The organism is Aquirufa sp. Wall-65K1 (genome assembly GCF_054558475.1).
In genome coordinates, this window is the sequence record NZ_JBPXKD010000003.1 from 288,357 (window position 1) to 403,699 (window position 115,343).

Here is a 115,343-nt window from a genome sequence, read left to right on the forward strand (position 1 = left end):
GAGATTATTCAGAATAGAGTTTTAAGCCCCAGGTTTAAAATTTAAATAGCATCGTTATGAAAAACGCAGAAATAAACAAATTAGGAGTAGCGGAATTGACACAGCAAATCGCTGTAGAGCAGGAGAACTTATCTCGTTTGAAATTGGCACATGCCATTTCTCCGATTGAGAATCCAATGCGCATTCGTGAAACTCGTAAATTGATTGCCCGCTTAGAGACAGCTTTATCGGCGCAAGCAAAAGCTTAATTAATTATTAATTTTTAATAGACCATTTCGGAATTGCTAATGGTCAATTGTTTAACAAGTCCAACAACCATGGAAGAAAGAAACCTAAGAAAAGTAAGGATTGGGAAAGTGGTTAGTGATAAGATGGATAAATCAATCACTATTACAGTAGACCGTAAGGTTAAGCACCCCTTGTACGGAAAATTCGTACAGAAGACCACTAAATTGATGGCTCATGATGAGAATAATGAGTGCGGAATTGGTGATACAGTGAAAGTGATGGAAACCCGTCCTCTTTCTAAAAATAAGCGTTGGAGATTAGTAGAAGTAATCGCAAAAGCGAAATAATTCACACTCTTGTTATTCAAAATTTAAAATTTAAAGATCAAAGATAATGTTACAGCAAGAATCAAGATTGGGTGTAGCGGATAATTCTGGAGCGAAAGAAGTTTTAGTGATTCGCGTTTTGGGAGGTACTGGAAAAAGATATGCTTCTGTAGGCGATAAAATTGTAGTTTCAGTTAAGTCGGCTCTTTCCTCTTCAAGCATGAAGAAAGGAACAGTTTCAAGAGCAGTAGTTGTTCGTACGAAAAAAGAAATTCGTCGTAAAGATGGTACTTATATTCGTTTTGAAGATAATGCAGCCGTTTTATTAAATGCGAACGATGAGCCAAGAGGAACACGTATTTTTGGACCTGTGGCACGTGAATTACGTGAGGCTGGTTTTATGAAGATCGTTTCTTTAGCCCCAGAAGTTTTATAAATAGATAGATATATTGGGTATCCAATAGAAAAAATCATACCATGGAAAATAATACAAGCAAGCAAACAAAATTGCACGTAAAAAAAGGAGATACTGTGATGGTGATTGCAGGTAATGCCAAAGGTAAAACGGGTGTTATCAAGCAAGTGATCGTTGAGAAATCTCGTGCAATTGTAGAAGGAGCTAATTTGCAAACGAAGCACGTTAAGCCTTCAGCAAGCAATCCTCAAGGAGGTATTGAAAAGCGTGAGGGTTCAATCCACATCTCAAATTTGATGGTGGTTGAAAACGGAAAGCCTGTACGTACTGGTCGTAAAGTTAACGAGCAGGGTAAGTTACAGCGCTACTCTAAAGTAACAGGAAAATTTATTGCATAAATAGAATTTAACGCGTGGGTCGGAAATCCACAACATATACAAAAATGGCAGTACCTAGATTAAAAAAACGTTTTGTAGAAGAGGTTGTACCTAGCTTGAAAGAAAAGTTTCAGTACAAGTCTGTGATGCAAGTGCCTAAGATTACTAAAATCGTAATCAACAAAGGTGTAGGAGCCGCTGTAGCGGACAAAAAGCTAGTAGATGTAGCTGTAGAAGAAATTACGCAAATTGCTGGTCAAAAGGCAGTAGCAACGATTTCTAAAAAGGCGATCTCTAACTTTAAATTACGTGAAAATATGCCTATCGGTGTGAAAGTAACGTTGCGTGGAGATCGTATGTATGAGTTTTTAGATCGTTTAACTACGGTTTCTTTAGCTCGTGTGCGTGACTTTAAAGGAATCTCAGAAAAGGGATTTGACGGTCGTGGAAACTATACTTTAGGTGTGAAAGAGCAAATCATTTTCCCTGAAATTTCCATTGATAAAGTAGCTAAAATATCTGGTATGGACATCACATTTGTGACTACTGCTAATACAGATGAAGAAGCATATGCTTTATTGGCTTCGGTAGGAATGCCTTTTTCCAATATTAAAAAATAATTAGCCACCGGCTACTAACACATTTAAAATTTTTACATCATGGCTAAAGAGTCAGTAAAAGCTAGAGAAAGAAAACGCGAAGCAGCAGTTGCTAAATATGCAGTGAAAAGAGCGGCATTGAAAGCAGCTGGTGATTACCTAGGATTGGATAAGTTACCTAAAAATGCTTCTCCAGTACGTCTTCATAACCGTTGTAAGTTGACTGGTCGTCCTCGTGGTTATATGCGTAAATTCGGCATTAGCCGTGTTACTTTCCGTGAAATGGCATCCAATGGATTGATTCCAGGAGTGACCAAATCAAGCTGGTAATATAAAATTTGATTAATTAAATTCATTTTTGTAATTTTGCAGGCCTTTTTAATGGCTTGCGGCAAATTTAAAAACAATGACAGATCCTATAGCAGACTATTTAACCCGATTGAGAAATGCCTTGAAGGCACGCCATAGGGTAGTTGAAATTCCTGCTTCCAACATTAAAAAGGAAATCACGAAGGTGCTTTTTGACAAGGGGTATATTTCAAATTATAAATTTGATGATACTACAGTTCAAGGAACCATCAAGATTGCTTTGAAATACAATGCAGTTACTAAGCAACCTGCGATCATTAATTTGACTCGTATTTCTAAGCCAGGTTTACGTAAGTACAACGGAGCTGAAGAGTTACCACGCGTATTAAACGGATTGGGTATCGCTATCTTGTCTACTTCGAAAGGAGTAATTACAGATAAAGAAGCGCGTACGCTACACGTAGGTGGTGAGGTACTTTGCTACGTATATTAATAATTAATTGTTTAACGCTGAAAGGAGCTAAGCTCGAAATCTAAGCAAAAACTACATTTTCATGTCAAGAATAGGAAATAAAATTATCAACCTACCTGCAGGTGTAACAGTAGATGTTAACGCTGGTAATTTGGTAACAGTTAAAGGCCCTAAAGGAACTTTATCTCAACAAGTAGACCAAGATATTATTATTGAAATCGAAGGAAACGTGTTGACCGTGAAGCGTCCAACAGAGCAGAAGCGTCACAAAGCTATGCACGGTTTATACCGTTCATTGATCAACAATATGGTTGTTGGTGTCAGTGAAGGTTTCGTTAAAAATTTAGAAATCATTGGTGTGGGTTACAAAGCAGCAAACCAAGGTAATATCTTGGAATTAAGCCTTGGTTACTCTCACGCTATTTTCATGGCGATTCCAGCGGAAATCAAAGTTACGACTGCGATGGAAAAAGGAAAGAACCCAATGGTTAATTTAGAAGGTATCGACAAGCAATTGATCGGTCAAGTGGCAGCTAAAATCAAATCACTTCGTCCAGTGGAGCCTTACAAAGGTAAAGGTGTTCGTTTTGTGGGTGAGCAGGTTCGTCGCAAGGCAGGTAAAGCAGGTGGTAAGAAATAAATAGAAAGCGTGGGCCGGAAATCCACACAAACAAGTTAAAGCAATATGGCAACAACAAAAGATTTACGTAGACTTCGCATTAAACGTGCGATACGTGCGAAAATAAAAGGAACAGCAGAACGTCCTCGTTTAACTGTTTTCCGTTCCAACACAGCGATGTACGCGCAGTTGGTGGATGATTTGAGTGGTAAGACGATTATGTCTGCTACCTCTTACAAAAAAGGAAAAGTGAATAACAATGTCGAAGCTGCCAAATTAGTTGGAACAGCTATCGCCGATAAAGCTAAGGCTGCTGGAATCACGAAAGTGGTTTTTGATCGTAACGGTTATTTGTATCACGGAAGAATTAAATCATTAGCTGAAGGCGCTCGCGAGGGTGGCTTACAATTTTAATAAAAGATATGTCGCATTTACAAGCAAAACCAATTAAGGTTAATGAGGGTGAGTTGAAGGAGAAAGTAGTAGCCATCAACCGTGTTGCCAAAGTGGTAAAAGGAGGTCGTCGTTTCAGTTTTTCTGCTATCGTTGTAGTAGGTGATGGTCACGGAATCGTAGGATTCGGTTTAGGAAAAGCTAATGAAGTAACAGATGCTATCACAAAAGGTATCGAAGACGCTAAGAAAAATTTATTCCAAATTCCTTTATTGAAGAACACAGTTCCTCATGAGCAATTAGGTAAATTCTCTGGTGGTTTCGTATTAGTGAAGCCTGCCGCTCCAGGTACAGGATTGATCGCCGGTGGTGCGATGCGTGCTGTGTTAGAATCAGCAGGTGTTCACGACGTATTAGCGAAGTCTAAAGGTTCTTCAAATCCTCACAACGTAGTTAAAGCAACTATTGATGCTTTAGTGAAAATGAGAGCTCCGCATACCGTGGCTTTCCAAAGAGGAATTTCTGTAGCTAAAGTATTTAATGGATAATCGAGTGCCTTAGTGCCTCTAAAATAGAACATACGATGTCTAAAGTTAAAATTACCCAAGTAAAAAGTGCTATCAAGCGTCCTGAAGTTCAGAAACGTACGATTCAAGCGCTAGGATTAGGTAAGATCCGTAAAAGTGTTGAAGTAGAATTAAATCCAGCTATCGCAGGAATGATTCGTGCAGTCAATCACTTAATTGTAGTAGAGAATATATAATTTAATTGCGAGTTGCCCTTAAGGGTAGCGTTAAGCCCAATACACATGAAATTATCTTCATTAAAGCCAGCAGAAGGCTCGGTAAAAACAAGAAAAAGAGTAGGTCGTGGTCAAGGTTCAGGTCTTGGTGGAACTTCCGCTCGTGGTCACAAAGGAGCTCAGTCTCGTTCAGGTTATTCACGTAAGCGTGGATTTGAAGGAGGTCAGATGCCTATCCAACGTCGTGTACCTAAGTTTGGTTTCAAAAACATCAATCGTGTAGAATACAAAGCAATCAATTTAGATACCTTACAAGCTTTAGCTGATGCGACTGGTTTGAAGCAAATCAATTTTGAGACACTTTACAGCCACGGATTAGTATCTAAGTCTGACTTAGTGAAAATCTTAAGTCGTGGAAGTGTTACTTCTGCTTTAGAAGTTACAGTTAAAGGTTTCTCTGGTGCTGCTAAAGCTGCTATCGAAGCAGCAGGTGGTCAAGCTATTGTTGGTTAATCCTCTATTCTAAACGAATGAACAAGCTAATAACAACGTTTAAGCATATCTTCGCGATTGAGGAATTAAGAGGTCGTATTTTTAATACGTTACTTTTTATCGCCTTTTTCCGTCTGGGTTCTTATATCGTTCTACCAGGTGTAGATGCGACTAAATTAACACAAGCCGGTGATGGTGGTCTCTTTGGTTTGTTGAATATGTTTTCAGGTGGTGCCCTAAGTAATGCCTCGGTATTCGCTTTAGGTATCATGCCTTACATTTCAGCATCTATCGCCATTCAGTTGTTGACCATTGCTCTTCCTTACTTCCAAAAGATGCAAAAGGATGGAGAATCTGGTCGTAAAAAACTAAATCAAATCACGCGTATCTTAACCATTTTTGTTACAGCAGCGCAAGGTTTCACCTATTTACAAGTCACCATTCCTGCGGAAGCCATCTTGGTTGATCCTTGGTTTTTCCGTCTTTATGGTGTAGCTATCTTGATTGGTGGAACAATGTTGTGTATGTGGTTAGGGGAGAAAATTACGGATAAAGGTATTGGTAATGGAATTTCCATGTTGATTATGATTGGTATCGTTTCCCGTTTTCCTGCCTCTTTATTACAAGAAGCTGGTTCACGTGGTATGGCGGGTGCCTTATTGTTTATATTGGAAGTCATTGCTTTATTCTTTGTTGTGATGGGAGCTGTAATGGTAACCCAAGCGGTTCGTCGTATTCCTGTTCAATACGCTAAGCAAGTGGTTGGAAGTAAGATGTCAGTAGGAGGTGAGCGTCAATATATTCCTTTAAAGCTAAATGCTTCAGGAGTTATGCCCATCATTTTTGCTCAGGCTTTGATGTTTATTCCAGGCTTAGTTGCTCAATCTTTTGCAGAGAAAAGTGAATTTGCTCAGTCGGTTGCTCAAGCATTTGGTGATTTCACCACTTGGCAGTACAATGCTTTGTTTGCTTTTTTAATCGTGATATTTACTTTTTTCTACACCGCGATTTCCATCAACCCGACACAAATCTCGGATGATATGAAACGTGGAGGAGGTTTTGTGCCTGGTGTTAAGCCAGGAGAGGAAACTTCTAATTTTATTGCTAGTATATTAGATCGCATTACCTTGCCAGGAGCATTGATGTTGTCTATCATTGCTATTTTGCCAGCCATTGCTAATTTATTTGGGGTCACTAGAGGTTTTGCTTCTTTCTTTGGAGGAACATCCTTATTGATTTTGGTGGGTGTAGTTTTAGATACATTGCAACAAATTGAAAGTTATTTGTTGATGCGTAAATATGAAGGTTTGATGCAATCAGGACGTGTAAAAGGGCGTTCCGAAATGATTAGCAGATAATGATTTATTTAAAGACACCCCAAGAGTTAGCCATCATTCAAGCGAATGGTGCAATTTTAGGAAAGTGTCATGCAGAAGTTGCCAAAGCCATTAAACCGGGTGTAACAACTTTAGCTTTAGATAAAATCGCCTATGAATTTATCAAGGATAATGAGGCTCATCCTTCCTTTTTAAATTATCAAGTAGGAGATAAAAAGTATGCTTATTCACTTTGTATCTCAGTAAATGACGTGGTAGTTCATGGATTACCCGGAAGTTTAGCACTGAAAGAGGGAGATATTATCTCCATTGATGCAGGAGTTTACAAGCATGGTTTCCACGCTGATAGTGCTTATACCTATGCGATAGGTGAAGTTGGGGAGGACGTGGCAAATTTATTAACAAGGACAAAAGCGTCTTTGTACCAAGGAATGAATCAGGCAGTAGCTGGAAAACGTATCGGTGATATTGGTTCCGCTGTTCAGACTTATTCGGAAGGTTTTGGGTATGGCGTGGTTAGAGAACTTGTAGGGCATGGTGTAGGAAAAAACTTACATGAAAGTCCTGAAGTTCCCAATTATGGCCGTCGTGGTGATGGACCTAAATTGAAAGAGGGAATGGTGATAGCCATTGAGCCGATGATTAATTTAGGAAAGCGACAGATTACCGTAGATAAGGATGGTTGGACCATTCGCACGGTTGATCGTAAAGCATCTGCCCATTTTGAGCATACCGTAGCGGTAGGGAAAAACGAGGCTGTAGCCTTGACTACCTTTAGCTACATTGAAGAAGTATTAAAAACATCAACAGTTTTGTTGAATATTTAACATAAAATTATGGCCAAACAATCCTCGATCGAAGTAGACGGCATCATTTTGGAAGCCCTTTCGAACGCGATGTTTCGGGTGGAATTAGAGAATACGCATCAAGTGATTGCGCATATCTCAGGTAAAATGCGAATGAATTACATCAAGATTCTACCTGGAGATAAAGTGAAGTTAGAAATGTCTCCTTATGATTTGAGTAAGGCAAGAATAGTTTATCGTTATAAATAATAAGGTTTGACCCATAAATTAAACAAATATGAAAGTTAAAGCATCGATCAAAAAGCGTAGTGCAGAATGCAAAGTCATTCGTCGTCACGGAAAGCTTTATGTCATCAACAAGAAGAATCCTAAGTTCAAGCAACGTCAAGGATAATTCGAAAGTATTAAATGATTAATAACAACAATTAATTACCTATATGGCTCGTATTGCAGGGGTTGATATTCCCGACAAAAAAAGAGGAGAAATTGCGTTGACTTATATCTTCGGTATTGGTCGTAGCACTGCTCAAAAGATTTTGACGAAAGCAGAAATTTCGTTTGATAAGAAAGCTGGTGAGTGGAATGATACGGAGGCTAGCGCCATCCGTGCTATTATTGCTGCCGAATTCAAAACGGAGGGACAGCTTAAGTCTGAGGTTCAATTGAACATCAAGCGTTTGATGGACATTGGATGCTACCGTGGTTTGCGTCACCGTAAAGGACTTCCTGTACGTGGCCAAAGAACTAAGAACAATTCTCGTACGAGAAAAGGTCGTAGAAAGACAGTTGCTAACAAGAAAAAAGTAACTAAATAATAACAGGGGCTAATCCCCTACACAATTTTTATTGATTTTATCCAATGGCACAAGCAAAAAGAAAAGATAAAGCGAAGAAAAGAGTGGTGGTAGTTGAGTCGGTAGGCCAGGTACACATCAAAGCTTCCTTTAACAACATCATTATTTCAATTACCAATTCAGCAGGACAGGTAATTTCTTGGGCATCTGCAGGAAAGATGGGTTTCCGTGGATCTAAGAAAAACACTCCTTATGCAGCCCAGATGGCAGCGTCTAACTGTGCAGCAGTAGCTGTTGAGGCGGGAATGAAAAAAGCAGAGGTTTTTGTAAAAGGACCGGGAGCAGGACGTGAGTCAGCTATCCGTACTATCCAAAACTCAGGTATCGAAGTTTCCTTAATTAAGGATATTACTCCAATGCCTCACAATGGATGTCGTCCTCCAAAACGTCGTCGCGTTTAATATTATTCGTGTTGGGTAATTAGTAATTATTTTCTCCAACATCATTTATTCACTTAATTAATTACTTCATTGCCCATAAGAGGGGCATTGACTTTTAAAAAAAATGGCAAGATACACTGGTCCAAAATCCAAAATTGCACGTCGTTTCGGCGAGGCAATCTTAGGTCCGAGTAAAGCATTAGCTCGTAAAAATTATGCTCCTGGTATGCATGGTAAAGGGAAACGTTCAAAAGTTTCTGAATATGCCATCCAATTAAAGGAAAAACAAAAGGTAAAATATACCTATGGTATTTTAGAACGTCAGTTCGAGAATTTGTTTCACAAAGCCGCTGTTAAAGAAGGTATTACAGGTGAGAACTTGTTAAAGATGTGTGAAGCAAGATTGGACAACACAGTATATCGTTTAGGAATTGCTCCTACGCGTCGTGCTGCTCGTCAATTGGTTATCCACAAACATATCATTGTGGATGGTGATGTAGTAAATGTGCCCTCTTACTCATTACGCCCAGGCCAATTGGTAGGTGTACGTGAAAAATCTAAATCTCTTGAGGTTGTTTCTGATTCGCTTGCGAGCCGTTCACCAAAGCGTTTCAACTGGTTAGAGTGGGATGGAGTGGAATTAGTAGGTAAATTTACCGCTTATCCTGAAAGAGATCAGATCCCTGAAAACTTTAACGAGCAAGCTATCGTCGAATTGTATTCGAAGTAATAAGCTGCTTAATAATACAATTTAATAGAGTATCAATAACGTTTTTTCAAGATCATTTTAAGCTACGAAATATGTCAATATTAGCATTCCAAATGCCCGAGAAAGTTGTGATGGAGAAAGCCGATGACTTCCACGGGACATTTGAGTTCAAGCCACTCGAAAAAGGCTACGGTGTTACCATTGGTAACGCACTTCGTAGAATTTTACTTTCCTCTTTGGAAGGTTATGCGATTACAAGCGTTAAGATTTCTGGTGTTTTACACGAGTTTTCAGCAATTGAAGGAGTTCATGAAGATGTTTCTGAAATCATCCTTAACTTGAAGAAGATCCGTCTTAAAAAGGCGCAAGAGATTTTGGAGAATAAAGTTAGTATCAAAGTTAAAGGCCAAACAGCCTTTACTGCTGGTGATATTGCTAAATTCACGCCTTACTTTACCGTTTTAAATCCTGATTTAGTGATTTGCAACTTAGATTCTTCTAAAGAATTAGAAGTTGAGTTAATCATCGAAAAAGGTCGTGGTTATGTACCAGCTGATGAGCCTCGTGCTAATGAATTAGCTTTTGGTCACATTGCCATTGATGCCATCTACACACCTATCAAAAATGTTAAATTTAGCATTGAGAATACCCGTGTAGAGCAAAAAACTGACTACGAAAAATTAGTGTTAGATATCGAAACGGATGGTTCTATCCACCCAGAAGATGCATTGAAAGGTGCGGCTTACATTTTGATTCAACACTTCATGTTATTCTCTGACCAAACTATGACCTTCGAAACGCCAAAAGCTGAAGAAGACAATGTAGTAGATGAGGAGATGTTACACATGCGCAAACTATTGAAGACTTCTTTAGCCGATCTAGATTTATCGGTACGTGCCTACAACTGCCTTAAATCAGCTGACGTTCGTACTTTAGGTGAATTAGTGAAATTAGAGATTTCTGATATGATGAAGTTCCGTAACTTTGGTAAGAAGTCATTAACTGAGCTAGAGCAACTAGTTGAAGAAAAAGGCTTAACCTTCGGAATGGATGTTGCGAAATATCGTTTAGACGAAGATTAATTATTCAATTTTTAAATAAGTAATAGGTGGTGGTAATGAAAAACCCACTAACCGCAGTCCGAAAGGGCTTTTAACTTACGAATTAACACAATGAGACACGGAAAAAAATTCAATCACTTAGGAAGAACAGCTTCCCACAGAGCGGCCTTATTATCCAATATGGCATCCTCTTTAATTCTACACAAGCGTATCGAAACAACAGTTGCGAAAGCAAAAGAATTGCGTAAATATGTAGAGCCTTTAATTACTAAGTCTAAGACAGATAGCACGAACAATCGTCGTGTTGTTTTCTCTTACCTTCAAAATAAAGATTCTGTTAAAGAATTATTTGGAATCGTTTCTGAAAAAGTAGCTAACCGTCCAGGTGGTTATACACGTATTATCAAATTAGGAAATCGTCTTGGTGACAACGCTGAGGTTTGTTTCATCGAATTGGTTGATTTCAACGAAACTATGTTAGCTGCTTCTGCTGAAAAAGCTGGTAAAACTCGTAGAAGTCGTCGTTCTGGTGCAAAGAAAGAAGGCGTTGAGGCTGCTGCTCCTGTAGCAGAAGCACCATCGGCTGAAGTTGTTGAGGAAGTAGCTGCCGCTGAAGAAGTAGCAGAAGCTCCAGCAGCTGAGGTTGTTGAAGAAGTAGCTGCCGCTGAAGAGCCTGCTGCAGAAGAATCAACAGATGAGCCTAAAGAAGAAAAAGGAGAAGATGCATAATTTTTTTCTCTTTTAATTTTGAAGGGCTTTAACTTTAATTAGTTGAAGCCCTTTTTTTAGATAAAATATTATTCAAACATAGATACATTATGAAAATTACAGAATCGACTCCGGCGGTTTTATTGTTGCAAGATGGTACACTCTTTCATGGGAAGGCATTAGGCAAGATAGGTACGCATGGAGGGGAGATTTGTTTTAATACAGGAATGACGGGTTATCAGGAGATTTATACTGACCCTTCCTATGCTGGACAAGTAATTATTAATACCACTGCCCATATCGGTAATTATGGTGTCATGGATGCTCAAGAGGCGGAATCCAATCGAGTACAAATTGCTGGAATGGTATGCAATGAGTTTTCAAGTGTCAACTCTCGTTTTACGGCCACAGGTTCTCTTCAAGATTATTTAGAAAATGCAGGTATCGTAGGAATATCAGGAATAGATACCCGTGCTTTGGTTCGTCATATTCGTACTAAAGGCGTAATGAATTGCTTAATTTCCTCTGAAATTTTTGATATCGATTCATTGCAAAAAGAATTAGCTAAAGTTCCTGATATGGAAGGACTTGAACTATCCTCCCAAGTTTGTACCCAAGAGACCTACTTTCTAGGGGAGGAAAATGCGGAATTTAAAGTGGCAGTACTTGATTTAGGAGTGAAGAAAAGTATTCTTACTAACCTAAGCGACCGTGGCTGTTATTTAAAAGTATTTCCTGCCAAAACATCCTTCGAGGAGATTGCAGCTTGGCAACCTGATGGCTATTTTGTATCCAATGGCCCAGGTGACCCAGCCGTAATGCCTTATGCCGTAGAAACCGTAAGCCAATTTTTAGCTAGTGACAAGCCAGTATTTGGAATTTGTTTAGGCCATCAAATTTTAGCTCAAGTTTGCGGTTTGTCGACCTATAAAATGCATAATGGTCATCGTGGTTTAAACCATCCCGTGAAAAACTTGGAGACGGGTCTATCTGAAATCACCTCGCAAAACCATGGTTTTGCCGTTCGTATGGAGGAATTGAGTACAAGTTCTCAAGCAACTTTAACTCATATCAATCTAAATGATCAAACCGTTGAGGGTTTACGTGTAAATGGTAAAAAAGCCTTCTCTGTGCAACATCACCCAGAAGCTAGTCCTGGCCCACACGATTCTCGCTATTTGTTTGACCAGTTTATTGGTTTGATGAAATAATAATAAAAAAAGGCAACAGTGATGTTGCCTTTTTTATTGAACTTATTTAACATCATTTATACCAAGGTCTTCTCAGGAAAGCCAAACAATGCTTTTTCTTTAATCAGCTTAACCACGGAACTAGGTACCAAATTCTCCCATTCTCCTGAACCTTGTTGAATTAAATCTAATACGCGATCGGTACGGATTTTCATCAAGTTTTCATCATAGGAATGTATATCCGCTAATTTTTCATTATCCAATAAATATTGGAATAAACCTGTCAAATGAGCTTCCGGTTGAAAAGATTTCAAATTGATCAATTGCCCGTTTTCATCCAAAGTTGGGTATAAATAAAGCTTTATTTTTAAACCAAATAGACTAGCGAAAGCAGTTAAAATACCACCCGGATATTGCGTATAATGCTTTTCTTCGAAGATGTATTCCAAATTTGGCATACCCATGATCAAGGCCATTTTTAGTCGACTAAATTTACTTAGATAGGCCACTAACTTGAAGTATTCATGGAAGTTCGAGATCAATACGGTTTGTCCTAAAGAACATAAAATATCAACACGATCTAAAAAGTCTTTTTCATTAATATGGTTTCCTTCATTTTCTAGGTTACGAAGGGTCAATTCAGATACTACACAAATTTTATCATCATCGATGTCAGCCTCATTCTCAAACTGTTTAATTCCCTTTTTGACCATATCTGAAAAGATATTTGTTACGGGTCTAAAACGTCCACGGATGGCAACAATATGTTTCTTAGAAAGAGCATCATAAGGTTGCATTACTTTTCCATCTGGACCAAATAAAGCTGCTTGCGTAAAGCCATGCTTAACCAAGTATAATGACATCAATCGGTTATCTACGTCCTTAAAATCAGGGCCTTCAAAACGAATCATATCAATTTCTATGCGGTCAGGAGACAAGTCGTCCAATAAGGAAACAAGTATTTTTTCTGGGTCTGCATGATAGTGATAACAACCATAAATTAAATTCACTCCAATAATCCCCAAAGCTTGCTGCTGCAGGATATTGTCATTATCTAACATGTTGATGTGAATGACCACATCATTCACTGGGCCGTTAGGACTTAATTGAAAACGTAATCCCACCCAACCGTGAGCATCATTATCTTTTTGATAATTTAAAGCTGAAACCGTATCGGCAAAAGAGAAAAATCGTTTCTCGTCAGCGGATTCGGTTAATCGTACTTTCAATAACTTGAACTCTCGATTCAGCATTTTCATTAACCGAGGCTCACAAACATATTTGCCTGATTCTTCTTCCCCATAGATGGCATCCGAAAAAGCCATATCGTAGGCTGAAATGGTTTTGGCTATTGTACCTGAGGCTCCACCTGCTTTGAAAAAATTGGCAGCAACATCCTGTCCTGCTCCAATTTCTGCAAATGAACCATATATACTGCGATCTAGATTGATCTGAAGGGCCTTTTGTTTGGTCCCTATGGATTTTAATTTGGCAGTCATATACGAATAGTTTATTGATTACAAAGGCTTCTACTTAGCAAAGTTATATAATTATCAGGCTATTTGCATGATTTTCTTGAAAACATCCTAACTTATGCTGGCCATCTTTTGGATTTATGATATAGCGTTAAACCCGCCATAGGAGCCTCACTGATGTTTCCAAGGTGATAACGATTTTTTCTTATGACTTGTTTCAAAATGTCGGAATAATAAAAGGCTACAGACCCCGTGAAATGGATTTTTTGTGTGGCCACTTCAGCATATTTGCTAACATATAAGCGAATAAATTCTTGAAAGGCATGTTCAATCAATTGATAACAAAAAGGATGCTTTCTGTGATCAAATAAGAATTTAGAAAAGCCTGCAAACCATCTATTAGGAAATTCCCCTTGATAAGCTTTGGATAGTATTTCTAAACGATTCAATTCACCATAGCGCTTTATAAAAAGTTCACGAAGGTCTAGGGGCATTTCATGGTGTAAATAGGCCAATAGAAGTGTTTTGCCTAAATAACCCCCACTGCCTTCATCTCCCAACCAAAAACCTAATGGAGGGACTTGCTCTGTAATCATTTCACCATTGAAAAAACCAGAATTTGAACCAGTTCCTAAAATACAAGCAATTCCCGAATCATCTCCACATAGAGATCTAGCTGCAGCGATTAAATCGTTTTCCACTTGAATTACTTTCGCACTAGGAAGGTAAGAGCTCAGCAAATTTCGAATGATTTCTTTTTTGGTTTCATCTGTTATTCCAGTTCCATAATAATAAACCTCCTCTATGCTAAGTTGACTGATTTGAGCTAGAACGTCTTTTTGAGATGCTTCAATATTCTCGGGGGATTGATAATAGGGATTAATTCCTAAGGAATAAAAACGTTGATAAGCCTCGTTAGGGGAAGAAATATACCTCCATTCTGTTTTGCTTGAGCCGCTTTCAATAAGTAGAATCATGGTATTAGATTAATAGGCCAATCGCTTGATATTTTTCAAATACTTGGGCGGTATGAGGGGCATCTTTTAATTCATCACTTAAGTCTTGTCCTGCCCAATGTTCGTAATGTTTACCATTTTTCCAAAGACGGGAATGGCTCATGTCGTATATTTTACCTAAATATGCCACCCAGACTTCAGGACGATCTTGACCGTTCCTTAAAGCCAATTGTGCCTTGGTGTAGTGTGGAAGTATGGAGTCCAAAGTGTTAATAATTAGCACGAAACTAAATAAAAAGCATGAAAAGCCGTTTTATCAGCAAAGATTTTTAATTTTACTTGATATTTAATGTTACAGGATTTATGAAAAATACATTTCGGGTATTCATTTCCGTCTTATGCTTGGCATTTTTAGCAGCTTGTAGTAAAAGTAGTGATCCTGCACCCACACCAACCCCTCCCGCCCCTTCCGTTTCTGACCTAATCAAAAAAGTTTGGTCGGCTTCCAATATTCAATGGGATGGGAATGTACAATACGATAAAACCGCCACATCCAATTTAGTAGCAGGATATGCTCAATTTAAATTGGACTTATCTAGTGCACCTGCTGTTTCTCTTACAGAATATGATGGAAATAAATTCTCAGGTACCTACAGCTTGTCATCTGATAACAAGACGCTGACCTTATCAAGCCTTAAAACGAGTGATGGAACAGAGCCTACCGGCACGGGTGGAACCTTGACATTTACTATTTCAGGCGTGCCAACAGCTAGTACCTTAGTGATGGAGTCTACCACGGCTTATGTCAAAGCAAGTAATAAAAAGATTAGGTTAAGTTTAGTTAATCCCTAATCGCAAATTAATCATGAGGCCGCCTCATTGGGCGGCTTTTCTAGTTTATGGAGAAAAGAACAGAAATAGGAACTTTAGGAGAATTTGGTCTCATTCAACGATTAGCCTCAGGGTTTAAATCGCTTCAACCATGGACAAGCATAGGGATCGGGGATGATGCAGCGAGCTTAGATGCCAATGGCTTTAAGGTCGTTTCTACGACTGAACTATTAATTGAAGGAGTCCATTTTGATTTATCTTACACTCCACTTAAACATTTAGGTTTTAAAGTAGCCAGCATTGCCCTTTCTGATATAGCAGCTATGAACGGGATTCCTGCCCAGCTTTCTGTTGGAATTGGTCTCAGCAATCGCTTTTCCGTGGAGGCGGTAGAAGAACTGTACGAAGGCTTAAAGCTAGCATGCGAAGAATATAAAATTGATTTGGTAGGAGGTGATACCACATCCTCACCACAAGGCTTAATCATTTCAGTAAGTGCCTTAGGCTTAGTAGCAGAAGATCAAATCGTAAAGCGAAGTGGGGCTAAACCCAACGATGTTATTTGTGTGACCGGGGATTTAGGGGGAGCCTTGATGGGCCTACAATCATTAGAGCGAGAGAAGCAAGTATATTTGGCCAATCCTGATATGCAACCTGAGCTGAATGAAAAGAATTATGTGGTTATGCGCCAACTTAAGCCCATGGCACGTTTTGATATAATCCATGATTTGAAAGAATTGGGGGTTGTACCCACTTCCATGATTGATTGTTCGGATGGTTTGGCTTCAGAAATCATTCACCTATGTAATGCTTCAGGAACTGGAGCAAGGATATTTGAGAAAAATATACCAATTGATGATGAGACTTATTTAGTGGCAACCGAATTTAGTTTAAGTCCTTTAACCGCCGCATTAAATGGTGGGGAAGACTATGAATTAGTGTTTACAATCTCCCAATCAGATTTTGATAAAGTAAGTAAAATTACTGACGTAACGGCCATAGGATATATGACTGATATTCCTGGTGAGCGAGTTTTAGTTATGAAATCGGAACAAGTAGTAGCGCTGACAGCTCCTGGATTTGGCCCTCAATAATATGTCAGTAGCCATCATGCAGCCATATTTTTTTCCGTATTTGGGCTATTTCCAATTAGTCCAAGCGGTAGATGACTTCGTCTTTTATGATGACGTGATGTTCATCAAAAAAGGTTGGATAAATCGGAATCAAATTTTAATGCAGCAACATGCTTTCTTATTTACCATTCCTTTAGAAAAACAAAGTCAAAATAAGAGTATAAGAGAATCTAGTATTGCTTGGGGGGCCGAATTCCCCAACAAATGGATTCAACAGTTGCAATCAGCCTATAAAAAAGCACCTCAATTTGTGCCTGTAATGGATTTGGTAGAATCCGTACTACACGAAAAGCCCCAAAGTATTGCTGATTTAGCGGCTTCAAGTGTAATTAAAACTTGGGAGTATTTAGGTTTAGAAAAAAGATTTCATTTTAGTTCTCAAATGGCTGTTTCTAAAGATTTAGAACGAGCAGAAAGGCTTATGGCCATTACAGATTGTTTGGGAAGTAAACAATATATCAATGCTCAAAATGGTCAGGAATTATATCAAAAAGAGCATTTTGCGGCATTAGGATTTCAATTAAATTTCCTAAAACAAGCATTACCGTCTTATTCCCAAGGAAATTCAAGTGAGTTTATCCCCGGATTATCCATGCTAGATGTTCTCATGTGGAATACACCAAGTGAGATTAAAGAGATGCTCTCTGCCTATTCATTGATTTAAAAAATGAATTTCCGTTAGATAAATTTACTTATATTTTGTTTCAAGAATTTGTAACTTTGTTACCAAGCTCTTTAAAAGTGCAAGGTGAAAGTAACAGGGTTCTATGACACAATCTTTACTCCTTAGTAAATATTCCAACACCTTTCTATCCAGATGGTTAGTATTTGCTTTTGATTTGGGGATTGTCATTTTCTCCTTTTCAGTAGCAACCTTACTTCGCATGAATTTCCGTTTAACGGATATCGATTTCAATGCTTTCAAATACCATTTTCTTTTCCTTTTTGCCTTTAGAGCACTGTCCTTTTTGTATTTCCAATCTTACACGGGTATTATCCGGCATACTAGTATAGAGGATGCCGTTATTATTTTGAAAGCGGTCTTTACGGGTACTTTCTTGGCTACCATGCTTTCTTTGGTGGTGAGGTATTACTTCAATTTAGACACGCAGTATTATGTGCCATTGTCGATATTATTGATCGATTTCTTTATCTGTTTATTCTTAATGGTTTCATTGAGATTTTGGGTAAAATCCTTCTATGAATCGTTTATTCGCGAATTTAGGCCATCTGTTGGAATCTTGATTTACGGAGCTGGATATACAGGAATGCTGACTAAAAATGTCATTCAGAATGACCGAAGTATCAATTATTCTATTTTAGGTTTTATTGATGATAATGATTCAAAAATAGGGAAGACCATTGAGGGTATTCGTGTCTATAGTTTGTCGGAGGCCATGGACAAGTTTGTGGATAAAACCGATGGGCTAGAAGTTATTATGGCGATTAATAAAATATCGCTAAAGGTTAAAAAGAGGATTACGGATGTATTTTTGGATCGTGGGGTGGTGGTTAAAATACTTCCTCCAATGGAGAAGTGGGTAGGAGGAGAGTTTGCCGTAAATCAAATTCATAATGTTAAAATTGAAGATTTATTGGGCCGAGATGTTATCCAAATGAATAACAAACAGGTCGGAGAACAATTATTTAGTAAAACTATTCTGGTTACAGGTGCCGCAGGATCTATTGGAAGTGAAATCGTAAGGCAATTAGTAGCCTATTTACCCGCTTCCATTGTATTGGTTGATCAAGCAGAATCTGGCTTGTTTGATTTAGAATTTGAATTATCGACGAGTATTCCTACCAATACCAAAATGTCTGTTTATGTAGCAGATGTGACGGATCAAAAACGAATGTCTCGCATTATTTCTGCCCATAAACCAAATTTTATTTTCCATGCAGCTGCTTACAAGCATGTTCCGCTTATGGAAAGTAATCCCTATGAGGCCGTTAGAATAAATGTTTTGGGTACAAAAATTTTATCAGAGCTAGCAGCGGAGTATCATGTGGAGCGCTTTGTGATGGTATCTACCGACAAAGCAGTGAATCCTACCAATGTGATGGGAGCGACAAAACGTTTAGCTGAAATGTATACCCAGTCCATGAATCATTTGGAAGGCGTATCTACCAAGTTCATTGCTACTCGATTTGGTAATGTTTTAGGTTCCAGTGGATCTGTGATTCCTTTATTCAAAAAGCAAATCGAAAGGGGAGGTCCAGTAACCGTCACTCATCCCGATATTACCCGCTATTTTATGACCATCCCGGAGGCCTGTGAATTGGTACTGGAGGCGGCTACCATGGGAAATGGAGGGGAGGTATTCGTTTTTGACATGGGAGATTCGGTGAAAATCATCGACCTAGCCAAAAAGATGATTACTTTAAGTGGATTACGCATTGACCGAGATATTGAGATAAAATATACGGGTTTGCGTCCAGGAGAGAAGCTTTTCGAAGAATTGTTGAATAACAATGAAAATACATTACCCACACATCACCCTAAGATTTTAATTGCCAAAGTAAATACACCTAGTTACTCTTACATGGAAATCCAATGCAATGAATTGGAACATATATTGGACCATGGCACAAGTAATCAATTGGTAGCTAAAATCAAGGATATTATACCAGAGTACAAATCAAATAACTCTGTTTTTGAGCAATTAGACAAAGTCTCGATTCGCTCTAAAGGTTAATACTTCAACCACCTTTTCACCAGGTATATTGCTCCAATCGTCACTATCGGTGCCGCTACTACATCCATGGTATAATGCACATGCTGTATTAGCAAAAGCCCCATTAATACCAAGGTTAAGCCATAGGCCCACTTTTTATCTCGCTCTTTCGGTAAAAAAAAACAAACGAAAACCATGGTAGCTGTATGGCCAGAAAAGAATAAATCTTTGGTAATGGCTAAATTCTCCCCATAGATAAAAATTTCAGCTAAGGGGTCATGTAAATCCACTAAATTTATCGGTGGATTAAGTGGAATCAGGTAGATGCAAGTGAGCCGTATTAGTGTTTCAAGATTGAAGCCCCAAGCAAACCATAAAAAGGTTTTAGGACTAGGGAAAAGCTGAAATAAAAGATAGACGACACTGCAATAAATAATGCCAAAAATAGGGTAGGAAACATTAATAGGCGGAATATTAGCTAAGATAACGTCTTGTATTAACATGCCTTCTCGGAGCTGAATCCATTGAAAATAATCATCTGCCTTCCAAGGAAAAATTAGGAAAACAAGCAGTGCCCCAATGAATTTCCAACGAAAAGCACTTTCTTCCCAAGCCTTAGACCAGTTTACTCGAACAGATTGAATATAACTTTTCATGCTTATCTTTGGTTCTATCTATAATTTAAGTCCGCAAAACTACGTTAAAAATTAAAATAATGGAGAAATTGATGAAAAATGCCTGGGTGATTCTCGGAATAGTAATAAGCTTTTCTCATTTTTCATGTGGAAACGCTACAAAAGATAAATTAAATACAAAAATGACAAAAGTAGAAACAAGTAATGCGCAATTAGAAACGATTACCTTTGGGGCCGGTTGTTTTTGGTGTGTAGAAGCGGTGTATCAACGGGTTAAAGGTGTACAGAAGGTTGTTTCTGGATACATGGGAGGTAAAATGAAAAACCCAAGCTACCGTGATGTTTGTACAGGGTTAACTGGTCATGCCGAAGTTTGCCAGCTAAGCTATGATCCAAAGATTGTTTCTTTTGAAACTTTACTTGAAATATTTTGGCAAACCCATGATCCTACGACCTTAAATAGACAAGGAGCGGATGTCGGGACTCAGTATCGTTCTGCGATTTTTTACCATACTCCTGAACAAAAAGCGGCAGCTGAACAATGGAAGCAAAATTTGAATGCCAAAAAGGTATTTCCCAATCCAATTGTAACAGAGATTGTAGCAGAAAGTACTTTTTATCCTGCTGAGGATTACCACCAAGATTATTTTAATCAGAATGGCGAGGAGCCTTATTGTAAAATTGTCATAAAGCCTAAAATGGACAAATTCCTTAAGGCTTTTAAAGATAAATTAAATTAAAATCCTCCTTTATCGTAAAAACTTCTTCTTCTAGAGATTTTTAATTCTTGAAGTAAACTTGATTTTACGCGCAAATCAAATGAATAGTTACTTGCTCTTCCGTAGAAGGGGCTAGCAATGGGCGTCCAGTTGAAATTGAGTTCCCAGCAGTGTAAATCACGGTGTACGGATACGTTGGTATAAGTTAGACCATTGTATTTAAAGTCATAACCAGAGCTAAAGGAGAACTTCCATTTTTCACTCAAGCTTAAATCTCCTTGGAAAGTTAGACCACTGATATTTTGTGATGGTGCCAATCCTGCTCGGTTCATGCTAAACTGATAACTAAATGAAAAGGACCAAGGAATATTCCAATCCACATAATCATCTCGGTTTCGATTGATTTGTTTTAGCTGTGCCTCCGTGGCATTTTTACTTACTTTTTCTCCTTGGCCTTTGGCAGGTGCAAACCTCTTTCCAATCGAAAGATTAAAGGATTGTAAACGGGCAAAGCCCTCTCCTTTGGCCACCATTAAATCCGGAGTTCTTCTACCAACCACGGCAAAAGACTGATCTGGAACGTATAAATAGGGGTCTAAATTTCCAGCAATATTGATGTCAAATTGCTTGATTCTCGAGTTAGCATTAAAGGTCAAATTAGATAAATTAAATTCTTTGGCTAGTAGATTATAGCTTCCATTAATGCCAAAATTGTCCAGTATATTGATTTTCTCGGACTCTTTTGTAGCTGTGTCAGATTTCGTTTTTAGTTTACCTTCCAAGGTGTTTTGTATACCAAAACTGATACTTCCTGAGGCTCCTCCATAACTAAGTTGCCTTGGGTCAAAGGTGCTAATTCTTCTAATATCTCCAACCTGTTCTTCACCATTCGTATTAATAAACTTTCTATTGTTGATTCGAACATCTTGAAAATATCCATAGGTAGGATCGGAATAATCTGGCGTATAACTCAAACTTACACTAGGTGCCATGGTGTGGCGAATAGCTTGCAGTCGACCTTTGGAAAAGCGCATGGTTCCGTAAACACGGGTATTCATGCTAGCTGAAAAGGATATTTGTGAGCTAAATTTCGGCAAACCACCCACCGTATCGATTCTTACGGTAGAATCTGTTGGCATATACGTGTATTTATACGAACGCGTGTACATGTTCCCAGACCAAGAAATACCTGGTGTTAGGTTAATGTAAGGATTGATTTTAATGTTGGGTAAAGACAAAGGAATGCTATAATTGAATTTAGTTTGTGCTTTTTCCAACAACAATGGTAAAGTGCTTCCATTCAAAGGAATCACCCCAGGAGGCAAATCGTCTGCATTTTTGGGTATAAATGGCTTTTGAATTATACCACGTTGGCTATTGGACTCACGGGGATATACATCAAATTCGTAACGAGTATATAAATCAGAAACTTGGTTCGTTAAACTTACTGTTCCAGAAAAGTCCATACCAATTCTAAACTGATCGATGAAGCGATCGGCAATGGCATTCTTTTTCTTAAAAGGTTGAAATTGGTTAAGACCTAAATTGAAATCTGTCCCTGCATCAAATACGCGGGTAGTCGTGTTTTGGTTGATACGTAAACTAATGCCACTTCTAAAATTTTGACCAATGGATTTGGTGTATTGCACAGATGAGCCGATGGTATTAGAAAGGTATTGCTGGGTATTAAAGGTGTTGAATTGATTGTATGAATTGGATGCTATGTTCACAGAGGCAGAGAAGCTAGAATTACCTAAACTTCTTGGACTATGAGACCACTGTAAGGCAAAGTCCGTCCGTGTGGTAGGGTTAAACTCTGAGCCAGAATTATTTCGATTTAAGGCTAAATTAAATGAACCAGTATATCGATAGCGTTTATTGTATTGGGAGTTTGCTCCTAAACCCCATCCTCCTTTGGAATAAATTTGCCCTGTGAAACGGACTCCAATATTCTCACTTGCCGCCCAGTAATAGCCCCCGTCACGCAGGTAAAAACCTCTTCCAGAAGGCTCTTCACCATAAGTCGGAATCAGAATGCCTGATTTACCTGCTTCTTTTGGCTGAGAATAGGGAAAAAATCCAAAGGGTAAACCAATGGGTAAAGGAATATCGTTAAGTTCGAAGTGAAAGGGCCCTGAGATGATTTCTTTTTTGCCTACAACCTTAATTTTACTCGCCCTAATGTTGAAATGGGGATGACTTAAGTTGCAGGTAGTATAAATGGCATTTCGGATATAAAGATTTTCCTCCTCGTCTTTTTTGACATTTTTTCCTTGAACAAAGCCTTCTCCTTGTTGGGTAACGATTCCTTTGATAACGGCTCTTTTGGATTTGAAATTATAGCGAATTTCATCGGAGTCATATTTATCGCTGCCTTGAGTAAAGACAGGAAGGCCCATCATTTTTTTAGCTGTGGAGTCATAGCTACCCTTGGCATACACCTCATTTTTAGCCCAATCCAATCGAATATACTCGGCCTCTAAACTGATATTGCCGTATTTGACTTTAGCACCTCCATACAAATTCACAATTTGTTGGTCAGCATCTAATACCGTTGAATCCACAGCAGAATAAAATACCGTTGTTTGTAAATCTTGACTCTTGCTGGCGGTATCTTTTGGGATACTTTTTTGAATAGTATCAGCGCGAACGATTCGTTGTGCATAAACCTTGGGAAGACCTATGCCGGATAAAATCGAAAAAACGAAAAGAAAATAGATGCAATTCTTTATCAAATCTGCGCTGGTTCATCGTTCAAAATACGGTTATCATCATGGGATTGCTGATAAATTCGCATGTTAATGAACGAAGGATGGAATTTAAAAATTATATTTGTCTTTGTATAAGCATACAAAATTACATCTTTGCGACTTACCTACGTCTAATTCATTAAAATAATGTTTACAGTTCTTAGAGCTTTTGTTGGTTTTGCCTTAACATGCTTGTTAATTGCTGCCATACCAAGATTACCTGAGCCTACTCGTTCTGCTAAGCGTAACTTGGCTAAAACGATTTGTCTTGATGCTGGTCATGGGGGAAAAGACCCAGGTTGTTTAGGCCCGAAAGGAGCACAAGAGGGTAAAGTGACCTTGAAAATTATTTTAGAAGTGGGGAAAAAATTAAAGACTGAATTTCCCGATCTGAAAGTGGTTTATACCCGCGACACTGATGATTTTGTTGAATTGAATGAACGGGCAAACATTGCCAATCGAAATCGCTCTGATTTATTTATTTCTGTTCATTGTAATGCGGCACCCAATAAAGCTGCTTATGGAACCGAAACCTATACCATGGGATTACATAAAACGGATGGTAACTTGAACGTAGCCAAGCGAGAAAACTCCGTTATTTTGCAAGAGAAAGATTATCAAACAACCTATAATGGCTTTGATCCTAATTCTCCACTTGCTCATATTATGATGGCCAATTACCAAAGTGCCTTTATGGCATCTTCCGTTAAATTTGCCTCCAAAGTAGAAGAGCAATTTGCCAAAGTTTACAATAGAAAGAGCTTTGGTGTGAAGCAAGCTGGCTTTTTAGTTATTTGGAGAACAGCCATGCCCAGTGTTTTGATTGAAACAGGATTTTTAACTAACCCGGAAGAAGAAGGTTATTTGAATTCGGAAAAGGGACAATCAGAAGTAGCAGATGCCATAGTAGGCGCATTTAAAAAGTATAAGGAAGAAATCGAAAAATAGATTCTGACATGTTTCAAAGTAATGAATTAAAAGTTGGGTTTTTGGCCTTAATAGCCTTTTTAATCCTGTATTTTGGCTTTAATTTTCTGAAGGGAAATGATGTTTTTTCTTCGTCTAGGATCTATTATATAGAATATGACAATGTAGATGGATTAATGGTTTCCAATCAAGTAATGGTGAACGGTATTGAAGTTGGAAAGGTCAAATCCGTCACTTTGCAGCCCGAAAAAGGGAATAAAATTTTAGTAACGCTTCGTTTAGCCAAAGATTTAGTCATTCCCGATAAAACAGAAGCTATTTTAATGGATGGAGCCCTCTTGGGGGGTAAAATCATTCGTTTGGAATTTGCAGGTAAAGGGGCCCTAGCGGAGGAATCATTCATTCCGGGATCTTTGGAGAAAGGAGTTACCTCACTTTTGAAGGAAAGGGCTATTCCTGTAATTGAAAATGCCGACTCCTTGTTGATTTCTTTCCGACAAATCAGTAAGAAATTTGAACATACGGGCTCTTATTTAAATGAATTAATTAAAAGCTCTAACAGCACCGTTAAGGGTATCAATGGTTCTGTCAACGGGATGGTAGAGGAAAATCGGAATAATGTTGCACAGATTTCTGCGAACATGAAGATTTTATCTCAAAGTCTCATCGAAACGGAAAAACAGCTAAAACCTATTTTAGTCAAATTCAATACCGTGGCAGATTCACTTCAAGCCTTACAAGTGGGAAGAACACTACATGAGGCTAATTTAGCTGTAGCATCTATACAGCGTATCGTTTCTGGCTTGGAAAAGGGCCAAGGTACTGCTGGGAAGTTTTTAAAGAATGATAGTCTGTATGTAGGTCTAAACAAGACTTTATTGGATTTAGATAAATTATTGATTGACTTTCGCTTGAAACCTAAGCGTTATGTCAATATTTCCGTTTTTGGAAAGAAAGATACCCCTCCAAGTAATTAATAATATGGCAACCATTCAAGCGCGAATTTCAGCATCTGCTGAATTGAGGGATATCTTATTGGCCGAATTAGGTGAAATAGGATTTGATATATTTGAAGATACAGAAGAAGGTTTTTTTGCCTATTGTCCTGAAGCACTATTTCATGAAGAAGAATTTCAAGAATTAATTTCTCGCTATCAAGCCATCGGGCCCATAGAGGTGGAAATGGGACGCATTGAAAAGCAAAATTGGAATCATGTATGGGAAAGTAATTATGATCCCATTCGAATTTCTAATTTACTTTTCATTCGGGCTAGTTTCCATGAATCAGAGCCAGGCTATCAAATGGAACTTGTGATTAATCCCAAGATGTCGTTTGGAACGGGTCATCATGAAACCACGAGTTTAATGGTGGAGGCTTTATTTACGCTGGATTTGGAGGGTAAATCTGTTTTAGATGCAGGAACGGGAACAGGGATATTGGCTTTTGTGGCTAGGAAATTAGGAGCTGAGCCAGTTAATGGATTTGATGTGGATGAATGGTCTGTTGAAAATTCCATTGAAAATGCTTCCTTGAACGGATTGAATGATATTCGCTTTGATTTGGGAACAATTCGTGACCAATCTCCCGAGCCCTATGATGTTCTTTTAGCAAATATTAATCGTAATATTCTCCTGGATGAAATGTCAGAATATGCCTTGAGAATTAAATCGGGAGGTCATTTACTTTTAAGCGGTTTCTACCAAGAGGATGTTCTTTTATTATTACAGGAGGCTTCTGAAGCAGGGCTTTCCTTTATCTCTGAAAGGGAGAAGAATCGCTGGACCTGCTTGCACTTGAGAAAGCTTTAATTTTGTAGTTTTCTAATATTAGCCTATATTTTTTCGGTATTTCGTTTAAAAACCTTATTTTTGAAGGTTTTACTCTAAGAACTCGTGCATTCGAGTGCTTTACTAGTACATGAAGATTTCACCCAGTAAGCCTTTTCAGGTAATGTATTCCTTATTATCCCATGAATGCCTCGGCTATTTGTTCGAGGTCTTTGTGGTGCAGTTAAATGAGAAATCTCAATTAACCTGGGAATATCAAACCTTAACTACCCGTAACTTTCATGAATTTGCTCATGGCTTAGATGAGCGTGATGAGCAAGCTGTGAAGTTAATCGAGGGGATGAAGCCCGCTGCTATTTTTGAAAAATTTAATACTTCCAAACGTAAAACGATGGAAGAATTTTATTTAAAAACGTTTGATGCAGAAAAGGGGGAGAAGGAAATTCAGGAAGCGGTATTGAGTGTGGTTGAGAAAAAACGAGGTCAGGTTTTCGAACTGATTTGCCCAGATAAAACCTTATTCATTATGGGCAATGATGGTAATCCCATGCGTCAGCATGTTCAGATTCAGCCAGAGCCGGTAGAAGTTTTATTCCATTTTATGAGGAATGAGGAAAACACACACTATTTCCCAACCTTAAAATATGCTGGCAATAAATTAGAATTTCAATATAAAGACGCCATGGTGCTTTGTGATGAGCCAGCATGGATGCTATTGAATCAAAAGTTATACCATTTTAAACCTGCATTAGAAGGTAAAAAGCTACGCCCATTCTTGAATAAGAAGTTTGTCGTGATTCCTAAAAACATGGAGGAAGATTACTTCCGAAAGTTTGTAAAAGCGATGGTAGCCAGGTATCCCGTACACGCTAAAGGGTTTGAGATATTTAATACCGAGAAAAATTGTCAGTATTTGCTCTCTTATGGGCCAGTGGTTAATAAAGTAGAAGAGGAAAAGGTCCCAAGTAAAAAATCTGCTGCCTTGGAAGCTGCTGATCGCTGGAATTTTGTTTTGTCATTTCAATATGGAAATAATCGTTTTCCATGGGACGGATTAGGTTCGGAAGCTAATGTCCTGTTTGAGAAAAAGGGAGATAGTTACGCATTTCAAAAAATCATGCGCTCTTTAACGAAAGAAAAAAGAGCGTATCAACAATTGAAGTCTTTGGGCTTGCAAATTGAAGTAGATGGGAAAGCCATGCTTTCTAGGGGAGAGGCTGTTCAATGGTTGACCTTAAATAAGGCCGCTCTGGATCAGGCAGGATTTAGTGTTCAGTTTAAAGGCGATGGCCAAGCACCTCGCTATTTCTTAGGCAAGCCAGAAATAAAGATTAGAATCGGAGAAAAACTAGATTGGTTTGATATTCAAGCGATAATTTCATTTGGGGAATTCCAAATACCCTTTTTGAAGATTCGTCAATTGATATTACAGAAAAAGAAAGAATTTCATTTACCGGATGGATCCATTGCCATTATACCAGATAATTGGTTCCACGACTACCAAGACCTTTTCTACTTTTCGGAGACTCGACCTGGGGAAGATGGGGTTTATTTGAAAAGGCAACATTTTCAGTTGGTACAAGAATGGGAAAATCAAGATTTGGTCAAAACGGCTTTGCGCAGTAAGACCATAACGGATTTGGCATTAGAGACCAAAGAATTTCCAGTTCCCAAACAATTTAAAGGTACCCTACGACCTTACCAGATGGATGGTTACCGTTGGATGCGGACGCGCCAAGCAGCGGGCCTCGGAGCCTGCCTAGCAGACGATATGGGTCTAGGTAAGACTGTGCAGACCTTGTGTTTATTGCAGAGCTTAAAAGAGCAAGGAGAAACGCTTCCTAGTTTATTAGTCATGCCTACTTCCTTGCTATACAACTGGGAAATGGAGGCTAAGAAATTTACGCCTCAACTGAGGGTGTTGGTTTACAGCGGTCCTCAAAGAGAAAAGCTGCAAGCCCAATTAGGCAAGGTGGATTTGATACTTTGTTCTTTTGGTATGGTTCGCTCTGATATTGATTGGTTCGAGAAGCAATCCTTCAGTTATGTGATTTTGGATGAATCACAGGCCATCAAAAACCCATTGGCCAATATCACCAAAGCGGTTCAGAAACTTTCAGCTAAATACCGTCTGGTGATGACGGGGACTCCATTGGAAAATTCAACCATGGACTTATGGTCACAAATGAATTTTGTGAATCCTGGCCTTTTGGGAACGCAACGATATTTTAAGGACTTATTTCAAGTGCCGATTGAAAAGAAAGCGGATGCTGAAAAGAAAAAACGCCTTTATTTTTTAATTAAGCCTTATTTATTACGAAGGGAAAAACGACAAGTTGCGGCGGATTTACCTGCTAAAATGGAATCGGTTACCTATTGTGTGATGTCCGAAGAGCAGGAACGCTTATACGATAAAACTAAGTCCTTTTATCGTGACGTGTTATTGAAACAAATCAAAGATGAAGGTTTACAAAAATCAAGATTTTCTGTTTTACAAGGATTGACAAAATTACGTCAATTGGCCAATCACCCATCCCTATGCGAGGAAGGCTATCAAGGTGATTCAGGAAAAATGGAAGCCGTTTTGGAGAAATTAGAAACTGTATTAGAGCAGCATCATAAGGTATTGATTTTCAGTCAATTTGTTCAGCATTTGGCATTGATCAAAAAAGCCTTGGATGAGAGAAATATAAAATATGCCTACCTTGATGGAAGTACTTCGGATAGAAAGGGGCAAGTAGAGAGCTTTCAAAAAGTAGACGGACAATCCGTATTCTTGATTTCTTTAAAAGCAGGTGGAGTAGGATTAAATTTAACGGCAGCTGATTATGTCTTCTTACTTGATCCTTGGTGGAATCCTGCAGCCGAGGCCCAAGCCATCGACCGTGCCCATCGAATTGGGCAGGTTAAGACGGTATTTACGTATAAGTTTATCTCAAAACAAACCGTAGAGGAAAAGATTCTTGCGCTCCAACAACGAAAATTAGACCTGGCCAATGATTTGGTGACTTCTGATGAAGGTATACTTCGCAATCTAAGCGAAGATGAGGTTTTGGATTTATTGAGTTAAAAATCCGTGCTCAATTTTGGCTAAGCCATTTTAATCAAAATATTTTTGGCAACTTCGTGGCTAATGAAAACGGGCCCCGATTCATTGATTGATACGGATATTGACCTATCAAATGGATTGATTTCTTTGACGATGAGCTTGGCTCCCAGGCTTAAATGCAGGCGCGTTAATAATTGAAGAAAAACAGCGGAATCCTTGGCAACACCCATCAAAACACAAGCTTTGTTTTCCTTTAAATCTGAAAGATGCATGTAACCTAATTCGGGAAGAATACCTTCCTTATTAGGTATCGGGTCACCATGTGGGTCAGTCTTTGGAAAATCTAAAAACTCGTCTAATTTATTGATTAATGCCTCTGATTCAATATGCTCTAATTGCTCTGCGATTTCATGTACCTCATCCCAATTGAATCCCATTTTTTCTACCAAAAAAACCTCCCATAAACGATGTTTCCTAACGATGGATAAGGCTATTTTTTCTCCTTCCTCCGTGAGTCTCACACCTTGGTATTTTTGATAGTTTACCCAACCTTTTTCAGCTAATTTTCTTAGCATATCGGTCACAGAGGCAGCCTTGGTTTGGGTTAATTCAGCCACAGCATTGGTCGAAATGTCTTCTAAAGTCGATTCTGACAATCGATAAATAATCTTTAGGTAATTTTCTTCCGCGAATGATGTTGCCATTTTTTTGATTTAAGCCAATATAAAAGTACACAAAATGAAACATAAAATAAATTTTTAGTCTTGACTAAAAAATATTTTTGTTTGCTCGTAATTCTTATCTATATTTGTTCGTAATCAAACTATTCATCTATGTCAAACGCTTGGCGGTCAGAAGGTAAGACGCGGTCATTAAGTGAGGTATACGGAAGTATTCCCATTCACTCTGGCCCCGGCTTCTGGAAAAATTTGCGAGCATTTATTGGCCCTGGATTTATGGTGGCAGTAGGATATATGGATCCGGGGAACTGGGCTACTGATTTAGCGGGAGGTTCTCAATTCGGTTATACGCTATTGTCGGTTATTTTTATTTCTAGTCTATTCGCCATTGTATTACAGCATTTGGCTTTAAAACTAGGAGTGTCTACAGGTCGTGATTTAGCTCAGGCTTGTGGAGAAGCTTTTTCAAAGCCTGTAGCCATATTTCTATGGGTACTCTGCGAATTAGCGATTGTAGCTTGCGATTTAGCTGAAGTAATTGGGTCAGCTCTTGCGTTAAATTTGCTTTTTGACATTCCAATTCTGTATGGTATACTCATTACCATATTAGATGTGTTCTTAATTCTATACTTCCAGCACCGTGGCTTCAGGGTGCTGGAATCTATTGTCATGTCTTTATTAGCCGTGATTTCTCTTTGTTTTGGATATGAATTGCTACTTTCACAGCCAGATATATCGAGTGTAATGAAAGGGCTTATTCCGCAAGCTTCTATATTTCAGGATTCTAGTCAGCTATATGTGGCCATTGGTATTTTAGGGGCAACCGTAATGCCGCATAATCTTTACTTACATTCCAGTATTGTACAGACAAGGGCCTTTGCACATACAGAATCAGATAAGACCAAGGCAATCAAATTCGCTACGATTGATTCTACCCTTTCATTGGGCTTGGCCTTTTTTATTAATGCAGGAATTTTAATTTTAGCGGCATCAGCTTTTCATATCAATGGTATGCCGCATGTCGCTGATATACGGGATGCTTATCAATTACTTGATCCGGTACTGGGAAGTCAATGGGCATCTGCCTTATTTGCCATAGCTTTATTAGCATCAGGTCAAAATGCAACCTTGACGGGTACATTAGCTGGTCAAATTGTCATGGAAGGTTTTATCGATTTAAAGTTAGCACCTTGGCTGCGGCGATTAATCACCCGCATGTTGGCTATATTACCTGCCTTTTTTATCACGTGGATTTGGGGAGATAGCAAGATTGGTGAATTATTGGTCTTTTCTCAAGTAGTCCTTTCGATGCAGCTAAGTTTTGCGGTAATACCTCTGGTTTGGTTCACCAGTGATAAAGCAAAAATGGGGAAATTTGTAAATCCTAAGTGGTTAACGATACTTTCTTGGTTAATTAGTGCAGTGATTTTAGGCCTGAATGCCTATTTATTGTTGCAAATATTTGGTCTAGCCTAAATCAGCTTGATACCACACATTATCTTCTCCTATTTTTCTGCCATTCCCCCATGTTAGCTTATAATTTGGTGCTGGAATACCTTTCCCAAGTAAGATATTTTTCTCTTGCTTCCAAACTTCATCTACCAAGCCACTTTGCAGAAAAGCCATTAAGGTCTTTGTGCCCCCTTCTACTAAAATAGAAATTAACCCTTTTGCATAAGCTATGTTTAATATATCCTTTATTTGATAGTTTTCTCCTAGAGCAAACCATTGATAAGGTCCATCATCTACTTGAACATCTTGTGTAAAAATCCAAGTTGGCTGACCATCTTGTAAGACTTGACTATTTTTAGGAATACGATTATGGGGATCTAAAACGATGCGAATGGGATTATTGCCTGTCCATAAGCGGACATTTAATTGGGGATTATCTTGAATGATGGTATTTACTCCAACCAATATACCTTGGTGTTGAGTACGCATTTGATGTACTAAGGTCTGGCTTGGCTTATTTGAAAAAGTAACAGGTTTTCCATTTTCCTGGGCAATAAACCCGTCTAAAGAGGACGCCCATTTTAAGGTGATATAAGGCCGTTTTTTTTGGTGAAAAGTAAAAAAGTGACGATTGATAATTCCACCTTTTTCTTCTAAAATACCTTGTTCAACTTGAATTCCGGCTGCTTTTAATTTTTCGATTCCTTTTCCTGCAACTAGCGGGTTGGGGTCTAAATTACAAATGAAAACCTCCTTGACTTTTGACTTGATTAATAAATCTGCACATGGAGGAGTTTTACCTGTATGAGAGCATGGCTCTAAGCTAACGTACACCGATGCACCTTGCGCATCTTCTTGATGTGCCAAGGATTGTATGGCATTAACTTCTGCATGCGCTTGACCGTATGCCTGATGCCATCCTTCTCCTATGATTTGGTCATTTTTAATAATGACACAACCCACTAAAGGATTTGGAGCAACACGCCCTGCTCCCAAAAGGGATAAATCCAGGGCACGTTGCATCCAAACCTCGTGTTTATTCATGGCCTACCAAAGAAGGGCTTTCTTCTTTTTCTCCTTGGTGTTTTAGATTACTAGACATGTAGCTATAAATAGCTGGAATAATGTACAAGGTTAAGGTAGTAGAAAATAACATACCACCTACTACGGCAATACCCATAGAAACACGGCTTTGAGAACCAGATCCTAAGGCAAGGGCAATAGGTAAAATACCTAAAATGGTACAAAGTGAGGTCATTAAAATAGGTCTGAAACGTGCTATGGCAGCCTCTTGAACGGCTAGCATTTTATTTGAGCCAGCTTCTTTTCTTTGGTTGGCAAACTCCACAATCAAAATACCATTTTTGGTAACCAAACCGATGAGAACAATGATACCAATTTGAGAGAAAATATTCAGAGTTTGGCTAAAATCCCATAAGGTCAATAATGCTCCTGCTACTGCCAATGGCACGGTAAACAAGATAATAAGAGGATCCACAAAGCTTTCAAACTGCGCCGAAAGAATTAGATATATCAATAAAATCGCAAGGGCAAAAGCAAATAATAAAGAAGAACTAGACTCTTTAAACTCTTTACTTTGTCCATCATAAGCCGTTGAGAAAGATACATCCAATGTCTCTTTTGCTATTTTATCCATTTCATTTAAGGCTTCTCCTAAAGTTACTCCTTTGGCCATTTGGGCCTGTACGGTAGCTGCTACATATCGGTTATAACGGTATAGCTGCGGTGGTGTACTTTGTTCGGTGATTTTGACTAAGTTATCTAATTGAATCAAATCTCCTCGGTTATTTTTTACATACAGTGATTTTAGATCGCTTACGTCATTTCGTTGAGGTCTATCAATTTGACCAATTACCTGATACTGCTTTCCATCCATGATGAAATAGCCAAATCTACGACCTGAAAGTCCAAGCTGTAAGGTTTGAGCAATGTCTTGAATGGCAATACCTAGGTTTTGAGCCTTAGCACGATCTATTTCAATACGTAACTCCGGTTTCGTGAATTTCAAATTGACGTCAGATGTTTCGAATTTTGGATTATCACGTACTTTCGCCAAGAATTGAGGCATGATTTTTTTCAAACTCTCAAAATTAGGTGCTTGAACTACGAAGGCAATGGGTAAGCCTCCACCACCACGTTGTCCAGTAGAAAGGGTAGGCTCTTGAATCAGGTTAGACCTAGCGCCAGTAAATTTCTTGATTTTAGGTGATAATTCATCCGCAATTTCTTGTTGCGTTCTTCTCTTTTCTGGATCACCTAAAAGTATACGGAAACTACCCGTATTGGCTGCTCCATTTCCAAAAGGTGGCGAGGTAATGGCATAAATAGCATAACGTTCTTTAGCAGGGATAGTCTCCATTAAAAACTTAGCCATTTTGTCGGTATAGTTTAACATATAGTCAAAAGTGGCTCCTTCTGGGGCGGTAGAACTAATTCTCAGAGCGCCGCGATCTTCCAATGGGGCTAATTCTGAAGGAATGGCTTCGTATTTAAATAGGGTATAAATGATACCAAACAAAGAGAACATAATCACCCATGCAATCCAGCGGATTTTCAAGAAAGATTCTAAGGATCCTTGGTAAGCGGCAGTTAACCAAACAAAAAATGGCTCTGTAACTCGGTAAAACCAAGGTTTATGATGTCCGCCTTTCAATAATTTAGAACTTAACATCGGGGTTAGTGTCAGGGATACAAAGGCTGAAATAATAACAGATCCTGCTACCACAATACCAAATTCACGGAATAAACGACCAGTAATACCTTGTAAGAAAATAACGGGTAGGAATACAGCAGCTAAGGTGATGGTCGTGGAAATAACAGCGAAATAAATCTCTTTGGAGCCTTCTAGGGCTGCTTTCCAAGGCGTCATGCCATCTTCTATCTTGGAATAAATATTTTCTAATACAACAATGGCATCATCTACTACTAGTCCAATGGATAATACAATTCCCAATAAGGTTAATACATTGACCGAGAACCCGACTAGGTACATAAAGAAAAATACACCAATTAAACTGACAGGAATGGCCGTAAGTGGAATCAAGGTTGATCGCCAATCGCGCAGGAATAAGAAGATAATGATGGTTACCAATAAAATGGCTGTTAAGATAGTCTCCTCTACCTCTACCAATGATTTACGTACGTATTTCGTATTATCGAATCCTTCTTTTAATTCAACGTCTGGTGGTAATGTTTGACGAATTTGAGGTAGTTTTCTATTGATGGCATCCACAATTTCAATTTGATTTGATCCAGGTTGAGGAATTACCGCAATTGAAATCATAGGTGTCATATCACGTTTGAAGAATGTCTTATCATTTTCAGGGGATAATTCGGCAAAGCCTACATCAGAAAATTTAACGGAACGGCCATCTTGTTCTTTAATAATCAAATTGTTAAAGTCTTCCACCGTAGTCATTCTTCCTTGAGTTCTTACTGTTAATTCAGTATTCGCACCTTCAATACTTCCTGAAGGCAACTCGATATTTTGTTTACTTAAAGCTGAAACGATATCAGGGGCTGTTAAGCGGAAGGAAGCCAAACGTTCAGGGTCAATATGCATACGCATGGCATATTTCTTCTCACCCCACATTTGTACCGAACTAACGCCTGGAATAGTTTGAAACTTTTCTTTTACATTTCTGGTGGCTAATTCATTCAATTCCAATAAACCTCTCGTTTTGGAGAAGATATTAATGTTATAGATTGGGTTCGCATCGGCATCCGCTTTGGCTACTACTGGAGGGTCCACATCTTTTGGCAAAAGAGACATGGCTCTCGATACACGGTCACGAACGTCATTGGCGGCATCTTCAATATTTACGGCCAAATCAAATTCTACCGTTATGCTGGAGCGCCCATCGCGACTTGAGCTGGCTAAGGTTCTAACCCCAGCAATACCATTGATGGATTCTTCTAGAGGTTCAGTAATCTGAGATTCAATAATGTCTGCATTGGCTCCCGTGTAGGAAGTCTGAACAGTTACCACCGGAGGGTCCACAGAAGGGAACTCACGAACACCTAAATATGTATATCCAATGATTCCAAACACAATGATGGTGATGGACATTACAATGGATAATACCGGTCGTTTAATGCTGGTTTCTGATAGAGAGGCCATAATTTATATTAGTTATGATTTGGTATTTCTTGAGTGATATGATGTAATTCTATGCTCTGCTGAAGCCTATTCCAAACTTCCTCAAAACTTAATTGCTTTGCTGGTCCTTGTTCATTGTATACCAGATTAGCCAAGGTATTTTGCTGATATGCCCCTGAATAGGACATGTATTTCTTAAAGTCGGCAAACTCTCCCAACATAACCAAGGCAGGAATTTGGAATGCGTTGGCACAGTGGGTTGGACCAGAGTCAATACCAATAAAAAAGCTCGCAGATTTAATTAAAAATAAACTATCCTCTACACTGGTTTTCCCAACCAAGGAAAGGAATTTTGGATGTTCAAAATCAAGGCCCTGACTTGTCCCAATTTCTACTATATTAACATCCCATTCCTGAATAGCTGCTTGAATGAGTTTTAACCAATTTTGATCAGTCCACTCCCGACATGGGTCATTGGAAATGCGATGAATAAGCCAATATTTTCCTTCAAATGGGAGATTGAATTTTTTGTTGGGCAAATAAATGGTGGGCTGGCCTTTTATTAAACCTAATCTGGCTAGCTGGGAGAAATTCTCTAATAAATTATGCTTGGAATAATAATTATGAATGTTAATACCCAGCTTAGTTGCCGTGTCATTCTCTAAAGGAATATGAAAGAAAGGATCTTTTCGTAATTCGTTTAAGTGAAGATTAAAAAAATGATGGAAAGGATTCCACTTCGTTAAGAAGTAGCTACTCAGCATATTTTCTTCCGACACCAAGCGGAATATATCCGGATGCTGTTCTAACAGAGGTCTAAAATGCTTTTGAATAATCCACACAAGTTTGGCTTGAGGATATTTCTTTAACAAAGCGGGAATGATAGGTTCAGATGCGACAATATCACCCAAGTGCTGAGCCAATAAAACGCCTAGTATGGGTCTTGAAGGATGTAGGATGCGCTGGAACATGACCCAAGTACATAGCTGTATATAGGCCTTTAAACCCGCAAATAAGTATCCCATTTTGCGAAATTTATATTGCCAAAGAGCTGTACTTAGGTAAATGCTGGGCATCTTTTGTCTTATTGAACGACTTCTTTAATATCCACTTCACCGTCTGGTTTAACTTGGATGATACCATTGGTAATTAAGGTGTCTCCAATAGAAAGTCCCGATAAAATTTCCACGTTTCTCTCTCCACGTGTACCCAATTCTACTTTGGTAGAAACGGCCTTGCCATTTTTTACCACATAAACTTTGCTCCCCTTTGATTCAGGAACAACGGCTTCAGTGGGTACTAAAATAGCTGAACCTTTGGTTTTTAAAATTAGGTTAACCTTCGCAAATGCACCTGGAACTAAAACACCACCAGGGTTTGGTGATAAGGCTCTAATTTGAAGTGTACGCGTCAAAGGGTCTATTTTAGGGTCAATCGCATATACTTTACCAGCATAGGTTTTTGATTCATTTTCCGTGATAAATTCAATGGTATTTCCTTTACGAATTTGAGAAGCATATTTGGCTGGAATTGAAAATTCAATTTTAGCTGGATTCGTATTAGTTAATGTAGCAATTCTAGTGGTTGGGGAAATATAACTTCCCATACTTACATAGCGAAAACCAATGGTTCCAGAGAAAGGAGCACGGATGGTTGTCTTTAAAATCTGTGCTTTTAAATCTTCAATGTCAGCCGAAATGGTATTAACCGAGTTTACGGCAATATCATATTCCCTTTGTGAGATCGCTTCTTTTTGAAGTAAGACCTTTTGGCGAGCCTCATTATCTTCAGCTAATTTTTTATTGTAGCCTAGTTTTTTCAAACGTGCTTGTAAATCATCATCATTGATATGTAAAAGAATAATTCCTTTTTGAACCACATCTCCTTCTTTGATATTTAACTGATTAATTCTTCCTGCAATCTCTGAACGGATTTCAACCTCTTCATTGGGAAGAATACTACCTGTGGAATTGATCATGTCGTCTAGTCGAGTTGCTTTAACGACCATAACCACAACGGTAGTTTTACCACCTTTACCACCTCCAGGGCCACCTTTACCTTTTTCTTTACCTTCTTCCTTCTTTTCAGCAAAAAAAGTCTTTTTTACCTTGGGGTAAAAGGCGATGCCTAATATCAAAACGATTACTAATAGGCTGACGATTGTTTTTGTAATCTTGTTCATAAGGTCAATTCAAACGATGTTAATTATTCAAGTTAGGTAATTTTATTGGTGCATCTACCCCAATTTATAGGTTTATCTAGTTTTTTCTTGATTTAACCAAGGTAAAATGCTTTCATTTTGTATTTGATTCATCACAAAGTGGCTTTGGGCGTTACCAATATTTTTGATGCTCGCCAGTTTATGCAAGATAAAATCACGGTATTCATCCATGTCTGCCACCACAATTTTAAGTAGAAAGTCGCTATGCCCTGAAACGCAGTAACATTCTTGCACCTCTAATAGATTCATCACATCCTCTTCAAATTGTTTTAGATATTCTGCTGCATGTTCTTTTAAAGAAATATCACAAAATACGGTTAATGATTTACCTAATTTATTGGGATTGATGGTGGCTTTATATCCTGTGATCACTCCATCTTTTTCCATGCGCTTGATACGCTCGTGGATAGGAGTAGGGCTCATGCCTAGTCGCTGTGCCATGTCTTTATTGGACATGTAGGCATCTTCATGTAAAAAGGCTAGAATTTGTTTATCAATATCATCAATCTTAGACATGTGACTATGGATTAGGGACTAAGGATGCACCGATAGAAATAATACCAGCTAAGGTATCTGTTCGCATGTCATGCGATAAGGACAAGTTGTATTTCCCCTTTTTAGGGAATTTTAATTGCTTAAAAATCAAAAATTTATGGCTGTAGATATCCCCAAGGCCTTCCCCTTTGGCTTTTCCTGATTTTGGATCATATAAAATGGCCTCAGCCAATGCTTGTTTAATTACTTTGCCGTCGGAGCTTATTAGCTTGGGAACAAAATAAAAATTGTTGAAAGGATAATCATTCGATTGACGTAAAGCCATATACAAGTTATACGTTTGATCCAAGTTTTTAATTTCAAATGGGTAAACAACCTGATTTTTTTGTGACCAGCCTTGCTCTCCCATTTTGCTAGTTTGGTCAAATACTTGATCTCCCTGACATGCGATTAAAATGCTCAAGGGAAAAAGTAACAGAAAGAATTTAAGCAGTGGGCGTCTCAGGGCCATTTCTAGGTGGTCTGGGTTTAAATTTCTTTTTGAATTTCTTTTTAAATGGCTTTGGAGTAGCCTCACCTGTATTTTCTCCTCCCTCAGGGGTATTGACCACTGGAGGTTTTACGCTGTTTTCTGGGCGAACTTTAGGGCCTTCCTGTTTATTTTGTGGTTTATTTGGATTGTTATTTCCCGGTCCTTTATTTCCTTTTTGGAAATTATTTCGGGCTTTTTGCTCTCCATTATTTCTTCGCTGATTTTCTGAACGAGGTCCGCTTGGTTTCCCTTTGCCATATTTTTTGTCCATTCTTTCCAAATCGGAATTTAATTCAGACAATTTAGGCTTTTCTACCTCTGGTACATCTGGGTCCAGATTTTCAAATGAATCAGGAATTATGCCTTTTTTATTTAGGTCAATGATTTCCTTAACACGATCACAGGTCACAGGTATCCAAATGGATTCCTCCCCAGCGAAGCCAAACCACATCATTCGTTTAAAGATGTCTGTTTTTTGTAAAATAGCATCTCCACGCTTGGTTTTTAAGCGGCCTTCTATGGTCGGGATTTCCTTCAAGGCATCCATGTAGGTCTCTAATTCATAATTAAGACAGCATTTTAAGCGACCACACTGGCCACTTAGCTTCACAGGATTCAAGGAAAGGTTTTGATATCTAGCCGCCGAAGTGGTAACATTTTTAAAGTCAGTCAACCAAGTAGAGCAGCATAATTCTCTACCACAAACGCCAATTCCACCTAATCTGCCGGCCTCTTGACGAAGGGAAATCTGTTTCATTTCCACCCTGATTTTGAATTCGTTCGCCAATAATTTGATTAACTCTCTAAAATCAACACGGTCGTCAGAAGAGTAATAAAATACGGCTTTAGTACCATCAGAAAGAAACTCAACATCTGAAAGTTTCATGTTCAACTTCAAATCACCAATGATTTGTCGGGTACGATATAGGGTAGGTAAATCTCTTTCTAAAGAATTACGATGTTTTTCTTCATCTTTTTCAGTAGCTATGCGAAGGATGTCTTTGAGTTTATCGTCGTCTTTAATCCCCTTTTTTAATAATTGCAAGCGTACTAGTTCACCTTGTAGGGAAACTACACCCAGCTGTACACCGCTAGATGAATCTACCATGACAGAGTCTCCGGTATGTAAAGCTAATTGATTGGGATTGCGAAAATATTCTTTTCTTCCTGCTTTGAATTTTACTTCAACTACATGATAACGCTGAAATTGAGGCACATCCAAGTCGGACAGCCAGTCAAAAACGTTCATTTTATTGCAAGCACCAGTACCACAACTTCCATTGCTTTGGCAGCCAGAAACTGCTCCTTCTGCTGATGCCTTGGATCCACATGATCCAGTTGAACACGATTTACATGCCATAAGTATATGTGTCAATCGGTCTCCTTACGACTTATATCGTAATACATCGAGACCAATATCTCGTCTAAAGTTTTTACCTTCAAATTGGATGGTTTGAGCCGCCTTTTGAGATTTTTGGATGGCTCTTTCCAAGGTATTTGAAGTGCCGGTTAAGGCCATTACCCGGCCTCCCGAGGTAACAATTTGTCCGTCTTGCTCACGGGTCCCAGCATGAAATACTAGGGCTTCTTCTACTTTCTCTATGCCGGTCATGATGTCTCCTTTTCGATAATCTTCAGGATAACCACCCGCTACCACCATGGTAGTCACAGCATATTGGTTAGAAATTTGTAAACTTTCGTCTTTTAATTTCCCTTGAGCAGCCGCAAGAAGCAAAGATAAGAAATCTGATTCGATTCTTGGCAATACTACTTCTGTTTCAGGGTCTCCCATACGGGCATTGTATTCAATCACATAAGGTTCTCCTTCATGATTCATTAAACCAATGAAGATGAAACCTTGATAGGGTATGTTATCTGATTTAAGTCCTTGTATGGTTGGTTCAATGACTTTTTGCTTAACTAATTCCATGAACCTTTCCGTAGCGAAGGGGACAGGTGAAACGGCTCCCATACCGCCAGTATTCAAGCCTTCATCATTTTCTCCAATTCGCTTATAATCTTTAGCCTCAGGTAATACCACGTAGTTTTCACCATCAGTTAATACAAAAACGGATAGCTCAATCCCTCTCAAAAACTGTTCAATAACAACTTTAGAGCTGGCTTCTCCGAACTTGGCATCATAGATCATTTCTTTGAAAGCTTTTTCTGCTTCTGCATGACTTTGAGCAATGATTACTCCTTTACCTGCCGCAAGACCATCTGCTTTTAATACGATAGGAAGCGACTGTGTGGCTAAATAGGCAAGGCCTTCTTCTCCATTATCTTTGGTAAATGTTTTGGATGCGGCTGTAGGAACACCATGAGCCTTCATGAAGTTCTTTGAGAAATCCTTACTTCCCTCCAATTGGGCACCTAAAGCCCCTGGCCCAACGATTCCCACATGTTGTAAATCTTCTTGAGATTCAATAAAATCACGAACTCCTTTAACTAGGGGTTCTTCTGGACCCACAATAACTAATTCAATTTGATAAGTTCTAATGGCATCCACAATCGCTGAAAAATCAGCATAACCAAATGGCAAATTAATGCCTAATTGGGCTGTTCCAGGATTTCCTGGAGCTATGTATAATTGACTTAATAAAGGACTTTGGGATATTTTCCAGGCAAATGCATGTTCTCGTCCTCCGGATCCCAAAAGTAATACATTCATAATATTCGTTAATTGGCTAGTTCACTTAAAAATTTGATTCGCATTAAACGCAACTCTTCCTCACTGACGTCGTCAATATTGCAATTGTCTAAGGCTTCCGTAATGTTATCGGTATCAGAGCTTAAGAAGTAATCATAAATCTCTTCCTGCTTATCGGGTTCTATTACCTGATTGATGTAATAATCTAAATTCAGTTTTGTTCCAGAATAACAGATGGCTTCAATCTCCTCGATTAATTCCGCCATACTTAATTCTTTTTGATAGGCGATATCATCCAAATCTATTTTACGATCTACTTGTTGAATGATGTATATCTTAATTTTAGATTTATTGACAGTGGATTTAACGACCACTTCACGGGCCGTTTCAATCTCATTTTCATCTACATAACGATTGATGACATCCAAGAAAGGCTTTCCAAATTTGATTACTTTTCCCATCCCGACTCCGTTGATCTGAGCCATTTCTTCTTGGGTACTAGGATAAGTTGTCGCCATCTCTTCCAAAGATGGATCTTGGAAAATCACGTAAGGAGGTAAGTTTTTCTCCTTGGCTAATTTCTTACGTAAGTTTTTTAGTAGTTCAAATAAGGCATCATCATAGGCTTTGGCACCTACTCCTGCATTCATTTCATCATTTTCATCAGGCTCAGCTTCTTTCTCATAGTCATGGTCTCTAGAGAAAGTTACTGGATAAGAATCTTGAATGAAGTTGAGACCCTTTTCACTTAATTTTAAAACACCATAGTTCTCAATGTCTTTGACCAAGTAGCCATGAATGGTGATTTGTTTGATGAAAGAAATCCAAGGTGATTTCTCGTCGTCTGAATGATTTTCCTTTTGGGATTTCTTTTTCAGTTTCGGCTTTTTAGGGCTTGGGTTTTCCTCATCCTCTTCCTCATTGTCGTCATCATCATCTTCGTCTACTGCTTTCGCATTCCAAGAAACGGTCTTACCTGCTCCAAAAACAGGTAATTTATCGTGATCATAACTTTGTACGTATTGGTTCACTTTGCCTTCTAAAACGTCGGCTATGTGTTCGGCATCAAACTTCTCTTCTGTTGCTTGAACGGCTTGTAATACTAATACAACTTCGCTTTCGGCTTTGAAGGTTGGAGTTTGGTGGAGGCAATTGTCGCAAAAGCCACAATTCTCCGCCATATATTCCCCAAAATAATTAAGTAATTGTTTTCTTCGGCAGACACCTAAATTGGCATAATAAACCATTTCAGCCAATAATAATTTGGCATTTTCCTTTTCAGAAACAGCTTTGTCTTTGTTGAACTTGTCGAGCTTTAGGATATCATCGTAGGTATAAAACAAGATACAAGTACCATCTAGACCATCTCTTCCTGCTCTACCCGTTTCTTGATAATATCCTTCTAAAGATTTAGGGGCATCATAATGTATGACAAAACGCACATCAGGTTTGTCGATACCCATGCCAAAGGCAATGGTTGCCACCATCACTTCAACTTCCTCATTAAGAAATGACTCTTGATTCGCCATTCTAACCGCGGGATCTAGTCCAGCATGATAAGGAAGAGCTTTTATGCCATTGACATGTAATAAATCGGCAATCTCCTCCACGCGTTTTCTGCTCAAACAGTAAATGATGCCTGCTTTTCCAGAATGACTTTTGATATAACGAATCAGCTGTTTGTCTATGTCCTTTTTAGAGCGAATTTCATAGTAGAGATTCTTTCTGTTAAAAGATGATTTAAACACCTTGGCATCCTCTAAATTTAATGTTTTTTGAATATCCAGCTGTACCTTGGGCGTAGCAGTGGCTGTCAGCGCGATGATGGGTAATTTTTCGTCGACTGATTCAATGATGGCACGTATTTTTCTATATTCAGGCCTAAAGTCGTGCCCCCACTCGGAAATACAATGTGCTTCGTCGATGGCTACAAATGAAATATTGGCCTGTTGTAAGAAGCTGAGATTCTCCTGCTTATTTAAAGATTCTGGAGCGATGTATAATAACTTCACCTCCCCACTCAATACTTCGTTTTTCACCCGATTCATTTCTGCACGGGTAAGTGACGAATTTAAAAATTGAGCATTGACACCAAATGCGATCATTTGATCAACTTGATTTTTCATCAATGCAATTAGAGGAGAAATAACAATGGCTGTTCCGGGCATGACAATGGCCGGAAGTTGGTAGCATAGGGATTTCCCTGCTCCAGTAGGCATAAGCACAAAGCTATTATTCCCTTGAAGCGTATTTTGGATGATAGCTTCCTGCTCTCCACGAAATTGGCTAAATCCAAAGGTCTTCTTGAGATGCTCCTTTAACGTATCGTTGGAAATTTGAATGGGCATAATTTTAGGAACTACTGGTATGTTTCACAATGTAGCAGAAATAATCGTACATAGTTAATTAACTTTGTGTACTCAAATTCTACTAAAATTGAAATTAAACAAAAATATTCAATCCACAGCAAAAAAAGTTTTAACCCAAGAAGCAGAAGCTATTTTACAAGTTAGTGCTGCCATAAATTCTGAATTTGAAGCTTGCGTGGAACATTTACTGGCTAGCCAAGGAAGAATAGTCTTTACGGGCATTGGTAAATCAGCCTTAATCGCTCAGAAAATTGTTGCTACATTAAACTCCACGGGTAGCCCTGCCTTGTTTATGCATGCAGCAGATGCTATCCATGGGGATTTGGGAATGATACAACGAGGAGATTCGGTGATTTGTATATCTAAATCTGGAGATACCCCTGAAATAAAAGTTTTAGTGCCTTTAATTAAGCGATTGGGGGTTCCCTTGATTGCCATGGTTTCCAATAAACAATCTTATCTAGGCCAACAATCTGATTTTGTTCTTCACGCACTAGCCGAATCAGAAGCAGATTTATTGAATTTGGCTCCCACTACTTCTACTACGGTAGCCCTAGCTTTAGGAGACGCCTTGGCTGTTTGTTTGTTAGAATGTAAAGGCTTTACTTCCCAAGATTTTGCTAAATATCACCCTGGAGGTGCCTTGGGTAAGCGTTTGTATTTAAAAGTCGCAGATATTTATCCTCAACATGAGTTTCCTAGCATTTTACCTCAGTCCTCTATTCAAGAAGCCATTCATGAAATAAGCTCCAAGCGCTTAGGGGCCACTACCGTTATGAATGAAAAGGGGGATTTACTGGGAATTATAACGGATGGTGATGTTCGTAGAATGTTAGAAAAACAGCAAGATTGGGCCAATATTCAGATTGTTCAGATGATGAATTCCCATCCAAAAACCATTTCATCCGAGGCTTTTGCCACGGAAGCATTGGCTTTGATGCAAGAAAAAAATATTACCCAGCTTGTAGTCCTAGAAAAGGAAAAGGCCGTGGGATTCATACATCTCCACGACCTTTTACGTGAGGGAATCGTTTAATTTTAACGCATTCGATTGGAAGATTGAACTAACATTTCATCCTTTCTAATTAATCTGTTGGCAATCATATTGGCTAATAAAGCCACTATGAGGGCATAAAAACCTAGGTCGTAAGCGCCTTGCATTTCTGGGTTAAACAATGGAATGGTTTTTTTGTAAATCGTATAGAAACTATATCCCATGGTTCCTGCTATCAACATGGAATTGACTAATCCCAAGGCCATTTGACGCATTCTGTTCTTAAATTGGAACAAAATAAATGCCGTTAAAGCAATAGAAATCAATACCAAAACCAGAGGAATATAATTCGCTTCCACTTGGGATTTGCCTTGAATTTGTGAAGTCCATTCAGAAATAAATACCTGGGCCGTCTCACCAGAAATACCTGTTTTGGTCCACAATGGCCAGCCAGCTATTACCAGTATTTCTGCAATGATAACAATTAGTAAAAAAATAGATTGGGGTCTTTGAATCATGATATGTCAATTTTATGCGAAATTAAGCATTTTCTTGAAAAAGCTTGGAAGCAATTTTGGCAGATGATAAGCAAAGGGGAATTCCTCCTCCTGGGTGTACGCTTCCTCCAATCCAATATAAGTTTTTAATGGCACTTCGATAATTTGGGTGACGTAAAAAAGCGGCAAATCGATTATTAGACGCATTACCGTATAGCGCCCCACCAGAAGAGGAGGTGCGTTCTTCAATCCTTCTGGGGTCTAAATAATCCTCAACTACGAGGTAAGGACGTATGTCTTCACCTAATGCCCGACTGATTTTTTGAATCACTCGTTCTCGAGTTAAGCGCAGTAATTCATCCCAATTTTGACCTTGATTAGCTGGAGCATTGATTAAAAGAAACCAATTTTCTCCACCTTCTGGGGCGTCTTCGGGGGCTACCTTGGATGAAATATGGAGATAAACAGTGGGGTCATCCGACAAGGTTTTGTCTACAAACAGAGCTTTAAATTCTTCTTGATATTGGTCTGAAAAGAAAATGTTATGAACGCCTAATTCGGACCATTTTTTATTCATACCCCAATAAAATATGATTCCTGAACTTGATTTTTCTTGTTGTAAGAGCCTTTTAGGCTGAATTTGATCCTTGAGTAATTGTTGGTAGGATGGGCGAATATCCATATTGCTCGCTAGGATGTCAAAAGGGTAATAGCCCTTTGCCGTTTCAAGGCCTACGGCATGGTTATTTTCGCAAACTATTTGATTTACCTTTTCATTGAAATGGAATTGTACGCCCAAATCTTTAGCTAATTGAACCAAGGATTGAGTTATCGCAATCATGCCCCCTTTGGGAAAAAATGCGCCGATGTTATATTCCAAATGGGGGATAATCGACAAAGTAGCAGGGGTTTGATAAGGATCTGAGCCATTATAGGTGGCATAACGATCGAATAATTGAACCGTTTTAGGGTTTTTAAATCGATTTTTATGTGCCTGGTGCATGGTGGAAAACATACCCAATCGGGGTATATTTAGGTAGCCATTCCAAGCTTTTTTACTCAACCAAGTGCTTGCCTGGTGCAAAGAATTTTCGAGAAATAATTCTGAAATGATTTGGTATTTATCTTGCAAACCCAAAATGAAATCATGTACATTTTTCTCATTTTCACCTAAATTTTTGGCTATTTCATGCGCCGTATCCGCCGGATTTTCCAGAGTTACGAGTCGGGTATGGTCTTCCCAAAAATATCGACAAACCTCAGGTAAACGAACATAATTAAAATAGTCTCTCGGATTTTTTTTAGCTAAGGTAAAAAGCTCATCCACTAAGTGGGGCAGGGTAAACAGGGATGGTCCTGCATCAAAACGAAAACCATTGATTTGAAACTCAGATAATTTGCCACCCGGAAAAGAATTGGCCTCAAATACTTGAACTTGATGTCCTAAACAAGCCATACGAATCGCAAAAGCAATTCCTCCTATTCCCGATCCAACAACCCCAACTTGTTTCATAGGCATGATATTTCTCAAACGGTTTTAACTTATTAAAAGGACAAAATGTTTAAAACAGATATTTTACGTAATTTTGCACAAATTTTTTTAATCTGAGAATAAACTATGCTACGCACTCATACGAATGGCGAATTACGATTGGATCATGTAGGGCAAGAAGTAACCTTATGTGGTTGGATACAGCGAACAAGAGATAAAGGGGGAATGATTTGGGTTGACTTACGTGATCGTTATGGCATTACTCAATTGATGTTGGAGGAGGGGAAATCTAGTCCAGAGGCCTTGTCTTTGGCACGTAGTTTAGGTAGAGAGTTTGTGGTGGAGGCTAAAGGAATCGTAGTAGAGCGTTTGGCTAAAAATGATAAACTAGCCACTGGAGATGTTGAGATAAAGGTGAAAGAAATAAAGGTGCTGAACCCTGCAAAATTGCCACCTTTTTTAATTGAAGATGAAACAGATGGAGGAGAAGATGTACGTATGAAATACCGTTACCTTGATCTTCGCCGTACTCCCATTCGTGAAAGCTTACGTTTACGTCATACCGTAGCCAAAGAGGTTCGTCGATATTTAGATGATGCCGATTTTATTGAAGTAGAAACCCCTGTTTTGATTAAATCGACCCCCGAAGGAGCACGTGATTTTGTGGTGCCTTCTCGCATGAACCCAGGTGAGTTTTATGCTTTACCTCAGTCGCCACAAACGTTTAAGCAATTGTTAATGGTTTCAGGGTTTGATCGTTACTATCAATTGGTTAAGTGTTTCAGAGATGAGGATTTGCGTGCGGACAGACAACCGGAATTTACACAAATCGACTGTGAGATGTCATTTGTCGAGCAGGAAGATATTTTAAACATGTTTGAGGGTTTAATTCGTCATTTGTTTTTACAAGTGAAAGGATTAGATATAGGAGAAGTATCTCGGATGACCTATGCAGATGCCATGAAATATTATGGTTCTGATAAACCTGATATTCGTTTTGATATGCATTTCGTGGAATTGAAAGGGGAGGATAATGACTTAACTTCTGGTAAAGATTTTCAAGTTTTCGATACGGCTTCTCATGTGATTGGAATTTGTGTTAAGGGAGCTGCCGAATATACACGCAAGCAAGTGGATGAGTTAACCGACTTCGTTCGTCGTCCACAAATTGGTGCCAAAGGATTGATTTATGTTCGTCATCAAGCTGACGGCTTAAAATCTTCGGTGGATAAATTTTATGGGGAAGAAGATTTGAAAAAATGGTCAGAAGCCTTCCAATCGGAACCAGGGGATTTGATGTTGATTTTAAGCGGCGAAGGAGACAAGGTGCGTAAACAATTGAATGAATTGAGATTAGAAATGGGTACTCGCATGGGATTGCGTGATCCAAATAATTATAAAGTACACTGGGTGGTAGATTTCCCTCTTTTGGAATTTAGTGAAGAGGAAAATCGTTGGTTTGCCATGCACCATCCTTTTACCAGCCCCAAACCAGAGGATATTCCTTTGATGATGGCAGGTGATTTAGGTAAGGTGAGAGCTAATGCCTACGATTTAGTAGTGAATGGAGTGGAAGTTGGCGGCGGTTCTATTCGTATCTTCCAAAAAGAGCTTCAATCCACCATGTTTGAAGTGCTAGGATTTACAGAAGAAGAAGCGAAAGCCCAATTTGGATTTTTATTGGATGCCTTTGAATATGGGGCTCCTCCACATGGTGGTTTAGCCTTCGGATTTGACCGTCTGTGTTCCTTATTTGGAGGGTCTGAGTCTATACGTGATTACATCGCCTTCCCTAAAAATAATGCAGGAAGGGATGTGATGATTGACTCACCATCACCCCTTGCTCCTGCACAATTAAAGGAATTAAAAATTAAGACGGATTTATAATTATTCGTCAAAATCGAAAGAGAAAACCGAACTATGCCACTCATTAGGGTCAATGTTCAAAATCTCTTTGATCTCACCGTGATGCATATCGAATACCCATCCATGAAGGAATGGGTATTCGTTTTTCTTCCAAGCTTTCTGAACAATGGTTGTCTTGGCCAAATTCAATACTTGTTCTTTTACGTTTAATTCGACTAATCGATCAAATTGGTCCTTTTCAGTAGGAAGTACACGGATTTCATCAAAATTCTTTTCATAAACCTCCTTGATATTTCTTAGCCATTTATTGATTAAACCATAATCTTTATTGGTCATCGCAGCACGAACACCTCCACAATTGTAGTGTCCACAAACAATCACGTGTTTCACTTCGAGCACTTCTACGGCATATTGTAAAACTGAAAGTAAATTCATGTCGGTGTGCACCACCATATTCGCCACATTTCTGTGAACAAATATATCGCCAGGGTTGGCGTGTGTAATTTCTTCTGCAGGAACTCGACTATCTGCACAGCCAATCCAGAGGAAAAGAGGCTTTTGGTCTTTGGAAAGATCGTCAAAATAATGTTCGTCTACGGCTAATCTTTCTGAAGCCCAAGCCTTATTACTGAGAAGTAGTTTTTTATATTCTTTCATGTTTTTACTTTTTTATTTCGGCATCAATGCCTCTTTCGTGAGCGGTATTAATAAATTCTTGAATTAATAATTGAATGTCATGGTCCATGAAATGCACTTTTGAAGTATCTATTAATACTTCAGACCCTGCTGGAATTTTGCGAAAAGTTTCCTTTAAAGCCATTTTATGTAAAAAGGTCACGTCTTTTTGAAATTTGATTAAAATTTCGTTTCCACTGTTGAATATGGAGAAAACAGAAGAATAATTGGTTACGATAACGAATCCAATTCCCACTATTGTACCTATAAAAATACCCCAAAGTAGGTCAACCATCACCACGATTATGATTGTAATTAAAAAAGGAATCCATTGTTTCCAGCCTTCAGCAATTACTTTTCGGAACTGTGAAGGATGTGCTAATTTATATCCTGTGTATAGGAGTATACTAGCTAAACAAGCTAAAGGGATTTTGTTTAAATATTGAGGTAATAATAATACTGCCAACAGCAATAAAATTCCATGGAAAAATCCGGACATTTTACTTTTTCCTCCAGCATAAACATTGGTGGAGGAACGCACAATCACCGAGGTAATGGGTAAACCACCTAAAAACCCGGAAAAAATATTACCTACGCCCTGAGCAAGTAATTCTCTGTCGGCAGAGGATATTCTTTTGGCAGGGTCAAGTGAATCAGTTGCTTCTAGGGACAATAAGGATTCTAAGCTGGCAACTAATGCCAAAGTAATGGCCAAGCTATAAACTTTAGGATTACTGATGATTTCCCAATCAGGAAAAACCATGGCCTGGCCAATTCCAGCCAGGTTAGAAAATAGAGGTAATCCTACCATATGATCTTTGGAATTTCCCAAATACCATTCTGGTATCCAAATTCCAAACCCCATATTGATTAGTACGCCAAGAATTACCACAAATAAAGATGCAGGTAGCTGAGATAGTACGGGTACTTTTTTACTTAGAGGAGTCCACGAAAACAAGATGATTAATCCACTTGCCGCAATGATTAATGCCCCTGGGTTGATGCTTAATAAAGAAGCTAATAACTCACTAAAAGTATTCTGGCCATCAGCGCTTTGATTAAATTCAAACTCCCCAATGAAATCTAAATCATCTCCAATGGCATGTGGGATTTGTTTTAAAATGATAACAATACCAATAGCTACGAGCATTCCTCTGATAACAGAGGATGGGAAAAAACTGCCTAGTTTACCCATTTTTGCTAGTCCTAAGATTACTTGAATGATACCGGCAAGAATAACGACTACTAAAAATCCAGAGAATGAGCCAATATCTAAAATCGCATTGGCCACGATGATCGTGAGGCCTGCGGCAGGTCCACTAACGGATAACTCTGAACCAGAAGCCCAAGAAACGATGGTTCCGCCTATGATACCGGCAATCAATCCGGCAAGTAATGGAGCACCTGAGGCCAAGGCAATTCCTAGGCATAGGGGTAAGGCGACCAGAAAGACCGCGATTCCCGATTTCCAATCCCCTTCTACGAAGGATTGAAGATAACTTTTGAATGACATATTCATGTGGTTTAATTAAAATCTACTAAAAATGTAAATTGGGATTAACCACAAATGTCTGGAGGAGGGGAAAAACTTTGTAAATGAGGATATGCCAACCTGAATGGTTGAAAAATTTGGGAATCCTTTATGGATTCAGAATAAAATGAAAATTTAGAGATTTCGTGTTTGGTAAATATCGACAAGCCATGATGTGTTTTACCTTCGTCCTCTTCCTCCTCTTCTTCTTCGCAAAGTTCTACCCATGGAGCCATGTACATTTTAGATGCTAAATTGTCTGTTTTTAGCGTAGTTTTTGAAACAGGTATATTGGAAGCTGCCGTGATGGAATTGAGCTGCGAGTAAACGGTCGCTACCATCAAGAAGGCAAATGCCAATAAAAAAAAACCTAGTTGTTTCATTAGTCAAATTTCTGGGTGTTTTGAAAGATAATTTTTGCTTGATTATCTCGCTCTTGCACTAGAACAGGGGTAAAGTTATCAAATTTATCCTTTCCATAGCGCCATTCTTTTTTTAATCTTCCTCCGCTCCCTTTTTCATGGTACTCTCTCCAACGGCCTACCTTAACACTATCATCCAATTTGCCTTCCTCTTTCAATAGCCCATTGGGATAAAAAGACAAATATTGCCCCGAAAATTTACCATAAACTTTAGGAATTACCTGTTGTATCTTCTTTTTTTCCTTATCAAAGTAGGATATTACGGATTCAGATGGAAATCCTTTTTTAAAGTATTGCTTGTTCTCGAGTTCAAATTCTGGACCATAATTTTCCCATCGACCATCTTTGACACCCATGTAAAAATGCCCTTCTTCCACTAAATTTTCGTGCACAAATTTCCGGTAGGGTCCATGGCAAATTTGTGCATTTTTACTGTCCTTAATCGGAGAATTTACTACCCTCGATTGAGCTGGGTCATACCACCAAATTTCTTGGCTATATGGGCTTACAGCCTCATCCTCCACATATTTTACGACATTTAGTTCTTCCACTGTGGCCCTATTTCCACTGCCGTATGAACCTATTCGGCGTTCGGTTTTTACGCCTTCATATTCGTCTTTAAGCTCAATTTTTTTCTTTTTGGGGCTATTTTTTGCTTTTGAACCGATGTTTTGTATGCCTAGTTCAGATAAAATGGCCTTGCTCTCTTTTTTCCAATCGGCACTTTCCTCTTTACTTTTGCCCACCAACTCCGAAATATTTTGTAGGGTACTCTTATTTCTTTGAGTACTATCAATGGCCGGTTTTTTAGTCGTTTTCAAGGCGCTATTTTGTGCCCAACTTGGAATTTGCCCAAGTAGCAACAAACTCATGCCCAGAAATAAATATGGTTTATTCATGTAAAGTGCAACGTTAGTACCATAAAAATATTTCGCAAATTAAGAATTTAAATAATTAGAACCTGCTTTTGTGTATTTTTGCATCCTTAAACTGCCTTTCTTAATTAAATATTGATTTCATTGGAAAAAGAAGCAAAAATATATGTAGCTGGACATAGGGGAATGGTGGGTTCATCCATTGTAAGACAGCTACACGCACAAGGATTTACGAATACTATACAACGGACTTCTTCCGAGTTAGATTTAAAAAATCAAGCAGCCGTCAATGATTTTTTTGCACAAGAAAAGCCAGATTATGTCTTTTTAGCTGCTGCAAAAGTAGGGGGCATTGTGGCCAATAACACCTATCGAGCTGATTTTTTATATGAGAATTTAGCGATTCAAAATCATGTGATTCATGCTTCTTTTGTTCATAAGGTTAAAAAATTAATGTTTTTAGGATCTTCTTGTATATATCCCAAATTAGCTCCACAACCTTTGGAAGAATCGTATTTGTTGAGCGGTTTTTTAGAACCTACCAATGAACCATATGCCATAGCCAAAATCGCAGGAATAAAGATGTGCGAGGCATATCGTGCCCAATATGGTTGTCAGTTTATTTCGGTGATGCCAACCAATTTGTATGGTATTAATGATAATTACGATTTAGAGAATTCCCACGTACTGCCCGCTATGATTCGGAAATTTCATGAAGCCAAACTCAGGGGCGATCTTTCCATTAGCCTTTGGGGCACAGGATCTCCTAAAAGAGAATTTCTTTATGCTGATGATTTAGCCAAGGCTTGTTTGTATTTAATGGAGCATTATAATCAATCGGAATTTATCAATATTGGTACTGGCGAAGATGTTAGCATTTTGGAATTAGCGGAAATGGTTAAAAAGGTAATAGGCTTTGAAGGAAGCATACATTGGGATACGTCTAGACCCGATGGCACACCTAGAAAACTGATGGATGTTTCTAAATTACATGCATTGGGCTGGAAACATGAAATTGAACTAGAGGAAGGTATTCGTTTAGCTTATCAAGATTTTTTACAAAACCCCAATACGAGGAAATAGGTAGGATGCAAGTGAAGGAGTGGTTTAGTACCTGGTTTGATTCCCCATATTATCATGTGCTTTATGCCCAGCGAGATGAGGCGGAAGCTGCTGCCTTTATTAGTTCCCTTCAAACCAAATTAAGGCTTCAAACTGGCGCCCATGTCTTGGATGTAGCGTGTGGTAAAGGTCGGCATGCCATCACCTTGCATGATTTGGGTTTGGATGTAAAAGCGTTTGATCTTTCGCCTTCCAATATTCAGCAAGCTCAAAAATTTACAAGCGACAAACTATCATTTTTTGTTCATGATTTAAGGAAAAATCTACCTAAACACCTAGAGTTTGATGCGATCTTTAATTTCTTCACCAGTTTTGGATATTTTGATTCCAAGGAAGAAAACGAGCAAGCATTTCAAGTGCTAAGTCAAGCATTGAAGCCTCAAGGGGTTTTTGTCTTGGATTTTTTCAATCCAAGTTTTGTTATGGCTCATTTGATTGAAGAAGAGAGTCTAGTCAGAGGAGGAATTCAATTTCAAATTAAACGCTGGGAATCGGAGGGATATTTGTACAAATCCATCGATTTCGTAGATCTGGGAAAATCACATCATTTTGAAGAACGGGTAGAGTTGATTTCAAAGAATGACTTTATTGCCTATGCAGCCAAAGCGGGATTGCATTTGGTGGATTTGCTTGGTGATTATAAATTAGGTTCTTTTGATGAAAAGAACTCTACACGGATGATTTTTATTTGGGTAAAAAAATAAGTCCTATGGATTATTTTAATGCTTTATGGACCTCAGAAATTTCAGAAGGACATTTTGAAACTAGATTGCAATCCGTCCCCTTTGCTACCTTGTCCAAGGATAAAGTTCTTATCCAGGTCGCTTATTCATCGCTAAATTATAAGGATGCACTTTCGGCAAATGGCCATAAAGGAATCACCCGGGATTTTCCACATATTCCAGGCATTGATGCGGCTGGCAAAGTTGTTCTAGACCCTAGCCATACCTTTGAGGTAGGCCAAGAGGTCATTGTAACAGGATTTGATTTGGGCATGAATACCCATGGTGGTTTGGCTGAATATATTTCTGTTCCTCCCCAATGGATCATACCATTGCCGCATGGCATGTCTACTTGTAAGGCGATGCAATGGGGAACAGCCGGATTAACCGCGGGTATGGCGGTTAGTTCGCTTTGGCATCATGGAATCCGACCTAATCAAGGTGAAATAGTACTTACAGGAGCCACAGGTGGCGTGTCTATGATCGCCCTTGTATTATTAAAGCACTTAGGATTTCAAGTGGCTGCAATAACTGGGAAATTGGACCAGTATTCCACATTGAAAAAATTAGGAGCAGATAGAATATTAGACCGAGACGAGTTTTTATCTGAAAAACCCCGTGCCTTATATCCCATGCAATTTGCTGGGGCTATTGATGTACTGGGGGGAGATGTTTTGATTAAAATCATCAAAAGCCTACATTTTGGAGGTGCAGTAGCTGCTTGTGGAATGGCTTCTAGCGTGGAATTGCCTTTACAGATTTATCCTTTTATACTTCGCGGAGTTAACTTATTAGGCATTTATTCGGCCGATTCTCCTTTGGAAAAGAAACAAGAAATTTGGGATAAACTTGCCAATGCTTGGAGCATTCCCTTGGATGCTATTTGTCGAACAATCCCCCTCAAAGAAGCCCCAACTTATTTGACAAAAATCCGCGAAGGAAATCATACGGGGAGGACTGTCGTTCAAATCAATACTTAGTATTTGATGAATTTTACTGGAGATGAACTTGGGTTATCAGCTAGCCTAAGCAAATAAGATCCACTCGGTAAACTTTGGATATCCATCCTAAAACTATTGTTTGAGACCGAAGAAGAACTAATTGTTTTTTCCAAAACTATTTTACCCTGTAAATCCAAAATTTCAATATGGTATTCCTCAGGAATAAGCTGATCCGGAATACCTAATTGGATAAAATCTTTTGTTGGATTAGGGTATAGGGTTAATTGTTGATATGGATTTTCTTTTTTTGTTGTCAGGATTACGACATTGATGTAATCAGAAACGGCCAAGCACCCGTTGGTATCAGTTATTTTGACTTGATAGGCCCCAGATTGAACCGGTATATAGCTTGCTTGATTAGCACCCTGAACGGCAGTTATACCAAAATACCATTGGTATGTACTAGCATTACTCGGTGCTTGCAAAATACCCGTATTATAGGTGACAGCTGGTGTTGGGACGTTGCCAATGTTTATATTGAGGGCTTTGCTGCTAACCGGACAAGTACCGTCATAACTTGCGACCATTTCAAATTTTCCTTTTGTGGTGGCTTTATAATTCAAGCTATTCGCCCCAGTTATTTCTTTTCCATTCAAAAACCATTGAATGATCGTGTTCTCAGATGCTTTTCCTTGAATGGATACCGTAGCACCCTGACAAACAATCAAATCGCCAACTGGATTGATGGAGGCGGTTGGGGAATCCTTAACACTCACAGTGACATTGGCTCTTGGGCTAGGGCAACCCAAAGATTTAAATTTCATATCATAGAAATAGTAATATCCCGAGGTAATTACGCCATTATTAAATAGTGCTCCTGGTATATTGAGGATGTTGGGAATGGTATATGGAAAACCAATATTAGTTGTGGCATTGGCGGTATCAGATTTGCTCCGATTGCTTCGATATATGGAAGCCCCATCCAAACAAGTTTGGCTTAAATAATAAGTACCTGCTGTGGGAATTTGCAGATTGAGGCCAATGACAACCCCCTCATCTTTTTTATCATCAACCAGCTGACCAGTGACACCAGCGCTACTGAGCGTCCTAGTTGCTTTTACTGTTTTAGTGACGCTTGAAACAACATTCCCAGTTTCTTTATTGATTACTTCAAATGTAATTCTGCCAGCTGTACCTACATATATTCGGGCACTCTCTAAAATAATAGGAACCTTGGCCTCCACAATGACGGTAGGGCCAAACACGCCATAATAAGTACCACCACCAAATTCTGATTTTGTCTTAGGGCCAAGTCCACCACTGAAATCATTGTAGGAAGCTGAGTATTTACTATTGCTTGGAACTTTTATGTTTAGTCCGGATCCCACCAATGAATTGTCACTGTTATACCAAAGCGGCGTACCCGAATTGGCTGATAGTGATATTTCGGTAAGTCCAGCACATTGAATTCCACTCACTATCGGAGGACTGGGGTTTTCGATGGTTTTGTTAATGGAGAAATTATTATTCGCGTTGTTTTGATCGTTTGTTAATAATGTACTTAGTTCAAAAGTATAGGTCTCACCAGCTAGTAAATTGAAATTCCCAGTGACCGTTTCTTCAGTCTCTTTCCCAGAAAGAATTTCTGCAATGAAACCTGAAAATTTACCCTTTTGAACGCCATTTTGTAGAATTTTTAATTCATACGGCACATTAACTTGATCTTTTAGACCTTGGTTTTTTACCACAATTTGTAAACTGTTGGTGGAACTAGCACAGTAGCTGCCGGTAGGAGAATTGATAGATAAGGCACTGATGTCATTGGAGGCGTTGGCAGTTTGAATTACATATTCTTCTACCTCACCATCATTGACATTGCTACAAGATGCAGCTAATCCAACGCTGTTTCCTAATTCGGTTACTACCCTCATTCGGTAGTATTGTCCTGTTTCGGTGGCCGGGAGCTTGGATACAACACCGGAAAATGAAGTTGTGTTTAATATACCACTATCTAAAATAAGCTCGCTAGCATCTTCAAAATCACTATCTTGGTTCCAATCAACAAATACTTTACATTGCTTGGCTTGGGTGGTGTTAAAAGTTAGATCAATAGGGATTGTAGACCCAATTTCTACTGGAATGGCATTTTGCGTAAAATCCTGACTGGAAGAAACTATGTTGCTGTAGCTTCCAAAACTAAACTTAGTCAAGGTATTGATTTTATTTTTTACCGATACCGCACAATAGGCTTTTCCTCCCATTCCTGAGATAAGTAGGGCATAATCCTGTTTGGAATTCTTTAAAGTTCCTTTGTGTGAAATGGTAAGACTATAGCTTTTTCCTGGAACTACATTTTTGACCAATATTTGTTCAATATTATCACGGATGTTGTCACCAGCGATAGCTGCTTTTGTTGGATTATCTGGATCTAGTATAAAGGGCAATAATTGGCCATCCTCTGCTTGTAAACGAATATCAAGGTCGTTTACTAACATGGGTATGCGGGAATTTACACTGGAAGGAATGATGGGTAAAACTTTTCCATTACTACCCTCATAGGCAGGATCTGTCCAAGCAATAGTCACATGTAATTGTCCTTTTCCAGAGGCAATAAGATCCATTTTTTTAGTTCCACCATTGGCTAATGTCTCTTCTGAAATGCGATGGCTAAGATCTGTATTTTGCAGCACTTTACCTGCTTTTTCCATATCCAATAGCCCCCAACCACTTGTATAATCGGGGCCAGTTTGTCCTATATCAAAAGCCGTATGTGTAACCAAAGCCCGAAGCGTGGAGGCCCACATGAATTTTTTATAAAGTTGATGATGTAATTGCTGGAGCAAAAATAGGGAACCAGAAACCTGAGGTGATGCCATGGATGTTCCACTCATACGCATATAATCCGTATTACTTAAATATCCAGTGGAGAATAAGTCTTTACCTATACCAATGATTTCAGGCTTGATACGCCCGTCGTCGGTAGGGCCACGACTAGAAAAACTGGCAATTGTCACATCGCTAGGTTTAGTTGGTGGAGAGGATAAGGGTTCTGCGGCACCTACTGAAAGAACATTTTTCGCTGTTGCTGGGCTTGCTACGGTATTAAACCCCGTGTTGGGGGCTCTGGCTATGTTGGATGAATCCTTCGTGTTACCAATGAGGTAATATTGACCTGCGGGAGGTCCATTATCATCTGCGCTGTTCCCTGCGGCAGCAGCCATTAAATAATAGGGAGAATTGTAGGCAATTTTATCTTTGGATTGGGCGTCATCATCATAAAAACCAAATACGTAATCTTCAGAGACACTCATTTTATCATCACCATACCATCGGTATTTGTTCACATCGGAATCAAAACTCCAACCAGCCACCGCTCCATAGGAGTGATTACTAATCAGTAGGTTAGGAGATGCGGCACTTATTTTGGCATCGTCATTTTGAAAGTCCCAAGATTTTAAACTTGCCTCGTATGCCATTCCTCTAGCTTCTGGGTTAAAATTACCCGAAGCAATCATCGTTCCTCCCACATGCGTAGCATGTTCGCCAAAGGTGATGGTTTTTTCTTGGGCTAAGACCCTTCCAGTCAATTCTTGATGGCTGGTCCTAACTGTTTGTTCGTCCCAAACGGCTAGCTTACCAAATAAACTATCAGATTTTCCTGTCAGATTCAGCCCTAAGGACCCTCCTGAATAAAATTGATTTGTTTTTGTAGCAATGGAGGCTACTTTATTGGAAAATACTCCCTTATAAATTGGTCTACCATTGGGGTTTATACTTTGTAGGTATATGGATCTATTACCTATTTTTACGGAAGTCGCAATTCCTTTTTCGGCCGCTAATTTTTGAACTTTAAGGTAGAGGCTGTCTCTTTGAGTACTAAATTGTTCCGCAAAATTTAATATCGCTTTCCTTTTTTCAATGGGGTATAAATCACCTTGTCCCAAAATCAAAGGAGATACACTCATTAAAAGGTTGAATGCAATAAAAAACTTGAATAAATGTATAGCTCTCAAATTGTTAGCGGATATCGTTATCGAAAATACTATAAATTATTTGATTTGCACGCGAAAGGTTTTTCTATGAAAAATACATGGGCCATAAGAAAGAATGGCTTTTCGGTGGGCGATTGTCGGATAACCTGCATTTCGTTCCCAACCATATTCAGGATACTCTAATGCTAGTTTTTCCATTAATTCATCTCGATAAGTTTTAGCCAAAATAGAGGCAGCGGCGATGGAAAAAAACTTTGAATCGCCTTTTACAATACAAGTATGGGGAATTAATGGGTAGTTAATGAAGCGATTTCCGTCGACCAAAAGATGGTCTGGCCTTTGTTTGAGCTGATCAACAGCTAAATGCATTGCTTTAACGCTAGCTTTGTAAATATTGATTTGGTCAATCGTGGAGGCATCTACCTCAGCAATAGCATAGTCGATGGCATCCCTTTCTACGTCCTTTTTTAATTCCTGCCTTTGCCGTGCATTTAATTGTTTGGAATCATTTAAATAGGGATGGTGAAAATCCATGGGCAAAATGACTGCCGCTGCTACTACCGGGCCAGCCAAGCATCCTCTACCCGCCTCATCAAGGCCAGCTTCAAATCCTATATTTGATAAATAAGGCAGAAGTTTCGACATTTGTTATAAAATTAAGTTGGTGTTCTCTAATTCAGGTCAATAATTATAAAAAATTGATGAATAAATCTTCAAGTTCTAGCTCTTATTCTAAAATTTGCCTCGCTGCGATTTTGTTTTTTTGGGTGGGTCACGTAAATATGGCTCAATCGGGTAAAAATAAAAAAATATTTCACTTAGCCCTTAGCTCAGTACGCTTCAATGGAAATGTTGCCAATAAGGAATCATTTTTATTTAAGCCATCTTTAGAAGTGGGATTTGGTATACAATTTCCTATAAACAAACATTGGAGTTTTAATCCAGAAATTAATTTGTCACAACGCGGGCACCATGGTAGAATTGCCAATTCTGATTCAACTTATTCAGAAAGAACAATCACTTTGAATTACTTGGATTTAAATCCCAATTTTGAATTAACCATAGGCAAATTGTCTGATTTTTCAAGTAATCTATCTATCTGGGGTGGTCCGTATTTAGGCATAGGGCTTTGGGACAATACCACCATTGAGAATCGAATAGTAAATCCCAATAATCCTAACAGCTACATTACGGTTACTAAATCTACTGAAAGTTTTTCTAGTGATTTTCGTCGTATAGATGCTGGGGTCAAGGTTGGAATTGGGGTCGTTTCCAACCGTTTTGTCTCCTTGGGTCTAACCTATCAAGCAGGCTTTGCAAATATTACAGTTGCTCCTGAAAAAACGTACAATCAATCACTGGGATTCTATTTGAGAGTCTTTTTTGATGATATGTTTTAATCTCTTTGAAAAAGTAGGCGCTTGCCTAATTGGCTTTCATTGAATCTTCCTTCAGAGTAGGCCAAATGCCCCGAAACAAAGGTGTGTGCGATACTAGCTCCAAAGGTATGTCCCTCCATAGGAGACCATTGACATTGATAATGAAGTGTAGATTTTTCTACTTTTTGAGGAGTATTAAAATCAACAATGGCTAAATCGGCCCAGTAGCCTTCTCGAATAAATCCTCTATCCTGAATTTGGAAAATTTCAGCAACCGTATGAGCGGTCTTTTCGGCAATTTGAGTTAAAGATAGCACTCCTTCCTTTTCCAGGTCAAACAACATCAATAAGGGATGCTGTACTAAGGGCAAACCAGCTGGCGATTTCCAATAACCTTGTTGTTTCTCTTCCCAAGTGTGAGGGGCATGGTCCGTGGCAATGACATCTAAGCTTCCTGTTTGCAAAGCTTTTCTTAGCGCATTTTTGTGTCGGGAATCTTTAATGGCTGGATTACATTTGATTTGATTTCCTAATCTTTCATAATCAGATGCATCAAACCAAAGGTGGTGAACACATACTTCTGAACTGATACGCTTATCTTTTGAAGGTTTATTTGTTTCAAATAATGCTAATTCCTCTTCTGTAGTAATATGTAATATATGTAGGCGAGCATTGCACTTTTTGGCTAAATCAATGGCCACAGAAGATGACAAGTAACAAGCTTCTTCATTTCTGATTAATGGATGGATGAAAGCGGGTGCCTTCTCAGGATACTTCTCCTTAAATAATTGAGTTCTAGCTCTCACTGTAGGTTCATCCTCACAATGTGTCGCAATCAATAACTCACTCTTACAAAATAATTGCTCCAAGGTATGAACATTGTCTACAAGCATATTGCCAGTGGACGAACCCATGAAGATTTTTATCCCACATACATCTCGTTTATTCGTTTTTAAAACTTCCTCTAAATTGTCATTCCCTGCTCCCATAAAAAATGAATAATTCGCCAAAGAGGAACGTTGGGCTATGGCATATTTATCAGCTAAAATCTCTTGTGTTAAAGCATTAGGGACTGTATTGGGCATTTCCATGTAACTAGTCACTCCACCTGCTACCGCAGCTCTTGCTTCACTAGCTATGTGGGCCTTGTGGGTCAATCCAGGCTCCCTAAAATGCACTTGATCATCAATCATACCCGGAAAAACATGTTTGCCGGCTAAATCCAATATTTGTTCATTTCCCTGAGGACTTATGGAGCTAGCAATTTTGTCAATTCGGCCATTGGAAATGCGTATTTCCCCCTCTATAATCTGTCCTTCGTTGACGATTTTGGCATTTTTTAATAGGTAGTTCGACATGTTATTCCGCTTTGATTTCGGTAATTTTAAATTCTGTTCTTCTGTTTTGCTGGTGCATCTCTTCACTACATTCAACCCCATCGGCACACTCATTAACCAATTGACTTTCTCCATAGCCCTTGGCCTTGATTCGGTTTTGCTCTATGCCTCGTTGAACGATGTAACGAACTGCGGATTCAGCTCTTCTTTGAGATAATTTTTGGTTATAGGGAACACTTCCTCTAGAGTCTGTATGCGACCCTAATTCAATGGAAACCTGCGTGTTATCTCGTAGGAATTGGACAATTTTTTCTAATTCTTCAGAGGCATCATTCCTGATTTCTGCACGATCTAGGTTATAGTAAATCGGGTTGATTTGATATAATTGAGTAATCTCTTTTCCTACTTCGGCTTTGTCCATAACTATCTGCCAAACAAAGGTGGTATCTGTAATTTCCTTTTTTAGCAGCCTAGGAGGTATTTCCCTTCCTTCCATAGAGAAGCTAGATCGCTTGATCAAATAATCTTCTTTTTCACAAACAAAATCAATCTGGTCATTTTCTTCCAAATCTAAGATTTCCAAGCGGCCTTTTTTGTTACTGTAATCTGGATCAATCGTTTGGCCATTTCTACGTAAGCTTACCTTCACTGAATCAATGGGCTTGCCCGAAGGGTCAATAATTTCGGTTTGTAAAAAGTAGTGAACAATCTTATTTTCAGTGGCAGCCAATACCGGCGGAGCTTCATTGGTCCACCATCTATCTGGGTTGAGCGAAGGGGATTTAAAATAATAAAGATCATCGTCTCCTTTTCCTCCAGCTCGGTTTGAACTGAAATATCCTGAAACAGAATCTACTAAGCTAATGCCAAAATCATCCGAAATGGAGTTCATGGGAACCCCCAAGTGTTCAATGACAATATCATTTTCATTCCGAGACGCTACAAACAAATCTAGTCCTCCTAGGCTAGGATGTCCATCTGAAGAGAAATATAATTTTCCATCTTCACTTACAAAAGGGAATATCTCATCGCCTGGCGTGTTAATGGCCGAGCCTAAGTTGATTGGCCGGCCGAATCTACCTGAATTATCCATAGGAGATCGGTAAATATCTAATCCACCTTTGCCTCCTCTTCTATTTGAGCTAAAGTATAAGGTTTTACCATCCGATGAAAAGGCAGGACTTCCATCCCAAGCAATCGAATCTGAAATGGCGAGTCTTTCCGGGACCGACCAATCATTTCCGTTTCTTCTGCTAATGTATAAGTCGACATCCGGAGATAAATCTTTGTTTTTCCCTGTATTACCCCGGGCGAAAACCACGGTATTGCCATCTTTTGAAAAGGCAGGAGTACCCTCATTGGCATTCTCTTTGTCGATCATTGAACTAAATAAGTTCAATGGGCCTATTTCAACAGGGCTTTTTAAGGATGCTTTATATAATCCCAAATAGGGTAGGCCATTATTTTTATAAATGCTTTGTTTTCGGGAGCTGGTAATGATTAATTCATCTCCTAGTTTTCGTGCAGAAAACTCTGCCATAGGGCTATTCCCTTGCACAGCTTGAATACCAACAGGACTAGCTTTTTGCTGTAATGCACTTACCTGAGGCAGATTTTCTAATTCAATTTCTGCTTTAAGCTTTAAAGACTTACTTGGTTTGTTTTGAAGAAAATCCTGTAAGGTACTCTGGGCTAAGGCATAATTTCCCGTGGCTTTTGCCGCAAAAGCTAAGTTGAAACGGATGGTATTATCCGTATTTCCTTTGGCTAAGGCCGTTTGATAATAAGGCAGGGCCGAAGAAATTCGGTTGGAAAGTCGATAGGATTCCGCAATAAAATAAGAGGTTTGGTCTAATTGATAGCCCTTCTCTGCCAAAGGTTTTAATTCTTGAATGACTAGTTCATATTCCCCTTTATCAAATGAATTTAAGGCTTTTTTTAGCTTAAATTCATCTCCTTGGCATGCCAATAGGCATAGCGCAAAACTAATTCCTATGAAGGAATTTACTATCAAGCTCAATGTTGACTTCGGTTTGGCGTATTTCATGGAGTGTAAAAGAAATTCAAATGTAACAAGCTAAGCTCATTTATTTCACGTACCTTTGTATAAATTTCGAAAATCGAAATAATTACAAGACAAAAGCGTCTTGCTTCTTACAGCAGTGATGTTGCAAATTTAGTATTATGAGAAAAAGAATTGATAAGAACGACGGCCGTCGTTCAGATTCAACCCCCAAGTCTTCAGACGACCGCCGATCAAGTAGAGGCGGAGAAAGAGCACCTTATTCAGGTCCTCGTGCAAATTCAGAAGGACGCACCTATTCAGGACCGCGTTCAGATAGCCCAAGAAGTTATTCAGGCCCAAGAAGAGATTCAGGAGATTCACGTCGCCCATCAGGAGACGGAGAAAGAAGACCTTATTCAGGACCAAGAGGAGATTCAGACCGTAAACCTTATGAAGAAAATCGGGATGGAGGCGAGCGTCGTTCATTTTCAGGCCCAAGAAGAGATTCAGGAGATTCACGTCGCCCATCAGGTGATGGAGAAAGAAGACCTTATTCAGTACCAAGAGGAGATTCAGACCGCAAACCTTATGAAGGAAATCGGGATGGAGGCGAGCGTCGTTCATTCTCAGGTCCAAGAAGAGATTCAGGAGATTCCCGTCGCCCATCAGGAGACGGAGAAAGAAGACCTTATTCAGGACCAAGAGGAGATTCAGACCGTAAACCTTATGAAGGAAATCGGGATGGAGGCGAGCGTCGTTCATTCTCAGGCCCAAGAAGAGATTCAGGAGATTCACGTCGCCCATCAGGTGATGGAGAAAGAAGACCTTATTCAGGACCAAGAGGAAATTCAGACCGTAAACCTTATGAAGGAAATCGGGATGGAGGCGAGCGTCGTTCATTCTCAGGCCCAAGAAGAGATTCAGGAGACTCACGTCGCCCATTCGGTGATGGAGAAAGAAGACCTTATTCAGGACCAAGAGGGGATGCAGATCGTAGACCTTATGATGCCCAGCGTGAATTTTCAGAGGACAAGCCATTTGTACCCAAAGAGGATTTTAGATCAGAATCAAACACTGAATCAGTAAATGAGGAAGTAAAGCCAAGAGCTTATAGCAGTGACCGTACTCGCCCAATTGCAAGACGTGATGATGCTCCAGCAGATAGAGATTTTTCAGAGGGTAGAAATGCGAAATTTTCTAAACGAGATACTTTCAAAAGTAGAAATCGCTATGAGGAAAAACCCGCCTTTACGCCTCAATATAAATTAGATCGATTTAGAGAAAAAGCTCCTGCCCGCGTACAAAAGAAATTCATTCAAGAAGAGCGTAAAAATGATTCGATTCGATTAAATCGATTCATAGCCAATGCTGGTATTTGTTCTCGTAGAGATGCAGATAAATTGATTGAGGCAGGTGAAATTAAAGTAAACAACAAGGTAATTACCGAAATGGGTTATCAAGTTCAGCCGACGGATATCGTAAAATATGGTAACCGAAAACTGAATAGGGAAAAACCCGTATATGTGTTGCTAAATAAGCCTAAAGATTTCATTACCACGACAGAAGATCCTAATGATCGTAAAACAGTGATGGAACTTGTCAAAAATGCAGGAGATGCTCGCATTTACCCTGTAGGGCGATTAGATAGAAATACGACGGGATTGATTCTATTAACCAATGATGGTGAATTAGCCGATAAATTAACTCATCCATCCAATGAAATTGAAAAAATCTATCAAGCCGAATTGGACAAACCATTAACGGATGAAGATTTAGAAAAAATCAAGGCTGGCTTGACTTTAGAAGACGGAGAAATCAAAGTAGATGATATTGCTAAGGTTACCCCAGACGGCTACGTGGTGGGAGTAAAAATCCACTCTGGTAAAAATCGCATTGTTCGTCGTATTTTTGAACATGTAGGTTATGAAGTAACTAAGTTGGACAGAACGACCTTTGCAGGTTTAAATAAGAAAGATTTACCTCGAGGAAATTGGAGGTATCTTTCCGAAAGAGAATTGGTTAAGTTGAAATACTTGATGTAGTAACAAACAAAAGGCCCATGAAAATGGGCCTTTTGCATTTGAATATAGAAAAATCTAAAATCAGGGTTTTAGATATTCATCAATGATTCTCTTCTTCTCATTTTTCCTGCTGGTATACCAAACATCATTTTGAAACGGCGGCAGAAATAAGCGGTGTCCTTGTAGCCTACCTCAGAACCAATGGCACGTATGGACTTCTTTGTTGTTCTTAAGAGCCCCACGGCAGCCTCCATGCGTTGGTATTCAATGTAATCTTGAGGATTAATACCTGTCAGCATTTTGAAATATTGACCTACATAATCTTCAGAGACATTAGCTACATTGGCTAAAACCTTGTTAGATAAATCTCCACCTAAATTATCTTTGATGTAGGCGAATATGTCAATCAAACGAGGGTCTTTGAAATAGGTACTATTGGTGGCCAATTGCTCAACAAAAAGGCGATTACGAATGATGTAACGAATTACTTCAATTACGATTTCTTCCGTTTTGATTTTGATGATACGTCCTTTTCCAATTTCGTCTGACATATCTTCCAATAAGATTTCCTTAATGGATTGAGCCAGGTTGTCGTCTTTTTTAATCAAAAATGGAGGGATATCCAGCGAAGTAAAGAAGTTAACCGAGTCAAAAACTTTCGCTTCAAACGCTACCATTCCAAAAGAATTGTCTGCCTTGCCGATAGTATTTGGATCCATGTTTTGATCAAAATACAATTCACGGTGCGTCATGAATTCTTCATTGTTGACAGCTTTCGGTTTTTCTGAATTACCGTAGGTTACACTAACCATTTTTCCTCCGGGGATAAAGAGCATATCGCCCTCTTCTACTGGAGTATCTTCCTCACCAAAAGAAACCTCACCTTTGTACAAAATCAAGAGCGAGTTTTCTACATCATAATAATTTTTGATGCGGATTGGTTGTAATATTCTAATGTTTCTCGCCTTAATGAATTTAACACCAAGGGATTCGATAATTTTGTTATAATCTTCCATTTTTTTGCTCGTTTACAAACATTCAGAACATTTGTAGGATTAAACTTGGACAAAACTAATAAAACAGATAATAATTCCAAATTATTTAATCCAATTTTTTCCTTAAAATGACAAATAAATTATTGTAATAAACCTATAATTGGCAGTATATAGGGAGGAAAGTATTTAAAGCGTTGTTTAGATTGACTTTTATAATTATTTCGAGGATATTCCATTTTTTGATTTAATTTAAATAATTAGCTCGTTTTTTATTGGTAAATTTGTTTTTTAGCTTTAGTTCAGCCACGCGACTGGGGTATATTTTAGCAATCAATTATGGGAATTTTTAATTTTCTGACCAAGGATATTGCCATCGACTTAGGTACGGCAAATACTCTGATTATTCACAAAAATCAAGTGGTGGTAGATGAGCCATCCATTATTGCATTGGATCGAACAACCAACAAGGTTTTGGCTGTTGGTCGACAAGCCATGATGATGCATGAAAAAACCAATGATAACATTAAAACGATTCGTCCATTGAAAGATGGAGTAATTGCAGACTTTACTGCAGCGGAATTAATGATGCGTGGTTTGATTAAAATGATGGATAAGGGAAATTCATTTTTCTCTCCTGCCCTGCGCATGGTTATTTGTATTCCTTCTGGCATCACAGAGGTGGAAAAAAGAGCGGTAAAGGATTCAGCAGAACATGCTGGTGCGCGTGAAGTATACATGGTTCATGAGCCGATAGCTGCGGCGATTGGAATTGGAATAGATATCGAACAACCTAACGGATCTTTGGTGGTAGATATTGGAGGAGGAACCACGGAAGTGGCAATTATTTCATTAAGCGGGATAGTTGTAGAGAACTCCATTCGTGTAGCGGGAGATGAATTCACCCGAGATATCAAGGATTATTTATTAAGAGAACATAAGTTAATCATTGGTGAACGCTCTGCCGAGCAAATTAAAATTCAGGTTGGAGCAGCTTTACCTGAGCTTGAAAATCCTCCAGCTGATTTTGAGATACGTGGACGTGATCAAATGACAGGTATTCCTAAGGAAATCCTCATTAACTATTCTGAAATTGCTTATGCCTTAGATTCTTCCATCACGAAGATCGAAGTAGCGATTATGGAAACACTTCAGCGGGCTCCTGCCGAGCTATCGGGTGATATTTTCCATAACGGAATTCACCTAGCAGGTGGTGGTGCTATGTTGCACGGATTAGATAAACGAATTGAAAAGAAAACTCAATTAAAGGTTCATGTAGCTGATGATCCTTTGAAAGCGGTTGTTCGTGGTACGGGAGAAATATTGAAAAATCTAGAGAAATATAAGCCTGTTTTAATCACCTAGTAACCCAACAATTCAGATATGAATCAATTGTTTCAATTCCTCTTACGACAAAGGAACTTCCTCTTGTTTTTCGTATTGGAATTGATCAGTTTATGGTCGGTGTTTAAATACAATGATTACCAAAGGACATTGTATTTTAATACGACTAACCAGTGGGTTGCTTCTTTATTGGCTCAAAAACAAGAAGTTCAAAATTATTATAAGCTCAGGGATATCAACCGTGAGTTAGCATCCGAAAATGCGCAATTGCGCCAAGAAGTTTTTCGCTTGAAAGCACAAAAGGCGCCTGATTTAAAACTACCCTATTATATTAATGAGGCGGTTTTGAATCAATATCAACCGCTTGCATGTAAGGTGATTGATTTGACCACCCAACAATCTCAAAATTATTTAACGATTGATAAAGGTACCAAAGATGGGCTTCACCCAGGCATGGCCGTTATTTCTTCCACTGGGGTAGTGGGAAAGATTCTTTCTTGTACTGAAAATCTTTCTATGGTGATTTCCATTTTGCACACTAATAATACAGTTTCCGCTAAATTGAAGTCAAGTGGTGAGTTAGGCTATGTTAAATGGGCAGGCTGGCAACCAGAAGTAGCAGAAATGATGGATGTATCCAAATATAAAAAAGTAGTCAAAGGGGATACTGTCGTTACTTCCGATTACAATGCTGTCTTTCCGCCCAATGTTCCCATCGGAATTGTTGCTAAGTTAGGTTTGAAGAAGGATGGTAATTTTCATGATATTAAGATCATGTTATTAACCCATTTTTCTACGTTACAATATGTTTATGTGATTAAAAATCGCTTGGCATGGCAACAAGCCAAATTGGAACAATCTAAACCTAAGCCAGAATAAGATGGGAAATAGCAGCACCTTTCGTTGGATTTTGACGGTTGTTTTTACGCTACTTATTCAAGTTCTTTTTTTAAGGGATTTGACCATCGCTTATTTCGCCTTTTGTTTTTTATATGTTTGGCCATTACTTAAAGCTCCCATTGATACTCCTGTTGCCTATTTAATGTTGGGAGCCTTTGTTTTAGGTTGGATTGTAGACGTCTTTTATAATACACATGGCATGCATGCTTTTGCCACGGTACTCATGGCATCCTTGCGATCTCCCATTTTTCGCTTATTGACCCCGGCCAATGGATATGATGAGCGTTCCCATGTAAGTTTACAAGAGATGAGACCTTTATGGTTTTTTTCTTATTTATTTCTGATGCTATTCAGTCACCATTGTGTGTTATTCCTTTTAGAAGCTAGTGATTTTGATTTAGTTGGAATTAGCTTACTAAGAGGACTTTCTAGCTGTCTATTGGGAATCCTGGTTTTTGGTATTCTGGAGCTTTTCAATCTGAATAAATAAGCCTTTTTGTCATATTTTTCCTTACTTTTTTCTTGGGCATAAAATTGTAGGGAGGATTGTACGTTATCAGGAAATGATAATGCCTTAATATAATGACTATGGACGTCCAAGTAGAAAATGAAATCGATCCTTCGCCACAAGCGAGACTGATTTTTGAAAAAGAATTTATGCCGCATCTAGATGCGATGTATAATTTTGCTTTGAGATTGACGAATGATGAAGATGATGCCCAGGATTTGGTACAAGATACTTGCCTAAAAGCCTATCGTTTTATTCATTCTTTTGAGCCGGGGACATATGCTAAAGCTTGGTTATTTCGCATTCTAAAGAATAATTTCATCAATGATTACCGTAAAAAATCGCGTGGTCCATCCAAAGTTGAATTTGAATGGGTAGAGCAATCTTTTTCTGGTGAAGATGATCCAGAACCGGCTCATCAGGCTGATTTACATGCGGAAACAGTCAATGAAATGTTGGGGGATGAAATTACCAAAGCGATTCAAGTCTTGCCTGTCGACTTCCGAATGATTATCATTTTATGTGATTTGGAGGAGTTTAGCTATGAAGAAATGGCGAAGATTTTAAATATCCCAATTGGTACGGTACGTTCGCGTTTACACCGTGCCAGAGCATTATTGAAAGAATCTTTAGCTACTTATGCTAAATCAAAAGGATATGGCGCTGACACTTTGTCAGATTTGGATTGAACTTTTAAATCAAGGCTTGTGTTAGCCCAAACAGAATGTATTAATTAATGAGCATGAAGAAGAGCTGTGAACATCAGAAAGATTGCATGAAGCTAATCCAGCGAATATTGGATAAAGAGGCAAGTCCAGAAGAGGAGGCTGCCTTTTTGGCAAACAAAGATCAATGTATTCCGTGTCAAGAGGGATATGAATTGGAAACGTCATTAAAGAAGGCCATTAAAGAAAAATGTACGGCAAAATGCCCTGATGAACTTTTTGCTCGAATCAAAGAGAAACTTTTTCTATTAATTATCCTTATTTCCATCTTAATTCCCTTATTTTGTTAGCTTAATCAAACAGCATTTTTTTGGAAGGGAAATTAATTATTTTTTCAGCACCTTCGGGTTCAGGTAAAACGACCATCGTTAAAGAACTCATCAAAAATAATTCCAATTTGGGATTTTCTATTTCAGCATGCACCCGAGATAAACGTGGGAGATCCGAGGAGAACGGGAAAGATTATTATTTTTTAAGTCCGGAGGAGTTTCGACAAAAAATCAATGAAGATGCCTTTGTTGAATGGGAAGAGGTGTATCCTGGAGCATATTATGGAACTTTGAAATCTGAAATTGAGCGTATTTGGGCTTCCGGAAAACACGTAATTTTTGACGTGGATGTTAAAGGTGGTCTAGCGCTTAAAAAGTATTATGGCGATCGTGCATTGGCCATTTTTGTTAAAGTTCCCACCTTGGAGATATTGGAAGAAAGGTTGCGTTCTAGGGGTACTGAGAGCGAAGAAGCATTATCTAAGCGTATTTTTAAGATGAAATTTGAATGGTCTTTTCAAAGTCAATTTGATGTCATCTTAGTCAATGATAAATTAGAGCATGCCATCGAAGAGGCTCAAGCCCTTTTTGATGATTTTACTAAATAATCCATGAAAATCGGTTTATTTTTTGGTTCATTTAACCCCATTCATCATGGTCATTTGATGATTGCACAAGCGGTTTTGAATCAAACGGATGTTCAACAGATTTGGTTTGTTGTTTCCCCTCAAAATCCCCATAAAAAGAGCAAAAGTTTGTTGCATGAGTTTGATCGATTGGATTTAGTCGAAAGAGCCATTGCAGATAATTTCCAATTCAAAAGCTGTGATATTGAATTCAGCCTAAAAAAGCCTTCATATACCATAGATACCCTTATTCATTTGTCGGAAAAATATCCTCAACATACTTTCGAATTAATATTGGGGGGTGATAATTTGGAGCAATTTAAAAGTTGGAAAAATTACGATAAGATTCTTGATTATTTTGGCCTTTACGTATACCCTAGAGGGGAAGAACCAAATTCCGATCTTTGGAGTCATCCAAAAGTAAAAAAGGTTAAAGCACCTGTTTTACATATTTCCGCGACCTATATCAGGGAATGCATTCAAAAAAATCAATCGATAAAATACCTAGTTCCTGATACAGTAGAGCAATTAATCGCTCAGAAAAAATTCTACATTTAGGCCTAAGCGCTTAAATTTTGTTTTCATTTTTTAGTCCATTTCCTTTTTTACGGCTTTGTTTCTGGTGGATTTTGGGCATTATGATGGTTCCCAATCAACCAGGAGGATCTCTTATTTCAGCGAAGTTCATATTTCCACTTTGTTTGCTAGTGGCTCTCTTTTTATGGATTTCAAATAAAACCGTCTTTTATTCTTTTCTCCTTTCAGTATGCTGTTTATTAGCCGCTTATTTTCATAGTTTCGAACGGGATTATCGCTTTCAAAAGCCCCCCAAAGACCTTATAGCTTTTCGATTTCAATCCACCAGTATACCTGTGGCCAAATCAAAGACTTATGCCTTAGAAGGCGAAATCTCTGCTTATTTAACTAGCAAAGGCCTCTGGCAAGAAATTCGAAGTAAAAGCCTTTTTTATTTGGAGAAAAAAGGCCCTGCTCCTCGAATAGGGGATTCCTATTTAGTTCATGCTCAGCTTCAAGCTATCCGGCCAGGAGCATTTCCTTATGGACAAAACTGGCCTGTATTTTATGCTCGAAAGGGCATATTCACAACTGGGTATTTATCTAGGAAACAGGTAAAATTACTACAACCTTCACATTCTAATTTCTCCCTACTCGTCCTTTTTGACCATTGGCAGCGGACCCTACTCCATCATTTACATCGTGTTGTCCTTGAAGAAAGAAATAAGGCCGTGGCGGGTGCCATGTTATTAGGGAGTCATGAAAAGATTGATTTTGAAACAAAAAAAAGCTATGCCGCCTTAGGGGCTATTCATATTTTATCTGTCTCTGGAATGCACATTGGGATACTTTTTATGTGTTTACAATTTTTCCTAAAATTCATTCCTAAGCGAACCAGGCTGATGCAAGTAGCCTTGTTTGCTTTTCCTATAATCCTGATTTGGCTGTATGCCGGTATCACAGGTTTTTCAGCACCAGTAGTAAGAGCCAGCTGGATGTTTTCCGTTGTGCTATTTGCTCAGACATTCCGTTACCCTGTAAATTCCATTAATTTACTTTCGTTTACTGCATTTATCATATTGATTTGGGATCCTATGCAATTATATGATGTAGGATTTCAATTGTCTTTTTTGGCGGTTTTGGGTATTCTTCTGTTTCAACCTTATTTAAATGCTATTTGGCAGCCAACAGTAGAAAGGCCCATACTTAATTACCTAATTAAACAAGTGATATCCTTGACCACTGTGGCAATTGCCGCTCAAATTTTGTCCTTTCCTTGGATATTGTATTACTTCCATCAATTCCCTCATATCGGGATTATGTTATTGGCTAATCCCATATTGGTATTAATTTCTTCCATTTCATTAGTCTTGGGGATGGCTTTTCTAATCTCAGCGCCTATTTTTCAAGCGGTCGGCTACATTACATGCTATGATGTTCTAGGAGCATTGTTTGATTATAGCCTTCATATGTTGCATGCGCTCATGTATTGGCTTGAACGTGAATTTGAACCGACGATTCCCTTTTTACATTGGGACGGATGGATGTTCTTTCCTTATTTTTTAATCCTTATATGGAGTATATCCTGGTGGAAAACACGTAATCTTACCTATTTAATCTTATTGCCCATATTGATGCTGGGAAGTGTTGGCTATTTTCAGTGGGAGCAATGGAAGTTAATGAAAGAGCAATCTATGGCTTACCTAGCACAGTATAGGGGAGACCCTGTTTGGATTCATCTCAAAGGATTAAAAGCTAAGCTAGTAGGGCCATCAGGTATGTACCAAGACCCCGCTTGGATACAATCTAATATTTTACCTCTTTTAGCCAATCACTATGTACAGGATACTGTTCAGGTAACTTGGGATTCAACCAGAAATCTTTCTTGGTATTGGAAGGGAAAACATTACTATTGGGCAAAGAATGAACAAGGTTTAATTCCTAAGCATGTAGATGTTTTTATTTTGAATGGCCGACTTAAAAAGGCCCATTGGAATGAGCTATTGAAATATAATATAGAAAGTCAATGGCTTTGGACACAATCAATACCGGCTTATTACCGAAGACCTTTAACCTCATCTCACAATCAGCTAGCCTTGGATTCCGTTTCTGCTCAGGTATATTAAAAAAGGCTGTCGTTTCGGACAGCCTTTCTAATTTATTTATTTTTTTGCTCTTGACGTTTACGCTCGTTTGGATCAAGGTAGATCTTACGCATACGTAAAGACTTAGGAGTGATTTCTAAGTATTCATCCTTTTGAATGAATTCCATACACTCTTCTAATGAGAAGTTTAATTTTGGAGCAATCTTGGTATTGGTATCCGTACCCGAAGCACGCATATTGGTTAATTGCTTGGCATTTTGCAGGTTTACCTCAATATCGTTTTGGCGATTATGCTCACCGACTACCATTCCTGAGTAAATCTCCTCACCTGGATCAATGAAGAACACCCCTCTGTCTTGTAATTTATCAATAGCATAAGGAGTAGCAACACCCGTATTCATTGAAATTAAAGAACCATTGATTCTACCTGGAATGGGACCTTTGAATGGCTCATATCCAATAAAACGGTGGGCCATGATTGCTTCACCGAAGGTAGCAGTTAATACTTTAGAACGTAATCCAATCAAACCTCTTGAAGGGATATTAAATTCTAAGTGTTGTAAGTCACCTTTAGGTTCCATAATCAATAATTCTCCCTTTCCTTGGGTTGCTAATTCGATTACTTTACCCGCTACTTCTTCTGGTACATCTACCACTAATGATTCGATTGGCTCTAATTTTTCTCCATTTTCACCTTCTTTATAAATTACTTGAGGCTGCCCTACTTGTAATTCATAACCTTCGCGACGCATGGTTTCAATCAAAACAGACAAGTGAAGAATTCCACGACCGAAAACTAAGAATTTATCCTCACTTTCCGTGGTCATTACTCTTAAAGCTAAGTTTTTCTCAGTCTCCTTGAATAGACGCTCACGGATATGGCGAGAAGTTACCATTTTACCTTCTCTTCCGAAGAACGGTGAGTTGTTAATGGTAAACAACATATTCATCGTTGGTTCGTCAATGGCGATACGCTCTAATGCTTCTGGATTTTCTGGATCAGCTAAGGTATCACCAATTTCAAAATCTTCAATACCTGTTACCGCGCAAATCTCACCACATTCAACAGTATCAACGCGTACCTTTCCAAGGCCTTCAAATACTTGTAGTTCTTTGATACGCATTTTCTTCACTGAACCATCAGACTTACAAAGAGCAATGGGCATATTTTCTTTCAAGGTTCCACGCTCCAAACGTCCGATCGCGATACGACCAACAAAAGAAGAGTAGTCCAAAGAAGTAATTTGCATTTGAGGAGTACCTTCCTGAACCTTAGAAGCAGGAATGTGCTCAATGATGGCATCTAATAAAGGGATGATATTGTCAGTTGGGGTCTTCCAATCTGTATTCATCCAGCCTTGTTTAGAAGAACCGTATAAGCATGGGAAATCCAATTGCTCTTCAGTCGCATTTAAGTTAAACATTAAGTCAAAAACTGACTCATGTACTTCATCTGGACGACAGTTTTCTTTATCTACTTTGTTAACAACCACGATTGGTTTCAAACCTAAAGCGATAGCCTTAGATAATACGAAACGTGTTTGTGGCATTGGGCCTTCAAAGGCATCCACTAATAACAAAACACCATCAGCCATACGTAATACACGTTCCACTTCTCCTCCAAAGTCGGCGTGACCAGGAGTATCAATGATGTTGATTTTAACGCCATTATAGCGAACGGATACGTTTTTGGAAACGATGGTAATTCCACGCTCTCTTTCTAAGTCGTTGTTATCCAAGATCAGATCACCGAATTCTTGATTTTCTCTAAAAATCTTAGATGCATGAATGATTTTGTCGACTAGCGTAGTTTTACCGTGGTCAACGTGGGCAATGATGGCAATGTTGCGAATGCTTTGCATAAAATAATGGCGCTTTGATGAAATCAAATCTCTCTGCCAGAGGAAATTTAAGGTGCAAAGGTAGGGATTATTTCTTAGAAAAGTACTAATTGTATTGAATGAAATCGCGAAAACTTAATCTTGACTAACTTTCTGAGAAGTAGATTTCGTCTTCTTTGGATAGAAGTGGGCTATTTTTTTCAGGATACTTTCTGAATCAATACCACATAATTGATAAAGTTCATGAGGCTCTCCATGTTCAATTATATCATCTGGGACCCCTAAACGTAAAATTGGCTTATTGTAGCCATGGTCTAGCATAAACTCGGCGATAGCAGAACCAAAGCCACCTTGTATGCAGGCATCTTCCACCGTAATTACTTGATTATACTTGGTAAATACTTCATGAAGTATTTTTTCATCCAATGGTTTCACGAATCTCATGTCGTAAAGCGCTGGATTCATTCCTGCTGATTTGGCTTTTTGACAAGCTAATTCAGCCTCATTTCCGATATGGCCAATACTTAATATGGCAACATCCTCTCCATCAAATATCTTTTGTCCTGTTCCAATTTTAATTTCCTCGAAGGAGGTCCTCCATACAGGCATCACTCCTGCACCACGAGGGTATCGGATGGTAATGGCTTTTTGATGTTCTTTAAATGTATCTAAAGACGCAGTGTACATGATATTTCTAAGTTCTTGCTCGTTTCTAGGAGCAGCAACTATCATGTTGGGTATACAACGCATATAAGCTAGGTCATATAAACCATGATGTGTAGGACCATCAGCGCCAGCTAAGCCAGCTCGGTCTAAACAGAATATCACGGGAAGCTTTTGTAGACAAACATCATGAACTACTTGGTCATAGCCTCGTTGCATGAAAGAACTATAGATATTACAAAATACGGTTAAACCTTGCGTGGCCATACCAGCTGAAAATGTAACAGCATGTTGTTCGGCTATCCCCACGTCAAAAGCCCGGTCAGGCATAGCTCTCATCATAATATTCAAAGAGGAGCCGGAAGGCATAGCAGGCGTAATTCCCATAATTTTAGGATTTTGCTCTGCTAATTCTAATATGGTATGTCCAAAAACCTCTTGATATTTAGGAGGTTGTGGATTATCGAAGGTCTTTTTATGGATTTCCCCAGTGATTTTATCAAATTTTCCTGGGGCATGCCAAAGTGTTTGATCTTTTTCTGCTAATGAATACCCTTTCCCTTTGGTAGTAATACAATGTAAGATTTTAGGTCCAGGAATATCCTTTAAATCATTTAAGACCGTGGTTAAATATTGTACATCATGGCCATCAATGGGTCCAAAATACCTTAAATTTAGCGATTCAAAGAGATTACTTTGCTTAAGTAATGTGGCTTTCAGTCCATTTTCAATTTTAGATACAATCTCCTGGGCGGATTTTCCAAATTTGGACATCTTTCCCAATAGATTCCAAACATCATCTTTTACTCGATTGTAGGTATGTGAAGTGGTGATGTCGGTTAAATATTCCTTTAAGGCACCAACATTGGGGTCGATGGCCATGCAATTATCGTTGAGGATAATGAGCATATTATTAGGAATATCCCCGGCATGATTCATTGCCTCGAAGGCCATACCGGCTGTCATCGAACCGTCACCAATGACGGCAATGTGCTGTTTATGAAACTCTTTTTTATACCGAGAGGCGACAGCCATACCTAAGGCTGCAGAAATGGAAGTGGATGAATGGCCAACGCCAAAAGCATCATATTCACTTTCCGAACGCTTGGGAAAGCCACTTATTCCTCCTAATAGTCGATTTGTATGAAATGAATCCTGGCGACCAGTGAGTATTTTATGTCCGTAGGCTTGATGGCCGACATCCCAAACGAGTTGATCGTCTGGCGTGTTGAAAACATAATGTAAGGCAACGGTCAATTCGGTAACCCCTAATGAAGCACCAAAATGCCCTCCATTGACTGATACATGGTCAATAATAAATTGGCGCAATTCATGGCAAACTGCAGGTAAATCTGCAGGGGACAACTTCCGCAAATCCGCTGGGGATTGGATTTTGCTTAGGATAGGTCCGGCTTGAAATTGCATACTTGGAGGGGTATTTTTTATAAAGGGTTCTTTTCTAACTATACAAAGGTAAAAATGTTTTTGGCTGACTAGTCATTTTTTTGACTTGCTTTAAACAATCGTTTCTTTTCATGTTTGCTTAAACTCTCATAACCCGAGGTAGAAATTTTATCTAAAATGGCGTTCAATTCATCCTCTTCAATCTCATCGGCATCATTTTGTTCTACGAAATCTTGTATTTTTCGTTGGATGGTCATGGAATAAGAGTATATTTTTTCTTCGGGTGCAGGTCTGCGTGATTGTCTTTTTTGGTAAGAGTAAGCATACAGAAAGCCTAAAAGGGCTCCGCCTAAATGGGCGATATTTCCTCCGGCATTAGTTCCTGTTGTTTCAATCATGGACCAAAGAATATAAAATGCCGCGACATATTTAATGGCTACTTCTCCAAAGATTAATAGGTGTACCTTATAGTTGGGTTGTAAAGTGGCTGCACCCACCACGATAGCAAAAACACTGGCAGAAGCACCATTTAAGAAAATGGGGCCCTTCATGACAAAATAGGAAAAGCTATTCAGTAATAAAATATAAGCAATAGCTCCGGCTAATCCTCCTAAAAAATACAATTGAATCAAGCGCTTTTGCCCTATAAAAGTGTGGATGATTTGTCCAAACCAATACAGAAACAGCATATTGAATATCAGGTGGAAAATCTCAAAATGAGCAAAGAAATAAGTGAAGAATGTCCAAGGTTTGTACAAAACGACCTTAGGTTGTGAGGAGAGGGCAATTTGCTCTAGGAGTAAATTATACCAGTCTTCTTTACCCGCTAATGATAAAAATACATGGGTTAAAGAAATGACAACAAAGACTACCACATTGGCTAATATCAAGCGCCATAACCCATTTTCTGGGTTTTGAATGACTAGCCGAATGTCCTGCCAAATACTTTTCATCTCAATAGAAATTATTCCTTTGTGTTTTCCAAACCTTTAATAGGATCACCGCAAAAATCATTCCACCAATGTGAGCGAAATGAGCCACATTATCTCCCTGGCTTTGTTGGATACCTGCATAGAGCTCATAAAGTCCGTAAAAGGTGACAAAATATTTCGCCTTAATGGGTATGGGAAAGGGAAATAAAAACATTTCTGAATTGGGGAATAAATAACCAAATGCCATGATGATTCCGAAAATGGCACCTGATGCACCACCTAGTGCTCCCATATTGATTAATGCTTCATAATTAGCAATTACCCAATTGATGTTAATTTGCCCACCTGGTGCTGAAATAATGCCATAATGCTGGGCATAATCAATTAAATTTTCTGAGTTGGGATTAGCTAAAACCAGTTCTGTGGCTCTCCTAATTTCTGCGAAGTCGATGAAGTGTTGGATCCCCATATACAAAAGGCCTGCCCCAATACCACAAAAAAAGTAAAAGAAAAGAAATCGTTGAGCCCCCCAAATACGTTCTAGTAAGGATCCAAACATGTAAAGTCCAAACATGTTTCCCAGTAGGTGCATGAAGCTAGCATGCACAAACATGTAGCTTACTACCTGGAAAAAGCGGAAATCGCTGGCTCCAAAATAATGCAAAGTGAGAAAGTCTTGAGGAAAGCCGAAACCCTTGATCAAGTAAAGTCCTACATTGATTAACAATAAAGTACGAACAGTTGGTGTTAAGTTTTGTAGCATTTCTTTATTCTTCGTATCCCCAATCTATCGAGGTTTTCATGTCTTTAATGATCAATCCCATGGATTTGAAAGTAGCTCTAATTTCATCCACTTTGTCATATTGCTTACTCCGCTTGAATTCAGTATACAATTGAAGTAATCCTTGAATCATATTTTCCCATTGGTCAGGCAGTTCTTCTTTAATACCTAAAATGTCTTCTAGGAATGAAATATAATTTGTTTTCAAGGATTCAAATGCCTTTTCTCCAATGGACTCTAATGAAATTTGTCCAGTATAAATCTGATTTATTTTCTTCAATAAAGTAAACAAATGAGCTATAGTAACAGCCGTATTTAAATCATCGTTCATTCCATCGTAACATCCCTGAACGGCAGCTTGAATTTCTTCCGCATGCTTACTTTCAATAGCTGCCGCATTGGCAACTTCTGGGAATGACATGTTCTTGACGATTCTTAGGCCATTAGCGATACGTTTATAGCCTTTTTGGGCTGCTTTTAGTGCCTCATTGGAGAAGTCCAGGGTACTTCGGTATTGAGATTGTAACATAAAAAAGCGCACCGTCATTGGGCTGTAGGCTTGTTCCAATAGAGGATGACTTCCACTAAATAATTCAGAAGGTAAAAATGAATTACCTAGTGATTTGCTCATTTTTTGCCCATTAACGGTGAGCATATTGGTATGCATCCAATACCTGACTGGTGCTTTGCCATAGGTAGCTTTGGCCTGAGCAATTTCACATTCATGATGTGGGAATTTTAAGTCCATTCCACCGCCATGAATATCAAAGGTGTCTCCTAAGTACTTGTGACTCATGCAAGTACACTCCAAATGCCAGCCTGGAAATCCTTCTCCCCAAGGAGATGGCCAATGCATGAGGTGCTCTGGAGCAGCTTTTTTCCACAAGGCAAAATCCAATGGATTTCTTTTTTCACCAACCCCGTCCAAATCCCGTGTTTCAGTCAATAAATCTTCTAAAACTCGACCAGACAGTTTTCCATAATCTCCCCCTTGTTTATTATAGCTTTCTATATCAAAATAAACAGATCCATTGGACTCATAAGCTAATCCTTTGTCTAATAGAGTTTTAGTAGTTTCAATTTGCTCCATGATATGTCCCGTGGCCGTTGGCTCAATACTCGGGGGAAGTAAATTAAACTGCTCCAAAACTTGGTGGAAATTTTGCGTATACCGGTGCACTATTTCCATTGGCTCTAGCTTTTCCAGCTTGGCCATTTTACCAATTTTGTCCTCTCCTTCGTCTCCATCACCCACTAAGTGACCTACATCGGTAATATTCCTCACATAACGTACTTGATAGCCTAGGTGACGTAAGTAACGGTGCAGGATGTCGAAGGAGGTGAAAGTCCTTAAATTACCCAAATGAACATAATTATAAACGGTTGGACCACATACATATAAACCTACATGTGGAGCATTAATGGCCGTGAATAATTCTTTTTCTCTACTGAGGGTATTATATAATTTTAAGGCTTGCATGGTTTGAACGATTCCTTTTCGGATGTGCTATTTATAAAAGAATTAAAATTACTTTGATTCTTTTAAACCACCAAACGATTTATCGCCTTGGAATGTTTTATGGGAGGGAGGATTGCTCGACTCATTCTATTATCTTTGTTTAAATATTGAAATTCCATTTAAAATCCAGCATGTATTTACGAGAAGTAGCTGATGATAATTCATTAAAGAAAGCTTTTTTGACATTTCCTGTTAGCCTTTATGCAACTGATGCTAATTGGATACGTCCATTGGATTCCGACATAGAGTCTATTTTTGACCCTAAAAAAAATCCACAGTTCAAGCATGGGGAAGCTATTCGTTGGTTATTATTCAATGAAGATCATCAAGTAATTGGTCGAGTGGCAGCATTTTATGATGGGAAACCCGCCAAAGATGGAGAATTAGCTGCGGGAGGGATGGGGTTTTTTGAATGTATCGAAGATCAGAAAGCTGCTTTTATTTTGTTTGATGCTTGCGCAGATTGGTTAAAATCCAAGGGACTAGAGGCGATGGATGGCCCTATTAATTTTGGAGAAAGGGATAGCTTTTGGGGATTGATGGTGAAAGGTTGGGAATTTGAACCTACCTATAAAATGCCTTGGACTAAGGAATATTATATTGCCTATTTTGAACAATATGGATTCAAGGATTATTTCCAGCAATATGTATTTGTATCACCCGTATCTGCAGCGAATGTAGCCCCGTCCATTGAAGAAAAAGCACAACGAATTTATCAGAATCCGAATTATGTGTTCAAGCACATTGAAAAATCAGATTTGAGTAAATATGCGGAAGATTTTAAAATCATTTTCAATGCAGCTTGGGCCAAATTTCCAGGTGTAACAGCCATGAGCTCAGAGCAAGCTCAAAAGCTCGTAAAGAAAATGAAGCCTATCATTGATGAGCAATTATTATGGTTTGCTTATACATCAGAGGGTGAACCTGTTGCCTTTTTTATTGTTATTCCTGATTTAAATCAAATTGTCAAGCACCTGAATGGGAAGATGAATGTTTGGGGAATGATTAAATTTTTACTTTTAAAATGGAAGGGAGCGCTAACTCGTTGCTGTGGGGTGATTTTTGGAGTTGTTCCCGAACATCAAGGCAAAGGTGTGGAGTCTGCCATCGCCTTACGTTTCCGTCAAGCTGCTCGAGATAATCCTTTTTATCCATATGAAACCATGGATATGAATTGGGTGGGTGATTTTAATCCGAAAATGCTTCGATTTGTTTCCCAATTGGGAGCCAGTATCGATAAAACATACATTACATATCGTTATTTATTTAATCCAAACCAGCCCTTTAGTCGTTGTCCTAAAGTAGGCTAAATAATTTAAAATGAGCTTATTATCAATTGGAACAGTGGCTTTTGATGCCCTGGAAACCCCGTACGGAAAAACAGATAAAATCATCGGTGGATCTTGTACTTACATTAGCCTATCAGCGGCATTTTTCCTGCCAAAGGTAAATGTTGTGGCAGTAGTTGGAGATGATTTTCCCAAGGAATATATGGAAACTTTGGAGGAGAAAGGAATCGATTTGACTGGCTTACAGATCAAAGAAGGAGAAAAAACATTCTTTTGGGCAGGTAAGTATCACAATAATATGAATACCCGTGATACCTTGGTAACTGATTTGAATGTATTAGCGGATTTTCAGCCAGCAATTCCTGCATCTTATCAAGATTGTGATTATTTAATGTTGGGAAACTTGACGCCACAGGTTCAAATAGATGCCATTCAGGGTTTAACAAAGCGACCTAAATTAATCGTAATGGATACGATGAATTTTTGGATGAATGTGGCTATGGATGATTTGAAACGTGTGTTGAAAATGGTTGATGTCCTTTGCATTAATGATGAGGAGGCTCGTCAATTATCTGAGCAATACTCCTTGAGAATAGCGGCTAAGATGATTATGGCGATGGGACCTAAAACATTGATCATTAAAAAGGGAGAGCATGGTGCTCTCTTATTCCAAGACGATAAAATGTTTTATTGCCCAGCTTTGCCTTTGGAAGAAGTATTCGATCCAACGGGAGCGGGAGATACCTTCGTTGGGGGCTTTATTGGGTACTTAGCACAAAAAGATGATACATCCTTTGAAAGTATGCGTCAAGCTATCGTGTACGGTTCAGCAATGGCTTCCTTTTGTGTGGAGAAATTTGGAACAGAACGTTTATTTGAAATAAGTCCTGCTGATTTGGAAGCCCGAGTGAATGAATTTAGGGAATTAGCTAGATTTTAAGCACCTACCATCACCACATGTAATTCATCCAAGTTCAAGTATTGATTCGCTATTTCGCGCAATTCTTGAGCTTGGCATTGAACGATTTGCGTTTGAAATTGATCATAGAAATCAGGCGCTAGGTTTTCTAGTTGAATGACCTTTATTTTTTCTGCTATATCGAAAGCCTGGGTTAATTCGCCGGTAAAACTACCCATCAAGTAGTTTTTGACTAATTCTAATTCTTCATTCTGCACTAATTCAGTTTGAAGCAAACGTATCTCTTTTTTGATTTCATCCAAGGTTTGCTCGCTATTTTCTCCATTGACATCCGTTCCCGTAACCCAATAGGAAGACTCTTTTAGTGCAACGATGGACGATGAAATACCATAGGTAAATCCTTTATCTTCTCGAATATTATTCTGAAGTCTTGAGCCGAAGTAACCGCCTAAAATGGTATTTAAAATACTAAATTTAAAATAGTCAGGATGCGTTCTCCCGATGGCTAATTTACCTGCTCGAATGGATGTTTGTAATGCGCCATCCCGACATTCATGTTCTACTTTGGAGGATTGGGGGAATACTTCTGGTAAATTAGTTGGCCACGATTGCTCGAAACGTAATTGACCTAATTGCTGATCAAGTAAGCGCATTTCTTGCTTGGATATTTTGCCAGAAAGAAAGATAATGGGTTTGACATTGGCCCAAGTAGACGTATAAAAGTTATATAAATCCATTCGGCTTAAGTCCGCAAGACTTTCAGGGGATGAATATCGGCCATAGGCATGTTGACCAAAAATTTGTCCGCGGAATAATTGACTTGCGGCAAATGATGTTTTTTGCCAATTCAATTTATTTTTTTGGATTTCAATGGCAATTTCTTTCTCGTATTCTTCTTGGCTAAATGTAGCCTCCTTTAGCAATTCAGCCACCCAGGGAATTAATGCTTCAAAGTGTTTATTAAGGCCATATACAGAGAAATTAGCATGATCTAAATTTGCTTGAATATCCCAAAATGCACCTAAAAAATCAAATGCTTCATGTATTGCTTGCGCAGAATGGGCCTTTGTCCCTCTTTTCATAAGATTAGCTGCCATATTGGCTAACCCAGCTTTGGATCCAGATTTTGAGCCCGCCGGGCTGATAATCTCCAACTTAAACACAGGTTGTTCTCCTAGGTTTATGGAATAAACCGGAATCCCATTACTTAAATGAAACACATCAACCATTGGGAATTTTACTAATTCAATGGGATAAGCAGGAGGAGGAGTGGAACGATCTAGCATGATATTCGGGTAAAAAACAAATGACATTCCTAGGAATGTCATTTGAAATCAAAAGATGTATTTTGGCTTATTTCTTAGAGGCACCGTTATTAATAGCCGCTAACAAGGAAACACGAAGTGTGTTAGCTAGAGGGCTACCAGAACCTGTTGGAACTAAGTAAGCAAAATCAAATCCGTATTTTTGGTCTAATTTAAAACCAACTCCGAAAGTGAAATATTTACGATTTCCTTTCATTTCGCTTTCATTGAAATAACCTGTTCTTAAAGCGAATGAATTATTGAATAAGTATTCAGCACCGATTGAAGTAGTGATTTCTTTTAACTCTTCACCAAATCCGTCTGGAGCATCAAACAATGAACTGAAGATTCCACCGATGGCAGTGGCATCATTTGGATCATTACCCACTTTAGCACCATTAGCGTCAATGGAATATGGAGTAGGCACCATTAATTTGTTAAAGTCTAAGGTAAATGTTAAACGATTTCCCTCAGAAATATCTTTAGTAGTTGCCATTCCAAAACGCAAGTTGGTAGGAATGAAGTTTTTATCAATACCACCGTAAGAAACCTTACCTGAAATATTAGACAAAACTAAACCGTAGGTATATTTCCATTCTTTAGCTGAAACGCTGTTCCAATATAAGGCCACATCAGCAGCTACTGTTTGAGCAGGTTTCATTGCTACATTGGATCCATTCGTTCCAGTATAGTTTCCTAATAAATTCGAATTGATGTATTTTAAATTAACACCTAAAGATAAAGTGTTTGATAATTTACGAGCATGAGACGCAGTAATAGCATATTCTTTCGAATTGAAGTTACCTGCACTCTGACCTGTTGAAGTAGTTGCTTGGAATAAACCTTGATCAAAATAATTGATGGAAAACCCGAATGCTTGATCTTTACTAGTCTTTTTGTATCCAGCTATGTTGTATAGTGCCATATCATTTACCAAGTTTCTTAACCAAGGTGTATATGATATAGAGAATCCTAAGTCTTTCTCAGCTGTAGCTAATTTAGCTGGATTCCAATAAATGGCGTTGACATCCGATGAAATAGCGACACCAGCATCTCCCATACCAGCCGAACGTGCATCTGGAGCAACATTCAAGAATAACATGGTTGGTGTAGGTATTCTTCCTGCATTTATTTGACCAGAAACTAATGCTTGTCCAAACGCACAAGTACTAATCAAACCTGCTACCAAGGTTAATAATGCTTTTGGGAATAATGAATTGTTTGTCGTCATTGTTTAAAAAAATTAGAGAGTCTTGTTTAGCATAAAGCCAAGGCCAAAAATAGGCATTTTTACGCTAATTGTTGTTTTGTAAGCTAAAATATTTGTCAAAATTTATTTTAAGGTAGCTATTTTGCCTTGGTACTTGCGGATATTGGAACCTTGGATATCTTTGATTTCAAGCATATAATTAGCTCCTAAACCGATATTTCTAAGCTCTGATTCATTAAATTGGAATGAAAGATCTAAAAATTCCGAACCTCCTCCCAGTAAATTTCCCTCTTTTTCTATTACGGTTTGACCTAAGATGCTGATAATTTTAAAATTATACTGATAATCTGACCAAAACTTTTCTTGACTCAGGCGAATGTTTAATTGTTCTTGAAAAGGATTAGGATATACTAGGCAAAAATTAGCTGTAAGATTCTCTTTCGAAACTTGAAAACGAAACGATGACTCGCTCATGTTATTGTTTATATCAAAACATTTTACCTGAATTTTGTACTCTCCGGGAACTAAATTTTGAAAGGGATATATCGCCGTCCCCTCGTTGCTTTGGCCTGATTTGGGAATAAAGTAATCAACCAAGGGGATTTTTAAGGTATCATTTACCAAAATATAACTGATTTCTCCATTCATTTTGCGCCATAAAAAACCACTATCATCTTTAAGCTGAATCTGTAATATGGGTTTTGAGCTTGTAGCTTCTACATTTGGTTCATTTAGGCTAATCTGAATTTTTGGGCTCTGGTTATCTGAAAAATTGGTTTTAGTGGCTATTTGTACCATGGATTTAGCACCTGCCCAGGTCATTCCAAGGGTGTCTTTTCCAATTATTTTTAATGTCACTTGTTGGTTTCCTCCCATTGGTGGAATATTTTTTGGGGAAAAGGAGATTTTCCCATTGGTTATTTTACTTGATATCTTCCAAAAGATCTCTCCATCTAGTTTATATGAATAGCTAGCAGTTTTAGTACCTAAGGTTTTTTGAGGTGTATCTGGTCCTACCAATGATATTTCTACTTCATTTGCTGGGCCCGGCATTGGTATACTAATCAGTTTTTCACTTCCTGATAATAGACTATCTTCGGGTATGTTTATTGGCTGATAAATCCATGGTAAATCCGCAGAAGGATCTCCCAACAAACTAATATTACGGTTGATTACTCCTGCGTGACTTTGGTTTTTGGTATCTCTGAACAAGTCGCCCATTTTATAATTTTTTTGATGAGCATGTTCTTGAATGAGGCGATAAAATGCTTGACCAAAGATGTAATTGCTGCTTTGAAATACGGGTCTAGTTGTACTAATTAGGCCAATCGCTCCTCCTTTGTCTGAAAGTAAGCTTAATTCTGCACCCGATAATACATTAGGATCATCAAATCTTCCGAATTGACAAGTGGCAGTCAGCACCCAAGGAAGATGTTGGGCATTATTTAATTTCTGAATATCCTCAGTTGTCCATATTTTTTCATCAGTCCAAACTGTCTCGGCTCCATGACCTATGAAATGAATAAAGTTCGCTTTTTGCTCCCAGGTATTTTTTACAGCTTGCCTGCCAGCTTTTGAACCATAAATTCCATTATTCAATTCCATGGGAAATTGATCCAAATAAATTTTTTGTTTTTGAAATAGGGGATTACTCTTGGCTAAACTCGACGAAAAATCTTCAGCATCTTGAACATGTAAATTGGAATCGCCGTCATCTGCAATCCAAGAAAACTGATAAATTGAAGCAGGCGAAGATTTTTGTTTTTCGGAATAATTTATCAGTTTATTGACTAAAACTAGGGCTTCATTGGGATTTCTAGCGGGTAATCGGCCAATACCAATAGAAAGTCTTTCATTTACTGCTTGATCTCCTTCTGTCCATGCTCCTTGGCCAGGTTCCAAAAATCCAAAATAGTCGTCAGAAGCATAGCTTAAAAGGGGATGAAAAGATTCTACACTTTCATAGGTAGGAACATAGCTCGCTTTTTCAATGGCTGTAGCTACTGAATTTTTATTTTTATAATCTATGGAGGCATCACCTAACAAGATAACATACTTTAATAGGGCATCTGGTCTATTTTTTTGGTCATATAAATAATCACGGATGGCAGTTACATCTTGTTTGCCACCGGCATATTCATGATAAATTAGATCGGTTGTAATTACACTCGTTTTAATTTGGGCCTTTGTATTTTTATACCAAGCCAGTTTCTCTGCGGCATTTTGAAGCCTAGGACTTGAGATGATGATGAGTTCGCTGGCTGGACTATGTTTAATGTCTTGAAGCTTCAACTGTTGTACAAAATCAGGGCTGCTTAATTTACTAGGTTCAAAAATTAATAATTTACTCCCTGGAGAAGTCGATATTTTTCCTTTTGCCTGTTTATTTGATAAACTAAGCCAGTCCTGATCTCCGTTTTTAAGCCAAATTTGATGCTTATCGTTAAGGTTTTGAATAGAAATGCTGAAACTGGAATCTTGTTGATTAGCTAAATAATATAATGGATTTTCATTGGCGGCATTGAAAAGTCGCGGGTAATTGAGTGTAAGGCTATTGAGGTAGCCTGTTCCGATACTATTGGCATAGTTGATTTTCCAGGACCATTGATTGTTTTTAATGTTCGGTCGAACAGTACCATAAAAATTTTTTACTTGAATTTTTTGGTCATATCGATCGCCTGAAATAGGACCTATCACCCAAGGTGGAAGCTTATTGTTTTCAATAGTGAACGTGAAAATCCCTTCTTTCACGGAGCTAGAAGCCAGCTGGCCAAATATTTCAGCCAATGCCCCTTCCTTATAATCTTTGATTGGATATTGAATGATTTTCTCGCTATTACCTGAAAAGGCATCCCCCAACCACTGCCTACCTGATTGGATAGCATTGGTAAACTCTGGTTGGTAGTGGAAATGGGACCAAGCGTAATCTAGGCTAGGCTCTTGTGCCTGTCCCCAAGTTGTTTGCTTGATTCTTTGGCTTTTTGGACTATCCCATCGAATAAAGTAGTAAGAGGAATCTGTATATGGGTGAGTCTCTGTTTTCCATCTTTTTTGATCTTTATCCCAAATGGTCAAATGAGCAGATTCAGCATAAAAACAAATTAGGTCATTGTCATCCCAAACACCATTTTCTTCGCCTAGGAATAAACTACTGATAGGTTCTAAGTCCTTGGTTCTAGGGCTATTAGTGAGTTGAGGAAGAATTCCTCTTTGGCCTTGAAAAATGACTACTTTTTGAGGATTAATGCGGCTAGGATCAATCTTGTTTTTTATTAGCCAGTCTTTATTGATTTGATATACTCCTGTCTGGCTGACAGCGATTTTTGTCCATGTACCTTCTGATAAGACAGAATGTGACTGGCAAAGGCTAATCCCAGGAAATAGAAAAACAGAAATAATAGCCAAGAAGATATGTCCAGGACTAATCGGTAGATTGGTTTTCCAATAAGCTAACTTGGGCATTTTTCGCTACTAAATAGAGTTTCCCGCTAATCTGTTCTTTGCAAATGTAACGGGTTCTACGAAGTTTCCCTTTGACAAGTTGGAGGTTTTTTAGAAAAAACAATTGATTCTCCTCGAGTTCGTGCAGGCTGACCAAGGGATTTTCAGGGTCAAAGGTTTTTAATACTTCCACTAAAGGAGTGTACATGGAGGAAGAAGCTGAGGGATTTTTTAGATAGGTCTTTAGGACGTTCACTAAGGCTTCGGGTAATAATTCAGGATCAAGGATGGGTTCGAATAAGTTATAAAACTCTTTTTTCCATTCATTGCCATGAGGAGAGACTTTGTTTTTATGTGCGAGGTAGGTGCTAAGATGGGCTACTTCATGGATGTAGGTGACCAAAAATGCATAGGGGTTTAGGTTGTGGTTCACCGTTATTTGATGTCCCTTTTGAGGAGAATAACGGTAGTCCCCTAATTTAGAGCCTCGTTCTTTACTGACAATAAAGTCAAAGGAATAGTCTTGCCAAAGCTGAAAACAATACTCAGCGACGCTGGCGGGGAAATGATCGAAAAAGGATTGAATTCTTTTGCTTTTGACCATCGTGAAAAGGGCATAAAAAAAGTCCTTCGCATGCGAAGGACCTTTCTCTCTTTTGCTTAGAAATTATTTCTTAGCAGCAGTGTCAGCAGCAGCAGTGTCAGCAGCAGCAGTATCAACAGCAGCAGCAGCAGCAGTATCAACAGCTACAGAATCAGCAGCAGCTTCAGTTTTTTTCTCACCACAAGATGCCAAAGTTACCATTGCAGCAACGAAAGCTAGAGCGAATACTTTTTTCATTTTTTTGATATTTAAGGTTTGAGTTACAAAACTAATGGATTGATTTGTATCTACCAATAATTTTGACAAAATTTTAAGAAATTTTTAAGTATTGGTCAAGATTTTTTCAAAAAACCTTATTTAGGGAATATATTGGGCGTTTTTAGAACTTAAAAATATTAAGTAATTCTTAAGGAATTCTAAAATTAATGGATCTTTAGCGGATTAAATCCTTAAATCGGTCATAAAAACCACTACTTTTAAAAGTAAAAGATTTGTGCAAAACGTAGTTAGACACAAAACTAAAGCCCATACCGTTGGTGGTAGTAAGTACTTGAGTGAGGTTGATTTTTTTAACTGAATAAGGTATTTGCCAATAAAAATCATTCATGATTCCATGTAAAGCGCGATAGGGCAATACACTAAAGAACCAAGTGACAAATCCTGAAAAAGACGCAACCATTAAGAATTTAATCATTTCCCTCCTTGTTTGCTGCGACTGGCGGGCATTAAAGGCAAATAGTTTTGTCAGAATAAATCCAACGACTAATGAAATGTAATAAGCGGGTAAAATGGATTCTTCGTAACTTACTTTAAACCAATCTTTGATCAATCCGCCGGATATTAGTTGTACTACAGCTCCAGTTCCCGCAATAAGGAAATAGGCTAATAGGTCTTTTTTATTAAATAGTTTAGAGTTCGATTTGCTCAAAATGGCTAATGATTAGAAAACGCTTTTGACTAGGCTAGGGTAAACTCCTAATATGATAGTACCAAGTGTGCAAGCCCAAAGCGCTACTTTGAATAGAGCAGGAACTTCAATTTTTTCTATTTCTCCAGCCTTCAAATAAACAGCTATGATTCCTTTGAAATAGTAGTAAATACCTACTGCTGACATCAAGATGGCCAAGATGACAGGGTAAATAATATTTCTACTAAAGGTGTCAGAGAAAATAAAAAATTTACCCCAGAAACCAGCCGTTAAAGGAATACCTGCTAAAGAAAGCATCGAAATGCTGAAGCATAAAGCTAAGCCTGGATTGTTTTTAGCAAGGCCTTCAAATGAACTGAAATTTTCTGGTTTCTCTACGCGGGCACTTTGGTATTCCGATACTAAAATTAATACAGCAAAGGCCACCACAGTTGCCAATGTATAAGATAATGAATAGTATAAGATACTGGAAGTGGTACTGATTTGCTTAGAACTTACTGTTAATAACAAGTAACCAGCATGAGAGATACTGGAGAATGCTAGCATTCTTTTCACACTCTGCTGATAAACGGCCGAAATATTTCCTACGACCAGCGTTAGCATACTGATGAAATATACGGGTAGTACCCAGACGGTATATAAACTTCCGAAGATGCCTGAAACCAGGTGAAATAGCGCCGCAAAGCTAGCTGTTTTCACGATGGTCGACATAAACATGGTGAAAATGGTTGGAGCTCCTTCGTAAACATCGGGAGTCCAAAAGTGGAAAGGTGCCGCTGATACTTTAAACAATAATCCTACGATAATTAATAAAACTCCAATGAACAAAAAGGTTGGCATGGACTCAGGAGCAGTGCTGGTAAGAATTGTCCCTATGTTTGAAATATAAAAAGAACGAGTAGCCCCGTAAACCAAGGTAATACCAAAAAGTAGGATACCCGTGGTAAATGAACCCATTAAGAAATACTTAATCGCAGCTTCATTCGAGCGAAGGTTTCTCTTGTCGCTACCTGTTAACACATACATGGCTACCGATAAGATTTCTAAACCCACAAACAAGACAATCATGTGATCGAATGATACCATTAAAATGGCCCCTACCACAGAAAATAGCATAATGGCATAATATTCTGCAGGATGAGTATGTTCATCATCTTGCCCAAATGCTTTAGAAAATGCTACTACAAAAAAGGCGGCTAATTGTATGATGAGACTAAAATTAATGGACGTGTTGGTCGTGCGGAACATATTTCCAAACCACAATAATTCATGATTCCAGTCGGAAACAGTCAAAGCCATGGAAACCACTAAGAATAATAGGGTTACCAATTGTATCGTTTTTCTAGGGAACCAAAATCCCAAGAATAAATTACTAATTCCAAAAAGAGATAAAGCAATGATAGCCGTCATAATTTTATGCGATGCTGTTTAAGTATTTTCGGGTTTCTATTTTAATATTGAAACCAAGGCCTGAACACCTGGTTCAGTAAAATTTAAAATCCATGTTGGGTGAACACCACCTATAATGACCAAGGCACAAAGCGGAATTAAAACCCATTTCTCCGCCGCACTTAAATCTTCAAAATCTTTTGTGATGCGAGAAAAGTTACCAAACATTGTCTTTTGAATCAGACGCAATGTATAAACAGCACCTAAAATAATGGTGATTCCTGCTACAATACCTATGATCATGTCATGATCAAATACGCTTTTCAAAAGTAAAAATTCTCCAATGAAACCATTGGTTAATGGTAAGGCTACTGACCCTAAACTTAGGATGACGAAGGCCACCGTCAATACATATGAGAATTGAGTGATACCGCCTAACTGAGCAATTTCCCTTGATTTTGTCCTTCTTTCGATAATTTCAATGATGAAGAACAAACCTACGATGTTAATACCGTGGGATAACATTTGATATAATGCTCCTTGAATACCTTCCACGCTTTGACTCAAAATACCAGCAGACATAAGACCAACGTGAGCAAAGGATGAGTAAGCCAATAAACGTTTGGCATCTTTTTGTTGAATCGCAATGATGGAGCCATAAATGATTCCGATCACAGAAAGGATGATAGCTGTATTACCCCATGTAATGATGCCCAAAGGGAACATGGGCAAAACCAAACGAATTAAACCATAGGTACCCATTTTTAACATGATTCCCGAAAGAAGCATGGTGGCCTGGGTCGGTGCTACCGTGTATGTGTCAGGTTGCCAGGTATGAAATGGGAAAATGGGCATTTTGATGGCAAAAGCAATAAAAAAGGCAAGAAATAAATTACCTTGAATATGCTCAGGCAGCATGGTGGCAGTTTGATACAAGGTTTCAATGTCAGATGAATGACTTCCCGGAGTAGCTAAATACACATAAATTAAGCCAATCAATAAAAATAAGGATCCAAATAAGGTGTAAACAAAGAATTTGAACGTGATCACATTTTTGTTTTCACCTCCATAAATGGCAGCCAAGAAATAAATGGGTAATAAAGAGGCTTCAAAGAAAAAGTAGAACAAAAAGGCATCTTTAGCCAAAAATGCTCCCATCAAGGCAGTTTGCATAGCAAGCATTAATCCTTGGTATTGTGTATTATTGGCCTTATCCGAATTGGCTGTAGTGGCCACAATGAAGGGTACCATCAGCGCGCAAAGACCTATTAAAATTCCATTCACACCGTCAACCCAAAGGGAGAAAGAAATGCCTGCTTCCTCTATCCAGGGTTTAGTGAAAACCAAACCATTTCCAGTTGCAGCGGCATCTTTCAATACTAAGATGGTTGCGACTAACTCAATGATAGATGCTGCCAGCGAGATAATGAATGCTTGTTTAGGCTTGGCTACCAAAAGAATGGCGCCTATCACAAGTGGGAAAAAAAGTATAAATAGTAAAGACATACCTTATTATTTCAAAGATGAATTATAATATTCGTGAGCGAAGTGTTAAAACTAGGATAAGCGCAATGGATACGACCATCATAAAAATATAGTAACCTACATTTCCAGTTTGGGCTCTTCTAATTTCATCAGACGCTGTTTTAACTGTTTTACCTACACCCTCCACGATTAAATCAATCACTAAGAAATCAATAACCTGGGCAAAGAAATTAGATAATACTTGGATAGGACGAACAAATAGGATATCGTACAACTCATCTATGTAAAATTTACGATAAATGATTTTCTGGATACCTTGAATGGATTCGTCATTTCCAGGTACAGCTTTTTGAATTCCAAAATAATAGATGGCTAACATAGCAGGCAGGAATGCGGCCAACAAGGGAGCACCCATTTCTAAACTAAAGAAAGATACTTCGCCAGCAGCATGAGGCTCAGGTAAAATGGGAGCTAACCAATGTGCTAAAAATTCATTTCCACCCGCAAAATGAGGTAAATTGATTAATCCTCCACCTACGGAAAATACTGCTAAAATGATTAATGGGAAAGTCATGCTCCAAGGTGACTCATGCAAATGATGCGCTTGCTTTTCTGTTCCTCTAAAGTCTCCCCAGAACGTCAAGATAAACACACGGAACATGTAGAAAGAAGTTAAGGCTGAACCTAATATGGCTAAGCACCACATCGCAAAATCATGGTGATATAAGGCAGCTAATATTTCATCTTTGGAAAAGAAACCTGCAAATGGAGGAATACCTGATATGGCAATTGTGCCTAGAAGAAAGGTAATGTAAGTGATAGGCATTTTACTTTTCAAGCCACCCATTTTACGAATATCTTGCTCATCTGACATGGCATGAATAACAGAACCAGCTCCTAAGAATAACAATGCCTTGAAAAAAGCATGTGTCATGACATGAAAGAAAGATGCAGTGTAAGCAGAGGCGCCTAAACCCATGAACATGTAACCTAATTGAGAAACGGTTGAATAGGCCAATACTTTTTTGATGTCATTTTGGAATAAACCAATCGCAGCTCCTAATAAAGCTGTGGCTAATCCTATCCAGCCTACAAAATGTAAAACTTCAGGGCTTAATTCAAATAAGGCATTAGCGCGAATCACCATATAAATACCTGCAGTCACCATTGTAGCCGCATGTATCAAGGCAGAAACAGGTGTTGGACCCGCCATGGCATCGGGTAGCCAAGTAAACAATGGGATTTGTGCGGATTTACCCATGGCACCAATAAATAAACAGAAAGCAATTAGGCCAATATTACCCACCTCAGTTCCGTCTTTTATGGTAGAGAAAATCGTTTGATAGTCGGTTGTGCCAAATTCTTGAATCAATAAAAATATACCTAGCAAAAAGCCTAAATCGCCTATTCTATTCATTATGAAGGCTTTTCTAGCGGCATCTCCATAACTATTCTTTTGATTCCAAAATCCGATTAATAGATAAGAACACAAACCTACCCCTTCCCAACCAATGAATAATACGGTGAAATTGGCACCTAAAACCAAAATCAACATGAAGAAGATAAAGAGATTTAAAAAGGAGAAAAATTTGCCAAAACCAGCATCATGTGCCATATAGCCCATGGAATACAGATGAATGAGTGTCCCTACTCCTGTAATCACTAATAACATCATGATGGATAAAGCATCGATTTGAAAAGCAAATGGAATGCTTAAATCAGCTACTTTAATCCAATCGGCTAATTGAATAATTTGTGTTTGACCATCAAAATTTAAAAATAGCTGAAGTGAAATTACAAATGCCACCAAAGGAGGGATGGTTCCCACGATTCCAGCGATTGATTTCGATAATTTCGGATAAGCCAAACCATTGATGGCAAAACCAATCAGTGGTAAAAGAGGAATTAATAGAAGTAATGACATAGTCGAATATGCGATGAAATTGTGCTGAAATTAATTTTTTAACTTATTAAGCACACCAATATCGATGCTTTGAATGTTACGATAAATCATAACGATAATCGCCAATCCTACCGCTACCTCAGCAGCAGCTACGGCCATAATAAAAAAGACAAAAATTTGTCCAGAAGGATCTGAATAATACGATGAAAATGCTGCCAGCAATAAATTTACGGCATTGAGCATCAATTCTATCGCCATAAATACGATGATGGCATTTCGGCGAGTAAGTACGCCTAATATTCCTATGCAAAATAATGCTGAACTCAGCATGATGTAATTTGTCAATGGAATGGTACGTATTATTTCTGGTATGGACTGCATGGTAAAAATGTAATGGTCAAATAAACAAATTGCCTATTCAAACGAATGCTTTTATGCGGGGCAAAAATAGGAAATAAACTGACAAAATAGAAATTATCTGGGGGTCTAACGCTGAAAACCTTTTAATTTAATTTCAGTTAATTTTCGTTTGGTATCCATCGGGAAATCACCTTTCATCATCCAATCATAATAGGAAGGATCGGTTTTCAAAACATCGGCAATGGGTCTTCCAATGTATTTGCCAAAGTTAAATACGGCTACTTGGTCTTTATTATACACCATTCGGTTCGCAAAATCAATGGAATTGGAAGCACTAAGCTGATGTAAAACAGCCACATCATTCTGAATCGGGTAATATTCATTTCCCTCCGCATCTTTCATCGCTGTATTTTCATAATGCTTTACTTGAGCATTTAATACTTCCAAAGTAGCTAGGACATCCGCTTCCGCACCGTGAGCACCGATCAAATCTTTTTGGCAATAAAACTTGTATGCTGCAGTTAAATTGCGCGGTTCCATCATGTGAAATATACGTTGCGCATCAACCAAACGGCGGTTTTTTGTATCAAAATCCACATCACTGCGTAGAAATTCCTCAACCAACATGGGTACATCAAACCGGTTAGAATTAAAACCAGCTAAGTCGCAGCCTTCTAAAAACTGCGCCATGGATTTAGCAATTTGCTTGAAATTGGGTTCGTCTTTGACATCCTCATCATAAATACCATGAACCAAAGAAGCTTCCAATGGAATGGGAATACCTGGATTTACACGTCTTGTTTTGATGTCAACCGTGCCATCTATGTTAGCTTTAGCTATGGAAATCTCCACGATTCGATCTTTTTGTACCTGTATTCCGGTTGTTTCTAAATCAAAGAAGGCAAGCGGTTTGGTTAATTTCAGTTGATGCTCCATAGTATATTGCTCATAAAGGCTTCGCAAAGGTAAATGATTATTACCTTTGTTGGATGATATTTCAGCCTAAAGCCATTTTTTTTGATTGGGACCATACGTTATGGGATCATGATCGAAATTCTCAAGAAGTAATTCTTGATTTAATTGAGGAATATGGTTTAAATAAACAAAGTCCCTTATCTGTTTCAGCTATTTGGGATACCTATCAAAAAATCAATACCGCCTTGTGGGACGACTACCAACAAGGCTTGATTTCTCAAAGTGAATTAAGAGAATCTCGTTTTTTGCGGTTTTTTGAAGCTATTGAGGTGCAAAGTCCATCGGAGGAGTTTTCGGAACAATTTTTATATAGAACGCCCCGTAAAACCCATTTGATGGATGGGGCCAAGGAATTAATCGAAGCATTATCTCCCCATTATCCTTTGTATATTTTAACGAATGGCTTCGAAGATATACAACATATTAAAGTTGCCTCTTCTGGTTTAGGTCATCATTTCAAGGAGTTAATTACCTCTCAAGGGGTAGGAGCCAAAAAGCCTGAAACGGCCTTTTTTGAACATGCACTTCAACGTGCGAACTGTTTAGCTCATGAAGCGCTGATGGTTGGAGATAATTGGCATGCCGACATTCACGGGGCCAATCAAGCAGGGATACCTGCTATCCATTATAATTTGGCGGATGCTTCCGAAGCCATTTGGCAAATCTCTGATTTAAAGCACGTAAAAAATCACTTGGAACTTTATTCGAACAGGGATAATTGATTGTCATTAGCCTTCCGGTCAAATATCTTTTTATCTCGAATGAATTTTTTGTTTTCTTCTAAAAAGGAAATAAAGCTCTCAATTTGCTGATATAATGGGTTGAAATCTACGGATTGCAATGGATACGATTCTACATAGACATCTTTGAAGTCGGTTATAACATAATCCAATTGCTCAATTCCGTATTTCTGAAGGCCTAATAAGTACAGATTTTGATGATTTTTGGCAAAACGTCCAGGTTCATAAAAGGATGTACTTTTTAAATCAAAGGCCGTTTTTTCTCCTACGCCATCGACATAACCATAAATCATGGCATTTTTATAACGAGATTCTACATAAAACTGAGTTTTATATTTGTTGGGTAATAACTCCCTCGCTTTGTCGATAACGCCTTCTTGAAATAATTCCTCTCCTTCTCCTAAGGTCACAGCTCTTTCAAAATCTACGCCTTTTTTTTGTGCAGCTGTTGTTGGTTTTTTAACCCGATTAATACGTTCAATCATCTCGATTTCATCAACAATGATCTTGCCGTTCCCATCTCGGGATTGATTTAAATATAATGCGTAAGAATTGAGTAGGGTAGGGTATAAACGATACAGCATAATGCAATTTATCCAATTTCAAGTCGAGATACAATCTCGTTTCCTAATAAGTGCTTTTCAGTAATTTCAGCTACGTCTTCTATTTGTACATTGCCATAAAATACCCCTTCTGGATATACGACCATGCTAGGACCTTTACCGCAGAAGTCTAAACATCCGGCTTTTTGGATTCTGATTTTTTTATCACTTCCCGATTCTGCCCATTTGGCTTTGAAGGCTTCTACTAAGGCCATGCCATGTTCTGAACTGCAACATTTTTTAGGGGCTGGTTTATCATTGGTGCAAATAAATACGTGTTTTTCGAAATGCATAGTTATTAATTTAAATGTATAACCACCGGACAGTGGTCTGAATGTTTTACTTCGGGTAATATTTGAGCATGCGAAATTCGATCTCGCAAGGATTCACTAACTAAATGATAATCAATACGCCAACCTAGATTTTTAGCTCTAGCTCCAGCTCGGTAACTCCACCAGCTATAATGGTGTGGTTCTTGGTTGATATGGCGAAAGGAATCTACAAATCCTGAATTAATAAAATTTTCCATCCATTCCCTTTCCTCCGGTAAAAATCCTGAACTATTGGCATTCGATTTCGGATTGTGGATGTCAATGGCCTTATGGCAAATATTATAGTCTCCTGATATAATAAGTTGAGGAATTTCAGTTTTTAGTTGATGGATGTATTGGTGAAAGTCGGCCAACCAAGTCATTTTAAAATCTTGTCTTTCTTCTCCACTGGAACCAGATGGCATGTAGACACTCATGATGGAAAATTCCTCAAAATCAGCTCTCAAAACTCGACCTTCGGCATCATATTTCTCAATACCACAACCTACTGTGACTTGTTTGGGAGGAATTTTAGACCAAATGGCAACTCCCGAATACCCTTTTTTTTGTGCAGAATGCCAAAATATTTGATATCCTAATGCTTCAATCTCCGATGTGTCTACCTGATCAATATCGGCTTTTAGTTCTTGCAAACAAATGACATCCGGGCTCTCAGCTTTCAGCCAATCAACAAAACCTTTTTGTATGGCTGCTCTAATTCCGTTTACATTGTAGGATATAATCTTCATAGGCTAGGCTTGTTCTGAACTAAATACTTCTGATTTGAAATACTGTATGATGTGAGCTTTGATAAGAATTTCCTGTTCCTTTAAAGGCATTTGAGGGACAGCCTGGACTAAATTCCAATGTGGCCAACCATCGGCATCTAAGCCTTCTAAGGTGTAAAATCCACTAAAACTTAAGACTTTGCAGGTAGCAATGTGCATTAAATCTTGTTTTTGTTCTTTGCTAAATGTGGCATGGCCCTTGCCCAATTCTTGTACGCCTATCAAAAAAAGGACGGAATCAACATCCGCTGGTCTTTTATTAAATTGGGTTTCGAGGAAATCAAGAATTTGATTCCATTCTGAAGTAACGATGCTTGGTTCAAAATCCATGGCTAAGCGAGGAACATTTAGTTCTGCAAAGCTACTTTGAATTTAGCAGATTCAAGCACTGCTTGCTGACCTTTTGGGTTATTGGCGATTAGAATTAACTCGCCTTCTATGTAATTCGATGTGATTTTGGTGATATTGACACGACCAACGCCATTCTTAACACCTTCTTTATTGGGTAAACTAGATTCAAAGAAATTATTTTTATCCTGGTAGTTATCCAAGTTTTTAATCAAGTTTCCAATGTTGGAAATTTCCCCATCTCCAGGAATAAAATACGTCCCAGGGCCTTTAACTTTGAAAATCTTCAGATAGACCGACTCCAAACTATTTTCTTGCGTACAAGTAAGAGTTAAAACAGGATTTCCCATTTCATTTTTTACTTGGGCCTCTACATTTTTTGTTTCAATTCGGTGATAATTTTCATCATCGAACACAATTTTACCTGCAAAATAGCCGGGTTCAACGGGTTTTTCAGAAAAGGAAGATTGGTAACTAAACATGAAGACCACGATTCCTAAACCTGCATACAAGATGTTGATAGGGTATTTCACGAATGACAAGATGAAGCCCCCAATAGGATTTTTATCAATATTCTGCCAAAATCGGACTTTCCATGAAGTAGATTTGTTCATACTTTTTTTGGCTTAACAGGTAGAAACAGGAATGTTGAGAAGAAAATCAGCTACAAAAATATTATAACTATACTGATTTGCCAAGATTTAGTTCAATAATTAACACAAGATTTATTAAGTGGTTATTTTTTTATTATTGGATAGAATTGTAAATCAATTGGTAAATTTGAAAACTGTTAATCAAATTATTAGTTATAAGGGTTGTGCAAATGAAAGAGGATCTTGATCAATCTGTCGTAAAATATCGGTTTATTAATGGGAGAACCGAAAAAAGAAATTTTAAAAAAATGAAGTCTTTTTCTATTCCTTCTTTATTTAAAAGTGAACTGATTAGTCGGATCAAAGAGGTGCGCCGTTTGGGAGATAAGCTAAAAAAGAATTTTCAACCTTCCATCCTTGATTTTGGGCCTGTCGAGATTTTACTTTCCCGTCATTTTGGATTTTGTTATGGGGTAGAAAATGCAGTAGAAACTGCCTACAAAATCATTGAAGATAATCCTCAGAAGCGTATTTTTCTGCTTTCGGAGATGATTCACAACCCAGCTGTCAATGCAGACCTATTGGAATTGGGGGTGAAATTTGTTCAAGATACCTACGGAAATCAATTGGTGCCATGGGATACCTTAACCAAGGATGATATTGTCATTATTCCAGCGTTTGGTACAACCTTGGAAGTTCATGCCATTTTAGATAAAATTGGTATAGATTTATATGCATACGATACCACTTGTCCATTCGTGGAAAAAGTGTGGAACAGAGCAAGTCAAATTGGACAAAATAAATATACCGTAATTGTGCATGGAAAGCCTAGCCATGAGGAAACTAAGGCTACTTTTTCCCATTCTCAGGTGGTTACTCCAACGCTTATTGTCAAAGATTTAGAACAAGCGAAACACCTTGCTTATTACATCCGTCAGGAAAAAACACCCCAAGAGTTTTATGAGGAGTTTGAAGGTCAGTATTCTCAAGGATTTGACCCACTTACTGATTTAACTCGAATTGGTGTGGTAAATCAAACGACCATGTTGGCGGTGGATACGCAGGAAATTGTAGAGTATCTAAAAGCGGAGATTATTCGTTTTCATCAATTGGAGCCACATCAAATTACCTCCCATTTTGCGGATACGCGAGATACCTTGTGTTATGCGACCAATGACAATCAAAGTGCTACTTATGGTTTAATCGCGGAAGAAGCTGATTTTGCGATCATTGCTGGAGGGTATAATTCTTCAAATACATCGCATTTAGTGGATTTATGCCAAGAAAAGTTACCGTCATATTTCATTAAATCAGCGGAAAAATTGATTTCAGAAAAAGAAATTCTTCATTTTGATAATAAAAAGAAAGAAGAGATTTTCATTCAAGGCTATATTCCTCAAAAAACCAAAGTAAGGGTTCTGTTAACTTGTGGAGCTTCTTGCCCAGATGCCGTTATAGAAGAAATTCTTCGAAAATTGGTATCTTTTTTCCCCGATGCACGGGATGTAGATGATGTGGTAGAAAACTGGGCTTTGACTCAGGTTTAGTTCAAATATGAATCTAAAATTTTATTGACAGCCGGAAGATATCCCTCTCCGAATAGGTTAACGTGTACCATTAATGGGTACAAATTATAAAGAGGTATCCGTTCGTGAAAGCCTTTAAGGATAGGAAATGACTCATGGTAGGCTTCGTAGAATTCTTTTTCAAATCCTCCAAACATGGTAGTGAAGGCTATTTCTGCTTCTCTTAAACCAAAGTAACAAGAAGGGTCCACCAAACTCACTAGTCCATCTTGGTTAACCATAGCATTGCCAGACCATAAATCTCCATGCAATAAGGCTGATTGCTCATTGGGAATAATGGATGGAATTTTATCATAAAGTTTTTCAAAAGCCTCCGTTATAGCACCATCAATTTTTCTATGATAGGCAGCGGTTTCTACTTGATATTTCAAACGATTTTGAATAAAAAATGAAACACCATCAGTATTCCAGCTATTCACTTGTTTGGCAGCACCAATGAAATTATCATAGTCTAAGCCATGCCCTTTAGTAGTATTTGTCTGATGTAATTGAGCTAACTTAATTCCAAAATCACTCCAATAATTTTCTTTTTTCTCGGCTGTTGGAATACATTCCATGACGAGGTATTCTTTTTCGTCCATTTGGCCCTCCCCCAAAACTTGAGGAACAGGAATGGTGCCTGTGGAGGCTATTAAGCTTAAATTTTTAGCCTCAGCTTGAAATAATCCTTGGTGGTCACCTTGGTTCCATTTGATGAAATATTCACCCTGAGCAACCTTGACACGAACTGCCAAATTGAAATTTCCTCCATAGAAAAATTGAAAATCCTCCATCTTGCCGATATCACCTAAATTTTGGCGGAGAATACTTTCAATAAATTGATACTGTTCTTGTGATTGTTGCGACATGTTGGAGTCAATATTCTTCAAAAATACCAAAATAGAAACTCATGGACAATTTTATTTTGTTCATCACATGAATGGTATGCGTGCGAAAATTTGTATTTTCAAGTTCTGACTAGCACTGATTACAAAACCCGTGTCCAATCCGCTTCAAATTCAATTACGAAAATACCACCAACAACTTTCGCGAAAGGAGTTGTGGAGAGCATTAATTCTGGCTGCTATTTGGATTTTGAGCTTAGCTATTTTCTTGATTTTGCTCGAATATGTAGCTTGGTTTTCTTCTACCATTAGGGGGATATTTTTGTATGCATTTTTTGTCGGATCTCTAGGTATTTTTCTGTTTTTTGTTCGAATACCCCTTTGGGATTTGTTTCGGCCTTTGGCTCAAAAAGATTACTATCGACTTGCCATAAGTTTGGGTCAATTTTTACCCAAGGAGCATGCTGATGCATTAATTAATGTCCTTCAGCTCCAAAACCAGGTACCCGATCATTCCATGGAATTGTGGCAGGCAGCAATTGAAGAAAAACAAGCCTTTTTGCAACAATATCGCTGGGAAGAATTCATTCAATTATCCGAGTTGAAGAAATCATTTTTCTTGTTTTTAGGACTTTTTGCCCTGTTGGGAATGGGGCAAATTACTTTCCCTAATTTATTTAGAAAGCCGAGTTTACGAATTTGGAACTACTCATTTCATTATCCGAAAGAATTACCTTTTGATTTTGTCCTGATTAATAAACCATTTCAAGCCGTTGCTGGTGAAAACACCGAATTTTTGGTGGAATTAAGAGGGAAAAATTTGCCGAGTGATTTGTTTTTACATTGGGATGGCGAGCGAATTCCTTTGAATCCTACGGAAAAGCCACATCAATTTAGAGGAGTTATTCCCCCAGTTCAAGTAGAAAAATGGTTTCAATTTGAGGCAGGAGGCTATTTTTCAGAGCCTCAGTTATTGCCTGTTGTTCATCGTCCAGGATTAAAAGAAATGACCATTCATTTGATTTATCCACCGTATTTAAAAAAGGCCAAAGAAACCATTCATCAGGCAATCCCATTAAAAATACCTGAAGGCACAAAGGTGACTTGGGAGATGACCTCTGAAAGTGCCCAAAATTTAGGCATACAATTTCAAAACCAAGCGAAAGTAGAGTGGGCTGAGCCTAATTTTTTAAAGACGATTTATCAATTAACCAAGACGATTAATCAAAATAGCAGCTATCAAATTGTTGCTCAGAATGCTCAAATGCCAATACAAAAAAGTGTCATGCAACCTATTGAGGTTATTTTTGACCAGAAACCTAGGCTAGAAACCCAATGGTTGGAAGATACACTGTATTACCGTTTTAGGGTGCTGAATGCATTGGTCGAGGATGATTATGCTTTAGGTCAAATGCGATTGTCATATCAAATAAAAAAGAAAGATGCGTCTAGCTTGTCTGCTAAAAAGGTGAAATGGATACCCATGCAATCAGGGGCTAAAAGATTGGAGGTAGAATACATTTGGCGCTTAGATTCATTGGGATTACAGCCAGGAGATCAGGTACAATATCGAGTAGAAGTGTCAGATCAAGATGGCCTTCATGGGCCTAAATGGACTCAAACCGGCTTACAGATTTGGGAATTTCCTGATGTAAAGCGACTGGAAAAGAAAATGGATCAGCAGGCGGATTTGGCCGAAAAGCAGGTATTAAATTCCTTGCAAAAAGCCCAAAATATGAAGCAAGAAATCAATGAACTGACCAAGCGAGTACAGCTGGGCAAAGAGGTTGATTTGAAAGCTTTACAAGAAGTCCTAGACAAAGAGACGGCATTAAAAAAGACCATAGAAGAGCTGAAAAAGATGCAAGAACAGTGGATGGGACAGCAAATGAGTTTTCAACAAGTGGACCCTGCTTGGATGAAAAAGATGGAAAATTTGCAGAAAATGATTTCTCAACTGTGGGATCCTGAAATGGAAAAACGCAGAGATGCACTTTTGAAAAATTGGGAAAAAGAGTCGGCTACTCTTTGGCAAAAACACTTGGATCAAATGCGGAACCAAGGGAAAAACATGGAGCGTGAATTGGAGCGTTTGCAACAATTCTATCAAGAATTAAAAGTGGAAAAGATGTTGGATGAATCTATTTCACGATGGAATGAATTAGCTAAAAAACAAGAGGCATTAAGTGAGAAAAACCAAGATAAAAACGAACAAGATTTAGCCAAGCAGCAAGAGGCACTAAATAAGGAGGTGGAAGAGGAAAGGAAAAAGTTGGATGAAATTGCCAAAGAAAAAAAGGAAATCCCTGGAGAACAAGATTTGGATAAGGAGGAGAAGCTGCAAGAGGAAATGGAAGAGAATTTAGAAAATGCCGAGGAGAATCTGAAGAATAAGCAGTCGAAGCAAGCCCAAACAAATCAGAAGAAAGCTGCGGAGAAAATGAAAAAATTGGCTAAAAAATTAGAAGAACAGCAGGAGCAGCAAGAATCCATGGAAGTGGCTTTGAATTTAGCACAGCTTCGGTTGTTGATGGAGGATTTATTACAACTTTCTTTTGATCAGGAGCGAATTATGAAGGCCTATAAAAAGATTCCTGCAGGCGATGTAGCGGTAAGACAAATAGCTCAAGAACAAAATAAATTGGGAGAGATGGCCCATATTTTGGAAGATAGTTTGATTTCATTAGGGAAAAAACTGATGCCTTTGTCCCAAACTATTACCAAGGAAACGGCCAACATGAAACAGAGGATGCAAGAAGCTTCCCGCATGATGAAAGAACGTAAGTGGGATATTGTTCCAGTAAGGCAGCAAGAAGCTATGGCCGCAACCAACCAATTAGCGGTTTTACTTTCCGATTTGTTACGGCAAGTACAAGACCAAGCGGCCCAAGCAAAATCGGGTAAAAAGGGTAAGTCCAAAGGAAATTCAAAAGGGAATTGGGGGCAAAGGCAACAGCAATTAAATCAAAAGGCAAGAAAAATGGGCTCACAGCCCATGATGATCACGAATGAGGAATTGATTAAAATGGCTGAGGAGCAAGCGCAGATCCGACAAGAAATGGAACAAAAGTTAAATGAATTACAAGGTCAGCCAGGAAATCAAGGATTACAAAAATCTTTATCGGATTTAATCAAAGATATGGACAAAAATGAATCAGATTTAGTGAATAAGCGCCTGAATAATTCATTCCAACAGCGACAAGATCAAATGCTCCCAAGGCTTATGGAAGCTGAAAAAGCCTTAAAAGAACAAGGTGAAGATCCCAAAAGAGAATCGAAGACGGCCTTACAAAAATGGAAAGAAAATCCTCCACCCAATTTAATTCCATTCCTCAAAAAACAAAAGGAGAATAGGGATCTATTCCAAAATGTGCCGGTAGACCTTTTACCATATTATCAACAAAAGGTATTGCAGTATATGGAGAAGATTAAGCAAAAATTAAAATAAGTTGCCTAACGCTGGCAAGGTTCCAAACCTTGACAGCGTTGTCAAAACGAATGAGATTTTGTTCTTATTGTCCAACAACTTGATAATCAAAATTTTGGTGTGAATTCCCGGTATTAGTTATTGTTTCTTCTTAAATAAAGGAACTGTACTACATGGTTCACCAAAGAATAAGCTTTTTACAATCGGTTGTAGTTTCTGGGAAATCTGCACATAAGCGTCCGTTGGAACGGATTCTTTGGAGCATCCTTTGATAACGACACGTGCTCCCTCTAAATCTTCTGTGGGCAATTCATCGATACATTGTTTGAACAATGTTTTTTCTAAATCTTCTAGGGTGCCGAAAACAATCGTTTTAGCATATGGACTCAAGTGAATGCTTAATAACATGAATGCCCAAGTAGGAATAATGGCATCATTACTGCATCCCACAGCTACATGTTTGTCTTGGTAAAAGGCCCAATCATGTTCTGCTAAAAAGCTTCGGAAGTCTTTTTCCTTTAATACGAGTTCCATGAATAACTGCGACTTAATGTCCAGAAATACTCGTTCTCCCGGAACACGCATTTCTTCCAAATCCAATTGAATTAGACCGCTTTGTTTTACTCGGTTAACAATTTCTTCTTCCATTATAATGCTTTGTTTCTAGGCTGTGTACCCATGAATTCTTTCAAATAATCGGGTTCAAGAATAACTAAATCTTGGAAGTTTTTGTTCAAAAATGCCTGATATGCCAACTTTCCCATATATTGTGCTTCAGGAAACATTGGATCAATTTCAAATTCAATATCGGGGTGCTGAGATATATTTCGCCATTTTTCAGCCCCATTACCGAAGGCAAGCAAAGGAGAACCTTGTAATTCCGCAAATGACTGTTCATCAAGAATGACAGCTTTGGAGGCTTGAATTTCTTCTAAATTTTCCCATTCATAACAAGCTGCATAAACCTCCATTCGGCGGGCATCTAGCATGGGCAAAAGTCTTACATGCGGCTGTTTCTTTTTAGACATTCTGAAACCTTCAGCCAATATTTTTAATGTAGGTAGTGCAATTAAGGGTAAATCTAAGCCAAAACATAATCCCTTGGCAGTTGCTAAACCGATGCGTAAGCCCGTATAGGATCCTGGCCCCACAGAAACGGCTAAACAAGATAATTGGGATAGGGTGAATCCATTTTCTTGTAGCAAAGATTCGATTAAGACAGTTAATTGCTTAGAATGCCCTCCCTCTTCTACAATTAATTTTTGAGCAATTAATTCCCCGTTTTGATGAATAGCAACAGAACAAGTTGGAGTGGAGGTTTCAATACTGAGAATCAAGTTCATACTTATTTTCCGGCCAAAATCGATTGAAAACGATTACTCTGTTCAAATAATTTTAAAGCTTCCCGAATGGAAGGGTCTTTAGAAAATGACCACTCATTTATCCCTTTTTGAAGGTAATAATGCTGGACAATTTCTTGTTCCAAAAGGGTGCTAATATCTGATTGATAGGCTGTCAATTCCCGATCTATATTAGAGGCCCATTCCCTTCTGAAGTTTTGTAGAGCTGGTTCCATGCTCGCATAGGATTTGTCCTTTTTAGCTAATTCACTTATGACATGAAACTGCTTTTCAATCTGGCTTTCAAATTTGAAATTTTGTTTTTTTAACCAAGCACAAAAGGCTTGATAATCTGTGGAATTCAAGCTGAAATCCTTGGCAGGCGGAATACTCGGGTGAGTACTACGAAAAAAACATGCATACAAGAAAATCATATGTTGCTTTTGTAGCGCATTGGTGAAGGGTGATGTACTGATCCTTTCTACCGTAATATCAGGCGTAATCCCTCCACCATCAACCACTTTACGGCGATTTTTGGTATAAAAAGTTTTACTATTGGAATCTTTGAGTGCAACCGCACTACCATCTGGATTTCGATGTTGATAATCAATGGCTTGAATACAGCGACCGCTTGGAATGTAATATTTTGCCGTTGTTATTTTCATTTTGGTACGGAAAGGCAAATCGCGGGTTACTTGAACAAGCCCTTTCCCAAAACTTTTTTGACCAATTAATACAGCTCGGTCGTAATCCTGCATCACGCCAGCCACAATTTCCGAAGCAGAAGCAGAATGATTATTAATTAGAATAATTAAGGGTAAATCTGGTTCAGTGCTAGGATTTAGTGCATTATAAGTTTTGTTCCACTCTTCAACTTTCCCTCGTGTGGAAACAACCTCTGAGTCTTTTGGAAGAAAAAGATTGCAAATGTCCACTGCTTGGGTCAAAAGCCCCCCCGGATTTTCCCTTAAGTCTAAAATTAATTTCTTCATGCCCGCTTGTTTCAAACTTTGCAAGGCATTTTTTAATTCTTTGGCTGCAGAGGCATTAAAATCCTCTAATAATATATAACCTACTCCAGGTTGAATGATTCCCGAATAGACTACATTTTTAATTTGAACAGTTTCCCGATTAATATTAATTTCTTGCGGAATGCTTTGCCCATTTTTTATAACCTTAACCACTATTTTAGTTCCAGCTTGTCCACGCAATAACTTAGATGGATCTGCTTCCGGTTTATCAGATAGGGCTATACCATTCACAGAAATAATTTGGTCGCCTATTCCCAAACCTGCTTTTAAGGCAGGGCTGTTTTCTTCAATGAATGAAATGCGGTAAGTATCATTGATTTCAGCCAAAACAATTCCAATTCCCTGATATTTACCAGTGGTCATGGTTAAGAAATCTTCTAGCTCATCTTCCGGATAAAAAACGGTATATGGGTCAAAACTTTTCAATAAGGCATCAATGGAAGTTTTAACGGCTTGATTGGGATTAACTTCATCGACATAAAACTTATTTAACTCCTTGAATACAGAAGCATATATATCTAGATTTTTAGCAATCTCAAAGAATCGATCTCCCGGGGAATTTAATGCTAAAACGCCAAGTATACTGATTCCTGAAAGAGAGGCGATGAGCCATTTTTTGATGGTCTTAGGCGATTTCTGTGGCATCTTTTTTGGTATTGCTAAATTCTTGCAAGACTTGTTGCATTTTTTTATTGATCTTTTCAAAAGACTCAATTGTAGAAGCAATATAAACAAAAGCCAGAAAATCTGGCAATTTCTCTTTGCCTTCTCCTATATGAAATCCTTTATTTAGGCGATATGCTTCCCGTATTCTTCTCTTGATGAGATTTCTATCTACCGCTTTTTTGAATTTCCGTTTGGGTACCGAAATGAGAATTTGAGGAAATTCCAATGGCTGAGGGCCGAATTGATATAAAACTCGAAAAGGATAGACAAACCGTTGTGCTACGATTTGACTATCCTTTTGGAATAGTGAATCTATGATTTTGACTTGCGTAAGTCGCTCGGATTTTTGAAAAGTAAACTTCACGGCATAAAACTTGTTGTACAACTAAGTTAACCCGAAATCTTCTTTCCTAAGATCTAAGGCTTATTTTCCTCTCTTCTCGTCAGAAACTGAAAGTTTGTGACGACCTTTAGCGCGACGTGCTGTTAACACACGACGACCATTAGCTGTAGACATACGCTCACGGAATCCGTGCTTATTTTTTCTTTTTTTAACCGAAGGTTGAAAAGTTCTTTTCATTTCTTTAACATTTAAATATTCGAAATTGATTCGAATTGGGTTTGCAAAGGTACAAAAAAAATATTTTTAACAAAGCCCTAAGTATAAAAAAATAGAAAGAGTTTTTTAGCGGGGGATTTAAGCCCAATTAATTTTTCATTTGGTTTTAGTAATCCTACCCCAAGGACCATATGCTCGTAATTATTCCCAATTTCATCCGACAATCTATATCTTTGTGAAATCTATGCATTTACCCAAGGTTTCCATCATTACTGTTTGTTATCAATCTGCTGCTACTCTCCGACAAACCATCGAGAGTGTCTTGGCACAGGATTATCCTAATGTAGAATATTGGGTGATTGATGGAGGTTCAAAAGATGAAAGCCTGTCTATTCTCAAGGAATACGAAGGAAGGATTCACTATATCTCGGAAAAAGATCATGGGATTTATGATGCCATGAATAAAGGAATAGCACGAATAACAGGTGATATTGTAGGTATGATTGGTGCAGATGATTTTTATCCAAGCAAGGATGTTATTTCTTCTGTGGTCAATTGTTTTGAAGAAAAAGGAACCGATACGGTTTATGGAGATATTCAATTCGTAGATCCAATCAGCGGAGCGTTGGTTCGTTTTTGGTCAGCCGGTGAATACCAACGCAATAATTGGTTGTGGGGCTGGATGCCTCCTCATTTATCCTTTTATGCTAAAAAATCAGTGTATGATGAAATTGGGTCATTTAGAACCGATTTTACATGCGCTGGGGATTATGATTGGATGCTGAGAGCCTTATATAAAGCAAAAAAAACGGCAGCTTACTTGCCAAAAACCTTGATGACCATGCGAAATGGAGGCACGAGTACGGCTTCTTGGAAACATCGTTTGGTGGCTAATCTAGAAGATCGTCAAGCATGGAAAGATAATGGACTTCAACCTTACTTTTTTACTTTGTTCCTTAAGCCCGTTCGTAAGATATTTCAATTATTTAATTCGGAGAAAAAAGCAAGAAGGCCAGTATAGGCTTTCATAAGCGTATTGCTTTTGAAAATTCAGTGAACTTTTAGTCTATTTTGACCATAAAAAAAGGTCTTCATATTGCTATAAAGACCTTTTTTTCGGAATCTGAAATCATTAAACTTTGATTTCAACATCAACTCCTGATGGTAATTCCAATTTCATCAACGCGTCCACAGTCTTAGCTGAAGAAGAGAAAATGTCAATTAAGCGCTTGTAAGTGCATAATTGGAATTGCTCACGCGCTTTTTTGTTCACGTGTGGTGAACGCAAAACAGTGAATTTCTCAATCTTAGTAGGAAGTGGGATAGGGCCAGAAACAACTGCTCCTGTGGCTTTAACCGCCTTAACGATTTTTTCAGCTGACTTGTCAACCAATGAATGGTCGAAAGATTTCAACTTGATGCGAATTTTTTGATTCATATTGTTTGGTTCATTAAGTGAATAGGAAGCGAAAGAACCATTTACTCCGTTTCCCATACTAGCTTAGATGCAAAGGTAAGTCAATTTTCTAAACTAGCCAAGAACTGGTAAGCGATTAGTTGTCAGGTATTTTGTTAAATGACTTGCCATGTTATGACTTGATTGAAAAATGGCTTTACTAGCTAATCACTAATCCCTCAACACTAATCCCTTAAACTAATCTCTCATCTCTAGTTGAATTTCTGTCTTTTTAGGGCCTTTTCTTTCGCTTGTACAAAAGCAGTTGCATGGCTTTGGTATAAGATAGGATCTAATTTTTTCAATTGATTCATAGCCTCTTCTGCATAGCTTATTTCTCCTTGTTGGAATGCCTCTAAGATATAAAGTGGATAGAACTCAGCTCGATCTTCATTCCACTGGATGGCCGCCAAAGTTGCCTGATATGCCTCTTGATGCTTATTGGATTGGTGAAGCAAGGGCAAGGCTTGTTGCAAAATCCCTAAACTAAATGGATAAGATTGAATAGCAGCAAGGGCTTGTGATACATTATTTAATTTGACTTTAGCTTTTACTTCTAAAAGTTGTTTTTTCCAATGAGAAAGAATAAATCGATATTCTTGCGCCTTGATATCATTTTCTTTCTGCATGAGTAAATCCAATTTGTTTAGGGCTCTCAATGGGTGTTGATGGTAATAGTCTTGCCAAGCATCCATGAAGGCTATTTCAGGAAATTTTTGTAGCCACTGGGGGTCTTTGAGATAATTCTGAATGGGGTAAACCAAAGATCTGCCTTGAAAAAATAGGCTAGCATTGAATAGTAAGGCAAAATCTCGAACATCCAATTGGGCTTCCTTTGTATCCTGAGCAAAATTTGCAGGTAGTTCTTTTTTATTATTCCAAAAACGTGCAAGTAAATTGCTCTGGACTGCATGATCACGACTTAAAGACCAACTTTCCAAATCTTCCTTGCTAGCTAATTTGCTTCCATGGCGTACATCAAAATACATCAGGTTGGTCCAATTTATGCTGTTTTTGGGGGCTAATTCTTTGGCTAAAACCAAGTAATATGCTGCGGAATCAATTTGTTTGATTTGCTCATAAACCCGACTGAGCTGCGTTGCGATTTGAGAGCTCTGGGGAAATAGTTGGTATGCTTTTTTGAGCGTAAATAGGGATTCAAACCATTGATTTTCATTGCCATAAATATTGGCCAAGGCAACAAAACTTTTCTCTCTGGGATGTCTTATTTGACTGGTCTGCAAATAATAGGCTTGTTTTTCCGTATCACCAGCGGCTTGAGAAATACGTGCCAAACTCAAATTGCTTTTTTGATTGAGCTTACTATGTATCATAGAATTTTTGTAGGCCAATTCTTCCAAAAAACGATCGCCAACAAAATGTTCCACATCACCTTGCTCATTATAATAAGCAGCAACTACCTGATGCCAGGCTGTGCCTTGACGGGCAAATACCCAGGATACGCAAAGGATAAACACCCCGATTTGAATTAAATAAATCGGGATAAAATGGGCCTTGTGTACCACCTTATAAATGGGCAAATTATTTTGAATGGGCTCTTTGAAATTAGTCCATAAAAAAACAGGGTAAAGTAATGCCATGGAAAGATGGGTCATCAGGGTCCAACTCTCTATGGCCCGAATCCCGACTTCATTGTTATTCCATAAAATTGGAATTAAAACCGAATGACTTAGTAAAAATAGCGCGCCAAATAATTTCTGATTTAAGGGTGATTCATATCGAAGGATTCGAAACATGCCCAGCGCCATACTGATTTCAAAGATGATGAAGGCTGGGACATACAAGGTGGAAGTCCACATGCCCCATAAATTCCCCATGCTCAAAATGAGGTTAATGCCATAGAACAACATAAATCCAGTAAATTTCTTTTGGCTAGATTTTTTATCGGGACTATGAGAAATTTCTAGAAGAAATGATGGGATTGCTGAACTAGATAATACGGTATGCAATGCCATGGACACGAATGCTAGGCAGATCCAAGGGCTATGAAAAAAGCTAAGCCATGCCCCAATTTCCAAATTCGAATTTCTCCAAAACAAGATACCCACCCACAGAAATAGCCCCAATAGGATTTGTCGCCATGAAACTTTTGACCAGACTTGAATGAATTGTCCCAGCCAAACCAAACCCAGCATAGCCATGAGGCCCCCTATCACCATTGGCCAAAAATTAGGGGCTATGGTTTGAACATAATAATGTTGGCGAACCAAAAAAATCGTAGAGGATATGGGTTCTCGTGATTCTGGGAATAACGAAACTGTTTGAGGGATTAATTCACTGACTTCCTCCCAGTCCAAGGCCTCCATTCCGCCCCAAATGTATATTCCTAGGCTAATGGTGCTAAGTAGGGTGGAAAAGATAAACCAAATAGTTGGTATATGATCAGTTCGTTGTTTCATGAATTGAAAAAAAATAGACAGTGGCTACATAACGTAAATTTCTGCATAAACTTTAATTCATTCAAAGAAAAGGGCAGATATCGACAAAAAATAGCAAAAAAATACAAACTTCGGTTTTGCTAATTGGAATTTACCGACTAATTTTGCAATCCGAATGTTTATAGCATTCGATTCAATAACAATTCTTAGTTTTTAAGCTAACAAATTTATTTTTCAAATGGCAAACGCAGTTAATAAAGGAAAAGTAGCTCAGGTAATTGGCCCCGTAGTCGATGTAAGCTTTGAAGGTGAAGGCTCTCACTTACCAGCTATCCTAAATGCACTTTCTGTTACCAAAACCAATGGTCAGGAACTTATCTTAGAAGTTCAACAACACTTAGGAGAAGATCGAGTAAGAACCATTGCGATGGAAGGTACGGAAGGACTTCAACGTGGACAAGAGGTAATTGACAAAGGAACACCGATGACAATGCCAACGGGTGATGGAATTAAAGGCCGTTTGTTTAATGTAGTTGGAGAAGCCATTGATGGTATTACTCAGCCAAAATCAGCTGGTGGATTACCCATTCACCGTTCTGCTCCGAAATTTGACGAGTTAGCTACTACTACAGAAGTTTTATTTACAGGTATCAAAGTAATCGATTTATTAGCTCCATACGTAAAAGGAGGTAAAATTGGTTTGTTTGGTGGTGCCGGTGTAGGTAAAACAGTATTGATCATGGAGTTGATCAACAACATTGCGAAGGCATACGAAGGTTTGTCAGTATTTGCAGGAGTTGGAGAGCGTACTCGTGAAGGAAATGACTTATTACGTGAGATGATTGAATCTGGCGTTATTAAATATGGTGAGGAGTTTAAGCACGCGATGGAAGCTGGTGAGTGGGATTTGACGAAAGTGGATGAAAACGAATTAGTTAAATCACAAGCAACCTTAGTGTTTGGTCAAATGAACGAACCTCCAGGAGCACGTGCTCGTGTGGCTTTGTCAGGTTTGACAGTTGCAGAACACTTCCGTGATGGTGATGGAGAAGGTCAAGGTCGTGATATCTTATTCTTCATTGACAACATCTTCCGTTTTACTCAAGCGGGTTCTGAGGTATCAGCCTTGTTAGGTCGTATGCCTTCAGCGGTAGGTTATCAGCCAACTTTGGCAACAGAGATGGGAGCGATGCAAGAGCGTATTACATCTACAAAACGTGGATCTATTACTTCAGTTCAGGCGGTTTATGTACCTGCGGATGACTTGACTGACCCGGCTCCGGCAACAACCTTTGCTCACTTAGATGCTACCACCGTACTTTCGCGTAAAATTGCGGAGTTAGGTATTTATCCAGCGGTGGATCCATTGGATTCTTCTTCACGTATTCTTTCTGCGGAGGTTTTAGGAGCTGCGCATTATAATACAGCTCAACGTGTTAAAGAAATTTTGCAACGTTACAAAGAGTTACAAGATATCATTGCTATCCTTGGATTGGATGAATTATCGGAAGAAGATAAATTAGTAGTATCTCGTGCTCGTCGTGTTCAACGTTTCTTGTCTCAACCATTTTTCGTGGCTGAACAATTTACAGGCTTAAAAGGCGTTTTGGTAGACATCAACGATACCATCAAAGGTTTCAATGCCATCATCGACGGTACTTACGATCACTTGCCTGAGGCAGCGTTCAACTTAGTAGGTAGCATAGAAGATGCCATAGAAAAAGGTGAAAGATTGTTGGCAGAAGCTGCAAAATAAAAAATAGATATGTTTGTAGAAATTATTACACCCGACCGTAAAGTGTTTTCCGCAGAAGCTTCTGTGGTTACTTTGCCTGGCGTTAATGGTTCCTTTCAAATTTTGAATGATCACGCAGCTTTAGTTAGTACTTTGAAAAAAGGCTTACTAACGGCCGACAAAGAATCATTTGAAATTGAGGGAGGAGTTGTGGAAGTATTAAATAATAAAGTGCTTATCCTTGCAGAAGGCGTTAATTAATTCCATGAAAAACTTAGCCATTGTATTTTTTGCTGTAGTCCTTTTAAGTAGTTGTTCACAACAAGCTTATTTGACTGGTTCTTTGATGACTTTGATCAAAGAAAACCAACTTCCTTTAGAGAAGATTCAGTTTTATAATGACAATGCCCTTTTTCTGGAAAGAGAGTTGAATGCCTCTGATGCCAATGTCAAATCTGGTAAGATTATATTAATCAATGGTAAGTCGATCAATCGCGTGACATTAGAACAACAAACTCCTGGTGTTTTGGTAAAACAGGCAAATGATCGCTTATTAATTTCCTTTGAAGCAGGAGCTGGCGAAGAAAAAAGTTTGCATTTCGGACCAGTGGTTGGTGAAAGAGGAGAATATTATTACCAATTGGTTGATGATACAGGAAGT

At 38.5% G+C, this 115,343-nt stretch carries 112 protein-coding genes (2 of these 112 cut by a window edge); 57 read left to right on the plus strand and 55 right to left on the minus strand.

Annotated features, from left to right (window positions below; all coding sequences use genetic code 11):
• The 23 genes from rplP to carA form a co-directional block, all read left to right on the plus strand.
• Window positions 1–17 carry the 3' end of a 50S ribosomal protein L16 gene (gene rplP / locus ACST15_RS06560; RefSeq protein ID WP_109324413.1) on the plus strand. Its footprint begins 403 nt before the window's first position, so the window shows 17 of its 420 coding nt (coding positions 404–420); the start codon falls outside the window, past its left edge; the stop codon is at window positions 15–17.
• A gap of 39 nt (window positions 18–56) precedes the next feature.
• Window positions 57–248 carry a 50S ribosomal protein L29 gene (gene rpmC / locus ACST15_RS06565; protein ID WP_223143317.1) on the plus strand — a complete coding sequence of 64 codons (192 nt, stop codon included), beginning with the start codon at window positions 57–59 and terminating at the stop codon, window positions 246–248.
• A 69-nt stretch (window positions 249–317) separates the two neighbouring features.
• A complete protein-coding gene (rpsQ, locus tag ACST15_RS06570) occupies window positions 318–575 on the plus strand; it encodes a 30S ribosomal protein S17 (RefSeq protein ID WP_109325446.1) in 258 nt (85 codons plus the stop codon).
• 46 nt (window positions 576–621) lie between these two features.
• On the plus strand, window positions 622–990 hold the full coding sequence (gene rplN / locus ACST15_RS06575; RefSeq protein ID WP_109324411.1) for a 50S ribosomal protein L14: 369 nt from the start codon (window positions 622–624) through the stop codon (window positions 988–990).
• 41 nt (window positions 991–1,031) lie between these two features.
• On the plus strand, window positions 1,032–1,367 hold the full coding sequence (rplX, locus tag ACST15_RS06580) for a 50S ribosomal protein L24 (protein ID WP_166229553.1): 336 nt from the start codon (window positions 1,032–1,034) through the stop codon (window positions 1,365–1,367).
• 44 nt (window positions 1,368–1,411) lie between these two features.
• Window positions 1,412–1,966: a 50S ribosomal protein L5 gene (gene rplE, locus ACST15_RS06585; RefSeq protein WP_459453886.1), complete on the plus strand. Its 555-nt coding sequence runs from the start codon at window positions 1,412–1,414 to the stop codon at window positions 1,964–1,966.
• A gap of 39 nt (window positions 1,967–2,005) precedes the next feature.
• Window positions 2,006–2,275, plus strand: a complete 270-nt coding sequence (rpsN, locus tag ACST15_RS06590) for a 30S ribosomal protein S14 (protein ID WP_109324408.1) — start codon at window positions 2,006–2,008, stop codon at window positions 2,273–2,275.
• 76 nt (window positions 2,276–2,351) lie between these two features.
• Entirely contained in the window at window positions 2,352–2,747 is a 396-nt protein-coding gene (gene rpsH, locus ACST15_RS06595; RefSeq protein WP_109324407.1) for a 30S ribosomal protein S8, read from the plus strand.
• A 61-nt stretch (window positions 2,748–2,808) separates the two neighbouring features.
• Window positions 2,809–3,366 carry a 50S ribosomal protein L6 gene (gene rplF / locus ACST15_RS06600; RefSeq protein ID WP_459453887.1) on the plus strand — a complete coding sequence of 186 codons (558 nt, stop codon included), beginning with the start codon at window positions 2,809–2,811 and terminating at the stop codon, window positions 3,364–3,366.
• Between the two features lie 45 nt (window positions 3,367–3,411).
• Window positions 3,412–3,759 carry a 50S ribosomal protein L18 gene (gene rplR / locus ACST15_RS06605; RefSeq protein WP_109324405.1) on the plus strand — a complete coding sequence of 116 codons (348 nt, stop codon included), beginning with the start codon at window positions 3,412–3,414 and terminating at the stop codon, window positions 3,757–3,759.
• 8 nt (window positions 3,760–3,767) lie between these two features.
• The gene (gene rpsE, locus ACST15_RS06610) at window positions 3,768–4,286 is read left to right on the plus strand and encodes a 30S ribosomal protein S5 (protein WP_109324404.1); all 519 of its coding nucleotides are present in this window, start codon (window positions 3,768–3,770) and stop codon (window positions 4,284–4,286) included.
• 35 nt (window positions 4,287–4,321) lie between these two features.
• Window positions 4,322–4,501, plus strand: a complete 180-nt coding sequence (gene rpmD / locus ACST15_RS06615; protein ID WP_205753085.1) for a 50S ribosomal protein L30 — start codon at window positions 4,322–4,324, stop codon at window positions 4,499–4,501.
• Window positions 4,502–4,546: 45 nt separating this feature from the next.
• Window positions 4,547–4,993: a 50S ribosomal protein L15 gene (gene rplO / locus ACST15_RS06620; protein WP_109324402.1), complete on the plus strand. Its 447-nt coding sequence runs from the start codon at window positions 4,547–4,549 to the stop codon at window positions 4,991–4,993.
• Window positions 4,994–5,010: 17 nt separating this feature from the next.
• Window positions 5,011–6,330: a preprotein translocase subunit SecY gene (gene secY / locus ACST15_RS06625; RefSeq protein ID WP_459453888.1), complete on the plus strand. Its 1,320-nt coding sequence runs from the start codon at window positions 5,011–5,013 to the stop codon at window positions 6,328–6,330.
• On the plus strand, window positions 6,330–7,136 hold the full coding sequence (gene map / locus ACST15_RS06630; RefSeq protein ID WP_459453889.1) for a type I methionyl aminopeptidase: 807 nt from the start codon (window positions 6,330–6,332) through the stop codon (window positions 7,134–7,136). Before secY ends, map begins: the two co-directional genes overlap by 1 nt.
• Before the next feature lie 9 nt (window positions 7,137–7,145).
• Window positions 7,146–7,364 (plus strand): translation initiation factor IF-1, encoded by a 219-nt coding sequence (gene infA / locus ACST15_RS06635; RefSeq protein WP_092013982.1) that lies wholly within the window; start codon window positions 7,146–7,148, stop codon window positions 7,362–7,364.
• Between the two features lie 28 nt (window positions 7,365–7,392).
• A complete protein-coding gene (gene rpmJ / locus ACST15_RS06640; protein WP_109324399.1) occupies window positions 7,393–7,509 on the plus strand; it encodes a 50S ribosomal protein L36 in 117 nt (38 codons plus the stop codon).
• A 43-nt stretch (window positions 7,510–7,552) separates the two neighbouring features.
• Window positions 7,553–7,930 carry a 30S ribosomal protein S13 gene (gene rpsM, locus ACST15_RS06645; protein WP_109324398.1) on the plus strand — a complete coding sequence of 126 codons (378 nt, stop codon included), beginning with the start codon at window positions 7,553–7,555 and terminating at the stop codon, window positions 7,928–7,930.
• A gap of 44 nt (window positions 7,931–7,974) precedes the next feature.
• The gene (gene rpsK, locus ACST15_RS06650; RefSeq protein ID WP_109324397.1) at window positions 7,975–8,370 is read left to right on the plus strand and encodes a 30S ribosomal protein S11; all 396 of its coding nucleotides are present in this window, start codon (window positions 7,975–7,977) and stop codon (window positions 8,368–8,370) included.
• A gap of 103 nt (window positions 8,371–8,473) precedes the next feature.
• Entirely contained in the window at window positions 8,474–9,079 is a 606-nt protein-coding gene (rpsD, locus tag ACST15_RS06655; RefSeq protein WP_109324396.1) for a 30S ribosomal protein S4, read from the plus strand.
• Between the two features lie 71 nt (window positions 9,080–9,150).
• A complete protein-coding gene (locus ACST15_RS06660; RefSeq protein ID WP_129027430.1) occupies window positions 9,151–10,140 on the plus strand; it encodes a DNA-directed RNA polymerase subunit alpha in 990 nt (329 codons plus the stop codon).
• A 90-nt stretch (window positions 10,141–10,230) separates the two neighbouring features.
• Window positions 10,231–10,848 carry a 50S ribosomal protein L17 gene (gene rplQ / locus ACST15_RS06665; protein WP_459453890.1) on the plus strand — a complete coding sequence of 206 codons (618 nt, stop codon included), beginning with the start codon at window positions 10,231–10,233 and terminating at the stop codon, window positions 10,846–10,848.
• Window positions 10,849–10,937: 89 nt separating this feature from the next.
• Window positions 10,938–12,038, plus strand: a complete 1,101-nt coding sequence (gene carA, locus ACST15_RS06670) for a glutamine-hydrolyzing carbamoyl-phosphate synthase small subunit (protein ID WP_459453891.1) — start codon at window positions 10,938–10,940, stop codon at window positions 12,036–12,038.
• Between the two features lie 56 nt (window positions 12,039–12,094).
• Here carA and ACST15_RS06675 read toward each other — a convergent pair whose 3' ends face one another.
• From ACST15_RS06675 to ACST15_RS06685, 3 genes are all read right to left on the minus strand, one after another.
• Complete coding sequence (locus ACST15_RS06675) at window positions 12,095–13,516, minus strand: TonB-dependent receptor (RefSeq protein ID WP_459453892.1); 1,422 nt, start codon at window positions 13,514–13,516, stop codon at window positions 12,095–12,097.
• 92 nt (window positions 13,517–13,608) lie between these two features.
• The gene (locus tag ACST15_RS06680; RefSeq protein WP_459453893.1) at window positions 13,609–14,469 is read right to left on the minus strand and encodes an N-acetylglucosamine kinase; all 861 of its coding nucleotides are present in this window, start codon (window positions 14,467–14,469) and stop codon (window positions 13,609–13,611) included.
• Between the two features lie 4 nt (window positions 14,470–14,473).
• Window positions 14,474–14,713: a cytochrome b5 domain-containing protein gene (locus ACST15_RS06685; RefSeq protein ID WP_459453894.1), complete on the minus strand. Its 240-nt coding sequence runs from the start codon at window positions 14,711–14,713 to the stop codon at window positions 14,474–14,476.
• Between the two features lie 98 nt (window positions 14,714–14,811).
• On the opposite strand from ACST15_RS06685, the gene ACST15_RS06690 reads away from it, so the two are divergent.
• The 4 genes from ACST15_RS06690 to ACST15_RS06705 all read left to right on the plus strand — a co-directional run bounded on the left by ACST15_RS06690 (window position 14,812) and on the right by ACST15_RS06705 (window position 19,108).
• Window positions 14,812–15,300 carry a hypothetical protein gene (locus ACST15_RS06690; RefSeq protein WP_459453895.1) on the plus strand — a complete coding sequence of 163 codons (489 nt, stop codon included), beginning with the start codon at window positions 14,812–14,814 and terminating at the stop codon, window positions 15,298–15,300.
• Between the two features lie 47 nt (window positions 15,301–15,347).
• A complete protein-coding gene (gene thiL, locus ACST15_RS06695) occupies window positions 15,348–16,373 on the plus strand; it encodes a thiamine-phosphate kinase (RefSeq protein WP_459453896.1) in 1,026 nt (341 codons plus the stop codon).
• Between the two features lies 1 nt (window position 16,374).
• Window positions 16,375–17,076, plus strand: coding sequence for a WbqC family protein (locus ACST15_RS06700; RefSeq protein ID WP_459453897.1), 702 nt, complete (start codon window positions 16,375–16,377; stop codon window positions 17,074–17,076).
• A gap of 103 nt (window positions 17,077–17,179) precedes the next feature.
• The gene (locus ACST15_RS06705) at window positions 17,180–19,108 is read left to right on the plus strand and encodes a polysaccharide biosynthesis protein (RefSeq protein WP_459453898.1); all 1,929 of its coding nucleotides are present in this window, start codon (window positions 17,180–17,182) and stop codon (window positions 19,106–19,108) included.
• On the opposite strand, the gene ACST15_RS06710 is transcribed toward ACST15_RS06705, so the two are convergent.
• Window positions 19,105–19,743, minus strand: coding sequence for a phosphatase PAP2-related protein (locus tag ACST15_RS06710; RefSeq protein ID WP_459453899.1), 639 nt, complete (start codon window positions 19,741–19,743; stop codon window positions 19,105–19,107). The two genes, ACST15_RS06705 and ACST15_RS06710, sit on opposite strands and share 4 nt — an antisense overlap.
• 161 nt (window positions 19,744–19,904) lie before the next feature.
• Between ACST15_RS06710 and msrA the strand changes: the two genes are divergently transcribed.
• Window positions 19,905–20,462, plus strand: coding sequence for a peptide-methionine (S)-S-oxide reductase MsrA (msrA, locus tag ACST15_RS06715; RefSeq protein ID WP_459453900.1), 558 nt, complete (start codon window positions 19,905–19,907; stop codon window positions 20,460–20,462).
• On the opposite strand, the gene ACST15_RS06720 is transcribed toward msrA, so the two are convergent.
• Window positions 20,459–23,176: a putative LPS assembly protein LptD gene (locus tag ACST15_RS06720; protein ID WP_459453901.1), complete on the minus strand. Its 2,718-nt coding sequence runs from the start codon at window positions 23,174–23,176 to the stop codon at window positions 20,459–20,461. The two genes, msrA and ACST15_RS06720, sit on opposite strands and share 4 nt — an antisense overlap.
• Window positions 23,177–23,338: 162 nt before the next feature.
• Between ACST15_RS06720 and ACST15_RS06725 the strand changes: the two genes are divergently transcribed.
• The 4 genes from ACST15_RS06725 to ACST15_RS06740 all read left to right on the plus strand — a co-directional run bounded on the left by ACST15_RS06725 (window position 23,339) and on the right by ACST15_RS06740 (window position 28,976).
• A complete protein-coding gene (locus tag ACST15_RS06725; RefSeq protein WP_459453902.1) occupies window positions 23,339–24,139 on the plus strand; it encodes an N-acetylmuramoyl-L-alanine amidase family protein in 801 nt (266 codons plus the stop codon).
• Between the two features lie 8 nt (window positions 24,140–24,147).
• On the plus strand, window positions 24,148–25,095 hold the full coding sequence (locus tag ACST15_RS06730) for an MlaD family protein (protein ID WP_459453903.1): 948 nt from the start codon (window positions 24,148–24,150) through the stop codon (window positions 25,093–25,095).
• Between the two features lie 4 nt (window positions 25,096–25,099).
• A complete protein-coding gene (gene prmA, locus ACST15_RS06735) occupies window positions 25,100–25,927 on the plus strand; it encodes a 50S ribosomal protein L11 methyltransferase (protein ID WP_459453904.1) in 828 nt (275 codons plus the stop codon).
• Between the two features lie 109 nt (window positions 25,928–26,036).
• Window positions 26,037–28,976, plus strand: a complete 2,940-nt coding sequence (locus tag ACST15_RS06740) for a DEAD/DEAH box helicase (protein WP_459453905.1) — start codon at window positions 26,037–26,039, stop codon at window positions 28,974–28,976.
• Window positions 28,977–28,996: 20 nt separating this feature from the next.
• On the opposite strand, the gene ACST15_RS06745 is transcribed toward ACST15_RS06740, so the two are convergent.
• The gene (locus ACST15_RS06745; RefSeq protein ID WP_459453906.1) at window positions 28,997–29,659 is read right to left on the minus strand and encodes a metal-dependent transcriptional regulator; all 663 of its coding nucleotides are present in this window, start codon (window positions 29,657–29,659) and stop codon (window positions 28,997–28,999) included.
• Between the two features lie 129 nt (window positions 29,660–29,788).
• On the opposite strand from ACST15_RS06745, the gene ACST15_RS06750 reads away from it, so the two are divergent.
• Window positions 29,789–31,111, plus strand: a complete 1,323-nt coding sequence (locus ACST15_RS06750; RefSeq protein WP_459453907.1) for an Nramp family divalent metal transporter — start codon at window positions 29,789–29,791, stop codon at window positions 31,109–31,111.
• On the opposite strand, the gene ribD is transcribed toward ACST15_RS06750, so the two are convergent.
• The 9 genes from ribD to ACST15_RS06795 form a co-directional block, all read right to left on the minus strand.
• The gene (gene ribD, locus ACST15_RS06755; protein WP_459453908.1) at window positions 31,103–32,131 is read right to left on the minus strand and encodes a bifunctional diaminohydroxyphosphoribosylaminopyrimidine deaminase/5-amino-6-(5-phosphoribosylamino)uracil reductase RibD; all 1,029 of its coding nucleotides are present in this window, start codon (window positions 32,129–32,131) and stop codon (window positions 31,103–31,105) included. The genes ACST15_RS06750 and ribD overlap by 9 nt on opposite strands.
• Window positions 32,124–35,228 (minus strand): efflux RND transporter permease subunit, encoded by a 3,105-nt coding sequence (locus tag ACST15_RS06760; RefSeq protein ID WP_459453909.1) that lies wholly within the window; start codon window positions 35,226–35,228, stop codon window positions 32,124–32,126. Before ACST15_RS06760 ends, ribD begins: the two co-directional genes overlap by 8 nt.
• Window positions 35,229–35,236: 8 nt before the next feature.
• Window positions 35,237–36,232 carry a glycosyltransferase family 9 protein gene (locus tag ACST15_RS06765; protein WP_459453910.1) on the minus strand — a complete coding sequence of 332 codons (996 nt, stop codon included), beginning with the start codon at window positions 36,230–36,232 and terminating at the stop codon, window positions 35,237–35,239.
• A 59-nt stretch (window positions 36,233–36,291) separates the two neighbouring features.
• Window positions 36,292–37,389, minus strand: a complete 1,098-nt coding sequence (locus ACST15_RS06770; RefSeq protein ID WP_459453911.1) for an efflux RND transporter periplasmic adaptor subunit — start codon at window positions 37,387–37,389, stop codon at window positions 36,292–36,294.
• Window positions 37,390–37,461: 72 nt separating this feature from the next.
• The gene (locus ACST15_RS06775; protein WP_223144158.1) at window positions 37,462–37,944 is read right to left on the minus strand and encodes an Lrp/AsnC family transcriptional regulator; all 483 of its coding nucleotides are present in this window, start codon (window positions 37,942–37,944) and stop codon (window positions 37,462–37,464) included.
• Window positions 37,945–37,948: 4 nt separating this feature from the next.
• Window positions 37,949–38,434, minus strand: coding sequence for a gliding motility lipoprotein GldH (locus ACST15_RS06780; protein ID WP_459453912.1), 486 nt, complete (start codon window positions 38,432–38,434; stop codon window positions 37,949–37,951).
• Window positions 38,409–39,815, minus strand: coding sequence for a PSP1 domain-containing protein (locus ACST15_RS06785; RefSeq protein WP_459453913.1), 1,407 nt, complete (start codon window positions 39,813–39,815; stop codon window positions 38,409–38,411). Before ACST15_RS06785 ends, ACST15_RS06780 begins: the two co-directional genes overlap by 26 nt.
• A gap of 24 nt (window positions 39,816–39,839) precedes the next feature.
• On the minus strand, window positions 39,840–41,126 hold the full coding sequence (gene purD, locus ACST15_RS06790; protein ID WP_459453914.1) for a phosphoribosylamine--glycine ligase: 1,287 nt from the start codon (window positions 41,124–41,126) through the stop codon (window positions 39,840–39,842).
• Between the two features lie 8 nt (window positions 41,127–41,134).
• Window positions 41,135–43,453 (minus strand): RecQ family ATP-dependent DNA helicase, encoded by a 2,319-nt coding sequence (locus tag ACST15_RS06795; protein ID WP_459453915.1) that lies wholly within the window; start codon window positions 43,451–43,453, stop codon window positions 41,135–41,137.
• A gap of 88 nt (window positions 43,454–43,541) precedes the next feature.
• Between ACST15_RS06795 and ACST15_RS06800 the strand changes: the two genes are divergently transcribed.
• Window positions 43,542–44,510: a KpsF/GutQ family sugar-phosphate isomerase gene (locus ACST15_RS06800; RefSeq protein WP_459453916.1), complete on the plus strand. Its 969-nt coding sequence runs from the start codon at window positions 43,542–43,544 to the stop codon at window positions 44,508–44,510.
• Window positions 44,511–44,512: 2 nt separating this feature from the next.
• On the opposite strand, the gene ACST15_RS06805 is transcribed toward ACST15_RS06800, so the two are convergent.
• The gene (locus tag ACST15_RS06805; RefSeq protein WP_459453917.1) at window positions 44,513–44,986 is read right to left on the minus strand and encodes a DUF4293 domain-containing protein; all 474 of its coding nucleotides are present in this window, start codon (window positions 44,984–44,986) and stop codon (window positions 44,513–44,515) included.
• Window positions 44,987–45,008: 22 nt separating this feature from the next.
• Complete coding sequence (crtD, locus tag ACST15_RS06810; RefSeq protein WP_459453918.1) at window positions 45,009–46,478, minus strand: 1-hydroxycarotenoid 3,4-desaturase CrtD; 1,470 nt, start codon at window positions 46,476–46,478, stop codon at window positions 45,009–45,011.
• A gap of 105 nt (window positions 46,479–46,583) precedes the next feature.
• On the opposite strand from crtD, the gene aspS reads away from it, so the two are divergent.
• On the plus strand, window positions 46,584–48,344 hold the full coding sequence (gene aspS, locus ACST15_RS06815) for an aspartate--tRNA ligase (RefSeq protein ID WP_459453919.1): 1,761 nt from the start codon (window positions 46,584–46,586) through the stop codon (window positions 48,342–48,344).
• On the opposite strand, the gene ACST15_RS06820 is transcribed toward aspS, so the two are convergent.
• Genes ACST15_RS06820 through ACST15_RS06835 form a run of 4 tightly spaced genes read right to left on the minus strand, consistent with a single transcriptional unit; the run spans window position 48,345 to window position 51,850 of the window.
• Entirely contained in the window at window positions 48,345–48,980 is a 636-nt protein-coding gene (locus tag ACST15_RS06820; protein ID WP_459453920.1) for a carbonic anhydrase, read from the minus strand.
• A 4-nt stretch (window positions 48,981–48,984) separates the two neighbouring features.
• The gene (locus ACST15_RS06825; protein WP_459453921.1) at window positions 48,985–50,511 is read right to left on the minus strand and encodes a SulP family inorganic anion transporter; all 1,527 of its coding nucleotides are present in this window, start codon (window positions 50,509–50,511) and stop codon (window positions 48,985–48,987) included.
• Between the two features lie 44 nt (window positions 50,512–50,555).
• Window positions 50,556–50,912, minus strand: a complete 357-nt coding sequence (locus ACST15_RS06830) for a hypothetical protein (protein ID WP_459453922.1) — start codon at window positions 50,910–50,912, stop codon at window positions 50,556–50,558.
• Entirely contained in the window at window positions 50,912–51,850 is a 939-nt protein-coding gene (locus tag ACST15_RS06835) for a toxin-antitoxin system YwqK family antitoxin (RefSeq protein ID WP_459453923.1), read from the minus strand. The genes ACST15_RS06830 and ACST15_RS06835 overlap by 1 nt, the downstream gene beginning before the upstream one ends.
• 120 nt (window positions 51,851–51,970) lie before the next feature.
• On the opposite strand from ACST15_RS06835, the gene fcl reads away from it, so the two are divergent.
• The 3 genes from fcl to ACST15_RS06850 are packed head-to-tail and all read left to right on the plus strand — an operon-like array spanning window position 51,971 to window position 54,650.
• The gene (fcl, locus tag ACST15_RS06840; RefSeq protein WP_459453924.1) at window positions 51,971–52,909 is read left to right on the plus strand and encodes a GDP-L-fucose synthase; all 939 of its coding nucleotides are present in this window, start codon (window positions 51,971–51,973) and stop codon (window positions 52,907–52,909) included.
• Between the two features lie 5 nt (window positions 52,910–52,914).
• Window positions 52,915–53,652 carry a class I SAM-dependent methyltransferase gene (locus ACST15_RS06845; protein WP_459453925.1) on the plus strand — a complete coding sequence of 246 codons (738 nt, stop codon included), beginning with the start codon at window positions 52,915–52,917 and terminating at the stop codon, window positions 53,650–53,652.
• A 5-nt stretch (window positions 53,653–53,657) separates the two neighbouring features.
• The gene (locus ACST15_RS06850) at window positions 53,658–54,650 is read left to right on the plus strand and encodes a YhdH/YhfP family quinone oxidoreductase (RefSeq protein ID WP_459453926.1); all 993 of its coding nucleotides are present in this window, start codon (window positions 53,658–53,660) and stop codon (window positions 54,648–54,650) included.
• On the opposite strand, the gene ACST15_RS06855 is transcribed toward ACST15_RS06850, so the two are convergent.
• Window positions 54,647–58,576 (minus strand): S8 family serine peptidase, encoded by a 3,930-nt coding sequence (locus tag ACST15_RS06855; protein WP_459453927.1) that lies wholly within the window; start codon window positions 58,574–58,576, stop codon window positions 54,647–54,649. The two genes, ACST15_RS06850 and ACST15_RS06855, sit on opposite strands and share 4 nt — an antisense overlap.
• An 84-nt stretch (window positions 58,577–58,660) precedes the next feature.
• The gene (locus tag ACST15_RS06860; protein ID WP_459453928.1) at window positions 58,661–59,248 is read right to left on the minus strand and encodes a ribonuclease HII; all 588 of its coding nucleotides are present in this window, start codon (window positions 59,246–59,248) and stop codon (window positions 58,661–58,663) included.
• A gap of 56 nt (window positions 59,249–59,304) precedes the next feature.
• Between ACST15_RS06860 and ACST15_RS06865 the strand changes: the two genes are divergently transcribed.
• Window positions 59,305–60,003 (plus strand): porin family protein, encoded by a 699-nt coding sequence (locus ACST15_RS06865; protein ID WP_459453929.1) that lies wholly within the window; start codon window positions 59,305–59,307, stop codon window positions 60,001–60,003.
• Here ACST15_RS06865 and ACST15_RS06870 read toward each other — a convergent pair.
• Window positions 60,000–61,340 carry a dihydroorotase gene (locus tag ACST15_RS06870; protein ID WP_459453930.1) on the minus strand — a complete coding sequence of 447 codons (1,341 nt, stop codon included), beginning with the start codon at window positions 61,338–61,340 and terminating at the stop codon, window positions 60,000–60,002. The genes ACST15_RS06865 and ACST15_RS06870 overlap by 4 nt on opposite strands.
• A gap of 1 nt (window position 61,341) precedes the next feature.
• A complete protein-coding gene (locus tag ACST15_RS06875) occupies window positions 61,342–63,366 on the minus strand; it encodes an OmpA family protein (protein ID WP_459453931.1) in 2,025 nt (674 codons plus the stop codon).
• 137 nt (window positions 63,367–63,503) lie between these two features.
• Here ACST15_RS06875 and ACST15_RS06880 point away from each other — a divergent pair, with 137 nt between their 5' ends.
• Window positions 63,504–65,366: a pseudouridine synthase gene (locus ACST15_RS06880; RefSeq protein WP_459453932.1), complete on the plus strand. Its 1,863-nt coding sequence runs from the start codon at window positions 63,504–63,506 to the stop codon at window positions 65,364–65,366.
• Between the two features lie 68 nt (window positions 65,367–65,434).
• Here ACST15_RS06880 and ACST15_RS06885 read toward each other — a convergent pair whose 3' ends face one another.
• A complete protein-coding gene (locus ACST15_RS06885) occupies window positions 65,435–66,361 on the minus strand; it encodes a helix-turn-helix domain-containing protein (protein ID WP_459453933.1) in 927 nt (308 codons plus the stop codon).
• Window positions 66,362–66,676: 315 nt separating this feature from the next.
• On the opposite strand from ACST15_RS06885, the gene ACST15_RS06890 reads away from it, so the two are divergent.
• From ACST15_RS06890 to ACST15_RS06925, 8 genes are all read left to right on the plus strand, one after another.
• Entirely contained in the window at window positions 66,677–67,702 is a 1,026-nt protein-coding gene (locus ACST15_RS06890) for a rod shape-determining protein (protein WP_109324299.1), read from the plus strand.
• Between the two features lie 18 nt (window positions 67,703–67,720).
• The gene (gene mreC, locus ACST15_RS06895) at window positions 67,721–68,560 is read left to right on the plus strand and encodes a rod shape-determining protein MreC (RefSeq protein WP_459453934.1); all 840 of its coding nucleotides are present in this window, start codon (window positions 67,721–67,723) and stop codon (window positions 68,558–68,560) included.
• Between the two features lies 1 nt (window position 68,561).
• Entirely contained in the window at window positions 68,562–69,071 is a 510-nt protein-coding gene (locus tag ACST15_RS06900; RefSeq protein WP_459453935.1) for a hypothetical protein, read from the plus strand.
• Between the two features lie 98 nt (window positions 69,072–69,169).
• On the plus strand, window positions 69,170–69,778 hold the full coding sequence (locus tag ACST15_RS06905) for a sigma-70 family RNA polymerase sigma factor (protein WP_459453936.1): 609 nt from the start codon (window positions 69,170–69,172) through the stop codon (window positions 69,776–69,778).
• Window positions 69,779–69,831: 53 nt separating this feature from the next.
• On the plus strand, window positions 69,832–70,104 hold the full coding sequence (locus tag ACST15_RS06910; RefSeq protein WP_166229664.1) for a phosphohydrolase: 273 nt from the start codon (window positions 69,832–69,834) through the stop codon (window positions 70,102–70,104).
• 20 nt (window positions 70,105–70,124) lie between these two features.
• Complete coding sequence (gene gmk / locus ACST15_RS06915; RefSeq protein WP_459453937.1) at window positions 70,125–70,691, plus strand: guanylate kinase; 567 nt, start codon at window positions 70,125–70,127, stop codon at window positions 70,689–70,691.
• A 3-nt stretch (window positions 70,692–70,694) separates the two neighbouring features.
• On the plus strand, window positions 70,695–71,267 hold the full coding sequence (gene nadD / locus ACST15_RS06920; RefSeq protein ID WP_459453938.1) for a nicotinate (nicotinamide) nucleotide adenylyltransferase: 573 nt from the start codon (window positions 70,695–70,697) through the stop codon (window positions 71,265–71,267).
• Window positions 71,268–71,347: 80 nt separating this feature from the next.
• Window positions 71,348–73,351 (plus strand): ComEC/Rec2 family competence protein, encoded by a 2,004-nt coding sequence (locus ACST15_RS06925; protein ID WP_459453939.1) that lies wholly within the window; start codon window positions 71,348–71,350, stop codon window positions 73,349–73,351.
• 32 nt (window positions 73,352–73,383) lie between these two features.
• On the opposite strand, the gene typA is transcribed toward ACST15_RS06925, so the two are convergent.
• The 5 genes from typA to cysS form a co-directional block, all read right to left on the minus strand.
• Window positions 73,384–75,192: a translational GTPase TypA gene (gene typA / locus ACST15_RS06930; RefSeq protein ID WP_459453940.1), complete on the minus strand. Its 1,809-nt coding sequence runs from the start codon at window positions 75,190–75,192 to the stop codon at window positions 73,384–73,386.
• A gap of 114 nt (window positions 75,193–75,306) precedes the next feature.
• Complete coding sequence (dxs, locus tag ACST15_RS06935; RefSeq protein ID WP_459453941.1) at window positions 75,307–77,259, minus strand: 1-deoxy-D-xylulose-5-phosphate synthase; 1,953 nt, start codon at window positions 77,257–77,259, stop codon at window positions 75,307–75,309.
• 68 nt (window positions 77,260–77,327) lie between these two features.
• Window positions 77,328–78,191 (minus strand): rhomboid family intramembrane serine protease, encoded by an 864-nt coding sequence (locus ACST15_RS06940; RefSeq protein ID WP_459453942.1) that lies wholly within the window; start codon window positions 78,189–78,191, stop codon window positions 77,328–77,330.
• A gap of 1 nt (window position 78,192) precedes the next feature.
• Window positions 78,193–78,933, minus strand: coding sequence for a rhomboid family intramembrane serine protease (locus ACST15_RS06945; RefSeq protein ID WP_459453943.1), 741 nt, complete (start codon window positions 78,931–78,933; stop codon window positions 78,193–78,195).
• Between the two features lie 4 nt (window positions 78,934–78,937).
• Entirely contained in the window at window positions 78,938–80,431 is a 1,494-nt protein-coding gene (gene cysS, locus ACST15_RS06950; RefSeq protein WP_459453944.1) for a cysteine--tRNA ligase, read from the minus strand.
• Between the two features lie 146 nt (window positions 80,432–80,577).
• On the opposite strand from cysS, the gene ACST15_RS06955 reads away from it, so the two are divergent.
• A complete protein-coding gene (locus ACST15_RS06955; protein WP_459453945.1) occupies window positions 80,578–81,780 on the plus strand; it encodes a hypothetical protein in 1,203 nt (400 codons plus the stop codon).
• A 10-nt stretch (window positions 81,781–81,790) separates the two neighbouring features.
• On the plus strand, window positions 81,791–82,699 hold the full coding sequence (locus tag ACST15_RS06960; protein ID WP_459453946.1) for a PfkB family carbohydrate kinase: 909 nt from the start codon (window positions 81,791–81,793) through the stop codon (window positions 82,697–82,699).
• Here ACST15_RS06960 and ACST15_RS06965 read toward each other — a convergent pair.
• The 11 genes from ACST15_RS06965 to ACST15_RS07015 all read right to left on the minus strand — a co-directional run bounded on the left by ACST15_RS06965 (window position 82,696) and on the right by ACST15_RS07015 (window position 96,238).
• The gene (locus ACST15_RS06965) at window positions 82,696–83,991 is read right to left on the minus strand and encodes a M16 family metallopeptidase (RefSeq protein ID WP_459453947.1); all 1,296 of its coding nucleotides are present in this window, start codon (window positions 83,989–83,991) and stop codon (window positions 82,696–82,698) included. The two genes, ACST15_RS06960 and ACST15_RS06965, sit on opposite strands and share 4 nt — an antisense overlap.
• Before the next feature lie 40 nt (window positions 83,992–84,031).
• Window positions 84,032–85,213, minus strand: a complete 1,182-nt coding sequence (gene porV / locus ACST15_RS06970; RefSeq protein WP_459453948.1) for a type IX secretion system outer membrane channel protein PorV — start codon at window positions 85,211–85,213, stop codon at window positions 84,032–84,034.
• A gap of 102 nt (window positions 85,214–85,315) precedes the next feature.
• Window positions 85,316–88,654: a type IX secretion system sortase PorU gene (gene porU, locus ACST15_RS06975; RefSeq protein WP_459453949.1), complete on the minus strand. Its 3,339-nt coding sequence runs from the start codon at window positions 88,652–88,654 to the stop codon at window positions 85,316–85,318.
• Window positions 88,614–89,237 carry a SprT-like domain-containing protein gene (locus ACST15_RS06980; protein WP_459453950.1) on the minus strand — a complete coding sequence of 208 codons (624 nt, stop codon included), beginning with the start codon at window positions 89,235–89,237 and terminating at the stop codon, window positions 88,614–88,616. Before ACST15_RS06980 ends, porU begins: the two co-directional genes overlap by 41 nt.
• 63 nt (window positions 89,238–89,300) lie before the next feature.
• Entirely contained in the window at window positions 89,301–89,543 is a 243-nt protein-coding gene (locus tag ACST15_RS06985) for a hypothetical protein (RefSeq protein ID WP_459453951.1), read from the minus strand.
• Window positions 89,544–89,670: 127 nt separating this feature from the next.
• Complete coding sequence (locus ACST15_RS06990; RefSeq protein WP_459453952.1) at window positions 89,671–90,165, minus strand: GtrA family protein; 495 nt, start codon at window positions 90,163–90,165, stop codon at window positions 89,671–89,673.
• Between the two features lie 12 nt (window positions 90,166–90,177).
• On the minus strand, window positions 90,178–91,575 hold the full coding sequence (locus tag ACST15_RS06995; RefSeq protein ID WP_459453953.1) for an NADH-quinone oxidoreductase subunit N: 1,398 nt from the start codon (window positions 91,573–91,575) through the stop codon (window positions 90,178–90,180).
• Between the two features lie 36 nt (window positions 91,576–91,611).
• Window positions 91,612–93,060: a complex I subunit 4 family protein gene (locus tag ACST15_RS07000; RefSeq protein ID WP_459453954.1), complete on the minus strand. Its 1,449-nt coding sequence runs from the start codon at window positions 93,058–93,060 to the stop codon at window positions 91,612–91,614.
• 22 nt (window positions 93,061–93,082) lie between these two features.
• Entirely contained in the window at window positions 93,083–94,963 is a 1,881-nt protein-coding gene (nuoL, locus tag ACST15_RS07005) for an NADH-quinone oxidoreductase subunit L (RefSeq protein WP_459453955.1), read from the minus strand.
• Between the two features lie 30 nt (window positions 94,964–94,993).
• Window positions 94,994–95,323 (minus strand): NADH-quinone oxidoreductase subunit NuoK, encoded by a 330-nt coding sequence (gene nuoK, locus ACST15_RS07010; RefSeq protein ID WP_109324234.1) that lies wholly within the window; start codon window positions 95,321–95,323, stop codon window positions 94,994–94,996.
• Window positions 95,324–95,428: 105 nt separating this feature from the next.
• Complete coding sequence (locus tag ACST15_RS07015; RefSeq protein ID WP_459453956.1) at window positions 95,429–96,238, minus strand: exonuclease domain-containing protein; 810 nt, start codon at window positions 96,236–96,238, stop codon at window positions 95,429–95,431.
• A 53-nt stretch (window positions 96,239–96,291) separates the two neighbouring features.
• Between ACST15_RS07015 and ACST15_RS07020 the strand changes: the two genes are divergently transcribed.
• Window positions 96,292–96,999, plus strand: coding sequence for a YjjG family noncanonical pyrimidine nucleotidase (locus ACST15_RS07020; protein ID WP_459453957.1), 708 nt, complete (start codon window positions 96,292–96,294; stop codon window positions 96,997–96,999).
• Here ACST15_RS07020 and ACST15_RS07025 read toward each other — a convergent pair.
• From ACST15_RS07025 to ACST15_RS07045, 5 genes are read right to left on the minus strand one after another with little or no spacing between them, the layout of a single operon-like run.
• On the minus strand, window positions 96,978–97,601 hold the full coding sequence (locus ACST15_RS07025) for a hypothetical protein (protein ID WP_459453958.1): 624 nt from the start codon (window positions 97,599–97,601) through the stop codon (window positions 96,978–96,980). The two genes, ACST15_RS07020 and ACST15_RS07025, sit on opposite strands and share 22 nt — an antisense overlap.
• An 8-nt stretch (window positions 97,602–97,609) precedes the next feature.
• The gene (locus ACST15_RS07030) at window positions 97,610–97,912 is read right to left on the minus strand and encodes a (2Fe-2S) ferredoxin domain-containing protein (protein WP_459453959.1); all 303 of its coding nucleotides are present in this window, start codon (window positions 97,910–97,912) and stop codon (window positions 97,610–97,612) included.
• 5 nt (window positions 97,913–97,917) lie between these two features.
• A complete protein-coding gene (locus ACST15_RS07035; protein ID WP_459453960.1) occupies window positions 97,918–98,679 on the minus strand; it encodes an exodeoxyribonuclease III in 762 nt (253 codons plus the stop codon).
• Between the two features lie 3 nt (window positions 98,680–98,682).
• Complete coding sequence (locus tag ACST15_RS07040) at window positions 98,683–99,048, minus strand: hypothetical protein (protein ID WP_459453961.1); 366 nt, start codon at window positions 99,046–99,048, stop codon at window positions 98,683–98,685.
• A gap of 17 nt (window positions 99,049–99,065) precedes the next feature.
• Window positions 99,066–99,680 carry a hypothetical protein gene (locus tag ACST15_RS07045; protein WP_459453962.1) on the minus strand — a complete coding sequence of 205 codons (615 nt, stop codon included), beginning with the start codon at window positions 99,678–99,680 and terminating at the stop codon, window positions 99,066–99,068.
• Between the two features lie 209 nt (window positions 99,681–99,889).
• Between ACST15_RS07045 and ACST15_RS07050 the strand changes: the two genes are divergently transcribed.
• The gene (locus tag ACST15_RS07050; protein ID WP_459453963.1) at window positions 99,890–101,206 is read left to right on the plus strand and encodes a 4-hydroxy-3-methylbut-2-enyl diphosphate reductase; all 1,317 of its coding nucleotides are present in this window, start codon (window positions 99,890–99,892) and stop codon (window positions 101,204–101,206) included.
• Here ACST15_RS07050 and ACST15_RS07055 read toward each other — a convergent pair.
• A complete protein-coding gene (locus ACST15_RS07055) occupies window positions 101,203–102,093 on the minus strand; it encodes a fructosamine kinase family protein (RefSeq protein WP_459453964.1) in 891 nt (296 codons plus the stop codon). The genes ACST15_RS07050 and ACST15_RS07055 overlap by 4 nt on opposite strands.
• A 130-nt stretch (window positions 102,094–102,223) precedes the next feature.
• Between ACST15_RS07055 and ACST15_RS07060 the strand changes: the two genes are divergently transcribed.
• Window positions 102,224–105,517: an Asp23/Gls24 family envelope stress response protein gene (locus tag ACST15_RS07060; RefSeq protein ID WP_459453965.1), complete on the plus strand. Its 3,294-nt coding sequence runs from the start codon at window positions 102,224–102,226 to the stop codon at window positions 105,515–105,517.
• Window positions 105,518–105,634: 117 nt separating this feature from the next.
• Here ACST15_RS07060 and ACST15_RS07065 read toward each other — a convergent pair whose 3' ends face one another.
• Genes ACST15_RS07065 through rpmH form a run of 5 tightly spaced genes read right to left on the minus strand, consistent with a single transcriptional unit; the run spans window position 105,635 to window position 109,113 of the window.
• Window positions 105,635–106,144, minus strand: a complete 510-nt coding sequence (locus tag ACST15_RS07065; protein WP_459453966.1) for a DUF2480 family protein — start codon at window positions 106,142–106,144, stop codon at window positions 105,635–105,637.
• The gene (tsaB, locus tag ACST15_RS07070) at window positions 106,144–106,839 is read right to left on the minus strand and encodes a tRNA (adenosine(37)-N6)-threonylcarbamoyltransferase complex dimerization subunit type 1 TsaB (protein WP_459453967.1); all 696 of its coding nucleotides are present in this window, start codon (window positions 106,837–106,839) and stop codon (window positions 106,144–106,146) included. Before tsaB ends, ACST15_RS07065 begins: the two co-directional genes overlap by 1 nt.
• Window positions 106,840–106,841: 2 nt before the next feature.
• Window positions 106,842–108,512 carry a S41 family peptidase gene (locus ACST15_RS07075; protein WP_459453968.1) on the minus strand — a complete coding sequence of 557 codons (1,671 nt, stop codon included), beginning with the start codon at window positions 108,510–108,512 and terminating at the stop codon, window positions 106,842–106,844.
• Window positions 108,493–108,897, minus strand: coding sequence for a ribonuclease P protein component (rnpA, locus tag ACST15_RS07080; protein WP_459453969.1), 405 nt, complete (start codon window positions 108,895–108,897; stop codon window positions 108,493–108,495). Before rnpA ends, ACST15_RS07075 begins: the two co-directional genes overlap by 20 nt.
• 60 nt (window positions 108,898–108,957) lie before the next feature.
• Window positions 108,958–109,113 carry a 50S ribosomal protein L34 gene (gene rpmH / locus ACST15_RS07085; protein WP_109324196.1) on the minus strand — a complete coding sequence of 52 codons (156 nt, stop codon included), beginning with the start codon at window positions 109,111–109,113 and terminating at the stop codon, window positions 108,958–108,960.
• Between the two features lie 223 nt (window positions 109,114–109,336).
• Here rpmH and ACST15_RS07090 point away from each other — a divergent pair, with 223 nt between their 5' ends.
• Window positions 109,337–110,113: a glycosyltransferase family 2 protein gene (locus ACST15_RS07090; protein WP_459453970.1), complete on the plus strand. Its 777-nt coding sequence runs from the start codon at window positions 109,337–109,339 to the stop codon at window positions 110,111–110,113.
• 111 nt (window positions 110,114–110,224) lie between these two features.
• On the opposite strand, the gene rpsJ is transcribed toward ACST15_RS07090, so the two are convergent.
• Together rpsJ and ACST15_RS07100 are read right to left on the minus strand one after the other, a co-directional pair.
• Window positions 110,225–110,530 carry a 30S ribosomal protein S10 gene (rpsJ, locus tag ACST15_RS07095; protein WP_130895342.1) on the minus strand — a complete coding sequence of 102 codons (306 nt, stop codon included), beginning with the start codon at window positions 110,528–110,530 and terminating at the stop codon, window positions 110,225–110,227.
• A gap of 230 nt (window positions 110,531–110,760) precedes the next feature.
• Window positions 110,761–112,968, minus strand: coding sequence for a tetratricopeptide repeat protein (locus ACST15_RS07100; protein ID WP_459453971.1), 2,208 nt, complete (start codon window positions 112,966–112,968; stop codon window positions 110,761–110,763).
• Window positions 112,969–113,185: 217 nt separating this feature from the next.
• Between ACST15_RS07100 and atpD the strand changes: the two genes are divergently transcribed.
• The 3 genes in view from atpD to ACST15_RS07115 are tightly spaced (at most 9 nt apart) and all read left to right on the plus strand, a layout consistent with a single transcriptional unit that may run on beyond the window.
• Window positions 113,186–114,703, plus strand: coding sequence for a F0F1 ATP synthase subunit beta (gene atpD / locus ACST15_RS07105; RefSeq protein ID WP_459453972.1), 1,518 nt, complete (start codon window positions 113,186–113,188; stop codon window positions 114,701–114,703).
• A gap of 9 nt (window positions 114,704–114,712) precedes the next feature.
• Window positions 114,713–114,943, plus strand: a complete 231-nt coding sequence (locus ACST15_RS07110; RefSeq protein WP_109324192.1) for a F0F1 ATP synthase subunit epsilon — start codon at window positions 114,713–114,715, stop codon at window positions 114,941–114,943.
• A 4-nt stretch (window positions 114,944–114,947) separates the two neighbouring features.
• On the plus strand, window positions 114,948–115,343 hold the 5' portion of the coding sequence (locus tag ACST15_RS07115) for a hypothetical protein (RefSeq protein WP_459453973.1). The gene runs 141 nt beyond the window's last position; 396 of the gene's 537 nt are visible here — the first part of the coding sequence; its start codon is at window positions 114,948–114,950; its stop codon lies beyond the right edge, outside the window.

Excerpts from the sequence above, each read along its gene's own strand:
- rpmC (WP_223143317.1), top strand. The coding sequence starts at position 57 with ATGAAAAACGCAGAAATAAACAAATTAGGAGTAGCGGAATTGACACAG.
- rpsQ (WP_109325446.1), top strand. The coding sequence starts at position 318 with ATGGAAGAAAGAAACCTAAGAAAAGTAAGGATTGGGAAAGTGGTTAGT.
- rplN (WP_109324411.1), top strand. The coding sequence starts at position 622 with ATGTTACAGCAAGAATCAAGATTGGGTGTAGCGGATAATTCTGGAGCG.
- rplX (WP_166229553.1), top strand. The coding sequence starts at position 1,032 with ATGGAAAATAATACAAGCAAGCAAACAAAATTGCACGTAAAAAAAGGA.
- rplE (WP_459453886.1), top strand. The coding sequence starts at position 1,412 with ATGGCAGTACCTAGATTAAAAAAACGTTTTGTAGAAGAGGTTGTACCT.
- rpsN (WP_109324408.1), top strand. The coding sequence starts at position 2,006 with ATGGCTAAAGAGTCAGTAAAAGCTAGAGAAAGAAAACGCGAAGCAGCA.
- rpsH (WP_109324407.1), top strand. The coding sequence starts at position 2,352 with ATGACAGATCCTATAGCAGACTATTTAACCCGATTGAGAAATGCCTTG.
- rplF (WP_459453887.1), top strand. The coding sequence starts at position 2,809 with ATGTCAAGAATAGGAAATAAAATTATCAACCTACCTGCAGGTGTAACA.
- rplR (WP_109324405.1), top strand. The coding sequence starts at position 3,412 with ATGGCAACAACAAAAGATTTACGTAGACTTCGCATTAAACGTGCGATA.
- rpsE (WP_109324404.1), top strand. The coding sequence starts at position 3,768 with ATGTCGCATTTACAAGCAAAACCAATTAAGGTTAATGAGGGTGAGTTG.
- rpmD (WP_205753085.1), top strand. The coding sequence starts at position 4,322 with ATGTCTAAAGTTAAAATTACCCAAGTAAAAAGTGCTATCAAGCGTCCT.
- rplO (WP_109324402.1), top strand. The coding sequence starts at position 4,547 with ATGAAATTATCTTCATTAAAGCCAGCAGAAGGCTCGGTAAAAACAAGA.
- secY (WP_459453888.1), top strand. The coding sequence starts at position 5,011 with ATGAACAAGCTAATAACAACGTTTAAGCATATCTTCGCGATTGAGGAA.
- map (WP_459453889.1), top strand. The coding sequence starts at position 6,330 with ATGATTTATTTAAAGACACCCCAAGAGTTAGCCATCATTCAAGCGAAT.
- infA (WP_092013982.1), top strand. The coding sequence starts at position 7,146 with ATGGCCAAACAATCCTCGATCGAAGTAGACGGCATCATTTTGGAAGCC.
- rpmJ (WP_109324399.1), top strand. The coding sequence starts at position 7,393 with ATGAAAGTTAAAGCATCGATCAAAAAGCGTAGTGCAGAATGCAAAGTC.
- rpsM (WP_109324398.1), top strand. The coding sequence starts at position 7,553 with ATGGCTCGTATTGCAGGGGTTGATATTCCCGACAAAAAAAGAGGAGAA.
- rpsK (WP_109324397.1), top strand. The coding sequence starts at position 7,975 with ATGGCACAAGCAAAAAGAAAAGATAAAGCGAAGAAAAGAGTGGTGGTA.
- rpsD (WP_109324396.1), top strand. The coding sequence starts at position 8,474 with ATGGCAAGATACACTGGTCCAAAATCCAAAATTGCACGTCGTTTCGGC.
- ACST15_RS06660 (WP_129027430.1), top strand. The coding sequence starts at position 9,151 with ATGTCAATATTAGCATTCCAAATGCCCGAGAAAGTTGTGATGGAGAAA.
- rplQ (WP_459453890.1), top strand. The coding sequence starts at position 10,231 with ATGAGACACGGAAAAAAATTCAATCACTTAGGAAGAACAGCTTCCCAC.
- carA (WP_459453891.1), top strand. The coding sequence starts at position 10,938 with ATGAAAATTACAGAATCGACTCCGGCGGTTTTATTGTTGCAAGATGGT.
- ACST15_RS06675 (WP_459453892.1), bottom strand. The coding sequence starts at position 13,516 with ATGACTGCCAAATTAAAATCCATAGGGACCAAACAAAAGGCCCTTCAG.
- ACST15_RS06680 (WP_459453893.1), bottom strand. The coding sequence starts at position 14,469 with ATGATTCTACTTATTGAAAGCGGCTCAAGCAAAACAGAATGGAGGTAT.
- ACST15_RS06690 (WP_459453895.1), top strand. The coding sequence starts at position 14,812 with ATGAAAAATACATTTCGGGTATTCATTTCCGTCTTATGCTTGGCATTT.
- thiL (WP_459453896.1), top strand. The coding sequence starts at position 15,348 with ATGGAGAAAAGAACAGAAATAGGAACTTTAGGAGAATTTGGTCTCATT.
- ACST15_RS06700 (WP_459453897.1), top strand. The coding sequence starts at position 16,375 with ATGTCAGTAGCCATCATGCAGCCATATTTTTTTCCGTATTTGGGCTAT.
- ACST15_RS06705 (WP_459453898.1), top strand. The coding sequence starts at position 17,180 with ATGACACAATCTTTACTCCTTAGTAAATATTCCAACACCTTTCTATCC.
- ACST15_RS06710 (WP_459453899.1), bottom strand. The coding sequence starts at position 19,743 with ATGAAAAGTTATATTCAATCTGTTCGAGTAAACTGGTCTAAGGCTTGG.
- msrA (WP_459453900.1), top strand. The coding sequence starts at position 19,905 with ATGACAAAAGTAGAAACAAGTAATGCGCAATTAGAAACGATTACCTTT.
- ACST15_RS06725 (WP_459453902.1), top strand. The coding sequence starts at position 23,339 with ATGTTTACAGTTCTTAGAGCTTTTGTTGGTTTTGCCTTAACATGCTTG.
- ACST15_RS06730 (WP_459453903.1), top strand. The coding sequence starts at position 24,148 with ATGTTTCAAAGTAATGAATTAAAAGTTGGGTTTTTGGCCTTAATAGCC.
- prmA (WP_459453904.1), top strand. The coding sequence starts at position 25,100 with ATGGCAACCATTCAAGCGCGAATTTCAGCATCTGCTGAATTGAGGGAT.
- ACST15_RS06740 (WP_459453905.1), top strand. The coding sequence starts at position 26,037 with ATGAAGATTTCACCCAGTAAGCCTTTTCAGGTAATGTATTCCTTATTA.
- ACST15_RS06745 (WP_459453906.1), bottom strand. The coding sequence starts at position 29,659 with ATGGCAACATCATTCGCGGAAGAAAATTACCTAAAGATTATTTATCGA.
- ACST15_RS06750 (WP_459453907.1), top strand. The coding sequence starts at position 29,789 with ATGTCAAACGCTTGGCGGTCAGAAGGTAAGACGCGGTCATTAAGTGAG.
- ribD (WP_459453908.1), bottom strand. The coding sequence starts at position 32,131 with ATGAATAAACACGAGGTTTGGATGCAACGTGCCCTGGATTTATCCCTT.
- ACST15_RS06760 (WP_459453909.1), bottom strand. The coding sequence starts at position 35,228 with ATGGCCTCTCTATCAGAAACCAGCATTAAACGACCGGTATTATCCATT.
- ACST15_RS06765 (WP_459453910.1), bottom strand. The coding sequence starts at position 36,232 with ATGGGATACTTATTTGCGGGTTTAAAGGCCTATATACAGCTATGTACT.
- ACST15_RS06770 (WP_459453911.1), bottom strand. The coding sequence starts at position 37,389 with ATGAACAAGATTACAAAAACAATCGTCAGCCTATTAGTAATCGTTTTG.
- ACST15_RS06775 (WP_223144158.1), bottom strand. The coding sequence starts at position 37,944 with ATGTCTAAGATTGATGATATTGATAAACAAATTCTAGCCTTTTTACAT.
- ACST15_RS06780 (WP_459453912.1), bottom strand. The coding sequence starts at position 38,434 with ATGGCCCTGAGACGCCCACTGCTTAAATTCTTTCTGTTACTTTTTCCC.
- ACST15_RS06785 (WP_459453913.1), bottom strand. The coding sequence starts at position 39,815 with ATGGCATGTAAATCGTGTTCAACTGGATCATGTGGATCCAAGGCATCA.
- purD (WP_459453914.1), bottom strand. The coding sequence starts at position 41,126 with ATGAATGTATTACTTTTGGGATCCGGAGGACGAGAACATGCATTTGCC.
- ACST15_RS06795 (WP_459453915.1), bottom strand. The coding sequence starts at position 43,453 with ATGCCCATTCAAATTTCCAACGATACGTTAAAGGAGCATCTCAAGAAG.
- ACST15_RS06805 (WP_459453917.1), bottom strand. The coding sequence starts at position 44,986 with ATGATTCAAAGACCCCAATCTATTTTTTTACTAATTGTTATCATTGCA.
- crtD (WP_459453918.1), bottom strand. The coding sequence starts at position 46,478 with ATGAAACAAGTTGGGGTTGTTGGATCGGGAATAGGAGGAATTGCTTTT.
- aspS (WP_459453919.1), top strand. The coding sequence starts at position 46,584 with ATGCTACGCACTCATACGAATGGCGAATTACGATTGGATCATGTAGGG.
- ACST15_RS06820 (WP_459453920.1), bottom strand. The coding sequence starts at position 48,980 with ATGAAAGAATATAAAAAACTACTTCTCAGTAATAAGGCTTGGGCTTCA.
- ACST15_RS06825 (WP_459453921.1), bottom strand. The coding sequence starts at position 50,511 with ATGTCATTCAAAAGTTATCTTCAATCCTTCGTAGAAGGGGATTGGAAA.
- ACST15_RS06830 (WP_459453922.1), bottom strand. The coding sequence starts at position 50,912 with ATGAAACAACTAGGTTTTTTTTTATTGGCATTTGCCTTCTTGATGGTA.
- ACST15_RS06835 (WP_459453923.1), bottom strand. The coding sequence starts at position 51,850 with ATGAATAAACCATATTTATTTCTGGGCATGAGTTTGTTGCTACTTGGG.
- ACST15_RS06845 (WP_459453925.1), top strand. The coding sequence starts at position 52,915 with ATGCAAGTGAAGGAGTGGTTTAGTACCTGGTTTGATTCCCCATATTAT.
- ACST15_RS06850 (WP_459453926.1), top strand. The coding sequence starts at position 53,658 with ATGGATTATTTTAATGCTTTATGGACCTCAGAAATTTCAGAAGGACAT.
- ACST15_RS06855 (WP_459453927.1), bottom strand. The coding sequence starts at position 58,576 with ATGAGTGTATCTCCTTTGATTTTGGGACAAGGTGATTTATACCCCATT.
- ACST15_RS06860 (WP_459453928.1), bottom strand. The coding sequence starts at position 59,248 with ATGTCGAAACTTCTGCCTTATTTATCAAATATAGGATTTGAAGCTGGC.
- ACST15_RS06865 (WP_459453929.1), top strand. The coding sequence starts at position 59,305 with ATGAATAAATCTTCAAGTTCTAGCTCTTATTCTAAAATTTGCCTCGCT.
- ACST15_RS06870 (WP_459453930.1), bottom strand. The coding sequence starts at position 61,340 with ATGTCGAACTACCTATTAAAAAATGCCAAAATCGTCAACGAAGGACAG.
- ACST15_RS06875 (WP_459453931.1), bottom strand. The coding sequence starts at position 63,366 with ATGAAATACGCCAAACCGAAGTCAACATTGAGCTTGATAGTAAATTCC.
- ACST15_RS06880 (WP_459453932.1), top strand. The coding sequence starts at position 63,504 with ATGAGAAAAAGAATTGATAAGAACGACGGCCGTCGTTCAGATTCAACC.
- ACST15_RS06885 (WP_459453933.1), bottom strand. The coding sequence starts at position 66,361 with ATGGAAGATTATAACAAAATTATCGAATCCCTTGGTGTTAAATTCATT.
- ACST15_RS06890 (WP_109324299.1), top strand. The coding sequence starts at position 66,677 with ATGGGAATTTTTAATTTTCTGACCAAGGATATTGCCATCGACTTAGGT.
- mreC (WP_459453934.1), top strand. The coding sequence starts at position 67,721 with ATGAATCAATTGTTTCAATTCCTCTTACGACAAAGGAACTTCCTCTTG.
- ACST15_RS06900 (WP_459453935.1), top strand. The coding sequence starts at position 68,562 with ATGGGAAATAGCAGCACCTTTCGTTGGATTTTGACGGTTGTTTTTACG.
- ACST15_RS06905 (WP_459453936.1), top strand. The coding sequence starts at position 69,170 with ATGGACGTCCAAGTAGAAAATGAAATCGATCCTTCGCCACAAGCGAGA.
- ACST15_RS06910 (WP_166229664.1), top strand. The coding sequence starts at position 69,832 with ATGAAGAAGAGCTGTGAACATCAGAAAGATTGCATGAAGCTAATCCAG.
- nadD (WP_459453938.1), top strand. The coding sequence starts at position 70,695 with ATGAAAATCGGTTTATTTTTTGGTTCATTTAACCCCATTCATCATGGT.
- ACST15_RS06925 (WP_459453939.1), top strand. The coding sequence starts at position 71,348 with ATGATGGTTCCCAATCAACCAGGAGGATCTCTTATTTCAGCGAAGTTC.
- typA (WP_459453940.1), bottom strand. The coding sequence starts at position 75,192 with ATGCAAAGCATTCGCAACATTGCCATCATTGCCCACGTTGACCACGGT.
- dxs (WP_459453941.1), bottom strand. The coding sequence starts at position 77,259 with ATGCAATTTCAAGCCGGACCTATCCTAAGCAAAATCCAATCCCCAGCG.
- ACST15_RS06940 (WP_459453942.1), bottom strand. The coding sequence starts at position 78,191 with ATGAAAAGTATTTGGCAGGACATTCGGCTAGTCATTCAAAACCCAGAA.
- ACST15_RS06945 (WP_459453943.1), bottom strand. The coding sequence starts at position 78,933 with ATGCTACAAAACTTAACACCAACTGTTCGTACTTTATTGTTAATCAAT.
- cysS (WP_459453944.1), bottom strand. The coding sequence starts at position 80,431 with ATGCAAGCCTTAAAATTATATAATACCCTCAGTAGAGAAAAAGAATTA.
- ACST15_RS06960 (WP_459453946.1), top strand. The coding sequence starts at position 81,791 with ATGAGCTTATTATCAATTGGAACAGTGGCTTTTGATGCCCTGGAAACC.
- ACST15_RS06965 (WP_459453947.1), bottom strand. The coding sequence starts at position 83,991 with ATGTCATTTGTTTTTTACCCGAATATCATGCTAGATCGTTCCACTCCT.
- porV (WP_459453948.1), bottom strand. The coding sequence starts at position 85,213 with ATGACGACAAACAATTCATTATTCCCAAAAGCATTATTAACCTTGGTA.
- porU (WP_459453949.1), bottom strand. The coding sequence starts at position 88,654 with ATGCCCAAGTTAGCTTATTGGAAAACCAATCTACCGATTAGTCCTGGA.
- ACST15_RS06980 (WP_459453950.1), bottom strand. The coding sequence starts at position 89,237 with ATGGTCAAAAGCAAAAGAATTCAATCCTTTTTCGATCATTTCCCCGCC.
- ACST15_RS06995 (WP_459453953.1), bottom strand. The coding sequence starts at position 91,575 with ATGACGGCTATCATTGCTTTATCTCTTTTTGGAATTAGTAATTTATTC.
- ACST15_RS07000 (WP_459453954.1), bottom strand. The coding sequence starts at position 93,060 with ATGTCTTTACTATTTATACTTTTTTTCCCACTTGTGATAGGCGCCATT.
- nuoL (WP_459453955.1), bottom strand. The coding sequence starts at position 94,963 with ATGTCATTACTTCTATTAATTCCTCTTTTACCACTGATTGGTTTTGCC.
- nuoK (WP_109324234.1), bottom strand. The coding sequence starts at position 95,323 with ATGCAGTCCATACCAGAAATAATACGTACCATTCCATTGACAAATTAC.
- ACST15_RS07015 (WP_459453956.1), bottom strand. The coding sequence starts at position 96,238 with ATGGAGCATCAACTGAAATTAACCAAACCGCTTGCCTTCTTTGATTTA.
- ACST15_RS07020 (WP_459453957.1), top strand. The coding sequence starts at position 96,292 with ATGATATTTCAGCCTAAAGCCATTTTTTTTGATTGGGACCATACGTTA.
- ACST15_RS07025 (WP_459453958.1), bottom strand. The coding sequence starts at position 97,601 with ATGCTGTATCGTTTATACCCTACCCTACTCAATTCTTACGCATTATAT.
- ACST15_RS07030 (WP_459453959.1), bottom strand. The coding sequence starts at position 97,912 with ATGCATTTCGAAAAACACGTATTTATTTGCACCAATGATAAACCAGCC.
- ACST15_RS07035 (WP_459453960.1), bottom strand. The coding sequence starts at position 98,679 with ATGAAGATTATATCCTACAATGTAAACGGAATTAGAGCAGCCATACAA.
- ACST15_RS07040 (WP_459453961.1), bottom strand. The coding sequence starts at position 99,048 with ATGGATTTTGAACCAAGCATCGTTACTTCAGAATGGAATCAAATTCTT.
- ACST15_RS07045 (WP_459453962.1), bottom strand. The coding sequence starts at position 99,680 with ATGAACAAATCTACTTCATGGAAAGTCCGATTTTGGCAGAATATTGAT.
- ACST15_RS07050 (WP_459453963.1), top strand. The coding sequence starts at position 99,890 with ATGAAAGAGGATCTTGATCAATCTGTCGTAAAATATCGGTTTATTAAT.
- ACST15_RS07055 (WP_459453964.1), bottom strand. The coding sequence starts at position 102,093 with ATGTCGCAACAATCACAAGAACAGTATCAATTTATTGAAAGTATTCTC.
- ACST15_RS07065 (WP_459453966.1), bottom strand. The coding sequence starts at position 106,144 with ATGGAAGAAGAAATTGTTAACCGAGTAAAACAAAGCGGTCTAATTCAA.
- tsaB (WP_459453967.1), bottom strand. The coding sequence starts at position 106,839 with ATGAACTTGATTCTCAGTATTGAAACCTCCACTCCAACTTGTTCTGTT.
- ACST15_RS07075 (WP_459453968.1), bottom strand. The coding sequence starts at position 108,512 with ATGCCACAGAAATCGCCTAAGACCATCAAAAAATGGCTCATCGCCTCT.
- rpmH (WP_109324196.1), bottom strand. The coding sequence starts at position 109,113 with ATGAAAAGAACTTTTCAACCTTCGGTTAAAAAAAGAAAAAATAAGCAC.
- ACST15_RS07090 (WP_459453970.1), top strand. The coding sequence starts at position 109,337 with ATGCATTTACCCAAGGTTTCCATCATTACTGTTTGTTATCAATCTGCT.
- rpsJ (WP_130895342.1), bottom strand. The coding sequence starts at position 110,530 with ATGAATCAAAAAATTCGCATCAAGTTGAAATCTTTCGACCATTCATTG.
- ACST15_RS07100 (WP_459453971.1), bottom strand. The coding sequence starts at position 112,968 with ATGAAACAACGAACTGATCATATACCAACTATTTGGTTTATCTTTTCC.
- atpD (WP_459453972.1), top strand. The coding sequence starts at position 113,186 with ATGGCAAACGCAGTTAATAAAGGAAAAGTAGCTCAGGTAATTGGCCCC.
- ACST15_RS07110 (WP_109324192.1), top strand. The coding sequence starts at position 114,713 with ATGTTTGTAGAAATTATTACACCCGACCGTAAAGTGTTTTCCGCAGAA.